We start from the raw sequence: 115,343 nt of genomic DNA on the forward strand, positions 1-115,343 counted from the left end.
ATTTATAATATCCAACAACATTTTATTCACATCTGGGAATATTGCATTGTAGTCTTTATAAAAAGCATCTATTTTAAAAGAAAGCGAGTCTACCTTATTGCTTTGGTCTGTGTTAAGTGATTTCAATAATTGATAACCCTTATCTAAATTTTGAAAAGAATCTGCATCAGCAACATCAATTCTACACTTTTCACAATTGGCATAATTGGATTCATTGATGGTATCATAATACGATATTGGTATGTTGCGGTCAATAATATCAGTCAACCTGTTGTTCTTTTGTAAATAAAGTTCAATCTTTTGAGAGACATCCAATGTATCAACTTGTAAATCCTTTTGTATTTGTGCATATACTTGTTTTAAGAATTTATTTTCTTTTCTGTTTTCGTTCCAATTATTTATCGAGAGTGCTATTAAAATTCCGAGAACAACAAGGACAATCTCACCAATAGCATATTTCAAATATTTTCCTGTTTTATTTTTCTCCATAAGGTCGTAGCGTATTTTCCTAAAGAATTTTATCATTGTTTATTGGTTAGTCATAATGAAGCATAACGTTTGGTATATGGTTTGTTGCGTGTTTCAAGCAACTAATTTAGTAAATACAAACCAAATATAAAATCCGCGAGGATTTTCGTAAGTAGGCGAGAACCAAGCAATAAATTATATACGGTGTTGGCAACTGGCTTTTCATTTTTCCGTTTATTTCCAAATGGCATCATAATCTTTAATCAACGCTCTCATTAGCATTTCTCCATTTTTTCCAAGTCCTTTATTTTTTAACCCGAGGTCTTTTCTCATTTCAGCCATAATTTTGGTCATAGATTGTAAATGTAATTTTGAATCCATTTCTTCTCCCTCTTCTTGATTATACATTAATTGAAAATAGTCCGAAAATGCTTTAATTACTTTTGGTGAAGCATAAAGAACATATTTTTTATAAAACGTATATAATTCTTTCAGCATTTGGTCAGTTGAGTTCTTTTTATTCGTTTTAGAATTAGCGAATAAACCAATCATTAAATTCACATATTGCTGATAAATTTCACGTCTTTCTTTAGTTACTTCATTCGTTAATTCCTTTTTCTTTTCAATATTTTGCTTAATTAAATATCCAACTCCAGCACCAAATATTGGCAGAGTTATAGTTAGAATTGTGATTATTGTTTGTGGACTCATTTATATATAAACTTTATCTTCTCTTATCATTTGAATTGTATTCCAATCAACTTTTTTAAAGTGAACTTTCTCAGCACTTCTTTTGAATTCTGTTCCATTTTGATATTCTCCACAAAAGTAGATTCTGTCATTATAATTGTCAATTAGAAAATTTATAAAGTCTAAATCAGAATTGGTTTTTAGTTGGTAAGTTTTGTCGTCAATTACTTTTTTTAAGTTTGATGAGTTAAAAAAATGCTTGCCTAAAACTATTGATTTTATAGCCTCTTTTGGATAAAATAATTTTCTGTCGTGGTGACTTGGAATATCTTGGAAAGGACCTTTAATTGAATTAGGAACACCATAGTCTAATGTGAAAGTCATTAATCTCCATTCATCTTCGTAACTCCAATCTTTTCTTTTAACCGCTGTTGAATAAAGATATGGTATATCTGGTGAATTGAAACCATTTCCAAAAAAATCAATACTCTCTAATTTGTCAACGTATTGTACCGGAAAAAAAGCATAATTATTTAATTTTGGGTTTAAACCTTTTAGGTTGTTTTTTATTTCTTTCCAGTCTAACTCAATCATAAATCCATTTTCAGTCGAATAGTGAGCCCACATTAAGGTCTGCAATGAATTATTTGTTAAAGAAATTACTCCAGCATTTTTAGAAGCCATTTCAAAAAACTTCTGTTTTATGGTAACAAATCCATTTCCTTTTTCCTTTTCATAGTCTATGACCATTACTTTATCAAAACCATACTGTTTATAGAACTTTTCAAATACTTCCTTCGATAAATTTGTAAAATCCCATAAAAGACTTGAGCTGTCAATAGAGTCGTTTAGATGATACGGATGACTACAAAACAAATAGTTTTTTATTATCGCGTCAATACTATAATCTGTTTTACCATAGTATTTAAAAACTGATTCAGGTTGTTTTATTTCAGCAGGTAATTCAACGTCATAATTTCCATTAGTCAGTTTATATGTTCGGTCTCCGTATTTGTATTCACTCATTTTTTTCAGCTTGTTGCCAACGTACAGATATACGTATGAATACGGTTATTTCCATTTTAATAGTAGGACTAATCTAATGGATTTTTTATTGTCTTAAAAGTATTTGTGGCTACATGGGTGTAGATTTCTGTGGTTTTGCTAGAACTATGTCCTAAAAGTACCTGAATTTGACGCAGATCAACACCTGTTTCCAATAAATGTGTAGCAAAACTATGGCGGAGTATATGCGGAGATACACTTTTACGTATTCGTGCTTTTTTTGATGCCATTTTTACAATTCTTAAGACACTCTCGCCACTATATTTTCCTCCCTTTTGCCCTTCAAATAAATACACCTTTGGCCTGTATTCCTTAAAATATAGTCTTAAATCATCCAACGCAATTTTAGACAGTAATGTGTGCCTATCCTTATTGCCTTTGGCATTTTCTACACGGACTAGCATACGTTTGCTATCGATATCATTGATTTTTAAGTTTAAAAGTTCGCTCTTGCGCAAACCCGAACCATATAGAAGCTCAACAACACACTTATGTTTTATGTTGTTGGTGTTTTTAATAATTGCTATAACTTCCTCTTTGGAAATTACCTTTGGAAGCTTATACTCTTTGCGTGGACGTTCAATGTCATAAAATCTGTGGGGCATCCCAAGTACCACTTCATAATAAAACTTAATGGCATTGATAACTTGGTTAATATAGGAATTGGACAATTTCCTTTGTATCAGTGTCTGTAGGAACGCTCTAATATCACTCTCGTCAATGGTGTTCAACTCTTTCTCTTTAAAGTGATTGATACATTATCGACGGGATTAACCTCATAGAGCGCTTGAGCTTTAATATCTTCTGCTGATTGATGAATCAGAATGATAAATTGTCCAATATGATGGAAGAAAGCGAAATCATACCAATATATTTCCCATCCTCCTCTACGGGAGCCACACGCAACCCTGTCCGAACAAGCAATCTAGCAACATACCGCACATCCATCGTGGCGGGCACGCTAACGATAGGTTTGGTCATAATTTCAAAAACATTCACCTCCTCCGAGGTCCTTTCCTGAATAATTACCCCCTTAATGAAATCCTGTACAACTACAATTCCATAAGCGTCTTTTTCGTTACGTTTCTTAACAAGAAGGACGTCTACGCTTTCTTTTCGCATAAGCTCTACCGCTTCCTTGGTGGTTGCCATACCATCAATATAAATAATGTTTTTTGCCATGGCATCTCTAGCACTTTGATATTCTCTTTGATCTCTCATAATGTAACTATCTTATTGTTTTCTTTCAAAAATAATCATCTCGGGCCTGATCTTTAAAAATTTTCATCTGACTGCTCAATCCCACAGCGTGCTCTATAGGTAGAGCAAAAGCGATGCCCGTACTTGGCTTGTTAAAATCACCGGCAGTTTCAATGACTTTCAACAGTTTTTCCACTACATGTTCTTCGACCAAAAATACAAGAATATCCGTCTGGTTTTCAATACTTAGTCCAAAGAAGGACTTGGCTTCACGTACGCCAGTACCTCTACCCGGAATAATCGTGGCACCTGTTGCGCCTTCACTTTTCATTGCGTCCACCACCTTGTCGGTGATGTCTGGTTTTACAAAGGCGATAATCAGCTTAAATTTCATGGTTTTCTTATTTTGTTAAACAATTTTACTCTTAAATGCATGAATTGGGTATACCCCAATACTGAAATGATTGGGAACACGCTCGCGAATGCAATCAATCCAAAGCCATCAATTGCAGGGTTTCTTCCCGGCACTGCCGAAGATAAGCCTATGCCTAGCGCAGCTACCAAAGGTACGGTGACCGTAGAGGTGGTTACTCCTCCAGAATCATAGGCTAGCGCAATGAGTTTTTTTGGCGCAAAAATAGACTGGATGATTACCACAATATATCCTCCCATAATATATAAATATAAAGGCGTTCCAGTGACAATCCGAAAAGTGCCTAAAGCAAGTGCAAAAGCAACCCCCATTGCCACCGTAATCCTAAGCCCCCATTGGCTGATTGTACCTGTTGAGACCTCGTTTGCCTTCATGGCAACAGCGATAAGGGCCGGTTCGGCGATTGTAGTGGAAAAACCGATCAAGGCCGCAAAAATATAAATCCAGTAATACGATTTCCAATCAAGTTGTTCGCCGGCAGTAGTTCCTAAAAAGGAAGGGTCGGATAATTGGGTGGCCATAATCTCGCCAATGGGAAACAAGGCCTTCTCCAATCCCAAGAGAAAAAATGCGAGACCCAAAACTACATAGACCCCACCCAGGACTACCCGTTTCAGATGTGGTATGGGCTGTTTCAGCACAACTAGTTGAAAAAACACTATCAATATGAGAATAGGCGCCACATCTCGTAACGTATACAAGAGTATTTGAAAAAAATCCGTTAAAAAAGAAATCACGTACATCATATCTTAAAACCAAAATAAACCGTAGCCCATAACGAATATCATAGGTAAAAGGGATGCGAAGGCAATAAGCCCAAATCCGTCTACCAAAGGACTCCTGCCCTTGACCGTATTGGAAAGCCCAACCCCCAAAGCCGTTACGAGTGGAACCGTAATGGTTGAAGTAGTGACTCCTCCTGCATCGTAGGCCAAGCCTATAATTTCCGAGGGGGCCACGATAGTCATAAGCATAACAATAACATAACCACCAATGATTAAATAATAAACAGGCCAACCCTTAAGTATTCGTAACACACCGATTACAATAGCCAACCCTACCGAAAAAGCGACCGATAACCGCAATCCCATCGCATAATTATCGATCGTGTCCTGCCCATTATCTATTAATCCGGCCTGTGCTGATATCCTTCCAGCTTCTTTCGCTACTGCTATCAGTGCAGGTTCGGCAATCGTAGTAGAAAAACCAAGGGCAAATGAAAACAACATTAACCAAAAAAGGCTTCCTTTCTTGGCCAAAGCGTATGCCATAGCCTCTCCTATGGGAAATAATCCAATTTCCAGACCTTCAATGAACAGCGTTAACCCTAATATTACAAAAAAACTACCGAAAATTACCTCCCCTATATTGGGGAATGGTTGTTGAATAACCACCAGTTGAAAAAAAACAACGACCAATAGTATGGGAATCAAATCAATAATTGCAGAACCAAGTTTTTTTAGGACAACCATCAAACTACTTACTTTTAATTTAGCCAATACCCCTTTCAAATTAGTGAAAGTGGTTTATGATTTCGCTTTATTTTTTCAAGGTCTACCCTGCTTTGTGTTTCTTTTATTGAAACGTTTGCCCTAACTCAAAGAATTGAACAAATTATAACCAACAAGGCAATAACGATATAGTATATTAAACTAACCAGACAATATGTCCTTGAACCATTTTCTGTATTTTTCTGTTTAACAACAGAGAACATTAATATAAGGTTTCCTTTTTTAAATCTCTGCATTATTTTAATGGTTAATGAAAATATGTAATAAAGCGGTAAAACCCATTAATTTCCTAACCTTTTTACTCTTATAGTAGTGGAAGATATTATGTGAAAGGTGTTTCGGCTTCAGTCGAATCTATTTTTTTTAGGCTCAGATACTACTTCTAGTAAGGAATGCGATAAAACAAAGTGGCAGTAGCTGAATTAATTTTAGCCTAAAGTTTAAAGAGAACAGCAAGCCCTACAAAAATTACAATTGAATTGAACATCTTTTGTGTTCTGTTATAGAACATTTCAAAAAATCAATGTTTTTGGATTAATCTGGGCTCAAGCCAGTTCCAATAGGGTTTTAAGGATTAATCGATTGAATAAGCAAAATTCCTAATTGTTGTACCTAAATAAAAAAGACAGTTACAATAAAATGTAACTGTCTAATTATCATGTAGCGAGAGGGGGGCACGATCCCCCGACCTCCGGGTTATGAATCCGACGCTCTAACCAACTGAGCTACCTCGCCGTGTCTTATTTTAATATACACTTTCTAATAAAAAACTACGTCTAACATGAACAAACTAAAACAAAATTTCAAGGGTAACCTGTCGCTTACATAGTATTTCAAAACGGCTGCAAATATAAAGTTTATTTTACGATCACCTACAATAGTAGCTTAAAAAATAATACCCATTTTTAATTTTTTAATCATTTATAAATATATATATTGGGCAATATTAAGACGTTGGAAATGAATGATAAAATAAAATTTGAAATTGAATTTGTAATACAATCCTCGCCACAGATGCTGTATCAGTATTTGGCCACGCCTTCCGGCCTTTCGGAATGGTTTGCGGATAATGTAAACTCGCGAGGCGAGAAATTTATTTTTATATGGGATGGCGCTGAGGAAGAGGCGAAATTATTAAAACGCAAAACGGACGAGTTTGTACGTTTTTCGTGGGATGAAAATGATGACGATTCATTTTTTGAAATGAAAATAATTGTAGATGAAATTACAAAAGACGTTTCTTTGTTTATAACCGATTTTGCAGAAGATGACGAAGTAGAGGAGTCTAAAATGTTGTGGACAAATCAAGTTTCGGATTTAAAACAAGTACTCGGTTCCAAATAGATTACTAGGTATTTAGAGTATCTTTGAGCCTTATTTTATAAGGCTTTTTTATGGTGAATTTTAACGGTACGTTACTAAAAGAGGATGCTTACTTTTTAAACAGCGCAAATAGAGGGCTCCGCTATGGAGATTCACTTTTTGAAGCAATACGCGTTGTAAATGGAAGTGTATATTTCCTGGAAGAACACTACCTTAGGTTAATGTCGTCCATGCGTATCCTTCGTATGGAAATTCCAATGGAGTTTACCATGGAGTTTTTAGAGGCTGAGATATTAAGAGTAATAGCCGCGCTGGGAGTTAATAAAACATATCGCGTCCGCTTTGCAGTATTTAGGAATGATGGGGGACTTTATCTGCCAGAAACAAATAGCATTTCTTATTGTATAGAGGCAAAAGTGTTGGACCATCCGTTTTATACCATTTCAGATGCTCCTTATGAGGTAGAGTTATTCAAGGATTTTTTTGTAAACAAGGATATGCTATCCAATTTAAAAACCAATAACCGTATTTTGAATGTAGTGGGAAGCGTTTTCGCTAAAGAAAACGATTATCATAATTGTCTACTCATTAACGGCGATAAGATGGTTGTAGAGGCACTGAACGGCAACGTTTTTTTAGTGTCGGGAAAAACGATTAAAACGCCTCCTTTAAAAGATGGCTGTCTTAATGGGATTCTTAGAAAAAAAATAGTGGAACTTCTTCAAAAATCTCAGGTATATGAGTTTAAAGAGGAATCTATTTCTCCGTTTGAACTCCAAAAAGCGGATGAGATTTTTATTACAAATACCATTAGCGGTATTATACCCGTGTATAAATATCGTAAGAAAATATTCGAAAATACGACGAGTAAAGATTTGATTGGAAAGCTTAATGCAGTAGCAAGATTAACTGCTTAAATTAATTAAGGCTAGGGTTTTCCGGTGCGTTGGACCATAGAAGATAGTCGCCACCAAGCTCCATCATTTTTTCTTTCCAAAATGCAACAGAAGACTTTTTTATAATTTGGCTTTCGTATTGGTTAGCTACCACTATCCAAGAGTTAGAAGAAAGTTCTTCATCTAGCTGCGAAGAAGACCACCCAGAGTAGCCCAAAAAGAAACGAATATCATCTTCGGAGATTATTTTTTGATTTACTAAGGTAATTGTTTTTTCAAAATCTCCACCCCAATAGATGCCGTCAGAAATTTCTATACTATTTGCAATTAAATGAGGCACTTTATGAATAAAATAAAGGTTGTCTTGATCCACCGGACCCCCATTATATACTTGAAAAGGAATTAAAATTTCAGCAACAAGATCATTTATCTGATATTCTAATGGTTTGTTTAAAATAAAACCAACCGAACCCTCTTTATTGTGTTCTGCGAGCAACACCACAGACCTATTAAAGGAAACATCACCGGAGAGCGATGGTTCGGCAATAAGTAGTTTTCCTTTTCTAGGTATTAGCTTTAGCATTTGTAAAACAAATTAAGAGTACCTAAAATAATACATTTATTGTTAAAACTCAAAAATTAAGACACAAAAAAAGCGCTTTTTAAGCGCTTTTAAAATCTAATATCTGTATGAATTAGTTTACTGCACTACCTAAATCGGCGCCTGCTTTAAACTTAACAACATTCTTAGCTGCAATTTGGATAGTTTTTCCAGTTGATGGGTTTCTACCTTCTCTTGCATTTCTTCTTGATACGGACCAAGATCCGAAACCAACTAAAGAAACTCTGTCTCCTTTTTTCAAAGAACCTTCAACATTTCCTAAAAAAGACTCTAAAGACTTTTTAGCCGCTGCCTTTGTGATGCCAGCGTCTGCCGCCATTGCATCAATCAATTCTGTTTTGTTCATAATGTGATTAAGTTAATTGTTGTTAAAATAGTTTTAAAACGTTAAACAAATTTATATGGATTTACGACCAACACAAGTAAAACGGCTCTAAATCCCTTATTTTGTTGATAACTTGGAAGGTTTGTTGATAACGTAGGGCTTTTTTTACGATTCTCGCAGCCCTATCATACAGGGGCTTCACCGAAAAATAGCATTTTCGGGTAAATTTAGTCCGTTTAACACCGCTTCTGTTGCCATTCTTCGCTTACCCTGTAACTGAATTTCTAAAAGTTTTATAAATCCGCCTTCCGCAGCTACGCGCATTTCTTTCTTGTCAAAAACTAGTGTTCCCGGTCGCAGCTTGTGTTCCTCTCTTTCAAGTGTTACTTTGTAAATCTTTACAATTACTTCTTCTTTATGCATATACAAGGTACCCCATGCTGCCGGATACGGACTTAGGCCTCTAATATGGTCATATATTTTTTGTAGGGGAACACTCCAATCTATCTTACAGGTTTCCCTGTCTAGTTTATAGGCTAGCTTTAGATCAGTTGAATTTTTTTGTAGGCTGGTACTAAAATCACCTTCTTCGATACGTTTAACCGTTTTTAATACGGTAAGTGCTCCTAAGTCCATAAGCCGATCGTGTAACGTTCCGGCATCTTCATTGGGAGCAATAGGTAGTTCGTCTTGTAGGATGATAGCGCCGGTATCAATCTTTTCATCAATAAAAAATGTAGTTGCACCTGTTTTTGTTTCCCCGTTCATGATGGCCCAATTGATAGGCGCCGCACCGCGGTACTCCGGTAAGAGGGATGCATGTAAATTAAATGTGCCTAACTCCGGTAATTGCCAAACAACCTTGGGAAGCATCCTAAAAGCAACTACTATTTGTAAATTAGCCTCGAGTGACTTCAGTTCTTCTAAGAATTCGGGGTGCTTCAAATTCGTTGGTTGTAATATGGTTAGATTGTGCGCAATAGCGTACTCTTTTACCGCGGACTGATTTAATTTTCGTCCCCTTCCTGCGGGTCTGTCCGGAGCAGTAATGACCCCAACAATGGGATATCCTTTTTCGTAAAGTGTATTCAAAATACCCACAGCAAAATCAGGTGTTCCCATAAATACGATTCGTATGTCTGTCATAATTCTCTAGGATATGTGGTATTGGTTTTTAGTGTCTAATTTAATTTTTCCATCCTCCAATAACTCTTGTAAAGCTATTAAAACAGCATCACTTTCTAAATGTAATAGCTGCTGAATGGCTCTGGAGTTTCTAGGATTCGATGCCAATAGTGTTCTAATTTGTTGTTTGATGTTTTGTGATGTGATTTTAGAATTTTGTGGGCTAGTGCAAACATCACATATCCCGCACGGGCTTGAAGCTATTTCTCCAAAGTACGTCAATAACTGGTTACTCCTGCACATACGATTGTTATTCGTGTATGCTAATATTTGTTTTACCTGGCTTTCCTTTAGTTGATTTTGCTCCTTAATGGTTTTAGAAAATAGGTTGATGGTACTGTCATCTTCCCTTGGTACTAAAAAAGTAAGTTCCAAGTCGCTATGTGAGCCTTTAAAAGCTATAATTTCTTCGGATGCTAATTTTTCCAAACCTTTAATAACATTATTTTCACTGGTATTTAATTTTTTGGACAGCAGTAAAGTGTTTATTAAGGTTTCGAATTCAAAGATACCGCCATAGGTTCTCAAGACAATTTTAACCAAATCAGACAGGCTTGGATTTTGTGCTATATAATCGAAAAGGACATCCTTTTCTGCGATAAAATGTACCGTTACTTTTCTAGCAAAAGAGGTAGATAAGGCGAGTACGGAGTTTCTATCCAGTATCCTTAGTACATTATAGGTGAGCAATGAGTTTAAACCATACGTGGCGCAAAATTCGTTAAAGTTTAATCGAAACGTACTTCCAGAACTTTCCCCATAGGCGATTTGTAAGTAATTGTTTAGCTTATTGTATACGAATTTCACAAAAGAAACGTCCGGTAGAATATCTAAAAACTGCTTTTTTACCTGTTCTTGATCTGTTTTGTTCGTGATTAGAATAGCCTCGGCAGGGGCACCATCCCTTCCTGCTCTTCCCGCTTCCTGAAAATAATTTTCCAAACAGTCCGGTATTTGATAATGAATAACTAAAGCTACATCTGGCTTATCGATTCCCATACCAAAAGCATTGGTAGCTACCATTATTTTAGTTTTATTTTCCAACCATTGTTCCAACTTCTTTTTCTTCTCTTTTTCGGTTATTCCACCATGGTAATAAGTCGTGCTTATACCACAACTTATTAAATAACTAGAAATTTCTTCTGCTAGCCTTCGAGTTCTCACGTAAACGATACCACTAGTATTAAGCTTGCTGCAATGCTGTTTGAGTAGATACCTTTTGTCTTCTTCTTTAACTACTTTAAACGCAATATTTTTTCTGGAAAATGAATCTTTTTGTATCAGAGGTGCTATGAAGTCTAAAGTAGAAACAATATCAGCGGCTACTTTTGAAGTAGCGGTTGCTGTAAGCGCCATAAAAGGTACTTTTGGATGAAGTTCCCTTAATACCGAACATTTTAAATAGGCAGGTCTAAAATCATGACCCCATTGAGAAATACAGTGCGCCTCGTCTATGACCAACAGCGTTACGTTCATTTGCTGAATCCGCTCTTGTATTAGTTCCTGACCCAAGCGCTCTGGGGAAATATAAAGAAATTTATAGCCTCCGTAGACGCAATTATCCAGTTCATTGTTAAGCTCCTCAAATCTCATGCTACCAGTTAATCCTATCGCTTTAATTCCTAAGTCTTTAAGCTTAGAGACCTGATTTTGAATTAATGCGATTAAAGGAGAAACTACAATACATATTCCATCCTGTGCCATCGCAGGTACCTGAAAGCAAATTGACTTTCCTCCTCCAGTAGGTAAAAGGGCCAAAACGTCCCTACCTTCTAAAATAGCATTAATAATTTTTTCCTGCGAATCTTTAAAAGATGTAAAACCCCAGTACGTTTCAAGAATCTCAATGGGTGTGCTATTCACGAGACATATCTAAATGGTTCTTTATAAAAGCAAGTCTTTCCGTTACGGTTCCGAAGGGAACTTCGTTAGTTACATATCCAAGAGATGCGTAGGTATTTTTTAAATGTTCATGGATTTCAGTTGCCTGTAAATAGGTTTCCAATCTTTCATTATCCTGTACATAAATTGCTTCCCAAGGCGGAAGTAAAAATACACTGTCGTAATTATGGTTTTTGCAGGCATTAAGAAAGTCAGCCTCATAAGGTTGGTCAAAATAGTTCATATATGCGAGTACGTCTGGCATACCACGATCATAAAAGACCTGTGTTCTTTCTTGTTTTTGTCCGTCGTCGTACTGTTTTCTTCGACCTTCTAATAGTTGTTCATTAAACTGTTTTGAATCACTAACAAATGCAATGGGATTGCTGAACACGCTATCTGGATGCTGTTGGTTTTTAGCTTCCAATGTCATGCTACGTATAAATTCATGAAAACAGTAAAACCCTGAAGTCTCCAAGGCTTTTATGATAGCTGTTTTTCCGGTTCCGGGAGCGCCCGTTATTACGATTCGTTTACAATTCAAGTTATAGTTTTAGCTTCACCAAAAATAGGCAAACCTAGGATACCAAAAAACCAGATGTTTCCACTTATCTTTGTTTGAAAATGAACCAATGGCAGAAACTAGCCCAGCAGAGTTTTATAAACGATTAAAAGAGCAATTGGCGGAGACTACCGCTTGGCCTTCTGATTACCTTTATAAATTCATCGTTTTGACAGACTCGGATAACATTGCTCAAATACATAAGATATTTGACTATAGCGGTGCGGTAATAACTTCAAAAAAATCTAAAAAGGGAAAGTATACCAGTGTCTCTATTACGGTAAATCTTAAAAATCCTACCGAAGTAATAGAGAAATACAAAGAAGTGGGTGCCTTGGAGGGCGTAATATCTCTTTAAAATAGTATTTACGCTATAATTTTATTATTTTGCGTTCCGTATAAAAACACATCTTCAATAAATTTTAAGTAAAACTATCCAATTTGCAATTAGTAGAAAACCTCGAATACAATACAGAACGTCCACATTTAATAATACCGGAGTACGGGCGTCATTTTCAAAAAATGGTAGATCATGCGGTTTCAATAGCAGACCCTGTGGAACGAAACAATGTGGCTAACTCCATCATAAGCGTGATGGGGAATTTACAGCCCCATTTACGTGATGTGCCTGATTTTCAGCATAAGTTATGGGATCAGCTATTTATTATGTCTGATTTTAAATTGGATGTGGAGTCTCCTTTTCCAATAACCACAAAAGAGCAGTTGCAAGAACGCCCAGATGCTTTGGAATACCCGCAAAACTTTCCAAAATATCGTTTTTACGGTAACAATATCAAGCGTATGATAGATGTTGCAGTAGAGTGGGAAAAAGGAGATAAGCGTTCCGGTCTTGAGTATGCTATTGCCAATCACATGAAAAAATGCTACCTGAACTGGAACAAAGATGTGGTGGATGATTCCGCAATCTTTAAGCATTTGTTTGATCTTAGTGATGGAGCCATAGATTTAGCGGCAGAGGACGAAAGTCTTACCGATAGTGGTCAATTTCTAAAGAATAGGATTGCAAAAACCCCGCGGACCATCAACAATAATAACAAAAACAATCAAAGAAATAATAATCGCGGTAAAAAACGCTATTAATCGTCTACAGACTTTAGATGGGAACATTCAAGATAGAAGGAGGGCACCCACTATCAGGTGAAATAACACCACAAGGGGCAAAAAACGAAGCTTTACAGATTTTATGTGCAGTTTTATTGACAGAGGAAAAGGTTGCAATAACCAACATTCCAGACATTATAGATGTCAATAAACTTATTTCCTTATTAGAGGATTTAGGCGTAAAAATCCAGAAAAAGGGAAAAGGCAGTTATACATTTAAGGCAGATGATATAAATCTTGACTACCTGCAAAGCGACCAATTCAAACAAGATGGTAGGGGTTTAAGAGGTTCTATTATGTTGGTTGGGCCGCTACTTGCTCGCTTTGGTAAGGGATACATTCCAAAACCTGGCGGTGATAAAATTGGACGTAGAAGGTTAGATACCCATTTTGAAGGTTTTATAAAACTAGGTGCTAAATTTAGGTACAATAGAGAAGAATACTTTTACGGGGTAGAGGCCAAAAAGCTAAAAGGCACCTATATGTTATTGGATGAAGCATCTGTAACAGGGACCGCTAATATTGTAATGGCAGCAGTGCTTGCCGAAGGTCAAACTACCATATATAACGCAGCTTGCGAACCTTACCTACAACAATTGTGCAAAATGTTGAACCGTATGGGGGCTAAAATCTCTGGGGTAGGTTCTAATCTTTTGGTAATTGATGGTACAGAAAGTTTAGGTGGTACCGAACACAGGATGTTACCGGATATGATAGAGATAGGGAGTTGGATAGGCCTCGCTGCAATGACCAAAAGCGAACTCACTATAAAAAATGTAAGTTGGGATAATCTAGGTCAGATTCCTACTGTTTTTAGAAAATTGGGAATTACCCTTGAGCGTAAAGGAGATGATATTTATATTCCTGAGCATAAAAATGGCTATGAGATTCAAAACTATATCGATGGGTCTATATTAACCATTGCAGACGCGCCTTGGCCTGGGCTTACTCCGGATTTATTGAGCATTATTTTGGTAATTGCCACACAGGCAAGAGGTGAGCTTATTATCCATCAAAAAATGTTTGAAAGTAGGCTCTTCTTTGTAGATAAACTATTGGACATGGGTGCAAAGATTATTCTTTGTGACCCCCATAGAGCTGCGGTTATGGGACATGATTTTAAGTCAACATTGAAAGCAACGACCATGACTTCTCCTGATATTAGAGCAGGGGTTTCCTTATTGATAGCGGCACTATCCGCTAAAGGAACTTCAACGATTCATAATATTGAGCAGATTGATCGTGGCTATGAAAATATAGACGAGCGGTTGAGAGCTATTGGTGCTAAAATCACACGTGTGTAAATAAAGTCCAAATAAAAATGATACTCCAGAGTGCTGTTCGCGACCAGTTATATGAAACCAGTTCGGACAAGGTGTTTTCGTCAAAACGTACGTTTGAAACGGCATTATGCCTGGGTACAAATAGTAAAAAAGTAAGCATCCATACGAACAGAATTAGTACTACGCTTCCTGCAGTATATAGCGAGGATGTAAGGTATAACTGATATATCGCTAGTAGTGTTTGGCCAAGCATTAAGGGGATTACGATATAAGAAATGCGTTGCACATAGATACGGTGCCAGCGGATTAAATCATTCCTACTAAAGTATGTAAAGCTAGGGTAGATAACAAGTTGTACCATCCAAATTAGCACAAGTAATCCAAAATCGAAGCCTATTCTCAGCGTTTCTAGTATCATTTATTTATTAGTTTTTAGACACGGCATAGGCCCAATAAATGAGCAAAGGATGAATAACTATCAATCGAGTCCAAGAAACCCAATTAGGTACACAAAGTCCGCCTGCATCACAGGAGCCTATTTGAATAAAGTAAACGTGGGATGGGACTAAAAGTATGAGTAATACCATAATACCATAACACGCTGTTTTTCTATATTTCGGTAGTAAAATTAAAATTCCAAGCAACAGTTCCACAAGTCCAACAACATAATTGATAAAAATCGCTTTTGGAATATAATCTGGTATTAGACCCAGATAAAACGCAGGGTTTATAAAGTGGTATACGCCGGCTATACAATAGAATGCTGCTAGTAATATAACAAGGGACTTGTAAGTTAAGTTAATTTCCATTTATAATCAACGTGTACCTTTTTAAGAATAAGAAAGAACGGAATCCACCAGATAAAATCATTGGTAATGAGGGTGTATATAAATTCAAAAGGAACGATATCCTGTACGTAATTAAACAGAAAGCCTAGCGGTCCAAAAATTTTTCCAAGAAAACCAACAGCTACTATAGGCCAGTGGCGCATGGGGTCGTAGGAGGCCCACCAATAACCAACGCCGTACACACCAATAACCATACCCATTCCTTGCCAAACCAAGGGGTGGTTTAGGGGCTCCATACCAACGAATTCAAAAAACTGATTAGGAAAAAGAACAACCCATGCACCCCATAGAATGTTATAAATTGCGGCAAGTTTTAGTGTAATTTTCATGCTTTTTCTTCAAGTGTTCCATCAGGATATTTGGCAAACCTTCCTTTGTTTTTGTCATGCACGTGATCCGGGTAACGCCAAGGCCAACCACCAAACTGAGTCAATTTATATTCCTGCATTGCAGCTTGTATTTCGGCTTCCGTGTTCATGACAAACGGACCGTATTTAACAACCGGCTCATTAATAGGTTTTCCCTGCAGCATAAGAAGATGTGCCTGAGAATTTCCAGCAGTAATGGTAACTTCTTTCGAGGCATCCAATTTTATTCCATGATTGGGCAAAACGGCTGAGCCAGTAATTTCTATGGTGTCACCCTCATAAAAGTATAAGGTTCTAGTGACTTCAATATCCGATTTTGGCAAAGAGAATGTACCATTAGGTGCTATATGAATGTTCCAAATAGCGACACTGTTAGCTGCATTGGCTGCCCAGGAGTTAGGAGCAGGTTCAGGAGCTTTTTCCACACCATACTGTCCTGCAATAATTTTTAAACTCGCATTTTCAGTTTTTATAACCGGAATATCTTCATGCCAAAGCATTTTAAAATAGGGGTCGACGAATTTATTTGATGTAGGCAAGTTTAACCATATCTGAAAAAGTTCTAAAGGGTTTTCTTTCTCGGTATGTACTAAAGGGAACATTTCGCAGTGTTGTACACCTTTACCAGCGGTCATCCATTGTACATCCCCTTCTCCAAAACGTCCGGCAGCACCAAGGGAATCGGAATGATCACAAAACCCTTTGTTTACTATGGTAATCGTTTCAAAACCGCGATGTGGATGCGCTGGAAAGCCAGGAATCGTTTGTCCATGGTACATGCGCCAACCATCTTTTACCGTAAAGTCATTACCTAAATTTCGCCCTTCTAAAGAGGCATCTGGTGCCATATCTTGTTTCCCTTTTGGGTACTGATCCAAGTGGTATACACAAAATAAAAAAGGATCTTCTGTTTGCCATGGAAAACCTAACTTGAAAATTTCTTTTATCATGATACGGTGATTGGTTTGACGAAAAGTTTATTTCTTCAGTTTAAGAATAAGAGCTACAGCAACAAACGTATTATTTACATTACTTCTATTCTTATTGGCTAAATAATAATCCTAATATCTATCTTTTCGCGCTGTTCCTTTCCAATAATAGTAATTTGTTTAAATTTTAATTATCCTGATACTCGAATTCAAGAATTTCTTTTAGCTTTAATAAGTTTGAATTGTTTGGGTGTTCTTCCAAGCGCTTGTTTAATACTTCTTTTGCTTTATTGCAGTTTTCGAACTCACTTTCACATCTATACACATAGGCGGAAGCAAGTCGAAAATTTAAGTCATACTGGGTTGGAAAAATTTTAAGTGCTTTTATATTAAAGAATGGCCTAATTCTATTTTTTATTTTTCCACCATTGATTACCATTAGCTATTAATCTCAAGTATTCATATGCAACCTTAATTTAATTCTATTTTTTAAAAGCTATTTTGATATTCATTAATGGAGTTGAACACGATATAAGGTACAATTACACATGAAGCTAAAATAAGCCCAGCGTTTGTTCTGTTTTCTTTTCTTCTGTTTTAAAACCTTTTTTCGAATAACAGCTATTTCTTGTTTCGTAAGCTTCTTAACGTCTACTTTACCTAAAGCTGCCTTTACATACTCCTTTTTTAAGTTCAAAAATGATTAGTCAGGTCGGAATAAACTATGTCTCCTGAGCAATTTTTTGTTATTACGCAGGCTTGTAATCATACGTTGAATGCTACCTCATACTGCCACATTTTTACTGTCTAGTATTCAATTAAATTGGTTGTTAAATTAATATATAAGAAAGTGATTATAGATTAATGTTTAACAGTATTAATTTCTATCCAATATTCGTCTGGATCTTGCAGGTAAATTTGTCGCACCCCATCGGTTCTCAAGGTTACAGCATTTTCTTTTCCAGGCCAATCGGAGTAAGGAGTATCATTTTTTTCCAGATGGGCGATAACACCATCTAAGTCTTGGGTAGCCAAGCATAGATGCATGGACTTGTTCTTTTCAAAAGGGGCAAATTCTTTTTGAATAAGATGTATTTGAGAGCTACCATCAACCACAAACCAACGAAATCCCGGTTTTTTATCGGGGTGCGGTGTTTCCGTCAGTTGCAAGATAGTCCCATAAAATTCAGCACTCTTATCCACATCGTCTACCACGATGGCAAAGTGGTCAATTTTAAAATCGAAAGACTGGCCACTCACTATTACAGAAAAGAGACAAATCAAAACAATCGAATACAACTTTTTCATAGCTACATGTAGTTTTTAGCCTATTTGTTATCCAAGGCGTCTATCTGTTTTTGAATAGCATCTGCATCTGCATATTTACCATCACTGGCAGAGCGATTGGATTTAGACAAATCAAAGGCCTCTTTCATTAACTTTTTGTAATTCTCTTCTAACTTTTCTTTTTCTGTCTTCTTTTTAAATATTCCGAACATATCAATTTTTAGTTTTAATATTAATTTCCGTTAAGTGGCGGTGGGCCTTCTATCATAGGCTCATACACCTCGTCACCTTTTCTAGTTTTAAATTCTTCTTTTACTTCTTGTACCATTTTGGGGTTTTCAAATAAATCTACCATCGTCATCGCCATAGCTTTCGAAGCATAAACCATGCCTTTATGACCAATAGACATGCCGCCACAGGCTACTACCGCCCAAGAATGCCAAGGTGTATCCTTAGGGGCTACTGTCGCGCTTAAGTTAATATTGGGAACGTTCCAGCTCACATCGCCAACATCTGTTGAGCCACCGCCAGCATTTTTATCTGTTTCCCTTAGCGGATTAATTGAGCTATCCATACCAACTTCTGGCTTACCAGTCGCTTTTTGAATCGCCTTTCCGAATACAGTTTCCTCTTCGGTATATGCTATTGCTCCTAAAAGCTCTAAGTTTTTCTGCATAATAGCACCGCCAGTTCGGTTTATTAAGGTCTCATAAATTCCCGAAACTAGTGATATCTTATAGCTTACATCTGCCATAATAGCCGCTCCTTCGGCCATCTCTTTTACACGCTCGTACGTAGGTAACATTATTTTTCGTCTTGGGTCGCGAACACGAACCCATAGCTTTGCATAATCTGGAACAACGTTTACGACTTGTCCACCATCCTGTATATGATAATGTATTCTTGAAGTAGGTAAAATATGCTCTCTGTAGTAATTGATACCCGTAGTATACAATTCTAAGGCATCCGACGCACTTTTTCCGTTCCACGGGTCCATGGAAGCATGCGCTGCCTGTCCATTAAATTCAACTATAAAATCTATGAGCGAAAGTCCACTTTGTACATCGGCCTCGGTACTTGCTCCAGGATGCCAACTTACGTTTACATCAACATCGTCCCAAAGTCCAGCCTTCACCATCCATACTTTCGCAAAGTACTTTTCTTCTGCGGGCGTTCCTAGAAACTTCACGGTTCCTTTGATTTTTCCGGCATCCATAAGTTCCTTTATCGCTATTGCAGAGCCAAGGCTAGCGGTGCCAAAGAGGTTATGGCCACATCCATGACCGGCCGCTCCTGGGTTTAGTGCTTCCTTTATCGGCGAAGCTTTTTGAGAAATACCAGGAAGGGCATCAAACTCACCAAGAATGCTTATTACTGGAGAACCAGAGCCATAGGTTGCAGTAAACGCCGTTGGTATATCGGCAACACCGCGAGTTACCGTCATTCCATTTTTCTCCGCGTAGTTTGCGAGTATCTCGGCAGATCCAGTCTCATCGAAAGCAGTTTCCGCGAGAGCCCAAATAGAATCACTAATTTTTATAAGCTCATTTTTATGTTTTTCTACCGATGCTATAAGTGCTTTTTTATTCGTACTTATTTTTTGAGCGGATAAGGAAAAGCAAAAGACGAAAAGCAAAAAGGTTAGAATTGTTTTTTTCATGGGTATTCTTATTTAAGTTGGTGTTTTTTTAATCGAATTTAAAGATAATCAAACTTGGAGTAATACGGTTTCCAAATTTCAGTTATGTTGGTCCCAAACCGGCCTTCCTGGTAAGGTGTGTTTTGCTATTATTCGCTTACTTTCCTTTTTTGTTTTAGGACTCTTTTTATAAGTATATAAAGCATCGCTGGCGAATTTTCGCATCTTTGATATGGATACAATAGGTTGTGGGTAGTCTTTTCCTAATTCAAACCCTAAAAACTGTAGCTCCATTTGCGGTATTTCCCAGGGCTCATGAATATACTGATAAGGGAGAGCTGCTAGTTCTGGAACCCATTTTTTGATAAAAACGCCATTGGCATCGTGTTCCTTGCTATTTTTTATAGGATTATAAATACGAATCGTATTTACGCCAGTCTCGCCAGATTGCATGTTTAACTGCGGAAAATGAATACCTGGCTCAAAGTCCAAAAAGTTTTGGGCCAAATGTTCTGTGCAATCTTGCCAAGGTTGCCATAGCAGATGGGTAAAGAAGGAAGCCAGCATGGCTCGCAGTCTAAAATTAACGAACCCGGTGGTAACCAAACACCGCATAGCAGCATCTATAAGGGGAATTCCCGTTTGACCTTCTCGCCAGGCCTTCTGTAAATGGAGCTGCCTTGGTTTGTCTAGTTCGTGATACCCCTTGTTCACACTTCTAAACTCCATCTCACCCTCCATTTCAAATTTTTGGATAAAGTGTGCTTGCCAGCGCATGCGGGAAAGAAAGGAACTTAGGTTTCTTTTGTTGTTCACGCTTTTCTTGTGCCCTGCTGCATATTGGCATACCTGTCTGGCAGACAAGCACCCCCAAGCAAGGTATGGAGAAATCCTACTACTATGTTTACGAGATGTTGCAGGTTTCGAATAATTCGAATTATAACCCCAAATACGCTCATTTAAAAAAGAATCTAAGTATTTAACGGCATAAGATGTTCCTCCTTTTTGAATTTGAGAATCTAATTGAGTGTCCAGAGAAACCGTTTTAAAATGTGTTTCTGTAAATTTTTCGATAGTGGAAATAGGGTAGAAGCTCCCTAATTCCATTTGTGGTTTATCAATGTTGGTATTCACAAAAGCAACCCAGTCGTTTTTCCATTGCTTTCTATTCTTTATGCCTCTGAAAACACCATTTTGTATGCTTTCTTCCCAAGTGATTACATGTTCCCCACACCATTTCGAAACCGCTTTATCGCGGTCATACGTCATTTTCATCCCCGTTTCTTGGTAGGAAAAAATATGAGATATACTATCGTGGTCATTCAGCTTTTTGAATACAGATAAAATCTCCTCTGTAACGACAAGTATATTGGTGTCATAGGAAAGGAGCTGTCTTTGAAGATCGCCTAGGCTCTGCTTTATAAAATTAGTGTGCTTTTTACTGTAATGCGAATCATTAGCCCAAATAGGTTCAAAACTATAAAGTAATAGTATTTTTTCTTTAGTAGCAATAGCCTTTACCAAAGGCTCATGATCCAACAGTCTTAAATCCCTTTTGAACCAAACAACAACCATTAAGCTACAGCATCTTTATAGGTTTTAAGACAGCGTTCCCTAGCCATCTTATGGTCTACCATTTTTTCAGGATAGGTCAATTCCTGCAAATCCGGAACCCATGTATTGATATATTCTTTTTGTTTATCGAATTTATCTACTTGTGTCATGGGGTTAAATATTCGAAAATACGGAGCAGCATCTACGCCACTACCTGCCGCCCATTGCCAGTTACCCACATTGGCACTCATATCATAGTCCAATAGTTTTTCTGCAAAATAAGTTTCGCCCCAGCGCCAATCTATCAGTAAATGTTTGCAAAGGAAACTAGCGACGAGCATACGCACTCTGTTATGCATATAACCTGTTGCATTTAGCTCTCGCATTCCTGCATCTACCAATGCATATCCTGTCATTCCGTTTTTCCATTTTCCAAATTCGGCCTCATCGTTACGCCAATCTATTCGGTCATACTTAGGTCTAAATGCTTTTTCCTTAGTATGTGGAAAATGCCATAGAATCTGCATAAAAAATTCACGCCAAATAAGCTCGCTCCAAAATACCTCGTTTTCTTCAGCAATCGCTTTTTTCATCATCTCACGTACCGATACGGTGCCAAAGCGTAAATGAGGCCCTAAACGGGACGTCCCATTTTTTATGGCTGGAAAATTCCGAGTATCCTCATAATTATTAATGAGAGCAGGAGTTGCAGTGTAATCTGGAACCTTTATTTCTGATGTCTCAAATCCCATATTCGAAAGTGATACGTTTGGTAGGTTGGCATCTGCGATAAGATTATCCATGTACTCCCTTGTATCGTAGATACTAAGATGGTTCGCATTAAAAAGCGATTTCCATTTATTTTTAAAAGGGGTGTAGACCACGTATGGTTTCCCATCGTCCTTTACAACCTCGTCTTTTTCAAAAATGACTTGATCTTTATAAGTTTTGAAGGGGATATGATGTTTCTCAAAAAATGTTGCCATTTCGGTATCCCTTACCTTGGCATATGGCTCGTAATCATGGTTGGTATACACCCCTTGCACTTCATACGCTTTTGCCACTTCCCCGAATACGTCTATTGGCTTTCCATGAAATAGCCCTATCGAACTATCATAATTGCTTTGTAGTGTATCCCTCATTTTCTGAAGGGTTTCGTGAAGAAAAGTTACGCGAGCATCATCTTTAGGTAACTTATCCACTATTTCCGTATCAAAAATAAAAATAGGAAGTACTGGAAAATCACTTTTTAGGGCTTCCAAAAAGCCATAATTATCTTCCAAGCGTAAATCCCTTCGAAACCAAAAAACAGAAACCTTTTTACTCATATTATGAAATATTCAAGGTAGACATACCGCCATCAACACCAACAATTTGTCCAGTCATCCAGCTGCTATCATCGCTCAATAAAAATGCTGCAATGTTTGCAATATCCTCAGGTTTTCCAACTCTTTTTAGTGGGTGACGTTGCGACATCATTTCTACTTTTTTATCGTTACTTAATAAGCGACCAGCTAAAGGTGTATCTACCAAGGATGGGGCAACTACATTTACACGTATTTTAGGCGCATACTCCGCTGCCATGGATTTTGTAAAACCTTCTATTGCTCCTTTTGCTGCGGCAACACTGGTGTGAAAAGGCATTCCTGTTCCTACAGCAACAGTACTAAAAAATACCATACTTGCTCCTTCCGCCATTTTCCCAATTATAGTTTTAACCGTTTTCACCAAACTGAAAAAATTCAATTGCATATCCTGTTCAAAAGTATCTAAACTCATCATTTTAAATGGTTTTAGATTGATGCTTCCTGGGCAATATACAAATCCATGGAGTTCATCTGGCAACCTAGAGGTATCCAAAGTGTCAGTCGTTGCATCGAACGGAATATGTGTTACGTTGAGTCCGTCCAACCCCTCGGTGGTCCGCGATGCTACAAAAACGGTGTGATTATTATGTAATAAATGAACTAAGGAGTGACCAATACCATGGGTTCCTCCAATTAATAGTATGTTTTTACTCATGACTTAAAATGATTTAAAGTGAATTTCTTTTTCTGAACCTGGTATGCTACCAAAACGTTCAATTAACTGGTGCTCTCTGTACTCAAATATTTGACTCAACTGTTTCTTTACAATTATGGGGTGTGCTATTTGTCCGAATATGCCAAATGGAATTTTATAATCAATAATATCTTCCATTTCTACTCCGCCATCTACTTCATTGATAAAATGCTTGTGATGCCACAGCGCATAAGGCCCAAAACGTTGTTCGTCCACAAAATATTCGCCTTGCTTCACATGTGTGATTTCGGTGACCCATTTTGTGGTATATCCTGGAAGTGGGGAAACTTTATATTGAATGATTTGACCGGCGTACATAGGTTTGTCAGCACCCGATAGAATGGTAAATCCCATATGCTTAGGTGTAATTTCCTGCAAATTTTTAGGACTCGACAAAAAATCCCATGCTTGTTGCCTAGAAATTGGAAAAGATTGTTTGGCATGCAGTTGGTATAGTTTCATCCAGGTATTTTTAACAAAGATAGACGCATTATTGTTGAGTCAAAAATTTAATTCGTTAAACAAAATTAAAATGATTTATGTTTTGATGTATTGAGCTGTTTTTCATCGGTATTATCAATAGTTAAACTAATTTAAGCTTTCAAGGCATTGCTTATTTTGTAATTTAACACGCTATATAAAAGTACCTCATGAGAATTATACTAGGCATTTTTGTTCTGTTTATTACTAGGGCTACACTGGCGCAAGGACCCATAGCAGATCTTGGAGAGTTGCCGCAAGACGTTTCTGAAACTTCCGGACTCCTATTTTACAATAATCATATCATTACCCATAATGACTCTGGTGGTGCCGCAGCACTATTTGAAATAGACACGGTATCAAGAGAAATTACTCGAACCGTAACCATAACCAACGCCACCAATACAGATTGGGAGGCTATTAGCCAAGATGAGGATTATATTTATGTTGGGGATTTTGGAAATAATCTAGGAACACGACAAGACTTAACCATATACAGAGTAGCAAAGGCGGATTATTTGGATAATGATACCGCAACTGCAGAAGCTATTTCCTTTTCTTACGAAGATCAAACTGATTTTACAGATACAGGAAACAGTGATTGGGACGCAGAAGCTTTTTTTGTTTTGGAAGACGAGTTCATTATTCTTACCAAGCAATGGAAAAGTGAAGGCTCAATCGCCTATGCAGTGCCGAAAATGCTTGGTAGTCACATCGCAACAAGACGAGATGCTGTAGCAAATATAGGGCTTGTTACTGACGCAGATTATGACGCCACGGATGGTACCTTACTGGTGTTGGGCTATTCCAACTTTTTAATACCTTTCGCTAGAATATATTCCATAACAGCGACCACTATTTTTCCTGATGAATTTGCAGCAGTACTAATAGAAATAGGATTGGCGCAAGTAGAAGGCGTTACCAATGACGGATTGGGGAACTACTTTATTTCCTCTGAGCTCTTTACGAGACAATCGCCGAATATTACATCACTATCGCGACTTTTTAAATTTTCGAAAGGGGAAGAGGTGCAACCCGAGCCTGAACCTGCACCGGAAATAGAACCAAATCCTCTACCAAAGGAAGATGAGGAAGAACTCCTCATTTTCAATGCCTTAGGGACCGGTGAGATTCGATATGTTATCAACTCAGAAAACAATATAAACGGCACCCGAATTTATGATATAAATGGGAAAACCGTTTGGGAACACTTTGCCACAAACGTTGAAAAAGAAGGTGTTGTCTCACAGCATATTGCTGCCGCTATTTATTACTTCGTAGTTTATTTTGACAATTCTATGCGCTCCAAAGCATTTGCAGTATATTAAGCAGTAACCTAGCCAGTATTTCGTTTAGTAGAATAGAGCCATAATGTAATTTAAGAAAATGCGGCCTTTTCAATTCCTAGTCATTTATTTATGACTTTGTTAACAAGAGCAACATCTCTTTATATTTAGATTTGTTGACACTTAAAACAAAAACCATGAATAAAATAATCTTATTTTTATTAGCGATTGTAGCTTCATTTTCTTTAAAAGCTCAAATTAACACGCCTGCCGCTAGTCCGGCTTCAAAATTGATACAAACTGTTGGTTTAACGGAAGTTGTAATCGATTATTCAAGACCTTCTATGAAAGGAAGAAAAATATTCGGAGAGCTTGTGCCTTTTGATAAACTGTGGAGAACGGCAGCCAATGCGTACACGACTGTTAGTTTTGATTCAGATGTTACAATTGCAGGTAGCGATGTGAAAGCCGGTACATATTCCATTTTCACAAAGCCTGGTGCTAAAGCATGGGAAGTTTTCTTTTATACGGATACGGAAGGTAGTGGTACACCACGCAATTGGGAAGAAAGTAAAATTGCAGCCAAAGCAACCGTTCCTGTATGGCCAATAGATATGTCGGTAGAAACCTTCACAATTACAATAGATGATATCACAAATAATGGTGCCAATCTAGGAATTATATGGGAAAATACGTACGTAGCTATTCCTATAGGAGTGCTTACTGATGCTGCTGTTATGAAAAGTATTGATAGTGCGCTTGGTGGTCCTGGTGCAGGAGATTATTATGCTGCCGCAACCTATTTTTCTGCTGAAGGTAAAGATATTGGTAAAGCAAAAGAGTGGATGGATAAGGCAATGGCAATGACCGAAAAACCAGCCTTTTGGCAATTAAGACAACAATCTTTGATTTTAGCTAAAGCTGGAGACCAGAAAGGTGCTATCGCCATAGCTAAAAAATCTTTGGAAGCATCCAAAGAAGCTGGCAATGATGATTACGTTAAAATGAATATGGATTCCCTGAAAGAATGGGGAGCTATGTAAACTTCAGTTTGAATAAACTAATAGTTAGCCGACAGGCTTTATAGTTAGTAACACTAAATCGAGCGGATTCAATTAGCTATTTACCTTAGGGTTATAGTTTTTGTTTCCGCTCGATTATTTTTTGAAGGATTACTTTATTTTAATCGGCTAACGTACGTACCCCATCATCGATTTTTAGGTGATAGACTTCGGCATCTATTCCCGTTTCCTTTTTGTATGTAGCTAGTATAGCCTTACTATGTGTTTCCATTAGCGCTGTTTTTATTAGGTTTATAGTACATCCTCCAAAACCGCCCCCCATCATTCTAGACCCCATAACACCTCCAAGGTGTTGTCCTGTGCTTACCAGTAAATCTAATTCGTTCGTTGTTATTTCATACTCGGTAGACATAGCTTGATGTCCTTCTAGGAGAATAGCGCCACTCTGTTTAGCATCCCCTTTTTCTAAAGCATCCATCATCCGTATCACACGTGCATTCTCTGCCAAAATATATCCTGCACGTTTATAGTCCGTAGGGGAAACAAGGCCTTTTATTTTTTTCAAATCTTCAAAACTTATATCCCGTAAGGAATGCACATTATTTTTGAACTTGGTAACTTTTCCAACAACTAACTCACAGGAGTTTCGTCTTTTGTTGTATTCTGTATCTAGTGCCAAGTTATGCGTTATGTTACTATTAATGAGTACCCAACTATAGCCCTTAAAATTAATGGGCACATACTCATGGCTTAAATCTTTACAGTCTAAAAATAACGCGTTGCCCTTTTTACCAAACAGAACGGCATATTGATCCATAATACCGCAGTTAAGACCAATCTTATGCTCGGCCCTTTGAGCAATTAAAGCAATATCTTTTCTGGCTATTTCAAAATCACCTAGTTCGGCAAGGGCGTGAATGAATCCACAGCATAAGGCGGCGGAGGAAGAGAGTCCTGCACCAATAGGAATATCTCCCCCAAACACACAATCGAAACCTATGAGCGGATAATTTTTTTCGAAAAGAATTTCTAGAATTGCTTTAAAATACGTACCCCAAAAGGAAGTGAAAGGTTGGTGAGAACTATCCAACGCAAAGATAATTTGCTCAGGTTGCGTGAGGAACGTTTCAATTTTGATGCTGCTTGTATTATTTTTTTGAGCTGCAAAATAGATTCCTTTTTCTATAGATGCAGGTAAAACATAACCCAAATTATAATCTGTATGTTCCCCAATCAGATTCACACGACCTGGCGCTTTTACCAGAATGGGCTTGTTTTTATATTTTTTTATAAAGAAGGCTTTAACTTCAGATTTTATCATCGCGCATGTATGCTTAAATTTTTATAACAGAGGTCAGTATACAAAGTAAACTCTTATTTAAAAAAAGTCAACTTGCCTTAAGACCCCAAAGTGAACCCTCATGTAATAAAAATGATAGCTGCACGGCGTTTAAGTTAAAACTGCAGCTTAGTACTAACTATTGGTTTCTATGTTACTATTGGTTGCGGTCGCATGCTCGTTGATAATTACTAATTCATCGCTAAAGGTCTTCTTAGCATTCGATCAAATGCTTCAAAAATAAACGCAAAAGAGATTACCATTGCAGCTCCAATAAAATTCAACCATAAGTAGCCAAGTTTTTCCTCGCCTGCGGGATGTATATGTATTAGGTTATAGTACACTACACACACTAAAATCTGTGTTAAGACCGCTGCAAAGAATACGGCGTTACCTTTCACAAATTTAAAAAAGAAAGCCAATAGGAATATACCTAGTACATTTCCATAAAAGATACTACCTATGATATTGACAAGTTGGATAAGATTATCGAAAAGATTGGCCACATTCGCTATAGCAATCGCCACAATACCCCAGGCTAAGGTGAACCACTTGGAAGCCTTTACGTAGTGCTGATCAGTTTCTTCCTTGATATGATTTCGTTTGTATAGGTCCAAAGCTGTAATTGTGCCCAGCGCGTTTAGCTCCGAAGCCGTCGAAGACATTGCTGCTGATAAAATAACTGCTAGTAAAAGGCCGATGAGTCCTTTAGGAAGGTTATTTAGGATAAAGTGTATGAATACATAATCCTTATCATTCGTTTCCGCGGAGTTGTCCGCCTGTTTAATAATTGTTTTTGCTATCGCTCTGTTGGTGCTGTCTTTTCTGTTGATTCTGATAATTTGCGCCTTTGCCTCCTTAACAGCAGCATATTCTTTGATTTCTAAGGCCGCCGAAAAGTTGTTTTGTGCGATTCGTTTTTCTGCCTCTAAGGCTACTTGGCCTTCTTGTAACAATTTGTAATCATCTGCAAACTCTGATTCCATTACGGTTTGCGTTGCAGCCGGATTAAAGTTTAAAGGAGAGGGGTTATATTGATAGAAAACAAAAACCATTACGCCTACGAGAAGAATGAAAAATTGCATCGGGATTTTAAAGATACCGTTGAAGACCAGTCCCAATTGACTTTCTCTAACGGTCTTTCCAGACAAATACCGTTGTACCTGACTTTGGTCTGTGCCAAAATAGGCCAATGCTAAGAATAAACCACCTGTGATGCCACTCCAAAATGTGTACCTACTTTTGGTATCCATGCTAAAGTCTAGTATTTCCAATTTATTACTGGCTCCTGCAATCTTTAATGCCTTGCTGAATGAAATGTCCGCAGGTAAGTAGCCTAGAATAAAAAAGAAGGTGATGAACATCCCGGTCATAATAATGAGCATCTGTTGTTTTTGCGTAACACTTACCGCTTTTGTTCCACCGGATACGGTGTAGATAATTACTAAAGTTCCAATGATGACGTTAAGGGTTCTTAAATCCCACCCAAGCACAGCAGAAAGTATTATGGAAGGCGCAAAAATGGTGATACCCGCAGCAAGTCCTCTTTGAATTAAAAATAAAATTGCGGCCAAAGACCGTGTCTTTAAATCAAACCTTCCTTCTAGAAACTCATAGGCAGTGTACACCTTCATCTTATGGTACAGCGGAACAAATACCAAACAAATGATGATCATGGCCAAAGGCAGTCCAAAATAAAACTGTACAAAGCCCATACCATCATGAAAAGCTTGTCCTGGTGTAGAAAGAAAAGTAATGGCACTAGCTTGCGTAGCCATAACAGATAGCCCTATGGTCCACCACTGTGCTTCTTTGCCGCCCCTTACGTAATCGTTTACGTTTTTGCTTCCCCTGGTCTTCCAAACACCATAGACTACAATGAATAGTAATGTGCTACAAAGAATTGTCCAATCTAGTATTCCCATTTTAGGTAAATGATGACATTATATACGCAAAAACCAAGACGTAAATTAGATTTAATGCGAGCACTATAGAATACTCCTTTTTCCAAGTTTTGTTTTCATCCTGCTCTTCACTCATCCTTTTATCTTTTCTTTTTGTTCAAGGGTTTCTTTCCCTATAGATAACATATTCGAAAACAGTTTATATGCTCCTGGAACCCCAGCAGGTAATTCTCTAAAAAAGCTGAGTCCTGTGTAAATATAGTTTCCTTTTCCGTAAGGTGCCACAAGTAAACTTCCGTTTTTTTGGGTTTCCCCTTCGTCATTCATACTTAAAATAGGGGTAAACTCTGGGCCCCATTTGTCTGGAAAATAAAGACCTCGTTCCTGAACCCAGCCTTCAAAATCAGAAGGCGTAATCTTATTAGGAAAAGTAACTAGAGGATGATCAATGGCCAAAATACGTACTTCAGAATCCTCATTGGTTACTCTATCCCTTGAAATTTCTAATTCGTAAGGTGCAATGTTCTCAAATTGATTTCCCCACCTGTTAGCGGTATTGTATTGTACGATTACATTCCCACCTTGCTTCACATAATCAAGAATAAACCGTTGTTTGAATTTTAATTCCTCCAATACATTGTACGCCCTAATCCCAAGCACAATGGCGTCATATTTACGAAGAGAGTTATCCGTAATGTTTGCTGGATTAATAATATGAACAATATATCCCATTTGCTCTAAACTGGTGGGCATTTCATCTCCTGCACCCATAATATAACCAATATGTTCTCCTGCCTTTTTAATATCCAAACGAACCGTTTTTGCCTCGGACGGTAAGAGAATAGTTTGCATAGGAACATGGTCGTAATCGATGGTCACCAATTCCTTGGTTATCGTTTTTCCATTAACACGAACGATAGGAGAGATATAACTTTCATTTTCAATAGCAGGCGGACTCAAAGTGAAATAGATGGTTTGTTCATCTCCTTTTTTAGCTATACGGAAGGGTTTTGTGTCTTGGTCTACCTTCCAGGCTTGGTTAAAGCAGAACTGGACCGTTCCCGATAGATTGTCTGCATGAGCCTTAATAGTTACCGGTATTTCTTTTGGTGTATCATCGGAAAAGATAATCACCTTATCATCAAAACTTGCGGTGGCTTCAGGCACAATTTCAAAAGGCTGGTAAATTTCTCCTTTGTCCGGTTTGGCGTATTTATAAACTATTGGCATACTGATAGGGATAATTATACCATCAAGCTCCAGTTCAAATACTGCATGAAAAGCCTTTGGTGTTTCTGGTTTTCCAATCAGCTGCATGTCGGCCACTTCGTAGGTTCCCAAGCTTCCTTTTTCGATTAACCAGTAAGGGCTTGTATAATTAGTTTCCTGAGGTATTGTGAATTCGAATTTCTGTTTTACTACTATATTTTCTTCCAATCGAATAGGTTTCAACAGCCCATCTTTATTTGCTACTCGAACTGATTTTAAATTTATGTTTGCTGGACTTCTATTTACCATTTCGATATCAAGTGAAACTGATTCTCCTGGATTGGCATAAGCCGCCGTGGTAAAAGCCTCTAAATGTAGCCCAGAAACAGCGGTAATGATACTCTTTAACTCACTGCTCTTTAGTGCTTTCCAATGCTCATCCTTTACTTCTTGCAAAAGAGTATAAGCTTTAACCAATTGAGGTAAATGTATATGGGCTTGCTTAAAATTGAAATTTTTCTCTATTGGAATTAATAGCGCTGCAATTTTATCACCACCAGCAATCCTGTTCCATGACGTATCGATACCATCGAACAAATCAGTTTTAGTTTTAGGTAAGTCACCTTTAAGCAATTCTACATACTCCGGTTGACTACCTCTTGAGCTTAATCTCCCAAAGCCTTGGCATAAGTGCTGACTGCTAGCCAATGCTGCTATTTCATTGTTGGATAGGCCTAGGATTGGGTAATATGTCCCTACATCCATGTTTATCATGTTGGATTTGTCTGCTTTTTCAAATGCTTCTTCGCTTCCGTAAAACCACCAAGACGTATTGAAAAATAAGCGTCTGGGTTGCCAGATTTCCGTTTCATTCAAGCGGTCGGAAAAGGCAGTGGGATCGTTGGCAAGGTCAAACGCCTCCAAGCTTAGCATAGCAGACGAGGTGTGGTGGCCATGTGTGCTGCCAGGGCTCCTGTGGTCAAACCTATTGATAATCACATCGGGCTTAAATTCTCTTATTTTAGTCACTACATCCCCTAAAATTGCTTCTTTATTCCATATTTCTAGTGTTTCCTTAGGGTGTTTGGAGTAACCGAAATCATTGGCTCTGGTGAAAAATTGCTCGCCACCATCTATTCTTCTGGCAGCTAGTAATTCTTGCGTTCTAAGTACGCCTAGTAGTTCTCGTAGCTCCGGACCTATTAAATTTTGCCCACCATCGCCTCTTGTCAGCGAAAGATATCCTGTTCTGGCATGCACATTGTTAGATAAATAAGAAATTAAACGGGTGTTTTCATCATCGGGATGTGCTGCAATATAGAGCGCAGTGCCTAAAAAGTTAAGCTTTTGAACGGCGTGATAAATATCCGAAGGGGTACTTTTTTTTGGAGTTTGTGCTGTTAGTATGTTCAATAAAAAAAGGCTACAGCCCAAAAAGACCCAAATATGGCGCATGGTGTTGGTTTTAGTCTGATTCAAATATAACAAGATTAAAACTTGAGGTTAGGTTTTTACAACTTCTTTAACAAACTAAAGTTCTCCCGCAGTATCCATTTGATTGTCTTCTTGATAGGTAGCAATTAGCACAACCCCCTTTTGCAAAACTAGATTATTTGGATAGGTAAGGATTTCACCGTTCGTTTTTCTTAAATGTAGATGAAAGGCACGGATGTCTTCGATAACCAATACCTCTAATTCTGAACGTTCAGCGCCGGTAAGCTCTTTGTCCAAAATACGGATAGTGTTCCCTATTTTAAATGGAAAGGAGAAAAATATGATAACGCCAGCGGTTATATTACTTAAAATTGACCACTGGGCAAAAAGAGCGACCCCTATAACGGCAAAAACCGAAGAAAGAAGAACCCCAAGATCTTTATAATCTACACCCCACACAAGGGTTAACGCAGCCACAGCAGTTACGCTAAGAGCTATGGATATGTACTTAACAATAAGGTTAGTCCTAACAGGATTAAAGTCCCCCAGTTTACCCACTTTCCTGGCTGCGGCACTAAGGGCAACTTTAAGGATAAGGACTAAAACTAAAATTACGATACTCGATAGTAATTGGTTTTGGTGGGTGGTAATAAAATCTCTCATCAATTATAATCCTAAACTATCGCGCAAATATAAATCCTTATTCCCATTTTGTTTCCAATAAGGTGTTTTTAAACGGGCTATTTTAGTTCCTTTGGAGGTCAAGGTCTGTGCATTTACGCCATAACCACTTTTAGAGGAATCTGACCAGCTTTCAATTGAAAATGGGAAGACTGCTGTAAAGGTAATGGCTAATGTTCTGCTTAACCCTGGGTAGCTAATTTCATAAGTGCTAAGGCCGTTTTCTGTCGTCAGGTTAGCCTTTGCTTTGTATGCTCTTAAATCTTTATGTGTTAATCTTATAAATTCCAAAGACGGAATCATATTAAATTCCCCAATAGGCAACCCCATTGGGTCTATGCGAACCCTATTCCAAATTTCATCTTCTAAATTTGATTTATCTAAAATAATATCCTCATCTGCTTCGGTTTCAAAGTAGGAATGTGATCTAATTTGAAATTCTTTTCTGTTATTGAGTTGCGCATATACTTGACCACACCATTCCTGCGAGGAAAATGCAACTTTAATAGCATGCGTATTGTCATGCACAGGATAAAAACTACTGGTCATTATAGAATAGGGGTAAATACCTGTGAGATAGTTTTTTGTAGCGTTTAACTTTAATACTGGAATATTATCCGGATTGCTACCATCTGCCTTTACTTGTTTCGTATTTAAAAAAGGTTCAGTAACAAATATTTTCACAGCTTTCCCTTCCCTAATTTCGCCGTATCTGGCTTGTTCCAACGTATATGAGGTAATTTCTGCCTTACCTGTGTACCAATAGTCCTTAAACTCCTGGGATAGGCTTTTTTTTGGCTTTTTTGTTTCTGTCTCGCTTATGGCGGTCAGTTCTTTACTATTTGTTTCCAATTTTTCATTACAAGAAGTAAATAGGGCAGGTGCACTAGCCAATACTACTATAGCTAGTTTAAATGTCAACCATTTTTTAAACATAGTGTGTACTTTTTTCTTAAAATTAGGTAAAATCTAAGAATTTGCCATGCGCATTAACGTTTCATAGACCAATTGTGTAGGCAAACCAACGACATTGGTGTAAGATCCCTTGATTTCCTCAATACCTATAAGCCCTATCCATTCTTGGATTCCATAGGCACCCGCTTTGTCAAAAGGTTCGTATTTGGCAACATAATGCTTTATTTCCGAATCGGTTAATGCCTTGAACTTTACTTGGGTAATCTTATGCTTTGTAAATTGTGTTTCTGTTGTAGTAAAACAAACCGATGTAATTACCTCGTGCCAATCCCCAGAAAGGCTTTTTAACATTTCTTGTGCTTCCGGGGCTGATGCTGCCTTTGCTACTGAAAGGTTATTATGCCAAACCACAGTATCTGAGGTGATTAAAATCTCCTTCGGTTGTAAATCTTCTTTGAACGGCGTCGCTTTTAACGCGGCTAGATAGTTGGAGATTTCGGCACCTTTCAAAGTAACAGGATAAATTTCTTCAACAGGCTTTAGCCTAATTTCAAAATTCAGCTCCATTTCTTCAAAGAATTTTTTCCTCCTAGGGGAGCTAGAAGCTAAAATAATAGTGTGCTCGGCAAGTATATTCTGTAGCATCATCAGTCGTTTGTAGCACTAAAATGAGTCATCCAGTCTCCGCGTACTTTAAGCACTTGCTCTATAACATCCCGTACACAACCTGTGCCTCCAACCTTATGAGAAATGTAAGTGCTTACAGCTTTCACCTCCGGTACGGCGTCTTGCGGACAGGTAGCCAAGCCTACCACTTGCATTGGAGGAATATCTGGAATATCATCTCCCATATATAGGATATTCTTCAAATCGATTTTATGGATATCTAGGTAATCATTCAATGTTTCAATCTTAAAATGAGAACCCATATAGATGTCGGTAACCCCTAAACCCATTAATCGTTTTCGCACACCCTCGTTCGTTCCACCTGTAATAATACATACCTTATACCCCTTGGTAAGTGCAGTTTTTAATGCGTATCCGTCCTTTACATTCATTGTTCGTAGTAGTTCTCCTGAATTATCTACCAAAACACTACCGTCTGTAAAAACACCATCTACATCAAAAACAAATGTCGTTATATCCTTTAGAAATTTTTTGTAACTCTTATCCATTATTTGAATTTATTTAGTCTTTAAAAGTTTGAAATAGTAGTTAGGACTTATCTTTTTTAATCGGATAAGTAGCTTTAATACTATTGCTTAAAAGGGTGTATATTTCTCTATGCTTTTTTGATTTCAACTGGCTTAGGTGTGTATGTAAGGTTTGTAAATCACCTCTTCGAGCAGGTCCAGTTTGCGCTACAAAAGAATCTAAGAAATCAAGTTTTTCTACTGTTTCGTTAATTAAAGGTTTTAATAATGAAAAATCAAGCTGATTTTCTTTGCAAAGTTCCGCGCCAATCGTGTACATATAATTAGTGAAATTATTTACGAAGACAGCTGAAACATGTAGTGCTCTCCTTTTATCAGAAGCGATTGGCACAACATTGGAACTTATACTTGAGCCTAAACGATGCAGAAGTTTTAAGTCGTTTTCATTGGTCGCTTCAATACATAATGGAATCTTGAAAAAGTCCAATATTCTTCCTTTTGTAAAAGTCTGTATCGGATAAAACACACCCTGTCTTTCATGGGTTTCTAACATGGATATCCCAACTGCGCCAGAGGTATGTACGACCAAACCCGATGTTACTATTTTATCGCTTACCTCACGAATAGCGTCGTCTGTGACTGCAATAATATAAATGTCCGTAGGATCAAGTTTCTCTTCATAAGTTACCAAGGTCGTTCTATGCTTAAAAAATTCCATCCTATCTGCAGCTCGTCCCACAACTTGTAAGACTTCAACACCATCCGCAAGTAAAAAGGCTTCGAACAAGTTTTGAGCTACATTACCAGTACCAAGAATTGTTATGGATATCATGGCTCAAAAATACAAAGAAATACGGCATTGGTTTTATATTAAAATTAACAGTGTTGTTTAGTCTTTATATGAGTTTATCCAACCTTAAAACGCCAAAAAGAGCTTATTTTTGCAGACAAAAACCAATGTCCTTTGCCTATGACAGATTTGTTTAAAAAAATATTTTTTTCTACCCGTTTAATGGCCGTTCTTTTTATTGCCTTTGCAACTGCCATGGCCTTCGGTACTTTTATAGAAAGTTGGTACAGTACAGAAACAGCGCGTATCTGGATTTATAACGCCACATGGTTTGAAGTGATTATGGTATTTTTTGTCATAAACTTTACAGGCAATATTTTTAGGTATCGTCTGTTACGAAAAGAAAAATGGCCTGTTCTGTTGCTGCATGCCTCTTGGATATTGATTATAGTAGGTGCTTTTGTTACCCGCTACATAAGTTTTGAGGGAATGATGCCTATTCGAGAAGGAGAGACCGAAAAGGTGTTTTATTCCGACAAGACCTATTTTACAGCCCATATAGACGGTGAAATTGAAGGAGAACCTAGAAGAAAAATTCTGGAAGATAAGTTAATTGTTACTGCAGAGGATATACAGTCCAATCTGCCTTGGGATGCTGATTTTAACGGTCAATCGTTTACCGTAGCATATACTGGTTTTATTGAAGGAGCAAAAGAGGGACTTATCCCTGATGAAAATGGCAATCCCTATCTAAAGATAGTTGAAGCTGGTGATGGGCAACGCCACGAACATTACTTAGAGAACAATAAAATTACGAGTATCCATGGTGTTTTGTTTGCGCTTAACAAACCTACAGACGGTGCTATAAATATTATAACCAATGCTACTGGTTACCAAATAAAATCACCCTTTGAAGGTAGTTTTATGCGGATGGCAGATCAGTTTCAAGGCCAATTGATAAAGGACACCATACAGCCATTACAGCTACGTTCACTCTACAATACGGCAAATATGCAGTTCGTGATACCCGATTCTTTGGTACGAGGTACCTACGGTGTTGTTGAAATTTCGGAGAGCGAAAAAACAGAGGTAGACATGGATGCCATGATTATGACAGTTACCTCTAATGGAAAATCAAAAGAGGTAAAAGTTTTGGGAGGTAAAGGAAGTACTAAGTTCTCTGATAAGGTAACTATAGAAGGGCTGGACTTTTCTCTTCGATATGGTTCTAAAGTATACGAACTACCATTTGGTATACAATTGAACGACTTCATTGCGGAAAAATATCCAGGTACGGAAAGTGCTTACGCTTCTTTTATGAGTAGAATAACGGTAAAGGACGAACGTGCATTTGATTACGATGTTTATATGAACCACGTTTTAGACCACAAAGGGTATCGTTTCTTCCAATCTGGGTTTGATCCAGATGAAAAAGGCACCACATTGTCCGTTAACCACGACTTTTGGGGTACTTGGATTACCTATGTGGGTTATTTTCTTTTATACATGGGATTGATGGGTATTATGTTCTTCGGTAAAACCCGTTTTAAAGGCTTGGCCACTTCCTTGGAAAAAGTAAAGAAAAAGAAGAAAACAATAATAACTACACTGCTGCTACTTATTGTATGCTCGTTTCCAATGAGTGCACAAGAGCATTCTACCGGTGATGGCCATGGTCATTCGGATACAACTACGAGTACGAATGCGCCCACACAAAAACAAGTAGATTCCCTGATAAAGGCTACTATGGTAAGCAAGGAGCATGCTGATAAATTTGGAAAACTAGTCATACAGGATGAAGGTGGGCGTATGAAGCCTATCCATACTTTTTCTTCAGAGTTGTTGCGTAAATTAAGTCTAAAGAATAGCTTTTTGGGTCTTGATTCTGATCAAGTGATGCTGTCCATGATGATGAATCCCGCCATATGGTACAATGCCGAATTCATTGCGCTGGATAAAAAAGCGCAGAATGATAGTATTCGGAAAATCGTGGGTATACCCATGGGTAAAAAGTATGTAAAAGCGACCGATTTTTTTGACGATAAAGGAAATTATAAGCTACAACCCTTTCTTCGTGAAGCTACGGCAACAAATAATCCAAATAAATTTGAAAAGGATTTCAAGGATGCTAATATTCGATTAAGCCTTTTAAATCAAGCTTTGGGACAGCAAATCTTAAAGATTTTTCCATTATTGGACGATGAAAATAATAAGTGGGTTTCCGCGGTTGAATACAGAGGAGGGCAATATCAAATTTCAGATTCGTTATACGCGAATTTCGTCAAAAATGCAATGCCTTATTATTTAATGACCTTAGGAAAGGCACAACAAACCGGAGATTATACCGAAGCCGATAAATTGTTGGCGGCTTTTAATAAAAACCAACAAAACCACGGTAGCGAAGTGCTGCCTTCAGACTCTAGAATAGAGACAGAAGTATTGTATAACAAGCTAGATATTTTCAATAAACTTTATAAATATTATGCCGTTGTTGGGATTTTAATGTTCCTTATATTAATATTTCAAATTTTTAAAGATCGTGAACTTTGGAAAGTAGGAGTCTATTTTTTCAAAGGGGTCATAATTTTATTTTTTCTCTGGCATACCGCTGGTTTGATTCTAAGATGGTATATTTCGGGTCATGCTCCATGGAGTGATGCTTATGAAAGTATTTTATATGTTTCTTGGGCCACGATGGGAATGGGTCTGGCTTTTGGTAGAAAAAGTAATATGACTATTGCCGCCTCTGCCTTTGTAACTGCAATGCTGTTATGGATTGCACACCAAAGTTGGGTAGACCCTTCAATTGCTAATTTAGTTCCAGTTTTGGATAGCTATTGGCTTATGATTCACGTTGCCGTAATCGTAGGGAGTTATGGACCGCTTACCGTAGGTATGATTCTTGGTATCGTATGCCTTGTTTTAATGGTCCTTACCAATGCTAAAAACAGGGAGCGAATGGAAATTAACATTCGGGAGCTTACTATAATAAATGAATTGGCGCTTACAGTGGGCCTTATAATGCTTACCATCGGTAACTTCTTGGGCGGACAGTGGGCAAACGAAAGTTGGGGACGTTATTGGGGTTGGGATCCAAAAGAAACTTGGGCCTTGATATCTATTATGCTCTATGCCTTTGTAATTCACACGCGATTGGTGCCTGGACTTAGAAACAAGTGGACTTTCAATTTCTTAAGTGTTGTTACTTTCGGTAGTATTATGATGACCTATTTTGGTGTTAATTTTTACTTGGTAGGTCTTCATAGCTATGCTAGTGGGGCACAAGTAATCACGCCTACTTTTATCTACTATACAATCGCCGGAGTTCTGGCACTCGGGGGATTAAGTTACTGGAGGTATAAAGTATATTACGCTAAATAAAAGATTATTTTTTGTATTATTAAACTTAAAGAACTAGAAGTATGTCACTAAATAAACAAGGCTTAAACACAGTTTGTACCCATGTTGGGGAATTGGAAGATAAACAACACAAAGGCGCAGTTTCTCCATTGTATATGAGTACGTCTTACGCTTTTGATGATGTAGATGTGAAAAGATATCCCAGGTATTTTAATACCCCAAACCAAGAAGGGCTTTGCAAAAAAATAGCAGCGTTAGAACATGCAGAGTCTGCTCTTATATTTGGTAGTGGTATGGCTGCGGTAAGCACAGCGCTGATGGCCTTTCTTAGAGCTGGAGATCATGTAGTCTTACAACAGACCTTGTATGGCGGGACGTATAACTTAGTCACTGAGGAATTTTCAAAATACGGTATTGAATATACGTTTACACAAGGTTGGGAACCCAAAGATTTTGAAGCGAAAATTAAAGAAAATACAAAAGTAATATACGTAGAAACTCCTTCTAATCCCTTGCTTACGATTACAGATATTGCGGGTGTTTCGGCAATTGCGAAAAAGCACAATATTGTATCCATGATAGACAATACGTTCGCTAGTCCAGTGAACCAGAACCCAATCGATTTTGGTATTGATATTGTTATTCACAGCGCAACGAAGTACATGGGTGGTCATTCTGACATATGTGCAGGGGCTGTAGCTTCAAGCAAAGTGTATATGGACCGTATTTTTCAGCTTGCTAAAAATTTTGGAGGAAGTTTAAGCGATTATACGGTTTGGCTTTTAGAGCGTAGTATTAAAACCATGGGTATTCGCGTGCGGGCACAGAACGAAAATGCCTTAGCCATGGCTACCTATTTGTTTGGTCATGCCGATATAGATGCGGTGTATTACCCAGGTTTGCCTTCTCATAAAGATTATGAATTAGCAAAACGCCAAATGAGAGGGTTTGGTGGGATGCTTTCCTTCGAGCTTAAACCTTACGTAGATGCTTCAAAATTTCAAAAATCCCTTAAACTTATAAAATCCTCTATGAGTTTGGCAGGTGTGGAAAGCACGCTTTTGTCACCAACACAGACGTCTCATGCCTTAATGAGTGCTGAGGTTAGAGCAGAGCAGGGGATAAGGGACGGACTTATTCGTTTTTCTGTAGGTATAGAAGAAGTAGCTGATTTAATTGAAGATATAGAACAGGCAATAGCCGATGTTAAGGTTTCAACTTCAATAACAGCAAATTAATAGGTTTTATAATCTAACGACACCCAATTTAATCCGAGGAGGTATAATGATAAAATTAGATATACTAGTATTTGGTGCCCATCCAGATGATGCAGAGCTTGGCGCGGGCGGAACCATTGCAAAGGAAGTAGCTAACGGGAAAAAAGTTGGAATTATAGATTTAACACGTGGTGAACTAGGTACCCGTGGTTCTGCGGAGCTGCGAGATAAAGAAGCCAATGCAGCTGCTGCAATACTAAAGGTAACCGTTCGGGAAAACCTTGGCTTTAGAGATGGTTTCTTTATAAATGATGAAACACATCAATTGGAAATCATAAAAATGATTCGAAGATATCGACCAGACATCGTGTTGTGTAATGCCATTGAAGACCGCCATATCGATCATGGAAAAGGGAGTAAATTAGTAAGTGACGCATGTTTTCTAAGTGGACTAATAAAAATAGATACGCAACTTGATGGAAAAAATCAAGATCCGTGGAGACCTAAATTGGTCTATCACTATATTCAATGGAAAAATATAACACCAGATTTTGTGTTGGATATTAGTGGTTTTATGGATAAAAAAGTAGCTGCTATTTTAGCTTATGGCTCTCAGTTCCATGATCCAAATAGTAAAGAACCAGAAACGCCTATTAGTAGCAAAACCTTTATCGAAAGTGTAAAATACAGGGCTCAAGATATGGGCAGACTGGTAGGAAAGGATTATGCTGAGGGATTTACTGTAGAGCGATTAATAGCTATTGATCGTTTAAGTAGTATAATTTAAGCACTTCGCTTAAATTCTTTTTTAGCTTTAGGAATCGTAAAATAAAAACTAGACCCTTTATTTACAGTACTATCTGCCCAAATAATACCATTGTTCTTCTCTACCATTTCTTTACAGAGAGACAAACCTATACCTGTTCCTTTTTCATCATTAGTTCCGTATGTGGTATGCGTAGAATCTTTGTCGAAAATTTTTCCTAAAGTTTCTTCGTTCATACCTATACCAGTATCACGAATACATACTTCCCAGTACTGGGATTTTTGTATAGCACCAATGGTTATTATGCCTTTTTTAGATGTGAATTTGAGCGCATTGCTCAATAAATTCCTAATCACAATATCGATTTGATTGCTGTCGGAATAGGTGATAGTGTTAGGTGCTATTGTGTTAATAAGGGTAATAGATTTACAAGCGGCAATTTCGGAATGCAAGCCTATATTTTCTTCTACAATAAGCGCTAAAGATGTAATACCTGGAGAAGTTGTAGATCCGTTCATTTGAGTCTGACCCCAAGAAAGTAAATTATTTAAGGTAAATGCGATATTATCTATATCAGTTTTAAGTTTTGGAACAAAACCTAGAAATTCTTCTTTGCTCATTTCGCCTTCCTTAAAGAGTTTTATCAATCCTTGGAATGCTCCAATGGGTCCTCTTAAATCATGCCCAATAATCGAAAATAGCTTGTTCTTGGTTTGATTTACTTCTCTTAAGTGAACTTCACTTTGTTCTAAATCTGCCTGTTTAGACAATAATTTCTTATTTAGCTTTTTTTGTGTTTTTTCGTTTCTTCTCACAAGAAAGGTGATACACAGGAATATTAGGAGAACAATCAAAGATGCATAAACATATATCTTTTGCTTGGCTAAGGCCTTATTGTTTTCGAGGATAAGCTGTTCTTTCTGTTGGTCGTATTCAAATTTAGTTTTTAAAAGTGTTAAGCTTTTTTGATTATCGCTTCTAGACAAGGTATCGGACAATCGCTGGAACAACTCATGGAAATATAAAGATTTTTTATAATCTCCCTTATTTTTGTATATGACATATAAAATTTTAGCACAGTCCTTAGTCCCGGAAATATAGTCTAATTTTATGGATAGATTTAGAGCCTTGTTTGCATACACTTGCGAAATACTATCATTTTTGGCACCTAAACTCGCTTCTGCCATACCGTTTAATAGGGCGATTTCTGATCGGTCATCCTCAAGATTTATGTGTATAAGCTCGCTTTGTTTATACCAGTACAACGCCCAATCATAGTTTTGTTGTTTTAGATAGACCTTGCCTTTTATTTCATAGGCATAAGCTAACCAATCCATTATCTTTTCCTTTTCAAAAACACGGATACTACCGTTTACGTTAAACATGGCTACATCCAACTCACCCATATCGGCATAGACTGATGCCATATTGCTTAAGGTCTCAGCCATGAAAACTGGATTTCCGATTTCCGCGTTGATTTTTTTTACTTTTTTAAAAAACTTCATCGCCTGTTCAAAATCGTTTTGAGTAACATAAAGGTCTGCAATATTTTCATTTAGAATAGATTGCATATCCCTATTACCTATTACGTCCGCCAGTTCTATACCCTCTAGGTATAGTTTTAAAGCCTTAGCATAATCTCCTTTATACCCGTATTCGCCAGCCAAGTCGTTTGTTATCCACAATCTTAAAGATGAATCATCTATTTCGTTGGCTAGTTTATAAGCATTTTCTAAATTATGAATTCCTTTATCGTATTGTCCACTATCAGAATAATAATTACCCAGTTTCGTATACGCTCTAGACTGTCCAGATTTATAGTTCGATTTTTTACCTAATTGTAAGGCTTGATTAGCTAGGATATAAAGACTATCTGAGTTGTAGAAGCGCTGTTCTTCTGCTAATTCTAACAAAGTGTTGATATATGTGCTGTCTATTTCTGAAAAATTCTCTTGTGATTTTAACACAGTAATTTTCACTAGAATATCCTTCGTAGCATTGGTCTGACCAAATGAAGATGCGGTGTAACAAAATAGGATTAAAACGCAAAGTGTTTTTACTTTGGTTAGCGGACCCTTTGTAACGGAATAATAGACCTTACTAAACATTATCTTCTTTGGTTAACGAAACCTAAAACTAACAGATGTTTGAATGGAGAACTAAAATATGTTGTGAAATACCTATTTATGTGTGTTTCAGCTAATAAATCGTGTATTTTGTCGAAGATTATATTTTTTGGTTAAGAAATATAAGTGATTTAGATTATTGGTTTAATACATGATTAAAATAAAAGTTTTACATCAAGTTTTGGTTTTATCCGCAACAAAATGAATTGATAAAAGACAGCCTTGTTCCTGTTTACTCTTAATACTTATGTGACCTTTATTTTTCTTAATAAGTGCTTTACATAAAATAAGACCTAAACCAGTACCATGCTCATTATTAGTTCCTAAAGTAGTATAGTGCTCCGTATTATGGTTGATTTTATCCATAACCTCTTTAGACATCCCTATTCCAGTATCTTTTATATTTATCGTAGTCGTGTTGTTTTCCGTATACGAATCGATAAATAGCTTTCCATTTTCAGGCGTAAACTTAATAGCATTACTAAGTAAATTTCGAAAAATAACAATAAAATGATTGAAGTCGACCGTAAGCGTCAAATTATCAGGTACGTGATTTTTTACTGTGATATTTTTTTTTCCCAAAGCTTCTCTAAAGAAAGATTCACTTTCCAATAAAGCTTCTTTTACGGCTATACTTACCGGGTTAGTAACATCTCCTTTCATTTGGGTAAGTCCCCAGTTTAGTAAGTTATCTAAGGTAAAATGAATATGATCTACATCCTTTTTTAGCTTGGGGCCAAAAGTATAAAAGTTTTGAATTTCCGTATCTTTTTCCAATGCAGTTCCTAATAATTCCTTAAGGGAAAGAATAGGGCCTCTTAAATCATGGCCAACTATTGAAAAGAGTTTATCTTGATTCTTGTTGATAATATTAAGCTCTTCCTGTTTGTTGGAAAGGACCATGGTCTGTAAAGTTAGTTCTTTATTTAATTTCCTTTTAGTCCTATTCATATGAAAGATAAGGAAAGTCAGAACTATTGTGCCTAGTAGGCCCGTTGTAATCCATTGAACGTATTTCTTTTGATTAGCTACTTTTATCTGATTTTGGACTGTAATTTCTGCTCTGCTTTTTTCAAAGGATATTTTGGTCTTTAACATTGAGATGTCCCGTTTCTTTTTTTCCTTTTCTACAGAATAACTAATTTTTTGTGCTAACTCTAAATTGTGCAGTGATTCAGTAGCAAAACCTTTTTTCTTGTTTAGATGGTATAAGGCTTTATAACATTTTTCCATACCAGTTTTTAAAGAGAATGAGGTGTAGAGTTCTAAACTTTTAGTGTAATAATTTTCTGCTATTATGAGCTCATTCAGATTAAAATGTGACATGCCGGTAGCGTAGTAAAGGTCCGCTTCTCCTTTTTTGTCATTTATAGTTTTATGAACGGAATTTGCTTTATCAAAATATAATATTGCTTTTTTATATTCCTTTGTTTGGTTATATACTTCTCCTAGCGTAAGGTATGCGAAAGCTAAAACTTTTACAGCTTCTTGTTTTTCTGAAATTACCACGCTTTGGGTCAAATAATCAATTGCTTTTTCGTGTTCCTCTGTTTTTGAGTATAAATATCCCAAATTAACATATAAAAAAACCTTGGTGAGTTTTGACGTATCACTATTAAATTTGGCTTGCGCCTCAGTATAATAAATCAAGGCATCATCATAGTCCTGTAATAAGGAGAACATCGTTCCTAGATTGGTGTTCATCTGAATCACCATTTCTAAATCATTAATTTTTTCTGCTATTTCCAATGATTTGAGAAAATTTGTATAGGCAGCCGGGTATTCTGCTTTTATGTAATGTGCTTGGGCAATACCATTGTAAGCTTCAATGGCCAAAGAAGGATAATTACTTATAACTGAATTGTCTAAATTTTTATAGTAATAATAGATTGCTTTGTCAGAATTACCATTAAATAATTCATAATAACCAAAATTTAGAAATGATTGGACCTTACCTTTTTCATAATTTATTTTTTCGCTTAGATCTAAGGTTTTAATGGCTAAGAACTTAACAGTATCTGTTTGGGAGTATTTTAACCAATAGGCAAGCTCTAGTAAAAGATTTATATAGTGCTTATCTTCTGGCACAAAATCACTAGTATTCTTCAGTTCCTTTATTTCCTTTTTAAGCTGGTTCGCATTCCTCTTTTGCGAATAAGTAAAACCACTTAAGGCGATAAAAAGCAGCACTAAAACTCGATTTGCTATTTTATAATTGGGAGTCATGCTATGAATTAAATTGTAGTTGGTTTAGTTTAACGTTATGCTCATAAAAATGGGATTGTATAAATATTAATCAACCTACTATAATATTTGGGAATCTTACAACAAAAACACTTCCTTTTTCAAGCTCGCTCTCAACAGTTAACGTACCCTTGTTTTTTGTTATCATTTCCTTACATAAAACAAGACCCAATCCAGTACCCCGCTCATTATCGGTACCAAAGGTGCTATAGTGTTGGGAACTATCGAAAACACGACTTAACACTTCTTTAGACATGCCTATGCCGTTATCCTTTACGCTTATAAAAGTAGTATTATTTTCTTTATAGGTATTTAACCATATCTGTCCGTTTTGCGGAGTGAATTTTATAGCATTGCTAATAAGGTTTCTAAAAATGATATTAAAGTGGTTAGCATCCACAACCATAACTAGATTATCGACGAAAGATTTATGTACGGTGATAGCCTTCTTATCTAACACCTCTCTAAATAGTTCTTCTATTCTCAGTATATTCTGCTTTATCTCAATTTTAACGTGTTTAACGGGTTCTCCTTTCATTTGGGTAACCCCCCAATTCAATAAATTTTCTAGGGTAAAATGGATATGATCAACATCTTTTTTAAGTTTTGGGCCAAATCTATAAAAGTGTAGAACACCCTCTTCATTTTCTAACGCTAGGCCTAGTAATTGCTTTAAGGAAACAATAGGTCCTCTTAAATCGTGTCCTACAATTGAAAAGAGCTTATCTTGATTTTTATTTATAGTATTAAGCTCTTGCTGTTTTTTCGATAGCTCTGTGGTTTGAAGTGCCAATTCTTGATTTAGTCTTTTCTCCGACTTATTTGCCTGAAAAAACACTAGAGAGATAATAATCATACAAGCTAGTCCCAAACTAGTCCATTGTATATATTTCGTTTGTTTAGCAACTTCACCATCATTTTTGAGTTTTAAATTAACTTTATCTTCTTCAAATTCTATTTTTACTTTCAATACAGAAATGTCACGAGCGCTTTTTTCCTTATAAATAGAATCCGAATAACTTTCTGATAATTCTAAATAGTGAAGAGCCTTTTTAGTAATTTTTTTTTTCTTGAATAATTCATATAAAGCCCTGGATGTCTCTTCTATTCCAATTTTAAAATTAATCGATTTGTAGAGGTCCAAACTTAAGAAAAGAAATTCACCAGATGTTTTAAAATTATTAACGGCTAAATGAGAGATACCCAAGCTATAAAAGGATAATGCCTTGTTCATACTATTATTGGAAGATGAATAATAACTATTTGCCTTTTCAAAATAATAAAAGGCTTTGTCAAGGCTTTTGTTATGAAAATATACAGCTCCGTAAGTCAAGTATATTTCGCTTAATAACTCTGTCATTTTAGCTTTCTCAAGTATAGGTAAGCTTTCATCCAAAAGTTCTAATGCTTTATCATAATCTTTATTTTCCATATGCAAATACCCGAGGTTGGCAAGTATTCTTGCTTTGGAAATACTAGGTTCTGCATCACTAAAACCACTCAAAGCAAGTTCATAATATTTTAAAGCTTCATCGTAATCCTCTAGGTATGTAAAAAAAGCACCAAGATTTGAATTTAGTTTTCTAATTAAATCTTTGTTACCTGTCATTTCTGCTAATAATAAAGATTTTCGGTTATGTTTATAGGACTCTGGGATATTGCCCAATGTGAAGTAGGCTCTGCCCAATACATTGTAAATATTTGATCCTAGTTCTGAGGATGTTTTTAGATCTAGCGTTTTGAGAACTTGTTGATTATAATCAATTGATTGCTGAATATTTCCGTTGATGAGTTCGTATATTGCTAGATTGGAAAGTGCTTTAAACTTACCCATTTCATACTTAATAACTGTACTTAATTGTAACGCTTCTGTAGCAAAGAGGGCTATGCTATCTGTATTACTGTATTTGTAATTATTGCTTAGTGTATTTAATAATTTAATATAGGATGTGTCCCTAGGCGTAAAGCTAGTCCAGGCTTTCATATTGGAAAGCTCTTTCTTATAAAAATCAACACTATCAACTTGGGAGTAAAGATTTGTAACGCTTATAGAAAAGATGAAAAAAATAAATAGGATTTTTTTAATCAAGGTTTTCATAGGATGGTGTACTCCAAAAGAAAAGAGTAAAGAAATTTTCTAGGACTCCTAAAATAGTAAAAAAGTGATTATCAAAGTTAAGATTTCTATATTATTATAATGAAATGGATGTTTTTTTAATGGCTTATAGAAATAGTACTAATAGACGACAACATATGCTTCACATTTTATTTTATGGACTAGTTATTTTGGTGAACTAATCTGTTGTCATTCAGATTTATACTGTAAACTGTATGTAGCCTTTTTGAATAAAATTTTGTACACATATTAAATTACAGTGTAATTCGGTTTTTTATTTTGATAAGTATTTTAAAAAAATTATCTTTGCGCACGCTTACAAATGGTGGTTGTAGCTCAGCTGGTTAGAGCATCGGTTTGTGGTACCGAGGGTCGCCGGTTCGAACCCGGTCTTCCACCCTAAACAAGCTCAAGAATCCTAAGTTTTACTTAGGATTTTTTGGTTCTACTACTTTATAAAATATAGTATAAAAAATGCCCACTCTTAATTTGAGAGGGGCATTTTTAGTTCATTTCTTTTGCCTTTTATTCCACCAATATATCTACGGCAACTGGCTTTTCTCTGTTTGCTATTTCCCATGCAGTATGGAAAACAAGTCTAGTTCTATTCTCCAACAAGTCGTAGTTTATTTTATCCGGAGTATCTCCGGGCTTATGATAATCGTCATGCGTACCATTAAAATAGAAGATTATTGGAATGTTATTTTTTGCAAAATTGTAGTGATCACTTCGGTAATAAAAACGGTTAGGATCGCTTTCATCGTTGTACGCGTAATCCAATTCTATATTAGTGTATTTTGAATTTACAGCTTCCGATAGTTCATGTAGCTCTGTGCTTAACTTGTCCGAACCAATCAAATAAATGTAGTTTCTTTCGCCTTCCCTTTTCGGGTCAATTCTACCTATCATGTCGATATTTAAATTGGCAACTGTTTTTGATAATGGAAAAATAGGTTCCACATCGGTATAATACAAGGAACCTAATAAGCCTTTTTCTTCTCCTGTAACGTGCAGAAAGACAACCGAACGTTTGGGGCCGTCGCCAGCTTCTGACGCATTTTTAAAAGCCTCGGCAATTTCCAAAAGCGCTACAGTGCCAGAGCCGTCATCATCAGCACCGTTATTTATTTGACCATCGTCGTCTACGCCAATATGATCTAAATGCGAAGATATGACCACGTATTCATCTGGCTTTTCGGTTCCTTTAATGAAAGCAATTACATTTTCGGAATCTATTTCATCTGCATTGCCCGTAATAGCTGAGGATACAGTTTTACTTAGTGTTTTTGGCGTATTATCCTTTACTATATTAGGTAGAATAGCAGCTACCATAGCATCGCTTATAGTAGCGCTAAATCCTGTTTTCTGCAGACCTTTCACACTCATACTACCCGAAGAACTAGTTTTAGACCTGTTATAATAAGCCAAAACTCTGGGGAACAAATTAGGTGAATATAATAAAACTCCCTTCGCTCCCTTATCCATAGCAAATTGAATTCTCTTCATGGGATTGTTACCCCATTTAGAAGGTTTTTCAGTACCTGTTAAAAGGTAGGTGCCGTCGCTATTTGTAGGTTCACCATCTTTAATTAAAACCAGTTTGTTATTAATATCTATATTTTTAAAGTCAGAATACGCTCCTTCTTCTATGCCATAAGCAGCATATACAATCTCATTAAAATTAGCCCCAGCATCATTAAAACTTATAAAATCTTCCCCTAAGGTAAACGTTGTTCCATTAATCATTAGGGAACCTGTTGGCATTTGTGTTACTTCCAAAGGTACTTTTTGAAAATAATCTCCATTTTGTTTTGCTGCTCGAATATTCAAGTTTTCATATTCCGCTTTCAAATAGGCAATTGCTTTTTTCTGGCCTGGTTCTCCGGTTTCCCTGCCCTCGAACTCATCCGAGGCGTATATGTAAAGATGTTCTTTTAGCTCGGCCTCAGTAATAGATTCTGCATAAACCTCTGGGCTTGTTACTTGTTTAACTTCGGGAATAACGGTTTTTTTCGAAGAATTACAGGCCAGTAAAAGGCCTACGAGGGAAAGGGACAGTGTTTTATTCATTTCAGTAATCATAAAAATTTCTCAAAAATAAACAAAAGATATAAAGGGAATACAGTTCATTTGAAGATTACCTATTTATTTTGCCATAACCATATATTTTTTTGAAAAATAATAATGTAATTACCATTGCGTTAGGCTAATCTGGTCTAGTATATCAGGTGTACCAACTACTCTTTTAATAGTCTCGTAGAGAACTTGTGTCTCCTGGTTTTATTTTACTTTATTATGTTGTTCAGGAAACGCGAATAATATCCGTATTATAAAATTTCATTATTTTTAGCACGTTAACAAAGTATCTAGAAATTATGATAAAGGATTTAGCGGACGTACACGGCTTGGTTTCTGAGTTATTCAAATGGCCAACAACGGAAGAGGAGTGGGAACTCTATCGCTTGTCTAAGGAGCAAGTGCAACACTTTCATGAATTTGGTTATGTGTCCGGAATCAAACTTTTGGATAGTGACGTGATAGATCAATTAAAAAAGGAACTTGACCAACTCGTAAATCCCAAACATCCCGGTAATTCGTTATTTTACGAATTTCATAGTAACGAATCTGGAAACTCTGATAATATTTTATTTCACTCTTTAGGGCACTGGAGAATTACGGAGGGTTTTCATGATGTATTGTGGAACCCTGCTTTTGTAATGGCTGCGCACCAGCTATTGGAAAAGAAACCGGTGCGTTTTTGGCACGACCAACTATTTTATAAGCCGGCTGAGCATGGTGGGGTAGTGGCATGGCATCAAGACTATTCCTATTGGACGCGCACCATAGCCATGCAACATTTAACATGCTGGACAGGCCTGGATGATGCTACTGTTGAAAACGGATGCCTACAATACATTCCTAAAAGTCACAAGTGGGGTTTATTGAAAGCTCCTGAACTTACTGGTGACATGGAGGGACTTTTAAACTATCTTACCGATGAACAGAAAAAGGAATTTAATCCGGTTCCTATTGAATTAAAAAAGGGGTATGCATCTTTTCATCATCCTTTATTGGTTCATGGCTCCTATGAAAATAAATCTAATAGACCGCGCAGGGCATTTGTACTTAATGCCTTTGCGGATGGTACCGTAAGCAATACCAATGAGGAACTGTTGAAAGGGGTACCTCCTGTAAAGAAGGGCGAAAAAATGCAGGGTAAATTCTTTCCTTTGCTTTATTCCCAAGGGTGAGAATTACACCAAAGTTTAATTTGGGAAATGGTAAAGAGCATCTATTCTTTGGACTAGATTGCTTCTAGACTTTTGTACTTAACCTTAAAGGAAATAAATAATGGGTTTTAGAGCTATTTTATTAGGTCTATTATCTCAATTTCTATCTATCCAAGATGCCCTAGGTTAAAAATCATTCCAAAGCTTTAGCAATTGCAGCTTCTACCAAAGGTTCCATTACTTTATAGCCTGCTATGGTTGGGTGCACTTCGTCCTCCGCATATTTTTTAGGAAGACCGTTACGCGCATCTGCCATTGGAGTAAAATAATCTAAGTAAACATGACCCTTTTCCTTAGTATATGACTTTATGAGCTTATTGAGGGTAATAATTTTCTGAGCTGGCTCCAGGCCTGGTTTCCAAGGGTAATCATACACGGGCAGGATAGAGGACAGTATTACGTTGATACCATTGGCATGAGCTAACTCTGCCATGTTTTTAATATTACCAATAATCATTTCTATGGTTGAGGGGCCTGTGTTTCCTGCGAGATCATTAGTGCCAGCCAAAATCACTACTACTTTTGGATTTAAGTTAATAACATCTTGGCGAAAGCGAATTAGCATTTGGGGCGTAGTCTGGCCACCAATTCCTCTATTAATGTATGGTTTTTCTTTAAAAAATTCCGGCCTGGCGTTACTCCAACCTATGGTTATGGAGTTCCCCATAAATACCACCCTATTTTCATCTGGCACAGCTATATTTACTCGAGTATTCGCTTCTTGAAATTGCTTCAAATTTGCCCAGTCTTGGGAAACCACTTGCGCTTTCGTGTTTTGTATACCAAAAAGAGTAGTTATAAGTCCCATGAGTAAAAGTGTTTTTTGTATCATGTGTTTCGTTTTTATTTAAAATCCAAATTTCTTTTTTCCTCGGTGCTTAAGGGTAAACTGCTTTTTAATTTTTCTTTTGTGGGTCCCTGAACCGCAAGGTATGCCAAAAGGCAGCCAGCAATGACTAGTGGTAGCGCATTTCCAGTAGCGTAATAGGCAAAAAGAGCAACGAACGCAGGTACTTCTATAAGCGCATATTTAACAAATAATGCGGACTGAAATCGTTGTAATTTTTGATTAAACGAATTTGACTGGGGTATGCTTGCTACCATTTTTTTAAATAAAAACTGACTTCCAAAATAACCAAGTAACGCAACCACCGGCACGATGTATAGAAATGTCGCATTTGTTTTTAAATCGGTATTAAAACCGGTACCCTGTGCAATCGTAATAACTAAAAAAATGAAAAGCCCAGCAACTAGAGACAAGTGAAGAAGTTTCAGCGTCTTAAAATAAGATTTTATATCCATAATTTTCTTTAGCTTCCTAAGATACTATTTTTTGCTATTTTTTTCATTTGTAATCCTTTTCATTTTAAATACCTAAGGCATTAATCCAATATTTAATACATTTACACTTGCTATGAGAAGAATCACACTATTATTTTTAATCCTAGTTTTATTAATCACCAAATCTTACGCCCAGATAGAAAAGGATAAGGCACTTCACTTTTTAGGGGGTAATTTATATGGGCTGGTGGGTGCAGGTTTGGCATCTCAAATTTCTAAGGGTAATAGAGCATGGACTTTTGTAGGTTCTGTTGGAGGAAGCTTTCTTATTGGTTTGGCCAAGGAGGCTATAGATGAAAATCAGTATAACGGCTGGGACAATGCAGATTTACTAGCTACTGTTTTGGGTGGAGCCAGTGTTGGGGTTACTATAGATGTTTTTAAAAAAAGAAAAAAAAGAAAGCGAGATGAAATTTTCAGAAATGCCATTGGCCTTGAAAACAACATCCCACCTTTTGATTTATCAGTTTTGGAAAACAAGGTACCCTTGACGGTTTTGGGTATGTCAACTCGAGTACGTTCGACTATTCCCTAATATTTAGCACTTTTTCCGTTACTTAAGCTTTTAGAAATAAAATCTCGAATATCATCATTTGCATTCTTAAGATCTTCTCTTCGCAAGTACATCATATGGCCAGAGCGGTATCCCTTAAAGCTAAAACGATCTTTCATTCTTCCGCTTGGATCTACCTGCCACATGGTATATTTAGCGTTAAAATAAGTGGTGGCACCATCATAGTAGCCAGACTGCACCATTACGTTTAAATATGGATTTTGTGCCATAGCCTGTCTTAAGTCTTCTCTTGTGGTATCATTTTCATTATTCCAAGGCCTTACAGAGCCGAACATGTTATACTTAATATCGGTTTTGAAATTTAATTCTTCCTGTAAGTAATAATTAATGGCAGGTGTAAAACTGTGTAACCAAGAAGTTATTTCCGCATTGTAATCTGGTCGTGTACCAGCCTTTTGGCGATCTATTCCTAAGTATCTAGAGTCTAAACGTCCAACAGTATAAGCCCCTTTATCTTTCAGTAGGTTTTTCCAAAAGTAGGAGGTAGGCATCACCAAGTTTTGATTTAGTATCTCTTCTTTCGAAATTCCAGAGTAGTAGGCTACTTTCTTAGCAACATTATTTTTTTCTTCTTCAGATATAAAACCACCTTTTGCTATTGCAGGAATTAAGGTATTGATCGTGTATTCTTCGGATTCTGGAAGTACCTCCAATAAATCTTTTTGTTGTAATTCTGCAGGCAGTGCTTTATGGTGCCAGGCAGCAGCCGTATAGTATGGGAGGTTAATTGCCTGTGAAACAGGACCGTCTTCCCGTATCACTTTATAATCGGCAGGAGATACCATAATTACCCCGTTTAAATACATCCACTGTTGGTTTTGCAAGGCTAATGAAAGTCCCATAACCCTAGTGCCACCATAACTTTCGCCTATAATGTATTTGGGCGAACGCCAGCGGTTGTTACGAGTTACAAACGTGTTTAGCCACTCGGCTAAATATTTAATATCTGCATTGATACCAAAAAACTTAGAGCGATCTACTTCTTTTCCTGTTTCAGGAATGGTACGTGAATACCCCGTATTGGCTGGATTTACATAAACGATGTCAGTAACATCCAATACTGAAAATGGATTATCCTTAATTCCATAAGGTTGCACCGGGTAGCCTTCGTCATCAATTTTGAGCACTCTTGGTCCGGTATAAGCCAAATGCATCCAAACAGAAGCAGAACCTGGACCTCCATTAAATGAAATCAATAATGGTCTAGACGCACGGTCCTTAATATTGTTTCGAGTGTAATAGGTGTAGTGAAGGGCAGCTGTTGGCTCACCCTTTTCGTCCCAGACAGGTTGGGTTCCTGTTTGTGCTGTGTAATTAATAGCGGCGCCGTTTATGGTGACACTGTGTTGTGTAGTAATAACGGTATCTATGGGTAATTTCCTACTCTGTGAAATACCGCTAACCGTTGCCAAAAAGGCAAGAAGTAAGATGTAAGGTGTTCTCATGTTGTATTTTAAATTAGTCAGCTTTAAAAATACTGAAATATCAACATATTCTCCACTAAAGCAGTGCTTATTTCGGACCTAATAATTCTTATCTTTAATACTTTGCTACAAACCTTTTCTTACATGAAAAAAATTACAAGAAGAACCTTTACAACTAGCCTAGGCAAAGGCCTGGTAGCAAGTTCATTGTTAATTCCTACCTTTTCCTCGTTTAGTTCTAACAAACCAAGTGCTGATAAGTTGGGGGTAGCTCTCGTGGGACTTGGGAGCTATAGCACTTATCAGCTTGCACCTTCCTTGTTAGAAACTAAGCACTGTTATCTTTCTGCCATTGTTACTGGGACCAAGGAAAAGGAGCAAATTTGGAAAGAGAAATACGGTTTGTCTAGAGATTGTATGTACAACTATGAGAATTTTGATTCTATTATCAATAATCCCAAGATAGATGTGGTGTATGTTGTGTTACCTAATAGCATGCATGCAGATTTTTGTATTAGGGCTGCCAGAGCAGGAAAACACGTCATTTGTGAAAAACCCATGGCCATGAGTGTTGTGGAGTGTGATACAATCATTAAGGCCTGCAAGGATAATAAGGTAAAACTTAGTGTAGGATACAGGATGCAATCGGACCCTTATACCCATGAGGTTAAAAAGTACGTTCGTGAAAAGACTTTTGGAGAAGTCAATTTCGTAGCATCGGATGCTGCCTACATATCAGGTGGTAATCCCAACCAATGGCGTTTGAATAAAGCACTTTCCGGAGGTGGTGCCTTGATGAATATGGGGGTCTACTCCATACAGACATCGATTTATGGCGTAGGACAAAATCCCACATCCGTAAGTGCTCAAGAGTTTAGTACACGACCTGAGTATTTCAAGGATACGGATGAGACTATTACCGCTCAATTCGAATTTCCATCAGGCGAAATTGGTCAAATGATGACTTCCCATAATGCAAATGGTAATCGATTAAAAGTGCATTGTAACAAAGGGTGGTTTGAGTTAGATCCTGCCCATAGTTATGGGCCTATTAGTGGTCGAACATCTAAAGGTGCTGAAATTAAATTCCCTCATAAACGCCAACAAGCTTTGCAAATGGATGATTTTGCCAAACATATTTTACTCGGAACTAAAAATGTCGCGCCTGGCGAAATGGGTAAAAGGGATATGATTATTGTAGAAGCTATCTACCAATCGATTGCCCAAAATGGTAAAAAGCAACAATTAGATTTGGGAACTTTAGGTATTGTGTCCTGAAAGTTGTTGTATATTTTTGGTATTGGAATCATATAACTGCTAGAATTTTTCAAAAACGCCCAACCCAAATAGTGCAAAATCGTATTTTACGGGGTCTATAGCATCAAGTTTTCTGAGTGAATTATCCAACTCCGCTAGTGCCTTTCCGTCATTTTGTTTACGATTTAGGAGTTTTAATTTACGCGCAACATTACCGGAATGCACATCTAGTGGGCAGGATAGTTTAGCTGCAGGAATACCTTTCCATAGTCCAAAATCGACATGGGTACTAGCATCCCTAACCATCCAGCGTAAAAACATATTAATGCGCTTTGCTGCAGAACCTTTTAACGGGTCTGAAACATGTTTTGTAGTCCTTTGTTCGTGTGGAAGTTCAAAGAATACTTCTTTAAATTTAGAAATAGTTGGTTGTAAGGTTTGCTGGGCTTGGTGCTGGGTAAAAACGGCCTCTAAACCTTGGTGTTTGACATATAGATTATGTAGGCTTTTCATGAAATACTGTACATCTGTTTCATTGAATGTCCGGTGCACGAAACCAGTTAGTTTTTCCAAATCTGTCTCTGAGTGATTTAGCACAAAGTCATAGGGTGCATGATCCATTGCCTCCATTAAACGTTGGGCATTATTAATAATACTTTTGCGATTTCCCCAAGCAATAGTAGCCGTTAAAAAGGCGCTAATTTCAATGTCTTCCTTTTTATTGAATTGATGGGGTATTTTTATAGGGTCGCTTTCCAGAAAACTGGGATGGTTGTATTGTAGCACTTTGGCATCTAAAAATTCTTTTAGTTCACTTTTTTTCATTCCAAAGGTATGTCTAGTAATAAATAAATAAATACAGGTCCTACTAGTACTAAATTATGAGCTGCATGCAATAAAATACTCCATAAAAGCCCTAGGCTTGTTCTGGTGTAACCTAAAAAAACACCAGCCGAAAGCTGTGGGGATACTAATAGGGGTACAGCCCAGTATTGTTCGTTTAGCGTATCAAAATTAAAGATATGTAAGGTGCCAAATAGGATAATTGAGATATAATACGCGTATTTAAAATAGGTAGGGTTTTTAAAGACCGTTAATGGTGCCCTAAAAAGTAGTTCCTCTATGACTGGAGCCACAATTACAGCTAAAAAAAACAGCATTGCCGGCGAATATGTTTTAAAAAGTTCGCCAACGGCATGAGTACCAAAATCAATATTAAAAACGATAGAAATACTGTTTATTAGCAAACCTAGTATGATACTAAAAAAGACCGTAAGGGCAAGTAGCTTAAAAAAAAGAGTAGTACGCACTTGCTTGTTTATTTCAAGTTTCTGGTTAACAGGATACTGCAAAAATTCCCAAACCTGGTTTAGCATATCTTTAGAAGCGTTTATGCAGATACCGTAGCCTTATCCACTATTTTCCCATCTACCATGGTGAGTTTTCTGTCTGCCATTTCGGCAAGTTCCTTATTATGGGTAACAATCACGAAAGTCTGTCCAAAGTTCTCCCTTAGCTCAAAAAAAAGCTTGTGAAGATTATCGGCACTTTCGGAATCCAGATTACCACTAGGTTCATCTGCAAATATAATAGCCGGATTATTTATAAGTGCACGAGCAACTGCAACGCGTTGTTGTTCCCCACCAGAGAGTTCGGAGGGTTTATGATGGTGCCTGTGAGAAAGTCCTAAGAAATCTAAAAGCTCCTTTGCTCGTTTCTCAGCATCAGATTTGCTTATTTTTTTTATAAATGCAGGTAAGCAAACATTTTCAATGGCCGTAAACTCTGGTAATAACTGATGAAATTGAAAAATAAACCCGATATGTTCGTTTCTAAACTTAGCAAGGTTCTTGTCATTTAAGGTTGTGGTTTCCGTTCCATTTACCAGAAGCGTTCCTTCTTCTTTATTTGAAAGCTCATCTAGAGTGCCTAAAATTTGAAGTAGGGTCGTTTTTCCGGCACCAGATGCACCTACGATAGATACAATTTCCCCTTTTTTAATGTGAAGGTCCACGCCCTTTAGCACCTCTAGTTCTCCGTAGTATTTATGAATGTTGGAAGCCTTTATCATCATTTATTTTCTAGCTAGTAAAACTAAACAATGGGTAGGACATGACAAAATAAAGCCAGTATACAAGGTATTTAATTGGCACATAATAGTGACCAAGGTAAACAACTCGTAAGGGGAAACCTTTGGATACGTTTAATAGAGCTATTTTAAACTTTTACTAGTTGATTGTATTGAATTAATCTCTAAATTTGTTTAAAGTTTAATTCAATATCCTGAACAAAATAATATGTCCCCATATACAAATTTAGAAGAGTATAATTTAGAGATTACTGAGGAAGTTAAAAGCAGATATTCTTCTATTATAAGTGAAATCGGAGAGGATGTTTCTCGTGAAGGTTTAGTGAAAACGCCGGAAAGAGCAGCAAAGGCAATGTTGTTCCTCACACAAGGGTATAAACAAGATGCTGTTAAAATTTTAAAAGGAGCCATGTTCAAAGAGGATTATGATGATATGGTTATTATTAAAGACATTGAGTTGTACTCCCTTTGTGAACATCACATGTTGCCCTTTTTTGGTAAGGCACACATCGCGTACATACCTAATGGTCATATCGTTGGATTGAGCAAAATTCCACGTGTAGTGGATGTTTTTGCGCGCAGACTTCAAGTCCAAGAGCGCTTAACGCATGATATTTTAGAGTGTATAAACGATACCTTACAGCCAAAAGGCGTTGCTGTTGTTATAGAAGCCTCCCACATGTGTATGATGATGCGTGGCGTACAGAAACAAAATTCTGTAACCACCACTTCTGGATTTAGAGGGCAGTTTGAAAAGCAAGAAACAAGAAATGAGTTTTTAAAATTGATTAGCTCAAATCTATCTTAAGTGTTTAGTTGCCATTTCCAATTTTCAACAAACTAAAAATCAGGAGTCACTATTTTTTGGCATCTTTGCTGTAATCCTTTTTGCGGATTATTAATTTGGAAGTATGTTAGAAACTAAGGATAAAAAATATAGGCACCTATTTTTAGGATTATTGTTCGATGCTATAGGTATGTTTTCCTTTGTTGTTCCCTTTTTAGGAGACTTCTCTGATGTATTATGGGCGCCGCTGGCTGGTTGGCTTATGACAAGGATGTATAAAGGAAAAATTGGACGGGCAGCTGGTATGATTGCTTTTATAGAGGAGATTATTCCAGGCTTGGATATTATCCCAACCTTTACTATAATGTGGTTATACACGTATATTTTTAAAAAGAAAAAAGGAGAAAAGGCGAAAGAGCTATAGTATTTATATCCTAAGTTATTTATGGTTTTTTGTACCAATCACGCTCATTAAATAGGACCTATATCATAAATCAAAAGTTATACTTTTACTTGTAATGAGTAAGGAATCAAGTTTATTCTTAGATTAAAAATCTGAATTATGAAAACTCTTTGGGATGTTTTTAGTAACGCTATTGTTGGTAGCTTGCAGTGGACATGGAAGTCTATATTGTTCGAAGTACCTTGGTATACTAATTATTTTTGGGGTTTAATTTTGATTTCATTACTTATATGGGGATTGGAAATTTTATTTCCGTGGCGTAAGAATCAGTCTGTATTCAGAACTGATTTTTGGCTAGACGGGTTTTATATGTTTTTTAATTTTTTTGCATTTAGCATTGTCATAAGTGGTGTTTACGGGATTGTAGCAGCGCTATTTAATACTTTGGGCATACATATAGATTCGTTTTCCCTGCTACCCGTTTCTACACTACCTCAATGGTCACAGTTATTGATATTCTTTGTGCTATTGGATTTTGTACAATGGTGTACGCATATATTATTACACAAATATCCATTTTTATGGCAGTTTCATAAGATTCACCATAGTGTAAAGGAAATGGGCTTCGCCGCGCACCTTCGCTATCATTGGATGGAAAATATTTTTTATAAACCATTAAAGACGCTTGCAGTTATGATTTTGGGTGGTTTTGAACCAGAACAGGCATATATTGTTCATTTTATTGCTATTACCATAGGGCACATCAATCATTCTAATATAAAAATCTCATGGGGTCCTTTGAAATATGTGCTTAACAATCCGGTAATGCACCTTTATCACCATGCGTATGAATTACCACAAGGAAAATTTGGAGTGAATTTTGGAATTAGCCTAAGTTTTTGGGACTATATTTTTAAAACAGACTATATACCTGAGGAAAGTGGAAATGTTACCCTTGGTTTTAAAGGTGATGAAGAAATTCCAAGTGGATTTTGGAAACAAATAACCTTCGGTATAGGAAAATCCAAACCGAAGGATATCTGAAAAGTATAGTGAACCAATGTCTAGTAATGCGCTTACTATGTTAAGTGATGACTGGTTACTACAAAAAATACTATTCTACTCCTATGCTAAAACTCTGTGCAATATCAGTCTCGCCACCCGCGTCTGCTAATGTACCATCATTAGGTTTCTTAGGTTCGTGACGTAACGTTACTTGCAAGATTCCTGTTCCAGCATCACCGGTAGTTATTGTAAAGGATAATCCAACTGGATTGTTGTTTCCATCCACATCTACGTAGTCAAAGCCGGATAAGGCACCACTGACATTATAGAAAAATTGGTGCTCATCATCTTCTTCAGCTACTTCAAGCGTTATATCTTCCGCAGGGGATTCTGTTTCGTTCAATAACTCAATACTACCGGTATAAACCGTATTTGCTGATAAGGTGCCAGTCACGTTAATTTCTGGTGCATTAGGGCCATCACCATCCAAATCTTGAGAGCTTAAGGTAACTGTGTTTCCAGCAGCGGTAAGCGAAATGTTCATTGTAGTGATTACCTCTTCCTCATCTACCGCAACAGGGTTGTCATCATCGTTAGAACAGGAAAGTGTCATCAGTCCAAGGCTTAACAGTATTAATGTTGTTTTCATTTTTGTTTGTTTCTGTACTCGTTTAATTGTTTTCATTTGTTTCGGGTTTTAATTAATAATTATAGATAATACGTAAGCTTATATTCCTGCCAAGGTCGTCCACGAAATAACGTAGCCGGTTTAGGTACTCGCGATAGGAAGTATCTAATAAGTTGGTTATACGAAGACCAACATTCAAATCATTTTTATTACGAATAGAATAGGATGTTTCTGCATCCAGTGCCAATAAATGATAGGCTGGTGGAGGAGTATTGATAACCAGCTCTACTTCTTGTTGTTGTTCTGGAGAAAATACGTTAATGTTGGGTGGGAACCTTTTTTGCTCAAAAACATACCTGCTTTCTAATCCTAGAATAAGATTTTTCCAATTCGGATTTCGGTAAGAAATACTGTTGTTGAAGTTTGCAGGAGGTATGTTGATTAATGGAATATTGGCACTTATATCAGTGCCGCTTACCCAAGAAAAGTTATGGTCCGTTCTTATTTTTAAGCTCCAATTATTGTACACCGATGCATCTAAACCAATAAGCTGGGCATTAGTTTGCCTGTATGCCCACACAGGAAATGCACCTCTTATAGTAAATTCAACGGCAGTGGGTTCCAATACGATAAAATCGTTTATGGTATTTAAGTACGGAGCCAAAGTATAGCCCCATTTGGAACTATTTTTCTCCAATGATAGAGACACCTTATTGGCTGTTTCGCTCTTTAATCTTAAATCGCCTAGCTCTATCCTTGCTGCAGAATGGTGTAGGCCTTCACTAAAAAGTTCAGACGGATTTGGAGCCCGTTGTGCCAAAGCGTAATTAAAGCGGAGTTTTGTTTCCTTTCCAAATTGATATTCAAAACCTGCGGTAGCAGAAATATTATGAAAGTCAAAAATAGGATTGGTAAGTAGTTGCGTGCCTAAATCCTCTAAAATAATCGCGCTAAAATCTTCGTCATATCCACGCTCATCCCAACGGGATACTCGATAAAATTTTTTAGCATCGATCCGAGAAAAATCATATCTAATACCCATATCTAGCATTAGATTATCTTTTAATTTGTATTCAGCTACCCCAAACACTCCAAAATCATATTTGTTATAATCAGGAATTAACCTTCTAACACCGGTATCGGGATTTGCAAAATTAATTTGGTATCTACCAAGAAGACCCGTTTTTACTTCTAAACCGTCTTTTGAATCAAACCGAAAGTCGGTCGATATGGAGTGCGTTGTAAGACTTAGATCCAATGAGGCTTTATTGGCATCTGCGCCTACTCGCACATCATATTCCAACCTGCGATTTTCTTGAAAGTCGTACTGTACATTTAATTTACCCAAGCCTTCAAATCTCCTGTAATAATTCAGTTTTCCAAGATGATGGGTCACTTCCTGATTTGGCTGTTCTATTATGTAGCTAAAATCGTTTATACTATTAGGTTGCTGACTGTTTATAGATTGGATTAAATCGTCTACGTTCCCAATATGTGAGGCTCTTAAAATACCAATATCCGAATCAAAAAAGGAGTAATAGGCCTCATAGCCTTGAAGAAAGTCTCTTTTACCAATAGAAATGGATGCCCCTTTTTCTTGGATACCTGTATTTGTAAGTAAATAATTAGGTGTTTCTAGGTCACCCAATTGTTTAAATGATCCCTGTCCTTTGATATAAAATCCAGAATTATAGGATTTTGTTAAAGATGTAGTTATGTTCCCGCCACGACCATTAGAAAATAAATTGGTTTGGGTCTTTCCAAAGAGAGAATCTGTCCGTATAATGGGTAGTGGATTCATAATTATTACTCCACCAATAGCATCACCGCCATACTCCAAGGCAGCAGCTCCCTTTACCACACTAATATCCTGATTAGCATTGATATCAACATTTGGGGCATGCTCCTCACCCCATTCCATATCCTGCATACGAACGTTGTTATTCAATATTAGAACTCTACTTCCCATAAGTCCTTGGATTACCGGTTTCACAATATTTGCACCAGTATTTAAGGAAGATACCCCTGTTAAAGTCTTTAACGCATCACCTAGACTATTACCACTATACTTTTCTACTTCCTTAAGTGACAAACGTCCTTCTTGTGCAGACGATGTGTTATTGGCAATTGCTCCGGTAACCTTGACCTCATCAAGTTCCTCTAAATGGTGTTCGAGTAATATTTTTTTATACGTATCTCCGTTTATCGTTAGGGTTATAAATTCTGAAGTACATTCCGGATGGGAAACTTCCAGTTCCAAAATACCATCACACAGTTTCTCAAACCTAAACTTACCTTGGTTGTTTGATACTGTTTGCTTATTTTTTCCTGTAATGATGACTGTTGCACCTGTTAGGGGTGTGTTATTATGAAAATCTATGATTTCTCCTAAAAGGATAGACTTGCACTCCTGAGCTGTGCTTATGCTGCCCCACAGGCATACAAACAGCAGTATGACATTATATTTCATAATATGAATATTACGCTTAATTCAGGCAATCCGAAAATTGCCCCAAAATAGTTTGGAAGTAAGTACTAAATTGAATTTGGCGGAGGTCTGCCAAAGAAACTAAAACGTAAATAGGAAGATGCTAAAACAACAGGGTAAAGTCTCACCTGTTCTTTTGTCTCAAGGTTTGATGAAATTTTTGTGCTGGTGGGTAAAGGAGGTAATATAAGTTCAGAATGCTGATTTTCTATCCCCAACTCACAGATAGCACAATTTTCTATATCATCTGAAGTAGTACTATCTTGATGCGTATACACATGAAAAGAGGATACCTTGAATAACATCAAGGCAAACAGCAGAACTGTCACGCAATTAGAAAATAGTTTTTTCTTCAAGTCACGAAAATAATCAAAGGAATAGTATTTAATGTTAAAGAAAACCTAACTCTTATTATTAAATAAATACTTTAGCCCAATTCTTTCTAGCATTTTCTTCTCAAAAGCCCAAAAGAATCTAAACTGGCCAAAAAGCCAACCGTAAACAACCAATAACAATTGATAGAACGGGAATATAAGTATAATGCGTAATAGCCAATACAATGTTTGACCCCACCAAGCATCGGAAAAATTACTTAAGTCCATTCCAATCCAACTTAAAAAGGGTTTGGCTACATACACAGATGAGGAGCCTGTAATACCAAACACAACAAATATTACTAATAATTGCCAATCACTAGAAATACCCCAACGTTCCTTTAATCTCTTCATAGCTTTTTACAAGCCTCAAAAATACTTTTTATATGCGAGGAACAAAAGCGCCTAGGCGTTGATTATACTTGCGCTGGAAAAAAATAAAATAATTATACATTTTATAATTCACATCGTATCCATAATCAATTCCCTGTTGATAGTCTATCCGCATTAAATAAAGGTCGGGATTAAACCTGCTGGGTTGCATAACTCTCTGGTTCCATTCTAATACCATAAGTCTGTTTCTATTTTCTAAAAAGGTTTTAGAATAGTAACCTTCAGGCCTTGCAACCGAATTTAGCCACGTAAAAAAACCAGGGTCTATGATGGTTATTTCATACTCCACATCTTCGTTCGAAATGCTTACGGGCCCGTCTTCCTCTGAAGCAAAAGCCATTTTTTCCTCTTCAGATATTGAAAGGGCCTCTTTAGACGTTCCGCAGCCAGAAAGCCATACTAGGCTAGTACTACAAATAATAACAACAAATAGATTTCTAAAATTACGTTTCTTTTTCATACTGTTAAGATACAAAAAAAGCCGCTTGGGACTACAAACGGCTTCTAATACTAAAAGATTTTAATACTTATTTTCCAAACAAGCCTCCTAAAAGTCCACCAAGACCTCCTTTTTGCTTAGTACTTCCCATAACCATTCCGGCTACATCATCCAAGATACTTCCGTCTCCATCTGCGTCCAATAGGGTAGTGATTAAACTCTGATTTTCTTGAGGTTGTCCTCCTAACATACTACCTAACAATGTATTCATTCCACCAGCATCGCTAACGTTATTTTTGGAAGTCTGTTTTCCAATAAAGCCCATTACGATGGGTGCGGCTATTTTTAAAATTTGTGCGATAGAACCAGCATCTAGATTAAATTTTTGGCTAAGTGCATTTTCCACTTGTGGTTGTTTGCTTCCAAATACATGACCTAATATGCCTGCGCCGTCCTGCATAATAGAATCGTCTACACCACCTCCAAAAAGACTTCCTAGGTTATCTAAAATACCACCATTATGTTTTCCAGATAAAGCACTCATAAGACCTGTAGCACCATCAGGCGAAGAAATATTTTTTTTCATGGCGCCTAAAATTAACGGCATTGCCATACTAAGCACATCAGATGTTTTTTCTTCTGGCTGTCCTGTCTGACTAGCTACACCACTTATTAATTGTTTGCCCATTGGGCCGTTAAGTAAATCTAATAATCCTGACATAATAAAATATAGTTAATTTAATGTTTGGGACAATGTACAAAAAGAGTTTTAAAAAGAAAGACTACCAACTCTATTTTAAAAGTGTAATTATCTGATTGGCAAGTTCTAAACCAATACGGTCTTGTGCTTCTAAGGTGGCAGCACCGATATGCGGACTAAGAGAGATATTAGGATGCATCAAAATTCGTATTTCAGGACTAGGCTCGGATTCAAAAACATCCAATGCGGCAAAAGCAACCTTTTTGTTTTCTAAAGCATCTATTAAAGCAACTTCATCTAAAGTACCCCCTCTAGCTGCATTTAAGACACCTACACCATCCTTCATTTGTTCAAATTCTTGTGCTCCCAAAATATAGCCTTTTTGTGTTGGAACATGTATTGATATAAAATCAGAAGTTTTTAAAACTTCTGATTTACTATTGGATTTAAGGGCAAAGGACACCTCTTGTTCGTCAAAAAATCGCAAAGTTAACATACAATTTTCAATAGCCGGGTCAAAATAGACAACGTTCATTCCTACTCCTAAAGCAATTTTTGCAGTCGCCTGCCCGATTTTTCCAAATCCAATAATACCAAGGGTCTTACCCCTAAGTTCCGTTCCTGTGGAATATGCTTTCTTTAACTGCTTAAAGTTACTATCGCCATCTAAAGGCATATTTCTATTTGCATCGTAAAGAAAGCGCACGGCGCCGTACAAGTGGGCAAAAACCAATTCTGCTACAGATTCCGAAGAGGCCTCAGGTGTATTGATTATATGCAGCCCTTGTTTTTTAGCATAAGCTACTTCTATATTATCCATACCAACTCCTCCTCGGCCTATGATTTTTAAACCAGTACAACCGTCTATTACATCCTTGCCTACCTGCGTTGCGCTTCTTACCAAAAGACCCGTAATATCGTTCTCATTGATAAATTGTATCAATTGCTCTTGGGCCACATGAACGGTAACTACTTCAAAATTTGACTGTTCAAGTACTTCTCTTCCGGCTTGGGATATACCGTCGTTTGCTAATATTTTCATTTATGTTTAAACTTTTTAACCAATTGATGTATAGCTACTTATATCGAAAGGCATTGTCACTTTCTACTTTAAGGCAGACCTGCCGAAAGGCTTTCCTGATTTACCCTTTGCGTTCCATTTCACTCATTATATCTACTAAAACACCTACACTGTCAAGAGATAGAGCATTGTACATACTTGCTCTGTAACCGCCAACGGACCTATGCCCGTTTAGACCATTTATACCTGCTTCTTTTAATAAAGTTTCGAAAGTGTCTTTTAAACCTTTTACAGTAATACTAAATGTGGCATTCATTATAGAACGATCTGCCTTGTTAGCGTATCCATCAAAAACAGGATTCAAATCTATTTCCGAGTAGAGTAACCGTGCCTTGTTTTCATTTACTTTTTCTATAGCTTCTATACCTCCTAAGTTTTTCAGCCATTCCAGCGTAAGCATTGAAGTATATACAGGAAAAACAGCTGGTGTATTGAACATGCTGTCCTTGCTTATGTGTACTTGGTAATCGAGCATCGAAGGAATCTTTCGGGATACTTTACCCAGAATATCTTCTTTAACAACAACCAACGTAGTCCCAGCAGGACCCATGTTTTTTTGAGCACCGGCATAAATTAAGTCGAATTGAGAAAAGTCCAGTATTCTTGAAAAAATATCAGAACTCATATCGCAAACCAAGGGCGTCTCGGTAACAGGAAATTTTTTGAACTGCGTTCCAAAAATGGTATTGTTGGAGGTTAAATGTAGATAGTCCAACCCTTTTGGCACGCTATATCCTTTGGGGATGTAGTTAAAATTTTTATCCTTTGAAGATCCAACCTCTAAAACCTCTCCAAAAAGTTTAGCCTCTTTAATTGCATTATCGCTCCAAGTACCCGTATTCAAATACCCAGCCTTTTTATCTAAAAGATTGTAGGCAACCATTAAAAACTCCAAGCTGGCGCCACCATGAAGGAATAAAGCTTTATATCCTTTACCTTCTAAACCCAAAAGCTCTAATGCTAGGGATCTTGCTTTCTCCATAACTGCCACAAAGTCGGTACTTCGGTGAGATATTTCGATTAACGAAAGACCGGAACCGTTAAAATCCATAACTGCCTCCGAGGCTTTTAACAATACTTCTTGTGGCAATATACACGGCCCAGCACTAAAATTATGTTTTTTCATTTGTTTGCTTTTAATTTCTAGCCTCTCGGCTTTTTAGCTATGATTCACCGTAAAAATCCATTTCACTTTACAGGACTTACTACTGCTACGTATTGAAAATTAATATAATGAGGTAAAGGTCAGAAATTTCCAACTAACGTGTCTTGTAGAATTTAATTAATTCTAGGATGTTTTTAACAGGAATTCAACAGTATCCACACCATCTGCATAATCCCATAATTCCGGTGTTTGAGTTTTTCCAAAGGCTATTTCGTTTGGAAAGAAACCGTTGGAAACCACACACTGTATAGCTTCCTTATCAGCCGCTACTCTCTGTTTTACCAACTCATCGGTATCATACGTTTCATAAAAAACAGTAGCAATAGGGGAGGCATAACTTGCATCCTCTTTTAGCATAAGAAAGCCGTTATCTAGAATATTGAATTCACTCATGAGATAAACAGCCTTGTTATAATCATAATTATTAGCGTATTTATGCTGATTGATTATTTGGTTATGATGGAATTGAGCTGTAAAAAACGCATCAAAATTATATCCTTTAGGCACAAATAATTTGGAAACACTTCTGCATCCTAGTCCGTAATATCTAAATATATCCTCCCCTAAAGCCGCTAGTTCCAGTTCCGACTCTTTGCCGGTAAGAATAGCAACAGAATTCCTATTCTTGCGAATGATATTTGGTTTTTTTCCAAAATAATACTCAAAGTAGCGAGCGGTGTTATTACTACCTGTGGCTATAGCTGCATCAAAACTGGTTAAGCGTTCTTCGGTAAATTGTACACTATCTAAAAAATTTGGATTTAGAAACCCCAAATAATCAACAATCAAAGGCAACAATTGTTTGTCGTTACTTGATAGTTTTACAATTGCTGTATTTCCCGTAATTAATACAGCCAACAAATCATGAAACCCCACTAAAGGTATATTTCCGGCTAAAATTAGCGCTACACGTTTGGTTTGGTTCTTTGACATATCGTAGGTGGATAACCAGTGCTCAAGAGTATCCTTGGAAAGTGCCAAAGCCCATTGTTTTAAAGCAAATAGTAAATTCTCTTGGGTAAACCACCCGTTATGATGGTGAGCCGTTTCTATGGTATGGTTAAATTTGGAAAACCATTCCAAATGTTCCCCCTGCATACCTGTTTTATTTTTTATGGCAGCGCAGTATTCACCAAGAAATTCGCCAAGTTTAACAAAAGCTTCTAAATTAGATTTGTGTTCAGTCATTATATTTGTCAAAGGAAATTTTAGAGATTATCTTTACACAAAAGTAAGGATACTCCATAAAACATTTTTAATGAATGTTTTAGAATATTATGAAAAGGAATTCGTTGTAAAACGACACATGCTTAAAAGAAAATTATGGCGATTATAATAACAGATGAGTGCATAAACTGTGGGGCTTGTGAACCAGAATGCCCAAACACTGCAATTTACGAAGGAGCTGACGAGTGGAGGTATAGCGATGGCACCTCTCTAGAAGGCAATGTAGTTCTCCCCGATGGAAAATCGGTGAATGCCGATGAAGTTAAGGAGCCCATTAGTGATGAAGTTTATTATATATCCCCTGACAAGTGTACGGAATGTATAGGCTTCCATGAAGAGCCGCAATGCGCTGCTGTTTGTCCTGTGGATTGTTGCGTTCCGGATGATAGCCACGTAGAGACTGAAGAAGTGCTGCTTGGAAAACAAAAATTTATGCATCCAGAGGATTGATTTTGTTTATTTTGGAATATAAGAAAGCTGCCATAATAATTGGCAGCTTTTTTTTTGCTTACTAAACTGATAATAAGAGATTATTTAAGTGAAAAGCTAACACGAGCAAATAAGAATCGACCACCAATTCCAAATTGTTGTGCTCTTCTAGACCAATCAAAACGTCCGGAGCTTCTATTACCAAAAGCTTCGTTCGCTCTATCTGGGTAAATATCAAATAAATTGTTAGCCCCAATTGTAAACGTTAGGTCATCCGTAGCCTTATAGCCTATAGAGAGATCAGTCACCAACTTAGTGCCAAATACTTGCTGATTGGCAACAGTGGTCGTAGCTTCTGTAACTTCTCCAAAGTATACGTTTCTAAGGAAAACTATCAATTTGTTAGATGTTAAACTGTTAGAAAGATTGACTTTCGTCCTTGGTACAGCTTCTTCTAGGTAAACTCTACTATCTTCAGGGAAGTACGTATCTACTAGTCCTGCATTCTCTAGAACTTCGGATGCGTTAATTCCGCCCACTTGTCTTGTATTGGAAAATGTCCCTGCCAAATCAGATTTTAATCTCCAATTATCTCCTAAATCTGTTTTATGAGTAATTACAAGATCTACTCCCTTGGATTCCGTATCAATAGCATTTGCAAAGAATGAAGCTGCGGTTGCGTTTGCTTGGTTAAGCAGATTGTCCAGTTCCGTTCCAGTACCTGGTCCTTTAAATTGGCCTGTATATACAACCCTATCATTGATTTTGACAAAATATCCATCCAAGGTGACCGTTAAGTTAGCATCTGGAATTTTGGCTGCAAGGCCCATGCTTATGCTACTAGACGTTTCTTCTTTTAGTTGAGGAATCCCTAGCAATTGTGCTGCTCTACTGTCATTAGAAAAGGTGCCAACTTCTTGAGGGTTTCCATTCTGATCAAAAATTGTCGATGTAGAATTAAAATTTATTTGATGTAAAGATGGTGCTCTAAAACCTGTGTTCACTGCACCACGTATATTCACATTATCAGTCAACTTATAGCGTGTAGCAATTTTAAAATTGATAGTTGATCCAAAATCACTGTAGTTTTCAAATCTAGTCGCGAAACTTGCTAGAAATCTTTCCGTAAAATCCGCTTCTATATCAAGATATCCTGCAACACTGCTTCTTCCTCTAGATAGCTCATTACTAGGACTAAACCCCGGAAAAACCTGAGAACCACCTGGTCTGGAATTTCCAAAGAAATCTTGTGAAGCTTGCTGCGAAGCTAACGTGATAACTTGTCCATCCGCGGTATATTGAGAATAGGAGGCAGTTTCACCCGCTTCGATCTGATAATTCTCAACACGAAATTCTGATCCAAATGCTACATTCAACCCAGACATTGCATCACCAAAAAATTGACTTATATCTAAATTCGTCGTATTCTGCGAAAAAGAAAATCCACCTGCATCAAAAGTAGTTGGAGAGGAGCTCTGTTGAGAAGCATTAAATGTATTCCCAATAGTGTATTGGAAGGCGTTTTTACCATATGTATTACTGAAGTCTACATTCCAGTCCCCAATCATTCCTTTTATTCCTGCGGATAAAGATTGATCTTGGATTGCAGAATTAATCTCAGGTAAAAATCCGTTGATATAAGCAGGTGTATACGTTCTACTTTGATTTGGTAGTCTATAGAAACCGGCGGAATTACCTATTCTAGAACTAATTCCAGCAAATGAATATAATTCTGTGCCTCTGTCATCTAGAGGTAATGAAAAATTAGCGAAAAATCTTCCACCTCTTAAGGCTGATTGTCCAACCCTCATGTTGTAATCACTTCTTTGCTGTCCTCTTGCCGTTAATTCAGCGTCTGTAGTATCACCCGATAATATAGGCTGCAAATCAGCTTTGGTCGTTGCTCCATCCAAATTGATATTTGCTGCGTTGGCATATTGGATTACATCAGCAACATCATCATCCAATAAATTAGCTAAATTATATCCATCCGCAGTTGCAAAACGTTCAACGGTATTATAACCATTAAAGATATTCCCTTCCCATTCTTTCATACGACTGTAATCTTGACGTACATCAAAATCCCCTGAAAACGTAATATATCCTCCTTTGTCACCAAGTCCAATACCATAACTAGCGGCTATGTTGGTAGTTTCCCCATCGGAGCCACCTGTTTGCCCATTTGCATTTTTAGAAAAATTAGCTCCTGTTGTTACTGAGGCCGTAAGCTCGTCTACTGCAGTATTTAAAACGATATTAATCACCCCTGCAATTGCATCTGAACCGTATTGAGCTGCTGCTCCATCTCTAAGAACTTCTATCCGCTTTATTGCTGCAGCTGGAATCGCATTCAAATCTGTTCCTACACTTCCTCTACCAAACGTACCGTTTACATTTACTAAAGCGGAAGTATGTCTTCTCTTTCCATTTATCAGTACTAAAACTTGGTCAGGTCCTAAACCTCTTAACGAAGCTGGATCAATATGATCAGTTCCATCAGATATAGTTTGAGTATTTGAAGTAAATGAAGGCGCTACATAATTTAATATCTGATTCAAGTTTACTTGGGGTGCAACGCTATTCAATTCCTTAATATCGATAACATCAACAGGCACACTACTTTCAGTTGCCGTTCTATTGGGGTTACGCGAACCGATGACTACTGCTTCGGACAGTTCTAGACCCGCTAAAAGAGTTATTGACATTGGAGTGTTCTTCGCTGTAATTTCTTTTGTATTAAATCCAATGTAAGAAACGACTAGAATGCTACCCACTTTTACATTAATTTCAAAATTACCATCAAAATCTGTCGTGGTTCCTAACGTTGTTCCTTTCACCACAATAGAGGCGCCAGGGAGCGGTGTACCATTATCATCCAAAACTTTACCGGTAATTGATTGTTGACTTACGAATAGGTTTGAAAGGATAGGGTTAGTTATAGTTTCTGAAGTAATATTCACAGATTTAATCTTAGCTCTTTTTTTATGATAAAGTACATAATACTTATTCCCTAAATACTCAAAATCAAAACTTGTTTTACGTTCAAGTTTGTTGATTATCTTATCTAGTGCAGCGTATTCGTATTCTGCTGGATTTAAACTGGTAGTCTCAACCAATTTTGGGTTGTAGGTAAAAAACACTTCGTGTTTGGAGCTTATTTCTTTAAGAAACTCACTTAAAGTAATTTCTTTTTTTAAATTCTCTGAGGCTTGTAAACCAATACTACTTATAAAAAGTAGTACCGCTAGCAGCGTCTTAATTTGCTTTTTGGTTCTCATAGTACATAGTTTAAGTTAAATGTTCAAGTTAATTATTTAAGTTATTTTGGATTAATAGCGTATTGTCTTTGTGGATGATACGTGTATTGGTAGCTCGCTCAATTGCGTTAATACATATTTTTAAATTTTGATTGGGAACCCCACCTGTAATAAGAAGCTGTTGTAATTTTATATTTTCATACTCTACGTTAACACCGTAGGTATACTCAATATTCGTCATTATTTCTTTTAATGATATTTCGTTAAAAGTGTAAGTTCCATCACGCCAAAGCGCATAAGGAGTGGCAACCGTAACTTTGGTATGCACTAATTTTTCAGAACCTTGAGAGAAGGTAACCAACTCTCCAGGCACCATTTTTTTAACATCTCCATTGTTGAACTCCAAATGAATTGAACCCTCGTCTAAAACCACATTAGTTTTCTTTCTTCTAGTGTTTACATGAAACTGTGTGCCTAAAACTTCAACTTTAAGATCTTCTGTATGCACCCAAAATTTTGCGTTAGTAGAAGGAATAGATTTCACCTTAAAATAGGCTTCCCCTTTTAGTGTGATATTTCTTGGATCTGCATTGGCGTATCGTATTTCTGAATTTCCATTTAAAACAACAGAGGTGCCATCTGGTAGTTTTAAGTCTATAATTTCACCGAAATTAGTTTTGTGTACGTTGGTATTGGTATTTTGGTATAAGGTAAAACCAGACCAAGTAATCATAAAAAGCACAATCGCAGCGGTACTAAATGATGCAACTGCTTTTAATTTCCTTTTTACTGAAAACCTATAATTCGTAGCGGTTTCTTCTTGTAGCGTTCCGAGGACTTTGTTGAATTCTTGATCTATTTTATGGCTACTAGGGAATTGCTTGGTGAATTTAATCCCTATTATTACAGATTTTGCGGTCTCAATTGATTCTATATGTTGTGGATTCTTTTGTATAAGGGCGTTCCAGTATTCAATATCATTTTTATTTGTGCCTTTGGCCCAATTAATAAATGAGGTATCTTTTAAAAGTCTGCGGATGTAATCTTGATTTTTGTCTTTCATTCGTAAGGTATTCCATAGCTAAGAGGAATGCGAATGAATTATATACCCTACTTTTTTAATATTTCTTTAAGATATTTCTGATTTGTTGACTTTCGGTACCTTTTCTAAGCTTCAACATCGCTTTTTGTAGTGTATTAGAAACACTTTGATAGCTAATATCCATCACTTCAGAAATTTCAGAGGTGCTTAAGTCACTATAATATTTTAAATAAACAACTTCCTTTTCTCTTGATGAGAGCTTATTCAGTAGATTGTGGAGCGTATCAGAACATAAGAATTGTGATTCTTGTGTAATAGCCAATTCTTGTGGAGAAAAAGTTATATAATATTCAAGCAAATTAGAATCGTTTAAACTGGTTTTTAATCGCTGCTTCTGTAGTTGTTTGAATAGCGCCCTTTTGAACGAACTGAAAAGATATGACTTTAAGTTTTTTACATCCCCTAGACTATTTCTATTTTCAAATAAATAAACAAAAAAGCTCTGTAAACAATCTTCAGTTAATTGGGAGCTGTTTGATATTTTTAAACCATAAGCGTGTAATGTAGGATAGTATTTTTTAAACAGCGCCTTAAAAGCGTTGATTTCGCCCTTCTTGAAAAAATACCACAATGATTCTTCTGAGGTAATGTCCATTTTATTAAAAATATATCATATCGACAATATATTAATTATAAATTAGTAATATGTTAAAAAAACAATTCATTTTAACATTAATTATGATTTTATTCTTGTTAAACCCTTCATTGCAAGTAGGTTATTCTTATTAAAATTTGGATTGACAACAAGCCTTCATTCTTCCAGTAAAAACTATATTTGCATCGTTAAAAAAAATTCACTCATGAAAGCAGGTATCGTAGGATTGCCAAACGTAGGTAAATCGACCCTTTTTAATTGTTTGTCCAATGCAAAGGCGCAAAGCGCTAATTTTCCGTTCTGTACCATTGAGCCAAATATTGGAGTCGTAAACGTACCAGATGCTAGATTGCAAAAATTGGAATCATTCGTTGACCCTGAGCGGGTATTGCCGGCTACGGTTGAAATCGTAGATATTGCAGGATTGGTAAAAGGAGCCAGTAAGGGGGAAGGCTTAGGCAACCAGTTCTTAGGTAATATACGGGAGACTGATGCTATTCTGCACGTACTCCGATGTTTTGATGATGATAACATTGTTCATGTAGACGGTAACATTAACCCTATTCGAGACAAGGAAACCATTGACATGGAACTTCAGCTTAAAGATTTGGAGACGGTCGAAAAAAAGTTAGAAAAAGTTAAGAGAACCGCGAAAACGGGGAATAAAGAAGCTCAGAAAGAAGAAGGTGTTTTGCTCCTTATAAAGACGGGTCTAGAAGCTGGGAAATCTATAAGAGCTTTAGAGATTTCTAAAGAGGATAGAATAGAATTTGTAACGCCCTTACAGTTTATAACGGATAAACCCGTAATGTATATATGTAATGTTGATGAAGGGGCTGCTGTTTCTGGAAACGATTATGTAGAAAAGGTAAAAGCCGCCGTGGCCGATGAAAATGCGGAGGTGGTTGTTTTGGCCGTAGGTACGGAAGCTGATATCACAGAATTGGAAACCTACGAAGAGCGTCAAATGTTTCTAGAGGATTTAGGATTAGAGGAACCAGGGTCCGCAAAGTTGATTCGTGGTGCGTATAAACTATTAAAACTAGAAACCTATTTCACGGCAGGAGTTAAAGAAGTTCGTGCTTGGACTATTCCTATTGGTGCTACGGCACCGCAAGCAGCAGGTGTCATTCATACCGATTTTGAAAAAGGCTTTATTCGAGCCGAGGTTATTGCGTATAGCGATTATGTAGTCTATGGTAGCGAAGCTAAGGTAAAGGAAGCTGGCAAAATGAGGGTAGAAGGCAAGGACTACACCGTTAAAGATGGTGATGTGATGCATTTTAGGTTTAATGTCTAAGGGATTCTTCAGTATCTCTGTTTTATTGTAAACTTTTAAAAAGTTTACTCAATATTTAGAATGATTACACCAAAACTTGGCTTTATCATTCTAACTTTTATTCTTATATTTTTTTGATATAACGAAGCGGTTTTAATTCTTCAACTGGGCTCATAAATAAGCAAACGGTCTTTAGTGATTTTAAGCTCTTTTTCCAAGTGATTTATTTTTTGTAACATGTGGTTAAGAGCGTCTATTCCTTCTAAGTTTATACCTAATTCTTCTTGTAATCTGTTTATACGTTCTATTTCCTCAATATCCTGAGGGTAAACATACTTATGTGCTTCCACTAAGAGTACTTGTATAAAGCCATATTCTTGTAATGAGTCTATAAATGTAATCGATGTGCTTGTTTGTTTGCAATAGTGACTTACTAAAATTAGATTTTCTTCTTCCATCAGTTTCGTAATTGTGAGAGTTCTGTAAAAAGGATTTTCTCTTCATCGGAAAGGTTCGTCGGCATTTCAATTTTGTAAGTAACATAAAGATTACCAAAAATATTTTTTTTCTTGTAGACTGGCATCCCTTTCCCTTTTAGCTTCACCTTTATATCGTTCTGCGTTTCTGGTTTTAGCTTTAGTTTTACTTTTCCTGTTAGTGTTTTAATTTCTATTTCGCCACCGAGTAATGCAGTGTATAGGTCTACGATGTGGGTCATGTATAAATCGCTCCCTACACGCCGGAAAGCGGTGTCGTTCAAAACTTGAAACGTAAGGTATAAGTCTCCTTTGGGGCCGTCATTGACACCAGCTCCTCCATAACCACTAATTTTAATGGTTTGGCCATCTTCCACGCCAGCCGGAATGGTAATCCTAATTTTTTTAGCACCTAAATCCAAGGTTTGTTTCTGATCTGCTAATACATCTGAAAGTTTAAGATTCAGATGTGCATTCATATCTTGGCCTTTAAATTGTGCGCTGCTTCTGCCACCTGTGCTATAACCACTGCTACCGAACATGGATTCAAAAAAATCGGAAAAATCTTGATTTCTAGTATTTCCGCTCGATGAATAACCCCTTCCGTTACCATCAGAAGCCGAGCGCTGATTTCTTCTGGCTTCCTCAAAAGCATCCGCATGTTCCCAATCTTTACCGTAGCTATCATATTTTTTTCGCTTTTCCTTATCGCTAAGCACCTCGTTAGCTTCGTTTATTTGTTGAAACTTCCGTTGTGCTTCGGCATCATTGGGATTTAAATCTGGATGTAGCTTACGTGCCAGTTTTCGGTATGCCTTTTTTATATCGGCTTGGGAAGCTTTGGAATCAATTTCCAAAACATTATAATAATCTATAAAATTCATAGGTTTCAAAATCGTTTGGAAGGTAAACATCCTAACTTGATTTTACAATGATATGTATCAGGTTTTAGGTGGCTAATAACAGCAAATAATAAAAGTATCTAAAAAGAACGCTAGCCAATCAAAAGGCATAGCTATCAACAAAAACAGGAAATTCATTGTTAATTACTTTAGGCCATAGGGGTTTTTTCTTTTTCCGAGTCGTACTATCTTTAACAACACGTTTATAAACTATTTACTTTAATGTCCCAAGACACCAAATATACAGAGGATAATATACGCTCACTCGATTGGAAAGAACACATCCGATTGCGACCTGGCATGTATATTGGAAAACTTGGTGACGGTTCTTCTGCAGATGATGGTATCTATATCTTATTAAAAGAAACTATTGATAACTGTATCGATGAATTTGTAATGGGTGCCGGTAAGACTATTGAAATCCGAATTAAGGATGGCTTGGTTAAAGTCCGTGATTTTGGTCGGGGTATTCCATTGGGTAAAGTTGTTGATGTGGTTTCTAAAATGAATACCGGAGGTAAATACGATTCTCGAGCTTTTAAGAAGTCTGTAGGCTTAAATGGGGTAGGTACAAAAGCGGTAAATGCGCTTTCGAGCTTTTTTGAAGTACAATCTTCCAGAGATAACAAAATTAAAACAGCAGAGTTTAGTCAAGGTAATCTTTTAAAAGAGGAAGGGCCAAATGAATCTTCACAGCGAAAAGGAACCAAGGTGTCTTTTCGCCCTGATGAAGCTATTTTTAAAAATTATAAGTACCGTAATGAGTACGTAGAGCGTATGCTTAAAAACTACGTGTATCTTAATCCGGGTTTAACAATAGATTTTAACGGAGTAAAATTCTATTCAGAAAACGGGCTAAAAGACCTTCTAGAAGACAATAATAACACAGAAGACTTTTTATATCCAGTTATTCATTTAAAAGGCGATGATATTGAAATTGCTATTACCCATAGTAAAACCCAGTATAGTGAAGAATACCATTCGTTTGTAAATGGTCAGAATACAACCCAAGGGGGTACGCATCAAACAGCGTATCGTGAGGCTTTGGTAAAAACGATTCGTGAACACTATGGTAAGAATTATGACCCTTCGGATATTCGTAAATCTGTAATTTCTGCGATTGCTATTAAAGTAATGGAGCCTATTTTTGAAAGTCAAACGAAAACAAAATTGGGTTCTACTGATATGGGAGGTAAATTACCCACGGTACGCAGCTATATCAATGATTTTGTGGGTAAGTACCTCGATAATTACCTGCACAAGAATCCAGACACAAGGGAAGCCATACAGCGAAAAATCGTTCAAGCTGAACGCGAACGAAAAGAACTGTCAGGTATTCGTAAATTGGCCAAGGACAGGGCTAAGAAAGCAAACCTCCATAATAAGAAATTACGTGACTGCCGTATTCATTTAGGTGATACTAAGAAAGATAGAAACCTAGAAAGCACCCTTTTTATCACAGAAGGTGATTCTGCTTCTGGTTCTATTACAAAGTCTCGTGACGTTAATACACAAGCGGTTTTTAGTTTAAAAGGTAAGCCTTTGAATTCGTATGGGTTGTCTAAAAAGATAGTATATGAAAATGAAGAGTTTAACCTTTTACAAGCGGCCCTAAACATAGAGGAATCAATAGAAGATTTGCGATACAATAATATCGTAATTGCTACGGATGCTGATGTGGATGGAATGCATATACGATTATTGCTGATTACCTTCTTTTTACAGTTTTTTCCAGAATTGATAAAAGAGAACCACTTGTATATATTGCAAACCCCATTGTTTCGTGTGCGCAACAAAAAAGAAACTATTTATTGTTACAGCGACGAAGAGCGAAGAAATGCCATCCAAAAATTAACGGGTAAACCAGAAATTACGCGATTTAAAGGTTTGGGAGAAATCTCTCCGGATGAGTTCGTCCATTTTATAGGGGAGGATATTCGATTGGAACCTGTGATGCTTGATAAGGCTATGTCCATTGAAGAGCTACTGAGTTTCTACATGGGCAAAAACACACCTAATCGTCAAAAGTTTATTATTGAAAATCTTAAGGTTGAGATTGATTTAGTGGAAGAAGACCAATAAGTAAATATAAAAAACCAGAACAGATAGTAGTCCTTTATGGAAGAGAATGAAGAAGATTTGAATTTATCTGCTGATGATAAAAACCAATCGGAGAATGAGCAAGGCCTGAGTGAAAATCAAAATGCTAATTCTGAAAGTAAATCAGATAATATCTCTCAAGAGACCCCTATTATTCAGGAAGAGGAAGACAATACCTTAACCAAGGTTACAGGTATGTATAAAGATTGGTTTCTTGATTATGCCTCCTATGTAATTTTGGAGCGCGCCGTACCTGCAATAGAAGACGGGTTTAAGCCGGTTCAACGTCGTATTATGCACGCTCTTAAGGAATTGGATGATGGACGCTATAATAAAGTAGCGAATGTTGTTGGGCATACCATGCAGTATCACCCACATGGTGATGCAAGTATTGCTGATGCCATGGTGCAAATGGGTCAAAAAGATTTGTTGATTGATACACAAGGGAACTGGGGAAATATACTTACAGGCGATAGAGCTGCAGCATCACGGTATATTGAAGCGCGACTTTCAAAGTTTGCCTTAGATGTTGTTTTTAGCCCTAAGATTACAGAATGGCAACAATCTTATGATGGTAGAAAAAAAGAGCCAGTAAACCTTCCAGTGATGTTTCCTTTGCTCCTGGCACAGGGAGCTGAGGGTATTGCAGTAGGTCTTTCAACAAAAGTGCTTCCGCACAACTTTATCGAACTAATCGATTCCTCCATAAAGCACTTAAAAGGGCAACGCTTTAAAATTTATCCTGATTTTCCTACCTCTGGGATTATTGATATTAATAATTATAATGACGGACTGCGTGGCGGAAAAATAAGAGTACGCGCAAAAATAGCTACATTAAATAAGAATACATTAGTAATCAATGAGATACCTTACGGTACTAATACTTCTTCTTTAATAGAGTCTATATTAAAAGCGAACGAAAAAGGAAAGATTAAGGTTAAGAAAATTGAGGATAATACAGCTGCAGATGTTGAGATTTTAATTCATCTACCTTCCGGAATATCTCCGGATAAAACAATAGATGCGCTCTACGCCTTTACTGCTTGCGAGTCTTCTATTTCCCCATTAGGGTGTATTATTGAAGATAACAAGCCCTTGTTTATTGGTGTAACGGAAATGTTAAAGCGTTCTACGGAAGCTACGGTAGAATTGTTGCGTCAGGAGTTAGAAATTCAACTTTCAGAATTAGAAGCGCAATGGCACGCTGCCTCATTGGAACGGATTTTTATTGAGAATAGAATTTATCGCGATATTGAAGAAGAGGAAACTTGGGAGGGGGTAATAGCAGCTATCGATAAAGGTTTAGCACCTCATACAAAGCATCTTAGACGAGCCGTTACTGAGGAGGATATTTTACGTTTAACGGAAATTAAAATTAAGAAAATATCAAAATTTGATTTAGGTAAAGCGCAGCAGTATCTTGATACTTTAGAAGATAAGATTGCTGAGGTAAAGCATCATTTAGCAAATTTAATAGCTTGGGCTATCGCTTATTTTAATAGGTTGAAAGCGACCTATGGAAAGGATAGGGAGCGAAAATCTGAAATTCGAGTATTCGATGATATCGAGGCGACTAAAGTTGCAATCCGAAATACAAAGCTTTATGTAAACCGTGAAGAAGGTTTTGTGGGTACCTCCCTTAAACGTGACGAATATGTTACCGATTGCAGTGATATTGATGATATCATTGTGTTTACCAAAGAGGGTAAAATGCAGGTGAATAAGGTAGATTCTAAGATTTTTGTAGGGAAAAATATTATTTACGTTGCAGTGTTTAAGAAAAAGGATAAGCGTACCACTTATAATTTAATTTATAAGGATGGTAAAGGCGGCCCATCTTATATAAAGAGGTTTAATGTTATATCTACTACACGAGACAAATCTTATGATTTAACGGCAGGTAAGCCAAATTCAGATGTGATTTATTTTTCAGCTAATCCCAACGGAGAGGCAGAAGTAGTGACTGTAAACCTAAGGCAGGCTGGCAGTATAAAGAAACTGAAATGGGATATGGATTTTGCAGATGTCCGAATAAAGGGTCGTGTGTCCAAAGGAAATATTGTAACCAAATATACGGTTAAGCGTATAGAGCTGAAGGAAAAGGGAGTTTCTACATTAAAGCCAAGGAAAATTTGGTTCGACGATGTAGTCCGACGTCTAAATGTAGACGGTAGGGGAGAACTCATTGGAGAATTTAGAGGAGAAGATTTTTTGCTTATTATAAATCAAAAAGGGGTGGTCAAAACAATTTTACCGGTACTCACGTCGCATTTTGATGACGATATGATCGTGCTAGAAAAATGGAATCCTAACAAGCCGATTTCTGCCATTTATTGGGAAGGGGAAAAAGAACGATTTTATGTGAAACGGTTTCTTATCGAAAGCGAAAACAGAGAGGACCTGTTCATTTCCGAACATTCAAAATCCTATTTGGAACTCGTTTCTACGGATTGGAGACCCATGATAGAACTAGAGTTCCCAAAACCTAGGGGAAAAGACCCAAAAGAAAATCAACCTATTGCTGTAGAAGATTTTATATCGATTAAGGGGATAAAAGCTTTAGGGAATCAATTGACCTCAGAAAAGGTAAAAAACATCAATACATTAGATGCTTTACCATATGAAGAGGCTCCTGTGGAAGAAGCCAAGGATATGGAAGTGGTGGATGAAGAAAATGTGTCAGCAGGTAAATCTGATGCCCCAAAAGATAAAGATGTTAAGGACAGCACTTCCGAAAACAAAGCCGATACCGACGATGACGGAGAGGCGCAAATCACACTTTTCTAACGCATGCTATGAAAAATCTTTTTAAGGAATTCAAGAATTTTGCGGTAAAGGGTAATATGATAGATATGGCCATTGGTATTGTTATCGGTACCGCTTTCAACAATGTAGTGAATGCATTAGTAAAAAAAATCGTAATGACTCCACTATATGTATTAACAGATGGGGTAAACCTTGCTAATAAAAAATGATTCTAAGGGTTGCGATGAATGGTAGGGAAGAAGTAGCTATAGCACATGGAGAATTCTTAGAAGTAATGATAGATTTTGCTATAGTAGCCTTTACTATTTTCATAGTGCTTAAATTTGTTACCCGATTTAAGGACAAAGCTGAAGACCCTGACAACATCGAGATTAAAACGCCAGAGCAAATAGAATTGCGCTCTAATCTGGAAAAATTAATGACGAAGCAGAATCAAATTCTAAAAAAGTCAAAAGGAGCATAGCTTGTTTAGGGTTGATTGTATTATGTTTATTGTTTAATAACCAAAGGTTAAACAAGTTGTTGTTTAATTACATTAATAAGTATATTTAAAAAAAAATTGAGTTAGCGAAATGGATTTGACAAACCCTCTGGTGTATGGAGCACCTTGTTTTATAATTTTTATACTCCTAGAACTTACCTACAGTAAAAACCATGACGAACATCATGACCTGTATAATTGGAATGACCTATTTGCAAGTGGTTTTATGGGTGTTGGTTCCGCCATACTCGCAGCGCTTTTAAAAGTAGTATCGGCTATCGTTATTTTCACTTTTGTGTATGACTTCTTTAATCCTTTGGTCGATGGTGTTCGTACCCATATTTTAGGATATGAGTCCTTTGGATACGTTTGGTATGTCTGGTTGTTGTGTCAATTAGCGGATGATTTTACGTACTACTGGTTTCATAGGGCAAATCATCAGATTCGAATCTTATGGGCAGCACATATCGTACATCATTCTTCTGATAATTTTAATTTAGGTACGGCAGTTCGCAATGGCTGGTTTACCTTACTTTATAAGCCTTTTTTCTACATGTGGATGCCTGCACTTGGCTTTTCTCCAGAAATGGTTGTATTCTGTTTAGGGATTGAGGCATTATGGCAGTTTCAGTTGCACACAGTATTACTTCCTAAACTTGGTATTTTTGAGAAGTTCATGAACACGCATACCATGCATCAGGTTCATCACGCACAGAATGTAGAGTATTTGGATAAAAACCATGGTGGATTTTTGAATATTTTTGATAGAATGTTTGGAACATGGTTAGAGTTGGACGATTCTATTGATGTAAAATATGGCGTAATCCACGCACCTAGCTCAAATAATCCGATTGTAATCTTAACGCATGAGTTCAAGGATATTTGGAAGGATACCAAGAAGACTAATAAATTAGGGGATAAGTTGATGTATATCTTCGGTCCTCCAGGGTGGAGTCACGATGGTAGTACTATGACTGTGAAGCAGCAGCAGCGATTATTTAGAAAGCAAAAAAGCGAAAACCCTGATGTGACTTTTAGTAGACCAAATTAGTGGTGTTTGTGTTAGCTTGTGATGTTGTAATTTATAACGCCTAATCTGGGATTTGTGAGGTGCAGAAATCCATTAGGTACGCAGCGGAGCACTAAGTAAAATTCATAAGAGTTTTTAGGACAACATACACAATGCTTGGTTTGAATAAAAAAGTCGGTATTAATTATAGATGTTGTTGGCCTTTAGTTATCTTCAAAAATGGGATTACTACAATTCATTTTTAGTCAGCTATTTAATTATTTTGGATTCTAATTTGTCTATGTCTTTTATAGCAGTTTCATACCTATTAAGAAGTTCACCATACTTATTATACCTTAACGATAACGAATTCTCAAATCTTATAAATTCTTCAGATTGTTTGTTTTTTAACAAGTGATGATTTAAAGGCAGGGTTGGGTTTTTTAAATTCATAGATGTAACAGCAAAAATATCCTAGTTAACTGCTACTCGCTAGCGAAATTGACTGTGTAATTCTATAGCACTTATTGTACTGATAGATTGACTAGATTGATTTTGCTAAAATTTCATTTCGGGATATATGTCGATGTAAAATTCAAGCAATTGTGATTTCAGGTTCTTATCATTAATTAACTTTTCATTAGATACAATTTCAACATATATTAGTGTCTGCAGAATAAATTTATTGTTTGAGCTACACAAATTCCAACTGGGAAATCATGTATATAGCAAATCTTGATTGTAGCTGGTTAGTTGAAGTTTGTCTATTTCATTAATTAGCGCTAAAGATGATTCTTCATATATTTTAATAAATTCATTAAACCTTACTTTATCTTGATGTAAACCTGCAGCAAGATTGTTGTAAAAGATTAAAACTTCGTTTTATCTTTTACTTGTTTCCGCCAAACGCCACTGCTAACTGTACTAACCATCCCAATAACTACAAGTGAAATTACTACTACTGCATAAATAAGTTATTTACCGAATCGGTTCTCGCCTAGAAGTTCTTGTCTAATTTTTCTAAAGAATTTAATCATGGGTTAGTTGTAATAAAGGCTAACTCATAAATATGATCTATAAACACAATAACTCCTTTAAGATTGCTATCTAAAGCCCGTTCTAAGCTCAACATATGATCACCTATTCAATTAAACCCGAATTCAATCTTTCTCGACAGAACTCCTCTTGTTTTGCACTAACGAAATCACAGCAACCGCCACACAAAAGAAAATAGTAAAATATAGATATCCCTTTGGAATGGATGTGGCAGCATTATCAAATAACATCAAGTGCGATACATTGGCGGCATCTGCTAGGAGTACAAAACCTATGCGTATGATAAAAGAAAGAACTATAATCTTAATAGAAGGGAGTTTCTGTACAAGTGAGTTGATGGTGTCTACAAAAACATGATGATGAGCAGGGAAATCAAAGTTATAAGCAAGATAATTACTAAGGTATCGTAAGGGTATACGGTATTGCCACTTATCATCTTAACTGCCACGATAACAGAATCAAGAGATAACACCATATCTAAAATCCGCACCGAGTCAGTGCTTTTGAAAAGGTTCTGCTGCTTTCTTTCATGACTTCATGTACATCATGTAGCTTTTCTTCAACTTTCCCTTGGAGTGCTTTAGCAGCCTTGTACAATAGAAATAAGCCACTGGCAAATAAGAGTAAACCGTTAATGCTAACACTACCGGAAACCCAATCCGTATCTATCATCAAAAATAGTTTTTTTAGGGAAAACAGCAAGGTGTTGAAATCCATAATAACACTCGGATGAGCACTGCCACGGCAAGTCCACTATACATTCCTTTTTTTACTGTCCCTTTTGTAATTTTTCCGATGCAAATAAAACAATACTGTCAATATTTAAAAACGCTTTTAAAGGACTCGTGTGAACAAAGTTATCCATGTATTTGGAGTAGTGAAAATTCCAAAGATAATTAGTCAGTTTTATAAGCGGTAGCCGTTCTTACGTCCAACTCCTTATTAGGGTCCTTAACCGCTTTGTTGTATTTAAAGGTATATGAGCTGTCGGTAGTACTGGTAATTTTATAATGAATGGCAACTTTGCTTTGAACATCTTGAAGCACAAATTCACAATCATTAAACCATCTAATACTAGCGCTATCTATTTTTCCTTCGTAGAAGTCTACGCTGAAATCGGTTCCGCGAATAAACTTTCCCGTTTTCACGGAGTCTCCAACTTCATAGTTAAATATAAAACTCCCTGTCCTATAGGCTTTACAATTGCGTTCGGGCTGATAGCAAGAGGACAATCCAACAACAACCAAAAAGGTGAAAACTATATTTCTAATCATGCCTGCAAAATAGTGAAAATAGGGTTTGTTTTAATTCTTTTGGTGGTAATAATTTTACGTCACTACGCTTCCGGAGTGTAGGATGAAAAAGTGCCGTCTTCATAAAATACGATTACTTTTTCTACCTTCTTTTCTGTGGTTTCGATAGCTGGTTTATTTTGTATTTTTTGTTTTTTATTTATGGAAACGTGTGTTGCCATTCCTTTTGGAAAGTCTCCTTCACCGTATAAAAGCCAATACAAATCTACTTCAGGATAGGCATGAACAAGTTTTGTTACAAATTCTAAACTGGGCTTATTACGCCCTTTAAGCAAGTGGGAAATACTGGAGCGCTGCACCTGAATACTATCAGCAAACGAGGAGGCAGAAAGCTCGTAATGCTTTAAGATTTGTGCTATCCGAAGGCTAATTTTATCTGTATCCATAGGTGTTTACAAAACTACATAAATTTATAAAGCTAAAAACTAAAATATACTTAAATTAAACCTTATTTAAACTATTATTAACAAAGTAATACTTTATATAATAATATTTAAATAACTGATTTAAAGTAAAATACATTATTTTATTAATAGCTGTTGCGTTTTGTATACAAATTCTTCTCTAGGTGGTTAAAAACAAAGATAAAAAGAATAATTAAATGTTTACAAATGTAAATTTTAAGCGTTGTACTTTTGTAATTCTAGAAATTAATAGGCATGAAGGAGGAGTTAAAGTATACCGATTTTAAAGTGGTAGAAATACAGGGAAGGTATGTGACAAATGCGCATATTCAGAATTTTCTGAAACAATTACCAGCCTCATTCCATATGAACGTTTTGGGTGAATCGGTAAAGGGAAATCCTATTTATGGGTTAACAATTGGCACGGGACCCAAACGTATTTTCATGTGGTCACAGATGCATGGAAATGAATCGACGACCACTAAGGCGGTTTTGGATTTAATAAATTACCTAAGGTTAGAGTTGGGTGAAACTAAAAATATTCTTCAAAATTTTACGCTACAACTCATTCCTATTTTAAATCCTGACGGTGCAAAAGCATACACCAGAGTAAACGCAAATGGAATAGATTTGAATAGAGATGCTCAAAACCAATCACAACCAGAAAGTAAAATACTGAAATCTGTATATGTGAATTTTAAGCCAGATTATTGTTTTAATCTACATGATCAAAGAACCATATTCAATGTGGGACAAACTAAAAAACCAGCAACGGTTTCCTTTTTGGCTCCCGCTTTTGACGAAGAGCGTAATCTTTCGGATTCTCGAATTGCTAGTATGCAGCTTATAGCTGCAATGAATAGTTGCCTTCAAAAAGATATACCCGGACAAATAGGGAGATATAACGATGGATTTAATGCGAACTGTGTAGGAGACGCCTTTCAAATGTTGAAAACCCCTACCATATTGTTTGAAGCAGGTCATTTTCCAAAAGATTATGAACGTGAAATCACTCGGAGATATATTTTTACTGCGCTAATAGAAGCACTAGCTACCATTAGCCAGCAGAAGTTTGATACGTTTAGCGTAGAAGACTACCAAGCCATCCCAGAAAACCAAAAAATGTACTGCGATGTACTTATAGAAAATACACACGAGCTAGATGTGAATTTAATACAAGGTTCCAAAGCAGCTATACTTTTTCAAGAGCTATTACAAGAGGACGCTATTGCATTTAAACCTACTATGGATAAAAAAAATACCACAATAGCATCTCTTTTTGGTCATGAAATTAAAGATGCGGCCCTGTTAAAAGATAGATTATGGTTAGAGAAGTGCGGGATTACATCACTTTTCAACTAAATTTTATTCGTTTTTCCCATTCAAAACTAGCAAAAGCTTACATTTTCTTTAAAAAAAGCAGAGATTCTTTACATTTAATTTCATAATGTTTTAATTTTGTCAAAAAATAAGCAACCATGGGTAAAGTAAAGTTAGACGAAATAGACCACCAGATTCTTGATATGTTGATAGATAATACACGAACACCTTTCACAGACATTGCGAAAAAATTATTGATCTCTGCAGGAACCGTTCACGTTCGTGTAAAAAAGATGGAGGAGGCAGGCATCATTAAAGGGTCTTCCCTTACTTTAGATTATGTTAAATTAGGCTATGCATTTATAGCCTACGTTGGTATATTTTTAGAAAAAACACACCAGACCAAGTTTGTATTGGAACGGTTGAACCAAATTCCTAATGTGACCATTGCACATATTACTACAGGAAAGTTTAATATCTTTTGTAAGATAAGAGCTAAAGACACTACGCATGCTAAAAATATCATCTTTAAAATCGATGATATAGAAGGCATTAGTAGAACAGAAACCATGATTTCTTTAGAAGAAAGTTTTAACGATAAAAAAAGGTTGATGCATACTATTTTCAACGAATTATAGTAAATCAAACAAGTACAGCCTGAAGCCTAATTGTTATAGTGCAATTGGGCTTTTTTATTGACTTTCAATAAATTATGCCTTATGCGATTATCAGAACTTAAGGAAAACGAATTCAACCATTTTTATGCCACCTACCTTAACATGGTAAAAGATGAGGAGCTTTTAGAAGCCTTGGTAAAAAGTAGCGATTGGTTCGTTGACTATATAACAGCCCTTAAAAAAGAAAAGCTATCATATGCCTATGGTCCAAATAAATGGAGCATTGCAGAAGTACTGCTGCATATTATAGACACGGAGCGTATATTCCAATACCGAGCATTTCGTTTCTCCAGAAATGACCAAACCGCGTTACCTGGATTCGATCATGAAGCATACGTTAGGGAAAGTGAAAGTGAAAAACGTACTAAAGGAGATATTATAGCTGAATTTCTTACAGTGCGAGCCGCAACACTGGGTATATTCAGAGCTTTGCCAAATGAAAAACTAAAACGTATTGGAACGGCTAGTGATATGCCATGGAGCGTTGCCGCCCTTGGTTTTGTAATTAGCGGTCATCTAAAGCATCATGCGAAAATCCTTGAAGAAAGATATAGTTGATTATTCTAAATCAGAAAAAATTTCTATTTCCTCACTAAGGTCCATTTGTATCTCGGAATCTAAATCTTCGCTATCCATCACTTCCTCAGGAGTTTTTGTTTCTAGCTCTTTTTCAATGTTCTCCTCAAAATTAGCAATGAAATTAGATAGACTTTTACTGATTTTTACCAAATAAAGGGTATCTAACGTTCTTAGCGCTACCGCTTCAACAATGTCCCCGTGTTGGTTTTTAAAAGCAATAATGTCCTCATCCCCATAACCATGTGGGTAGGTGTCAATCAAAAGGTTGGCTAGTTCGTGGTCTAACTTCTTGTAGTCTATTAAACGTCTTAACATAACTAGATGGTTTTTAATTAGGTTGCTTAATTACATTACCTAAACTAGTTATTTTAAACCTTCTCTGAGCCAAAGAGTTGTGAAACACCTCTTTTTAGTATATGAAGGTTTTATTGCGCGTAGTATGCGAACGATTCATGTATTAATTCCGCAGGTACGGTAACATCTATTTGCGCCTCACCAATACTTTTGAGTAATACAAAATTGATGTTGCCATGAGAATTTTTCTTGTCATATCTCATGAGTTCTGCAATCTTGCTTATGTCTTCATGGGAGAATACTACGTTATCATAGTGACTTAAAAACGTAGCTTTAATTTCTTCCAAAGCAACTAGCGTAAGTCCGGTTAATTTATGAGACAAATATCCTTCTAAAATCATCCCAATAGCTATGGCCTCCCCATGCAGTAAGGTCGCTTGTTTTTCGCTTTCCAAGCGATAGGACTCTACCGCGTGCCCTAAAGTATGGCCAAAGTTTAAAATTTTTCGCAGCCCTTGTTCCGTTGGGTCTTGTAAGACCACGTTGTTCTTTATGACTATAGATGGCAGAATCTGTTGTTTAATCTCATCAAGGGAAGTTGTTGCTTTCAAAGTTACCCAATAGCTTTCGTCCCTTATGAGGCCATGCTTCAGCATTTCTGCAAAACCGCTAGTTACCTGGCGTTCTTCCAAGGTGTCTAGAAAATCGGTGATTACTAAAACCATAACTGGTTGGTTAATAACTCCAATTTGATTTTTTAAGGTACCTAAGTCTACACCGGTCTTACCACCAACGGAGGCATCCACCATAGATAATAGCGTAGTAGGTACATTTATAAAGTCAATTCCCCGTTTAAAGGTAGATGCTACAAAACCACCCAAATCCGTTAACACGCCCCCTCCCAAATTAATAATAAGGCTTTTGCGATCCGCACCCAACTCCGAGAGTGCTTCCCAAACACCAACACAAGTTTCTATGTTTTTATTTATTTCGCCAGATTCTATCTCTATAATTTCAAAATGATATGTCCCTGAGATTTCAGCCATAAACTGAGGCAAACATAGGTCATGGGTATTCTCGTCTACTACAATGTAGATAATTGAATAGTTAGCCTGCGCCAAATGCGTGTTCAGCGATGCATAGGCAACAGTATTAAAATGTACAGCGTACGCATCAGAAATAATAGATTCCATAAACATTGAGTTAAACAATAGCCTTTATAAAGCTAGGTTCTACTTACAAAATAAAGGATTTTTAATCTAAAGAATAGAATTTCTGTGATTATATTTGATAACAAAAATTATTGCTATTTATGGATGGAATTTTTGAGGATACCGCAACGGCATTTTCGTTAAAAACCGATTCGGAACTGGAAAGAGCCTATTTTCTTTTTAAGATGATTGCTAATCAACCATTGGTGAAAATGGGTTCACTAATGACGAATTTCGCCCTAAAGGCGAAGCTGCCTGTAGAAGGACTTATACGCGCTACAGTGTTCGATCATTTTTGTGGTGGTATTAATGAAGAGGATTGCCTGCCTGTGGTAGACCGTATGTTCGAGAAAAAGGTATGCTCTGTACTAGATTACTCAGTAGAAGGAAAACAAGAGGAAGACCCGTTTGATAACGCAACAAAAACAATTCTAAACATACTGGACTTTGTAAAGAAAAAAGATGCAATTCCTTTTGCAGTCTTCAAACCTACAGGATTCGGACGTTTTGCGCTTTATAAAAAAATAGGAGAGAAAAAGTCGCTTACAGCACAAGAAACTGCAGAATGGCAGCGCGTTGTCAATAGATTTGATACCGTGTGCAAAAAAGCTTATGATTTAGATGTATCCTTATTAATAGACGGTGAGGAAAGTTGGATGCAGGAGGCTGCAGATCAATTGGTGGAACAAATGATGGTTAAGTATAATAAGAAAAAAGCCATTGTGTTCAACACGCTACAAACGTATCGTTGGGATAGACTTCATTATTTAAAAGAGCTACACACGAAAGCACAGCAAGACGGGTTTAAGATTGGAATGAAGGTTGTTCGTGGCGCTTATATGGAAAAGGAAAACGAAAGGGCCAAGGAAAAAGGGTACCCTTCACCAATTTGTGAATCTAAATTAGCGACTGACAACAACTTTGACGATACTATTGCCTACATGGTAGATAACCTAGAGACTATCTCTATTTTTTCGGGCACCCATAATGAGCAAAGCTGCCTAAAGCTCATAGAATTAATGTCACAAAAAGGGGTTGATATAAACAATCAAAGCATTTGGTTTGGGCAGTTGTATGGGATGAGTGACCATATTTCTTTTAATCTTGCAGGTAAAGGCTACAATGTTGCCAAATATTTACCTTTTGGTCCCGTAAAAGACGTGATGCCCTATTTAATTCGTCGTGCGGAAGAAAACACATCGGTCGCTGGACAAACCACACGAGAATTATCCCTATTAAAGAAGGAGCGTAAAAGAAGAAAAATCTAGATTCAATACTTAATTCTATTTTCGAAATTACGTTGTTTTGCTTTTTTGCAATAGTCCTAATTTGATGCAGGCAAAATACTTTGTATGGTTGCCTTTCTTCGGCAATTTTTTACAGTGGCAATAACTTCTTTATTGTTAACAATACCTTCGACCAGATAAGTTTTACAAGGAACAGACTTTGTGTCACTATTACCAAAATTAACATCACCGCGGGTAAGTAAACTAACGATATCGGCGCTATCTATTTGTTTATTGAGTAATTGCGTACTAACTAAATCCGAATAGTACATTGGTTTAGAACGGATATCCTTTAAGGTTCTACAATTTGGGAAATAACAGAAATAAACACCCGTATCTTCTGTTTTTTTCTTAAAGAAAAAAGCTAAAAAAATGATACCAATAGAAATCCCAAACAAATAAAATCCCAAACGTTTTATAAATGGCATACTGCAAAAGTCTTTTTAAATCCTTGCAAAATTATGGTATTCTATCCGATACAAAAAGAAACTATCGCGCTAATCTAAAATATAAGGAAATTGATATCGCTGTACTGGAGATCAAACCATTCTCCAACGGACTTATTCGTTAAAATACCATGATACATATACAACCCGTTTCGCAAGCCTTTGTCAAAACGGAGCGAATTTTCTAATCCGCCGTCCTCACCAATCTTAAGTAGATAAGGCGTAAATATGTTGCTTATGGAAACGGTTGCCGTTTTTGGATATCTAGATGGGATATTTGGTACGCCGTAATGAATAACCCCGTATTTTTCAATTGTAGGCTTGTTATGTGTTGTAATTTCCGATGTCTCAAAACAACCTCCCGTATCTATACTCACATCTATAATAACAGCTCCTTTTTTCATGTGTTCAACCATGGTACTAGAGACTACCACGGGAGACCTGTCCTTACCACGTGTAGCACCTATAGCTACATCGCATCGTTTCAAAGCCTTTAATAGATTTTTTGGTTGTATGGTAGAGGTGTAGACCGTTTGTTTTAGGTTGGTCTGAATGTTCCGTAGCTTGGTAATGGAATTATCGAATATTTTAATATTTGCACCTAAGCCAATAGCAGACCTTGCAGCAAATTCACCCACGGTTCCTGCGCCAATAATGACCACTTCTACAGGTGGAACACCACTTATGTTACCAAACATGAGTCCGTTTCCCTTATTGCTAGTAGACATAAGCTCAGAAGCGATAAGTACAGAGGAAATTCCTGCAATTTCGCTTAAGGAACGAACAGCAGGAAATTTCCCGTCTTCATCCCTAATATATTCAAAGGCAATTGCTGTAAGACGTTTGCGTGCCAATTCTGCAAAATAGGATTTTTGCTGTGTTTTGATTTGTAAAGCAGAAATAACGGTAGTCTGTGGATTGATCATACCGATTTCTGTTAGGGTAGGGGGTTCAACTTTTAACAATAATGGGCAGCCAAATACTTTAGCAGTATCCTTCGTAATTTCCCCCCCAGCATTGGTGTAGTCCAAATCAGAAAAGTGAGCTCCTTTTCCGGCACCTGATTCAATGAGTACGCGATGCCCGTTGGAAGTAATCGCATTCACTGCATCTGGGGTAAGGCATATTCGTTTTTCCTGATATTGATTTTCCTTAGGCAGGCCTATAAAAAGCGCTCCTTTCTGCTTTAAAATTTCCAAGGTTTCTTCTTGTGGCAGTAATTGCTGTTTACTAAAAGGTGATGAAGGTTGATTCATAGGTATAAACTGACTAAATTCCAATAACAGGTGTTACGGTCAAATGTACAATTTTTAGCTAAAATCCCATATGCTTAATATGCGCTGGAAAAAGAATATTATTTATTGTTGAAATGTAGCAAATTTTGTAGTCGTAGTTGAAATTGCTTTGCGGCTTGTTCCAAATTTCGAGTAGATAATTTTCTATCCAACTCTTCTGCAATAGATTCTTGGTTCATGCCATCTAAATCATCTGCTGGAATATCTAAGTTACTAACTTGTTCTATTTCTTTATTTGATTTTAGTTCTTCAAGCTCAGCATCAATAGCTTCTAAATCTATCCCATGAACGTGTTTGTCATAAAGTTTTACTCTTATAAAGTAAACGAATGGTATTACCACCATACATACAGGAAGCAACCATAATGTGTTTTTCGTGTCTATTTGAAGATCAGAATCAAAAACGACTTCAAATAATTGAAAAGAGTACATAGCAATAGGTATCAAAATAATATGATACCACCAATCACGTGAGGTTAGAAACCAAAAAAGTAAAAGGTAAAGTGGAACTATTTTGCTCGCTAGAAACCATATAAATGTTGATGCGTCTTCGAATCCATTTGCACCAACAACCATCCCAAAAAACGAAGTAGTCCCGTCTTCGTTTATGGGAAAATAATCATAAATTTTATACAGGAATGGAGCTATTGCAATAAAAAATACAAGAATAGTTTCAAGTATAATTTTGTTTTTAGCTCTTTTTCTAACACCTTTTTTCATTTTATTACTTTATACACTAAAATCTTAACGATTTATCGCAAATAAAAGTATAAAAAAAGGGGAAGATTTACATCTTCCCCTTTTTAATTTTGGTATTGAAATATTATATTTTCTTTGTCAACTTTCTTTTATCAATACCTAGTTCCTGATTATCCACAGAAATGATTGGAGCCGTCAAAGCAATTAAAAAGATTCCTAATGCTAAAGAGGCTAATAATGTTTTTTGTTTTTTCATTTTTGAAGGGTTTTTTTAGTTAAAACTACTTATGTTCTTTATCAAATGTAAGAAATAAAGTACAACAAATATGTTTTTAAACGCATAAAATGTGCATTTTAACGTTTAAAACGTACATTTTAACGAAAAACAGGTTTTTCATCTAAAAAACACAATACAAAGTAAGTATTCACGTTGGCAAAGCTCTCATGAGCCTATCAACGTGACTACCTAGAATAAGAATAGTTAAATAGAATTAAAACATAATTCTTCTTTCCGTGGGATTCAATATTTCAATACGAATAATAACTGCTTCGGTTGGAATCAAATTTGGAATCTTTTCTGGCCATTCCATAAAAATCCAAGCTTTTGAATCTAGATAAACTTCCAATCCCATATCCATAGCCTCCATTTCATCTTTTAATCGATAAAAATCAAAATGGTAAGCCAATAGCGCTCCGTTAGTATCATGGTACTCGTTTACTATACCAAATGTTGGACTGCTCACCATATCCACACCTCCTAATTCGGCTACCAATGCTTTTGTCAGCGTCGTTTTACCTGCTCCCATGGGTGCGTAAAAAGCTAAGCATTTCGACGCTACAGTTGCTATGATTTGCTTTGCTATTTGGTTGATATCTTCTTCGGAGTATGCTATATTTTTCATTTGCACGAGCGCTGATGAATTATCTTAGGGTGAAATAACCAACTTTAAACTGAACTAAGGTCGTCTTAAATGGCTAATTGCTATATTATTTCGGTTCCAAAACTACAAAGGGAATAATCATTTCCTCTAAGGATACCCCCCCATGTTGGTATGTATTCCTATAATAACTTACATAGTGGTTATAGTTATTAGGATAGGCAAAGAACAAATCGTTTTTAGCAAATATATAGGAGCTACTCATGTTTATGGATGGCAAAAAAATACTTTTAGGATTTCTCGCCGCCAGCACGTCAGTATCTTTATAGCTTAGGCTTCTCCCTGTTTTGTATCTTAGGTTAGCACTGGTATCTCGATCACCGACCACTTTTGAGGGCGATTTTACGTTAATGGTACCATGATCTGTCGTGATGATAAGCTTCATTCCCATTTGTTGTGCTTGCTGAATAATTTCCAACAAAGGTGAATTCTTAAACCAACTTTGGGTTAATGAGCGGTACGCTTTATCGTTGGACGCCAATTCTTTTATAACCTCCATCTCAGTTTTAGAATGGGAGAGCATGTCTACGAAATTATAAACGATAACTGTAAGGTCATTATCCTTTTGTGTTTTAAAATTCTGGGATAAATACTTCCCTTGTTTTAAGCTACTTATTTTATGGTAACCCCAAGTAATATCTAACCCCAACCTTTTTAATTGCTCGCCTAGGAACTTATCTTCGTGTAAATTTTTGCCACCCTCCTCGGTGTCATTTTTCCACCACATTGGATATTTTTTTTCCATATCCAATGGTGTTAGTCCAGCAAAAATGGCATTACGGGCATATTGGGTGGCTGTGGGTAAAATACTAAAATAACTTTTTTCCTTCTGTTTCTTGTAAAAGGTATTTACCGTATCTTCGAAAGCGTACCATTGGTCGTACCTGAGGTTATCCACAACTACAAGTAGCGTTTTAGTGTCCTTTATTTCGGGAGTTATCCATTTTTTAAATAGTGTATGGGACATAACCGGAGCATCATAATCAGAAAACCAATCTTGATAGTTTTTATCTACAAACTTTCCAAACTGGTTGTTGGCCTCCGCTTTTTGGGATTCCAATATCTCGAACATTCCGCTATCCTCTATTTGCTCTAACTGTAATTCCCAGTAAATTAATTTTTTATACAACGCTGCCCATTCTTCAAAGGTATTAACCCTAGAGAGATCCATCGCAATTTTTCTGAACTCTTGCTGATAGTTGCTAGTCGTTTTTTCTGATACCAAACGGGAATGGTCTAAATTTTTCTTTAGAGATAGTAATATTTGGTTAGGATTCACAGGTTTAATAAGGTAGTCCGCTATTTTGGAACCAATAGCCTCTTCCATAATAAATTCTTCCTCACTCTTGGTTATCATTACCACAGGAATAGAAGCATTCATCACTTTTATTTCGTTCAAGGTTTCCAGTCCAGAGATGCCTGGCATGTTCTCATCCAAAAAAACAATATCCACATTGGTTTCCTCTAGTTGTTCTAGAGCCTCCCGACCGCTTTTGCAGGTTAGTACTTCATATCCTTTGGCCTCTAGAAAGAGGATATGGGGTTTTAACAAATCTATCTCGTCATCTACCCAAAGTATTTTTATTTTACCCATCCTGTCGTCAGTGCTTTTTATAGTATTAGTCTAGGCCTTACCGATTTTTATCGAACTATGAACCTAGCGCTATACTTGTTGTCACAATTCCATAACTTTGAATTTGATTCAAAAAAAAACTAGCATTGTCCAAATCAAATAAATTAAAAATATTCAATGACCCAATTTACGGATTTATTAGAATCCCGAACCCATTAGTATTTGACTTGATTGCCCACCCTCATTTTCAGCGACTTCGAAGAATATCTCAAATGGGACTTTCCTATCTAGTTTATCCTGGGGCACATCATACTCGATTTCATCATGCATTAGGATGTCTACATCTAATGCAAAAATCTGTCCAAGTACTACGTTTTAAAGGTGTTGCCGTTTCTGATGAAGAGGAGCAAGGCTTACTTTGTGCTATTCTTCTGCATGATATAGGGCACGGTCCTTTCTCTCATGCTATGGAACATAGCATTGTAGAAGGCGTAAGCCATGAATACATTTCTATTCAATTTATGCAGGAGCTAAATGTGCTATTTAACGGAAGTTTAACGGTTGCCTTATCTATTTTTACTGGTAAACACCCCAAAAGGTTTCTAAACCAATTGGTAAGCAGCCAGCTTGATATAGACCGTTTGGACTATTTAAAACGTGATAGTTTTTACACTGGAGTGGCCGAAGGGAATACCAATTCGGACCGACTTATCACCATGCTTAACGTTGTAGATAGGCAGTTAGTGGTAGAAGAAAAAGGTATTTATTCCGTAGAAAAATTTCTTATGGCAAGGCGGTTTATGTACTGGCAAGCATATTTGCATAAAACAGGCGTTGTTGCAGAACAATTACTGATAAGTATTTTAAAACGTGCTCGTTTTCTTATTTCTGATGGTGTTACTCTTCATGCAAGTAAATCCTTATTATACTTTTTAACTAAGGCTGTGGATAAGAAAAATTTTGACTCAAACACCCTAGGAATTTTTGCGAAATTAGATGATGTCGATATTCTATCAGCAGTTAAGGAGTGGCAGTATACAGCAGATTTTGTATTGTCTGAGCTTTGTAGAATGATAGTGCATCGCCGCTTGCTACACATCAAAATAAAGAAAGAACCCATATCGGAAAAACGATTTCAGGAAAGGTTTCAAGAAACTAAAAAGAAGTTTAAGCTTAATGATGAGGAGACCAGCTACTTTGTTTTTAAAGGAAAGTTGGAAAATAAAGCCTACGACCGTAACGAACAGAACATCAATATTTTGAAGAAAAATGGTAAAATCGTAGACGTTGCTAAGCTATCGGACCACTTAAACTTGAATGCTTTGTCCAAAACCGTAACCAAATATTATATCTGTTACCCTAAAGAAGCCGTTTAACTATTTTTCTTACTTTTGCACTCATGGTATTTACAGCTGGTCAAATTGCAGGCATTTTAGATGGTGAAGTACAGGGAAATCCAGAGGTAGCCGTTCATAAACTTGCAAAAATAGAAGAAGGAGAAATAGGTTCCTTAACATTTTTGGCCAACCCTAAGTACACATCGTTCATCTACAACACAAAGGCTTCAGTTACGCTAGTTAATAAGGACTTTGTGCCTGAGCAAGCCTTTTCAACTACATTAATAAAGGTGGAAGATGCCTACGAATCCTTTTCTAAATTACTCGAATATTACAATCAAACAAAAGGTAATAAGGTAGGTATAGAATCACCCGTCTTTAAGTCTGATACGGCTACGTACGGAGAAAACGTGTATTTGGGAGCATTTTCATATTTAGGAGACCAGGTAAGCTTAGGGAATAATGTAAAAATTTATCCTAATGTATATATCGGTGACAACGTTACTATTGGAGATGGTGTTACCGTCTTCGCAGGAGCAAAAATTTATTCGGAAACTGTAATTGGAAAGAATTGCGTAATCCATAGTGGTGCTATTCTTGGAGCAGATGGTTTTGGCTTTGCGCCAAATAACAAAGGAGAATTCACCAAGATTCCTCAAACGGGGAATGTGATTATAGAGGATAATGTAGACGTAGGTGCAGGCACTACCATTGATAGGGCTACCTTAGGGTCAACCATTTTAAGAACTGGGGTTAAATTGGATAATCAGATACAGATTGCTCATAATGTTGAAATTGGCGAGCATACCGTTATTGCAGCACAGACTGGGGTTGCAGGTTCTACAAAAATCGGAAAGCATTGTATGATAGGTGGGCAAGTAGGGATAGTTGGTCACATTATTATCGGTGATTATGTGAAGATTCAGGCCCAATCCGGAATAGGAAGAAATGTAAAGAATAATGAGGTGTTACAAGGGTCTCCCGCTTTAAATTATGGGGACTACAATAAGTCGTACGTTCACTTTAAGAATTTACCAAAAATAATTATTAGAATAGACAACCTTGAAAAAAAGGACAGATGATGAAGACAACAACAGATAAGCAACGTACTATAGGGAAGGCAGTTTCCCTCACAGGTGTTGGTTTGCATACAGGTGCCAACGTTACTCTTAAATTTTTGCCGGCCGGGGAAAACCATGGATATGCCTTTAAGCGAATTGATTTAGAGGGGCAACCCATCATAGAGGCAGATGCAAATTACGTCATCAACACACAACGAGGTACAAACTTGGAAAAAAGGGGTGTAAGAATACAGACTTCGGAGCATGTTTTGGCTGCTTTGGTGGGCTTAGAAATAGATAATGTTCTTATAGAGTTAGATGCTCCTGAGCCACCAATTATGGATGGTTCCTCTAAGTTTTTTGTAGCCGCGCTAGAAGCAGCAGGTATTGTTGAGCAAAAAGCTATGCGTGATGTGTTTGTCATTAAGGAAGTGATTTCCTTTAAAGATGAGGCTACTGGAAGCGAAATAACAGTAATTCCTTCAGATGAATACCAGGTGACCACTATGGTCGATTTTGGAACAAAAGTTCTGGGCACCCAAAACGCAACATTGGAGCGTCTACCTGATTTTAAGACTGAAATCGCCGATGCACGCACCTTTAGTTTTTTGCATGAATTGGCAATGTTATTGGAAAATGGTCTTATAAAAGGCGGCGATTTAAACAACGCCATTGTTTATGTAGATAAAGAGATTTCTGAAGCAACTATGAAGAAACTGGAGAAAGCTTTTAATAAAAAGAAGCTATCCGTAAAACCAAATGGTATTCTAGATAATCTTACGTTACACCAACCCAACGAGGCAGCTCGTCACAAGCTTTTAGATGTTATTGGTGACTTAGCTTTGGCAGGAACCAGAATACAGGGTAAGGTCATTGCTAACAAACCGGGGCATTTTGTAAATACTCAGTTTGCTAAAAAGCTTTCCAATATTATTAAATTGGAAAAGAGGAACAAGGTCCCCAAATACGATTTAAGCTTGCCCCCCTTTATGGATATCCATCAAATCATGGCAATGCTCCCACATAGACCTCCTTTTCTTTTGATAGATCGTATCATAGAACTCTCCAAGCAACATGTTGTTGGAATGAAAAACGTTACCATGAATGAGCCTTTCTTTACAGGGCATTTTCCCGGTGCACCAGTTATGCCAGGAGTACTACAAGTAGAAGCGATGGCCCAAACGGGAGGCATTTTGGTGCTGAGTACCGTACCTGATCCGGAAAATTACCTAACGCTATTTATGAAAATAGATAAAGTGAAATTTAAAAAACCGGTATTGCCAGGGGATACCTTAATTTTCCATTGTAGCCTAATTACTCCTATTAGAAGGGGAATATGTCATATGCAAGCGTATGCCTATGCCAATGATAAATTAGTAAGCGAAGCAGAGATGATGGCACAAATAGTTAAAAGAACATAGTATGAATCAGCCATTAGCTTATATACATCCCGGAGCAAAAATTTCAAAAAATGTTGTGGTGGAACCGTTTACTACAATTCACAATAACGTAATTATCGGTGATGGTACTTGGATAGGTTCCAACGTGACTATTATGGAAGGTGCACGAATTGGAAAGAATTGTAATATTTTTCCTGGAGCGGTAATCTCTGCACCACCGCAGGACCTTAAATATGAAGGAGAGGAAACAACGGTCGTCATTGGAAATAATACCACTATTCGCGAATGTGCTACCATTCATAAAGGCACATCGGATAGAATGAAGACGGTAATAGGTAAGAATTGCCTTATTATGGCGTATTGTCATATTGCCCATGACTGTTTTGTAGGTGATAATTGTATTTTCTCAAACAATTCTACCTTGGCAGGCCATGTTACTATTGGTGACAATGTTATCCTAGCAGGATTAGTTGCCGTGCATCAATTCGTATCTATTGGTCAACACGCTTTTGTTACCGGCGGGTCTTTGGTGCGTAAAGATGTTCCTCCTTATGTAAAGGCTGCTCGAGAACCTTTGTCATACGTTGGTATTAACTCTGTCGGGCTAAGAAGAAGGGGGTTTACGTCTGAAAAAATTAGACAGGTTCAAAATATTTATAGAATACTGTATCAAAGAAACTACAATAATTCTCAAGCGGTACAAATTATTGAAGCCGAGATGGAAGCTACTCCAGAGCGGGATGAAATCCTTCAGTTTATTAGGGATTCACAACGAGGAATTATGAAGGGCTATTTCAGTACGAATTAAATATCAAAACGGCTACCCCAAAAACCAAATAGGAAAATCAATATTTTAAATAAATTTAAATGGCATCTACATCCGATATTAGAAAAGGACTTTGTATAAGATATAATAACGATATCTATAAGGTTATTGATTTTCAACATGTGAAACCAGGCAAAGGACCAGCATTTGTACGAACAAAACTAAAAAGTGTTTCCTCCGGAAAAGTTTTGGACAATACATTCTCAGCAGGGCACAAAATTGAAGATGTGCGGGTAGAAACACGCTCTTATCAATATTTATATCCTGAGGGGGAGACCTATCACTTTATGAATACAGATGACTATAATCAAATCACGCTAGAAGAAAGTTCCTTAGACGCGCCCAATCTATTAAAAGAGGGGGAAGTGGTGAAAATTATGTTTAATACGGAGGACAGCTTGCCTTTATCTGTGGAAATGCCCGCAAGTGTGATTTTAGAGATCACGTATACGGAGCCTGGTGTGAAAGGAAATACAGCTACTAATGCAACTAAACCAGCAAAGGTTGAAACTGGAGCAGAGGTAAATGTGCCTTTGTTTATAAATGAAGGAGACAAAATTAAAATCGATACCTCAAACGGTTCCTATATGGAGCGCGTAAAAGAATAAACTTGAAATTTCCTACCACTTTTTCCTTAAAACAAATAGCTGATATAATTAGCTGTACCGCTGTGGGGCCTAATGACTTCCCTGTATTAGGCATGAACGAAATTCATGTGGTAACACCTGGTGATATTGTCTTTGTAGACCACCCAAAATACTATGAGAAGGCATTGCAATCAAAGGCTACTATTATTCTTATTGATAAGGAGGTCGATTGTCCAGAAGGCAAAGCTTTGCTGATTTCAGATGACCCCTTTCGCGATTTTAATACCTTAACAAATTACTTTAGACCTTTTGCAGCGGCAACTAATGTCATTGCCACATCAGCATACATTGGAAAGAATACAATTATTCAGCCCAATGTTTTTATTGGCAACAACGTAAGTATAGGTGATAATTGTACGATACATGCCAACGTTAGTATGTATGATAATTGTGTTATTGGTAATGGTGTAACTATACATTCCGGTAGTGTATTAGGCGGAGATGCCTTTTACTATAAGAATAGGCCTGCAGGGTTTGATAAATTGCTTTCTGGAGGGCGCGTTGTGATAGAGGATAATGTGGATATAGGAGCCTTATGCACGATTGATAAGGGGGTTACAGGCGATACTACAATAGGAGCAGGTACAAAGTTAGATAATCAGGTTCAGGTGGGCCATGACACGCTAATCGGTAAAAAATGCCTCATTGCTTCCCAAACAGGTATTGCGGGATGTGTAATTATAGAGGATGAGGTTACCATTTGGGGTCAGGTAGGTACTAATAGTGGTATTACGATAGGAAAAAAAGCGGTAATTATGGGTCAGACCGGAGTCACTAAATCAGTTGCAGGCGGAAAGAGCTATTTCGGTACTCCGATAGAAGAATCTAGAGAAAAATTGAAACAATTGGCTTACATAAAGAAAATTCCAGAACTAATTAAAAAGATTGATGATAAACTATCTTAATACTAAGCCCGCGTGGCATTCATAAAAGAACAGCCTTAATACTCCGAGGCTAGCTCGGAGTATTAAAATCTCAAGTATCGAGTAAATAAGAAGCAGAATGCTTTAGTATTCATTGACAAACGTATATTTTTGTAACACAAAATTAAAAATCGACAGCAGTATGAGTGTTTTAGTAAATAAGGATTCCAAAATAATTGTACAAGGATTTACTGGAAGTGAAGGTACTTTCCATGCAGAACAAATGATAGAATACGGAACCAATATCGTTGGAGGCGTAACTCCTGGTAAAGGTGGTCAAGAACATTTGGGAAGACCCGTTTTTAACACTGTATCCGAGGCTGTTGATAAGGTTGGGGCAGACACTACCATCATTTTCGTACCGCCTGCGTTTGCTGCAGATGCAATTATGGAAGCCGCTAATGCAGGCATTAAAGTAATTATTACGATTACAGAAGGTATTCCTATTGCCGATATGGTGACGGCTGCCAACTATATAAAAAACATGGATTGTAGGCTTATTGGCCCAAACTGTCCTGGTGTGATTACTCCGGGAGAAGCGAAAGTTGGAATTATGCCAGGTTTTGTCTTCAAGAAGGGAAATGTTGGAATTGTTTCCAAATCCGGAACGTTAACTTATGAGGCAGCGGATCAAGTAGTGCGCCAAGGCTTGGGAATAACCACTGCTATTGGTATCGGGGGAGATCCAATTATTGGAACTACCACCAAAGAAGCAGTTGAATTATTAATCAACGACTCAGAAACGGAGTGTGTTGTAATGATTGGTGAAATTGGCGGACAATTAGAAGCAGATGCTGCTTATTGGTATAAAGCTAGTGGCAGTAAAAAGCCAATTGTAGGTTTTATAGCCGGCGAAACTGCTCCTGCAGGAAGAACGATGGGACATGCAGGTGCAATTGTTGGAGGAACTGATGACACCGCACAGGCCAAAAAGAGAATTATGTCTGAATGTGGAATTCACGTAGTGGATTCTCCTGCAGAAATTGGCCTTAAGGTAAAAGAAGTAATGGCTTAATTCACTTTTTGTGTTAAAGTTTTTATAGTAAATGAAAATATTAAATCCATCGGTCTTATTTTTAGGTCGATGGATTTTTGTTTTACCGATAGCTATTTATGCTGTCTGTTAAAAATTAAGATAATTAGTTTAAGCTCCCTTATAACCCTAACCAATACACCAACTATCAAAAAGATTAAACAATGAAACTACTAGACGGAAAAAATGTTATTATTACAGGCGCAAGTCGAGGCATAGGGATGGGTATCGCTAAAGTATTTGCGGACCACGGAGCTAATGTTGCTTTCACTTATAGCTCTAGTGAGGCACCTGCATTGGCGTTAGAAAAAGAACTTACAGCTAAAGGAGTCAAGGCAAAAGCATATAAAAGCAACGCTGCAAATTTCAACGAAGCCGATACGCTAGTCAACGAAGTGTTAAAGGACTTTGACGGTGTAATTGACGTACTAATTAATAATGCAGGAATTACAAAGGATAATCTTTTGATGCGTATGTCAGAAGCTGATTTTGATACCGTTATAGACATCAACTTAAAATCGGTTTTTAATATGACAAAAGCGGTTCAACGAACACTTCTAAAACAAAGACGTGGATCTATAATTAATATGAGTAGCGTTGTGGGAGTGAAAGGTAATGCCGGACAAACCAATTATGCCGCTTCAAAGGCAGGTATGATAGGATTTACTAAATCAGTTGCTTTAGAATTAGGGTCTAGGAATATTCGCTGCAATGCTATAGCCCCTGGTTTTATAGAGACTGAAATGACAGATAAACTTGACGAGAAAATAGTTCAGGGTTGGAGAGATGGTATTCCATTAAAAAGAGGTGGTTCTGTTGAAGACATAGCGAATGCCTGTTTGTTCTTTGCATCGGATCTTTCTGCTTACGTTACGGGTCAAGTCCTTAATGTGGACGGTGGTATGTTAACATAAAAACACATTGACAAATCTATAGAAACTATGCTATATGTTACAACGGCTTATATTGCCGGTAAGGAAATAACAGCATCTTTAGGCATCGCACGTGGAAGTACAGTTAGGGCACGAAACATTGGCCATGACCTTTTTGCGGGCCTAAAAAATATTGTAGGTGGTGAAATTTCAGAATACACCGAATTATTGGCACAATCTAGAGAACAAGCTATTAAGCGTATGTTGGACGATGCCGAAGGTTTAGGTGCCCATGCCGTTGTAAATGTAAGGTTTACTACTTCTCAAGTGATGCAGGGCGCTGCCGAAATGTTGGCCTATGGTACAGCAGTTAAATTAAAATAGATAGGTTATGGAATATATTCCTGCGATACTTATTTATGGCGGTATTTTTTGTACGCTGATGTATCTTAATAAAAAACGGCTTGAGGATAAGAAAAAGGAGAACTATGAGAAGCGAGAGAACTAGCGTATGCATATAAACACGGTATTTTTTATAGTTGTAGCTGCGATTTTGTCTGTTGTCGTGGTATATTTTCAATACTATTTTAGGGGCAAGCATAAAGGAAGGCTTCGCATATTACTTTCCGTTTTGCGATATATTGGAATCTTTGGGATTTTACTGTTGCTTATAAATCCAAAATTTTCTAAGGTTAACTATATTTTACAAAAGCCAAATCTTGCACTACTTATAGACAATTCAAGTTCCATTCAGGATAGTGGAAAAAAGGTAAAAGATATAGTGTCGGCGCTTATAAATCATCCGGAGCTATCGGATAGGTTTGATATAACATCTTATCAATTTGGTAAAAGCTTACGGCCGTTGGACAGTCTTTCTTTTTTAGATGTACAAACGAATATTCAACAACCGTTAGCAACATTGGCTGATGTTTACGCTAGAAAAAATATGGCAGTGGTTCTTATTTCTGACGGAAATCAAAATATTGGTCGTGATTACACTTTTTCTAATAAGGTGAATTCTCCACCTATTTATACAATAACTGTGGGCGACACTACAGCATACGAAGACTTGAGTATTGGTCCTATAAACACGAACAAATACGCGTTCTTGAACAACAAATACCCTTTAGAGACTTATGTGTCTTATCAGGGACAGGGCACGGTTAAGGCAAAAGTAGCAGTTAAGGTAAACGGTGCCTCCGTGTATTCAGAAACCATAGGTCTATCCAGGGGTAATAATTTAAAAAATATTAAGACCCTTGTTACCGCAAGTAAGATTGGGGTCAAAAGTATCAGCGTAACGGTACAACCAGTACCTACCGAGCGCAACATTACTAACAATACACGCATAACATCCGTAGAGGTTATAGATGAAAAAACTACGGTTGCGTTAGTTTCTGATATTACTCATCCCGATTTAGGTACTCTAAAAAAGAGTATTGAAAGCAATAAACAAAGACAGGTGGTCATATTAAAACCCTCAGCAGGTTTAGAGGCTTTTGAGCAAGCGGATCTTTTTATTCTGTATCAACCCAATACAGGATTTAGAAAAGTTTTTAAATTTTTGGAACAGAAGCGGTCTAACGTACTCATCATTAGTGGTGTACACACAGATTTCAATTTTTTGAACGGTATCCAAGAAGATTTTAAAATCGAAAACGGTTATCCTCAGCAAGAATTTTTTGGGAATTTAAATAGTGGTTTTTCTAAATATGATATTACGGATTTTGATGTAAGTGATTTTCCACCGTTGGAAAGCGATGCAGGTCCGGTAACATTCAATCAAACTAATGAAACACTACTAGGTATAAGTATAAAAGGAGTTGATATGAAATCTCCTTTGTTAACTGTTTATGGTAAAAACACTATAAAAAAAGGACTTTTAATAGGGGAAGGCTTATGGAAATGGCGGGTACAGTCTTTTAGGAATACTGGAGATTTTTCAAATATGGATACGTTTTTAGGGAAATTGATTAGGTACCTATCCACCAACATCACAAAAAACCGGCTAAACATTACGTATAGCTTTAATTACGAAGGAAGTAATACGGCGTTCATTTCCGCTACCTATTTTGATGCAACCTATGTGTTTGATTCAAATGCTCTAATAGATATTTCGGTAAGGAATAAGGAAACAATGGCAGTAAATATGATGCCTATGGTTTTAAAAAACGCCTATTTTGAAGCGGACTTAACGAATTTAGCGCCTGGGGACTACGAATTTTCGGTAGAAGTCAAAGATGAAAACTATAAAGAAACAGGAGCATTTACCATCTCCAATTTTGACTTGGAAAAACAATTTGTTTCCAGCAATTATAAGAAGATGCAGAAGCTCGCCCAAAGCTCGGGAGGTATGCATACTTTTTCTTCGAATTTTGAACAAATAGCAACAGAATTAATTTCATCTAAAGCCTTTGTTCCTACCCAGAAAAGCATTGAAAATAGTGTATCTTTGATTGATTTTAAAATACTCTTAGGGCTTATCGTTATGGCTTTTTCACTTGAGTGGTTTATTAGAAAATATAACGGATTAATTTAAAAAGAATATGATGGACAAATTACCAAAAATAGCCTTACCGGCTATATTTATTTTTATCATTTTAGTTATTGGAATATCAAAATCAACTGTTACTATAGACTCAGGTCAGGCCGGGGTTTTGTATAAAACTTTTGGAGGTGGTGTAGTAACGGATCAGCCGCCAATGGGCGAGGGTTTTCATCTAGTAGCGCCATGGAATAGAGTAACTATTTATGAGGTACGACAACAAGAAGTGCTTGAAAGTATGAATGTATTGTCAAGTAATGGTTTGGATATCAAATTGGAAGCATCTGCATGGTTTGAACCAATACGTAATGATTTAGGTAAATTGCACCAAGAGAAGGGTACAGAGTATATCCAACGTGTATTACTACCTACAATTCGGTCAGCAGCAAGAAGTGTTGTTGGGCGTTATACACCAGAACAATTGTACTCGAGTAAAAGGGATGCAATCCAACAAGAGATTTTCGACGAAACTCAAAAAATAGTTGAAGGACAATACATTCAATTAAATGAAATACTGGTACGGGATGTTACATTACCCCCAACGATAAAGGAAGCAATAGAGCGTAAACTGAAGCAAGAGCAGGAGTCTTTAGAATATGAATTTAGATTAGTTACCGCTAAAAAAGAAGCTGAAAAAGTAACAATTGAAGCACAAGGTAAAGCAGATGCAAATAGAATTTTGAGCGCGTCATTGACCGATAAGATTCTTCAGGATAAAGGTATCGATGCTACGTTAGAATTAGCAAAATCGCCAAACTCTAAAGTAGTTATTGTAGGCAGTGGAGACTCTGGCTTACCATTGATTTTAGGAAACAACTAATAAACGTTTAGAATTATTTTGTTTCATTTTAAACTTTTGTTTTGTGAAATCGAAAATACCGTTTACTTTTACATAGTAATGCAAAATAGAACTATACATCATCATTTCCACACATACGCTTAGGCGAGGTAGGAATGTATTGTAGTAGTACAACATATTTAAAAACCCGTTTGAGCAATCAAACGGGTTTTGTTTTTCGACCTGTTTTGGTTGTTCAACATCAATAAAGACAAATGACAAGAATTAGAATTGCAATTCAGAAATCAGGAAGGTTGAACGAAGATTCCCTTCAAATACTTAAAGACTGTGGTATCTCTATAGATAATGGGAAAGATCAGCTAAAAGCGTCTAGTAGAAACTTTCCTATGGAAGTATTTTATTTACGTAACGGTGATATTCCGCAATACCTTAGAGATGGCGTGGTAGATATTGCCATCATAGGTGAAAATGTATTGATAGAGAAGGGAACGGATATTACTATTGTAGAAAAGTTGGGATTTTCTAAGTGTAAAGTATCTTTGGCCGTGCCAAAATCTTTTAAATACAACTCTGTGAAAGATTTTGAAGGAAAACGCATTGCCACATCCTATCCAAATACTGTAAAAAACTATTTGGCTAGAAAAGGAGTAAACGTAGACCTGCACATTATTAGTGGTTCTGTAGAAATTGCACCTAATATTGGTTTGGCGGATGGTATTTGCGACATTGTTTCTAGTGGTAGTACGTTGTTCAGGAATAATTTAAAGGAGGTGGAGGTAATGCTTAAAAGTGAAGCCGTTTTAGCAGTTTCCCCATCTATTTCTGAGGAACAAAAAGCAATACTACGTAAATTAAAATTTAGGATTCAATCGGTTTTAAGAGCACGGCAGTCAAAATATGTATTGTTGAATGCACCAAATGATAAGCTTAATGAGATTCTAGCGCTCTTACCAGGAATGAGAAGCCCCACGGTACTTCCGCTGGCAGATAAGGGATGGAGTTCTGTGCATACGGTAATTAACAAAGATACCTTTTGGGAAGTGATAGATGAATTAAAACAAGCTGGTGCAGAAGGTATTTTGGTTTGCCCAATTGAGAAGATGGTTTTGTAAGCCCTCTTGATTTTGATAAACGTTAGGACTAAAAGGAAAGCAAATGAAGAAAATATATAATCTAAAAAAAGAAGATTGGAAGGACGTTTTAAGACGACCTACACAGACTGTGGAAGCTATTGAAGGTTTGGTAAATGATATTTTTAAGGAAGTCGAGGCAGAAGGTGATGCTATTATTAAAAAATATACGCAACAGTTTGACAAGGTTTCATTAGATGATTTGTTGGTCACACCTGCAGAGATTGCAGAGGCTAAAAAGACAGTTTCGCCAGGTTTAAAGGCGGCGATTCAATTAGCAAAATCAAATATTGAATTATTCCATAAGGCACAAGTTACAGATAGGGTGGAGGTAGAAACTACAAACGGAGTTAGATGCTGGCAAGAAAAGCGTCCCATTCAAAAAGTAGGGTTATACATACCAGGAGGAACAGCCCCTTTATTTTCAACAATCCTTATGTTAGCCGTACCAGCAACAATAGCTGGTTGTAAAGAAATTGTACTTTGTTCACCACCAAATACCGAAGGTAAATTAGACCCTGCTATCCTGTATACCGCATCACTCTGTGGAGTAACTAAAATTATAAAAGTTGGTGGGATTCAGGCAATTGCAGGAATGACTTTTGGTACGAAAACAGTACCACAGGTTTACAAAATATTTGGGCCAGGAAATCAATATGTAACGGTAGCAAAGCAGCTTGCCACAAAGCATGGAGTTGCCATTGATATGCCTGCCGGACCAAGTGAATTGCTGGTCGTTGCAGATGATTCAGCGAATGCTGCTTTTGTAGCATCAGATTTATTGAGTCAGGCGGAACATGGAGTGGACAGTCAGGTCATTCTCGTGTCAACATCAAAAGATATGATAGCTAGCGTAGAACGTGAAGTTGCGTTACAATTAGAAGATTTACCTAGAAAGGAAATTGCACGTCAGGCAATTGCCAACAGCAAATTGATTTTTGTTGAAGATGACCAAACGGCTATTGATTTAATCAATGAATATGGTCCGGAGCATTATATTGTCTGTGTGTCTAACGAGGATTTTTATTTAGAAAACACGGTAAACGCAGGTTCTGTTTTTATTGGTAATTATACTCCAGAAAGCGCTGGAGATTATGCTTCTGGAACAAATCATACCTTACCCACAAACGGGTATGCGAAGCAATATAGTGGGGTGAATCTGGATAGTTTTATGAAGAGTATGACCTTTCAGAAGATTTCAGCAGAAGGTATTCAGCATATAGGAAATGCAATTGAGTTAATGGCAGAAGCTGAAGGTTTACAAGCGCATAAAAATGCAGTTACACTTCGTTTGAATAGTTTAAAATGAGTTTCAATCTAGAGAGCATAACACGAGAAAATGTAAAGGGCCTAAATCCTTATTCTTCTGCACGGGATGAGTATGTTTCAGATGGCTCTAAAATGGTATTCTTAGATGCCAATGAGAATCCGTTTGAGAATGGTGTAAACAGATACCCAGACCCTAAACAACGCAGTCTTAAATCTATTTTAGCCAAGCAGAAAGGTATAAAGGAAGAAAATATACTTCTAGGAAACGGTAGCGACGAAGTATTAGATTTGTTGTTCCGTGCCTTTTGTGAGCCTAGATTGGATAACGTTATCACGTTACCCCCTACGTATGGTATGTATCAAGTGTTATCAGGGATTAATACGATAGAAAACCGAACCGTTTTGTTGGATACTGATTTTCAGCCGAATGTAGATGCGATTTTAAACACTATGGATACCAATTCTAAAATGTTGTTTATCTGTTCGCCCAATAACCCCTCTGGCAATAGCATATCGAGCCAAAAAATTGAAATATTACTGGAAAACTTCAAAGGCTTGGTAGTCATAGACGAAGCTTATATTGATTTTTCATCTGAACAAAGTTGGGTGTCTCAATTATCCAAATATCCAAATTTAGTGATAACACAGACGTTGTCTAAGGCATATGGTATGGCTGGAATCAGGCTAGGAATCTGTATCGCTTCGGAACAGATAATAGCTGTTCTAAACAAAATAAAACCACCGTATAATATAAATGAATTGACGCAGCAAAGCGCAATGGAACGCGTATCCGACCAGAAATCTGTGCAAGAAGAAGTTGCTGTCATTCTTGGAGAACGTAAACTACTTATAGAAGCCTTATCGGAAATTTCCTTTATTTTAAAAATATATTCCTCAGATGCCAACTTTGTATTGGCTAAAGTGGATGATGCTTTAAAACGATACAATCAGTTGTTAGAGAAAGGAATCGTAGTTCGTAACCGAACAACGCAGCCCCTTTGTGAAAACACATTACGATTTACGATTGGAACTCCCGAAGAGAATACCCTTTTAAATACCGCATTAAAATCATTAGTATGAGTTACGTAAAACAAGAAAAAAATATTTCTTCTAGAGGTAAACGTGTCCTATTTATAGACCGTGATGGAACTATTATAAAGGAAACCGCAGAAGAACAAATAGACGCTTTTGAAAAAATGGTATTTTACCCTAAAGCATTCACGTTTTTAGGGAAAATTGCCAAGGAGTTAGATTATGAGTTGGTTATGATAACCAATCAAGATGGCTTGGGAACCGATGTATTTCCCGAGGATACCTTTTGGCCTGTACATAATTTCATTCTAAAGTCTTTTGAACAGGAAGGTGTTGTTTTTAAAAAGGTATTTCTGGACAGAACTTTTCCACATGAAAACGCAAATACTAGAAAACCAGGAATAGGTCTTCTAACCGAGTATTTTACTGATAGCTATGACCTTGAAAATTCCTTTGTAATTGGTGATCGATTGACCGACATAGAACTGGCTAAAAATCTTGGAGCAAAAGGAATTTTTATCAATGACGATACCCATCTAGGTACAGGTGAAATTACGGTTAAGCGAGAAGCCTTGGATAGTATTATTGGATTGGAAACCAATGATTGGGAAAAAATATATGAGTTTTTAAAACTTAAGGAACGAACCTCGGAAATAACAAGGAAAACCAACGAAACAGATATCTATATTAAGTTGAACTTAGACGGCACTGGTAAAAGCGATATTAAGACAGGGCTTGCATTTTTTGATCATATGCTAGACCAGTTAGCGCGTCATGGGCAAATGGACCTTACGATTAAGGTAAATGGTGATTTAGAGGTTGATGAACACCATACCATAGAAGATACTGGAATCGCACTGGGAGAAGTTTTTTATACTGTATTGGGAAATAAATTAGGTATTGAGCGCTATGGCTTCTGTTTGCCCATGGATGATTGTTTAGCTCAGGTAGCTATAGATTTTGGAGGACGTAACTGGTTGGTCTGGAAGTCCGATTTCAAACGTGAAAAAGTAGGCGACATGCCAACAGAAATGTTCCATCACTTTTTTAAATCCTTCACGGATGGTGCGAAGGCCAATCTAAATATAAAGGCAGAAGGTACTAACGAACATCATAAAATAGAAGCTATTTTTAAAGCCTTCGCTAAGGCTATAAAGATGTCTGTAAAACGAGATGTCGAAAAAATGGTTTTACCGAGTACTAAAGGAATGTTATAATAGTAAAAGACTTTAAGATTTGTTTTTACTCGGTACGCAGTACCTAATACTAAATTAATGAAAATAGTAATTATTAATTACGGAGCAGGAAACATCCAGAGTATCAAGTTCGCCATTAAAAGGTTGGGGCATACCGCTATTCTGAGTAATGATGTGGAAGAAATTCGAAATGCAGATAGAGTCATATTTCCAGGTGTTGGAGAGGCGAGTAGCGCCATGGCTAAACTTTGGGAAAGTGGTTTGCACGATTTGATTCCAAGCTTAAAACAGCCGGTACTAGGAATTTGCCTAGGTATGCAATTGATGTGTAATGCATCTGAAGAAGGTGGGACAGAGGGGTTAGGTATTTTTGATGTAAATGTGCTTAAGTTTGGTACTACTGTAAAAGTCCCACAAATAGGCTGGAATCAAATAACCAATTTAAAATCTCAATTGTTTAAAGGGATTAATGAAAAAGAGCATATTTATTTGGTACATAGTTTCTATGCGCCAGTTTGCGCAGAGACTATTGCTGAATGTGAGTATGGTTCAAGATACAGTGCTGCGTTACAAAAGGATAATTTTTATGCTACTCAGTTTCACCCAGAAAAAAGTAGTACGGTTGGTGAAAATATCTTATTCAATTTTTTAAAAATGTAATGGAAAATAATTTTTTCATCTCAAACGATAAACGTTTATTGAATGTATATGCCATAAAACATTTCATAGCTGATGAATATTGGAGTGATGGCAGAATCGTGGAAGATGTTGAAAAGACAATATTGAATTCCTATTGTTTTGGAATGTATACCCTAGAAAATGAACAGGTTGGTTTTGCAAGGGTGGTGACAGATTACATATATTTTGGATATTTTATGGATTTCATCATATTTACAAAGTTTCAAGGTAAAGGATATGGTAAAAAACTAGTAGCGCATATGCTTAAGGATGATGTTATAAAAAGCCTTAAAACAGTAGCCTTAAAAACCAAAGATGCCCATAGTTTTTACCAACGTTTTGGATTTAAAAAAATTGGAGATTCACCTATATGGATGAGCATAGATAAACAAAATTTACGTTAAAAAATGAGAATAATACCCGCCATAGATATCATAGACGGTAAATGTGTTCGACTCTCAAAAGGAGATTATGATACCAAGAAAATATATAACGAGCATCCTTTAGAAGTGGCCAAGGAGTTTGAAGCAAGCGGAATTCAGTTTTTACATTTAGTAGATTTGGATGGAGCAAAATCTAAACACATTATAAACCACAGGGTGCTTGAACAGATTGCCTCTCAGACCCAATTAAAAATTGATTTTGGGGGTGGTTTAAAGACAGATGAAGATTTACGTATCGCTTTTGAAAGTGGCGCAAGTCAGATTACTGGAGGCAGTATTGCAGTAAAGGACCCAGAAATATTTTTAGGTTGGATTGAAAAACATGGAGCTGATAGAATTATCTTAGGTGCCGATGCTTTGGATGAAAAAGTGGCGGTTTCCGGATGGCAAGAGGAGTCTAAAGAGGAACTAATTCCGTTTATTCAATCATATCAAGCCAAAGGTATTCAATATGTGATTTGTACCGATATTAGCAAGGACGGCATGTTAGAAGGACCTTCATTTGATTTATACCAAAAAATAATGACTAGAATAGCTGGTGAACAGCCACTTAAACTCATTGCATCTGGGGGAATAGCTACGTTTGATGAATTGCCCAAACTTGCCGAATTAGGTTGTGAAGGTACCATTATTGGTAAAGCAATCTATGAGAATAGAATTAGCCTAAAACAACTGGAAACGTACATTTTAAGCCATGGATAAAGAAGAGCAGCTTATTGAAGAATTGGTTAAAAATACACTTTATCGGATGGATGAAAGTACCCGTATGATTAATAGGAGCTTGGATGAATTAACCGATGAAGAAATCTGGCAAAAACCTAACGCTTCCCTAGCTAGTATAGCAAATTTGATTTTGCATTTGAGTGGAAATATTTCTCAATATATCATTTCGTCGCTTGGCGAAACAGAGGATAAACGAAATAGGGATGGGGAATTTATAGCAATAAGTGGACTCACAAAAATAGAGCTACTTCAAACACTGAATGCTACTGTTAATACGGCCAAACGGGTCATATTTGATGCTACAATAGATCAATTTTTGAAGATGAGGCAAGTTCAAGGTTTTTCCTTTTCGGGAGTAGGGGTCGTTTTACATGCTGTAGAACACTATTCCTATCACACCGGTCAAATTGCATTTTGGGTAAAGCAGTTGAAAAATAAAGATTTAGGATTTTATGAGGGAATGGATTTGAATACCAAAAATAATAAAGCATAATGCTCGCAAAAAGAATTATTCCCTGTTTGGATATAAAAGATGGTAGAACCGTAAAAGGTATCAATTTTGTTGATTTGCGAGACGCTGGCGATCCAGTAGAACTTGCAGAAATATATAGCAGAGAAGGTGCTGATGAGCTTGTTTTTTTAGATATTTCGGCAACGGAGCAAAAACGAAAAACCTTGGCGGACTTAGTCTACCGTATTGGCGAAAAAATAAATATTCCGTTTACCGTGGGTGGTGGTATTTCTTCGGTAAAAGACGTTGATATTCTATTACAGAATGGTGCAGATAAGGTTTCCGTTAATTCCTCGGCGGTTAAAAATCCGCGATTAATCAATGATTTAGTGGCTAAATTTGGATCGCAATGTATTGTTGTGGCGATTGATGCAAAACAAATTGATGGCAAATGGACGGTACACTTGGTAGGTGGAAAAGTGCCAACCGAGTTAGACCTTTTTGATTGGGCCAAGGAAGTGGAACGAAGGGGTGCTGGAGAAATACTATTTACCTCTATGGACAATGACGGTACCAAAGACGGATTTGCAAACGAAGCACTGGCTCGTTTATCTACCGAGCTTAACATTCCCATTATTGCATCAGGAGGTGCTGGAAATATGCAACATTTCACCGATACCTTTGTAAAAGGAAAAGCGGACGCAGCCTTGGCCGCCAGTGTTTTCCATTTTAAAGAAATTGAAATAAACGATTTAAAAAAGGAGTTACAAAAAGAAGGAATTCCGGTTAGATTATAAAATTATTGTTAATACAATATAGAATTGAGTCACAATATTTAAGGTAACTAATTTCGACTGCGCTCAGGCTTACAAGTAGCAGGAATTTTTAATTCAAAACCATGAAGAAAATAGGATTAATAGGCGGTATCACATGGCAATCCACACAATTGTATTATCAATTATTAAATACTAAAGTAGCCGAAACTTTGGGTAATCAACATTCATGCGAGTGTATTATTGAATCGGTTGATTTTGCAGAAATATCTAAAAAACAGGCTAATGGTGAATGGGATGTGTTACATGCTCAAATGACGGATATCGCGTTACGACTGCAAAACGCAGGTGCAGAAATCATTCTAATCTGTGCCAATACAATGCATCTTAGTGTTCCAACGATGAAAAGAAGTATCTCGATTCCTTTGTTACACATAGCGGAAGTAGCCGGTAAGGCAGTACAAAAAAAAGGATACCAAAAAGTGTTACTGCTAGGTACAAAATATACGATGGAATTGGATTTTTACAAAGACATCCTCAAAAATCAATTTGGCATTGAAATCTTAATACCTAATAAAGAGGATAGGGATGTGGTACATAAGGTAATATATTCCGAGCTCGCTAAGGGTGTTATAAAGGTTGAATCTAAGAAGTATTATTTAGAGATTATTAAAAAAGCCGAAAAAGAAGGTGCACAAGCTGTAATTTTAGGCTGCACCGAAATACCTTTATTAATTCGAAAAGAGGACTGTGATATTG

The 115,343-nt window shown here is 36.9% G+C and carries 114 protein-coding genes, 2 tRNA genes and 1 pseudogene (1 of these 117 running past the window's edge); 49 read left to right on the forward strand and 68 right to left on the reverse strand.

The window, feature by feature from the left end; translation table 11 throughout:
* The 9 genes and pseudogenes from Q360_RS24390 to Q360_RS0103445 all read right to left on the reverse strand — a co-directional run.
* On the reverse strand, positions 1-525 hold a 525-nt coding region (locus tag Q360_RS24390; RefSeq protein WP_245603182.1), incomplete at its 3' end, for a DUF6090 family protein.
* A 177-nt stretch (positions 526-702) separates the two neighbouring features.
* A complete protein-coding gene (locus Q360_RS0103410) occupies positions 703-1,179 on the reverse strand; it encodes a hypothetical protein (RefSeq protein WP_027075838.1) in 477 nt (158 codons plus the stop codon).
* Complete coding sequence (locus tag Q360_RS0103415; RefSeq protein WP_027075839.1) at positions 1,180-2,184, reverse strand: DUF2971 domain-containing protein; 1,005 nt, start codon at positions 2,182-2,184, stop codon at positions 1,180-1,182.
* A gap of 68 nt (positions 2,185-2,252) precedes the next feature.
* Positions 2,253-2,978: pseudogene (locus Q360_RS22185) on the reverse strand (tyrosine-type recombinase/integrase); the annotation flags it as partial.
* A 64-nt stretch (positions 2,979-3,042) separates the two neighbouring features.
* Positions 3,043-3,444 (reverse strand): CBS domain-containing protein, encoded by a 402-nt coding sequence (locus tag Q360_RS0103425; protein WP_027075840.1) that lies wholly within the window; start codon positions 3,442-3,444, stop codon positions 3,043-3,045.
* A gap of 25 nt (positions 3,445-3,469) precedes the next feature.
* Positions 3,470-3,817 (reverse strand): P-II family nitrogen regulator, encoded by a 348-nt coding sequence (locus Q360_RS0103430; RefSeq protein WP_027075841.1) that lies wholly within the window; start codon positions 3,815-3,817, stop codon positions 3,470-3,472.
* Positions 3,814-4,602 carry a DUF1538 domain-containing protein gene (locus tag Q360_RS0103435; RefSeq protein WP_051554551.1) on the reverse strand — a complete coding sequence of 263 codons (789 nt, stop codon included), beginning with the start codon at positions 4,600-4,602 and terminating at the stop codon, positions 3,814-3,816. The genes Q360_RS0103430 and Q360_RS0103435 overlap by 4 nt, the downstream gene beginning before the upstream one ends.
* A gap of 3 nt (positions 4,603-4,605) precedes the next feature.
* Complete coding sequence (locus Q360_RS0103440) at positions 4,606-5,328, reverse strand: DUF1538 domain-containing protein (RefSeq protein ID WP_036195093.1); 723 nt, start codon at positions 5,326-5,328, stop codon at positions 4,606-4,608.
* Positions 5,329-6,028: 700 nt separating this feature from the next.
* Positions 6,029-6,102: transfer RNA gene (locus tag Q360_RS0103445), tRNA-Met, on the reverse strand.
* A gap of 225 nt (positions 6,103-6,327) precedes the next feature.
* On the opposite strand from Q360_RS0103445, the gene Q360_RS0103450 reads away from it, so the two are divergent.
* Both Q360_RS0103450 and Q360_RS0103455 read left to right on the forward strand, forming a co-directional pair.
* Positions 6,328-6,711, forward strand: a complete 384-nt coding sequence (locus Q360_RS0103450; RefSeq protein ID WP_027075844.1) for an START-like domain-containing protein — start codon at positions 6,328-6,330, stop codon at positions 6,709-6,711.
* Positions 6,712-6,761: 50 nt separating this feature from the next.
* The gene (locus tag Q360_RS0103455) at positions 6,762-7,607 is read left to right on the forward strand and encodes an aminotransferase class IV (RefSeq protein ID WP_027075845.1); all 846 of its coding nucleotides are present in this window, start codon (positions 6,762-6,764) and stop codon (positions 7,605-7,607) included.
* 1 nt (position 7,608) lies between these two features.
* Here the strand turns inward: Q360_RS0103455 and Q360_RS0103460 are convergent, their stop codons facing one another.
* The 5 genes from Q360_RS0103460 to Q360_RS0103480 all read right to left on the reverse strand — a co-directional run bounded on the left by Q360_RS0103460 (position 7,609) and on the right by Q360_RS0103480 (position 12,143).
* Entirely contained in the window at positions 7,609-8,169 is a 561-nt protein-coding gene (locus Q360_RS0103460) for a YqgE/AlgH family protein (RefSeq protein ID WP_027075846.1), read from the reverse strand.
* A 112-nt stretch (positions 8,170-8,281) separates the two neighbouring features.
* On the reverse strand, positions 8,282-8,554 hold the full coding sequence (locus Q360_RS0103465) for an HU family DNA-binding protein (protein WP_027075847.1): 273 nt from the start codon (positions 8,552-8,554) through the stop codon (positions 8,282-8,284).
* 177 nt (positions 8,555-8,731) lie between these two features.
* Positions 8,732-9,679: a methionyl-tRNA formyltransferase gene (gene fmt, locus Q360_RS0103470; protein WP_027075848.1), complete on the reverse strand. Its 948-nt coding sequence runs from the start codon at positions 9,677-9,679 to the stop codon at positions 8,732-8,734.
* Between the two features lie 6 nt (positions 9,680-9,685).
* A complete protein-coding gene (locus tag Q360_RS0103475) occupies positions 9,686-11,581 on the reverse strand; it encodes a RecQ family ATP-dependent DNA helicase (RefSeq protein ID WP_027075849.1) in 1,896 nt (631 codons plus the stop codon).
* Entirely contained in the window at positions 11,574-12,143 is a 570-nt protein-coding gene (locus tag Q360_RS0103480; protein ID WP_027075850.1) for an AAA family ATPase, read from the reverse strand. The genes Q360_RS0103475 and Q360_RS0103480 overlap by 8 nt, the downstream gene beginning before the upstream one ends.
* An 88-nt stretch (positions 12,144-12,231) precedes the next feature.
* Here Q360_RS0103480 and Q360_RS0103490 point away from each other — a divergent pair, with 88 nt between their 5' ends.
* The 3 genes from Q360_RS0103490 (at position 12,232) to murA (ending at position 14,587) form a co-directional block, all read left to right on the forward strand.
* Positions 12,232-12,519, forward strand: a complete 288-nt coding sequence (locus Q360_RS0103490; RefSeq protein ID WP_027075851.1) for a DUF493 family protein — start codon at positions 12,232-12,234, stop codon at positions 12,517-12,519.
* A gap of 83 nt (positions 12,520-12,602) precedes the next feature.
* Positions 12,603-13,262 (forward strand): DUF4290 domain-containing protein, encoded by a 660-nt coding sequence (locus tag Q360_RS0103495; RefSeq protein WP_027075852.1) that lies wholly within the window; start codon positions 12,603-12,605, stop codon positions 13,260-13,262.
* Between the two features lie 17 nt (positions 13,263-13,279).
* Positions 13,280-14,587: a UDP-N-acetylglucosamine 1-carboxyvinyltransferase gene (gene murA, locus Q360_RS0103500; RefSeq protein WP_027075853.1), complete on the forward strand. Its 1,308-nt coding sequence runs from the start codon at positions 13,280-13,282 to the stop codon at positions 14,585-14,587.
* On the opposite strand, the gene Q360_RS25065 is transcribed toward murA, so the two are convergent.
* From Q360_RS25065 to Q360_RS0103560, 11 genes are all read right to left on the reverse strand, one after another.
* The gene (locus Q360_RS25065; protein WP_084273348.1) at positions 14,574-14,984 is read right to left on the reverse strand and encodes a hypothetical protein; all 411 of its coding nucleotides are present in this window, start codon (positions 14,982-14,984) and stop codon (positions 14,574-14,576) included. The genes murA and Q360_RS25065 overlap by 14 nt on opposite strands.
* Positions 14,985-14,991: 7 nt before the next feature.
* Positions 14,992-15,375, reverse strand: a complete 384-nt coding sequence (locus Q360_RS0103505; RefSeq protein ID WP_027075854.1) for a hypothetical protein — start codon at positions 15,373-15,375, stop codon at positions 14,992-14,994.
* A complete protein-coding gene (locus Q360_RS0103510; protein ID WP_027075855.1) occupies positions 15,360-15,743 on the reverse strand; it encodes a hypothetical protein in 384 nt (127 codons plus the stop codon). Before Q360_RS0103510 ends, Q360_RS0103505 begins: the two co-directional genes overlap by 16 nt.
* Positions 15,740-16,732: a pirin family protein gene (locus Q360_RS0103515; protein ID WP_036194992.1), complete on the reverse strand. Its 993-nt coding sequence runs from the start codon at positions 16,730-16,732 to the stop codon at positions 15,740-15,742. The genes Q360_RS0103510 and Q360_RS0103515 overlap by 4 nt, the downstream gene beginning before the upstream one ends.
* 840 nt (positions 16,733-17,572) lie before the next feature.
* On the reverse strand, positions 17,573-18,019 hold the full coding sequence (locus Q360_RS0103530) for a VOC family protein (RefSeq protein ID WP_027075859.1): 447 nt from the start codon (positions 18,017-18,019) through the stop codon (positions 17,573-17,575).
* A gap of 20 nt (positions 18,020-18,039) precedes the next feature.
* Positions 18,040-18,210, reverse strand: coding sequence for a Lacal_2735 family protein (locus Q360_RS25620; protein ID WP_036194995.1), 171 nt, complete (start codon positions 18,208-18,210; stop codon positions 18,040-18,042).
* Between the two features lie 20 nt (positions 18,211-18,230).
* Positions 18,231-19,658 (reverse strand): amidohydrolase, encoded by a 1,428-nt coding sequence (locus tag Q360_RS0103540; protein WP_027075860.1) that lies wholly within the window; start codon positions 19,656-19,658, stop codon positions 18,231-18,233.
* A 78-nt stretch (positions 19,659-19,736) separates the two neighbouring features.
* Positions 19,737-21,212 (reverse strand): cryptochrome/deoxyribodipyrimidine photo-lyase family protein, encoded by a 1,476-nt coding sequence (locus tag Q360_RS0103545; protein WP_027075861.1) that lies wholly within the window; start codon positions 21,210-21,212, stop codon positions 19,737-19,739.
* Entirely contained in the window at positions 21,212-22,519 is a 1,308-nt protein-coding gene (locus tag Q360_RS0103550; RefSeq protein WP_027075862.1) for a cryptochrome/photolyase family protein, read from the reverse strand. Before Q360_RS0103550 ends, Q360_RS0103545 begins: the two co-directional genes overlap by 1 nt.
* A gap of 1 nt (position 22,520) precedes the next feature.
* A complete protein-coding gene (locus Q360_RS0103555) occupies positions 22,521-23,213 on the reverse strand; it encodes an SDR family NAD(P)-dependent oxidoreductase (protein WP_027075863.1) in 693 nt (230 codons plus the stop codon).
* Between the two features lie 3 nt (positions 23,214-23,216).
* Positions 23,217-23,714 (reverse strand): SRPBCC family protein, encoded by a 498-nt coding sequence (locus tag Q360_RS0103560; protein WP_027075864.1) that lies wholly within the window; start codon positions 23,712-23,714, stop codon positions 23,217-23,219.
* Positions 23,715-23,902: 188 nt separating this feature from the next.
* Between Q360_RS0103560 and Q360_RS24395 the strand changes: the two genes are divergently transcribed.
* Both Q360_RS24395 and Q360_RS0103570 read left to right on the forward strand, forming a co-directional pair.
* Positions 23,903-25,060 carry a hypothetical protein gene (locus Q360_RS24395; protein WP_051554552.1) on the forward strand — a complete coding sequence of 386 codons (1,158 nt, stop codon included), beginning with the start codon at positions 23,903-23,905 and terminating at the stop codon, positions 25,058-25,060.
* Between the two features lie 155 nt (positions 25,061-25,215).
* A complete protein-coding gene (locus Q360_RS0103570) occupies positions 25,216-26,061 on the forward strand; it encodes a DUF2911 domain-containing protein (protein ID WP_027075865.1) in 846 nt (281 codons plus the stop codon).
* A gap of 139 nt (positions 26,062-26,200) precedes the next feature.
* On the opposite strand, the gene galK is transcribed toward Q360_RS0103570, so the two are convergent.
* The 8 genes from galK to Q360_RS0103610 form a co-directional block, all read right to left on the reverse strand.
* On the reverse strand, positions 26,201-27,361 hold the full coding sequence (gene galK / locus Q360_RS0103575) for a galactokinase (protein WP_027075866.1): 1,161 nt from the start codon (positions 27,359-27,361) through the stop codon (positions 26,201-26,203).
* Positions 27,362-27,570: 209 nt separating this feature from the next.
* Positions 27,571-29,304 (reverse strand): sodium:solute symporter, encoded by a 1,734-nt coding sequence (locus Q360_RS0103580; protein WP_027075867.1) that lies wholly within the window; start codon positions 29,302-29,304, stop codon positions 27,571-27,573.
* Between the two features lie 111 nt (positions 29,305-29,415).
* On the reverse strand, positions 29,416-31,947 hold the full coding sequence (locus tag Q360_RS0103585) for a PIG-L family deacetylase (RefSeq protein WP_027075868.1): 2,532 nt from the start codon (positions 31,945-31,947) through the stop codon (positions 29,416-29,418).
* A 75-nt stretch (positions 31,948-32,022) separates the two neighbouring features.
* Positions 32,023-32,589 (reverse strand): mechanosensitive ion channel domain-containing protein, encoded by a 567-nt coding sequence (locus Q360_RS0103590; RefSeq protein WP_027075869.1) that lies wholly within the window; start codon positions 32,587-32,589, stop codon positions 32,023-32,025.
* Positions 32,590-32,592: 3 nt separating this feature from the next.
* Positions 32,593-33,543, reverse strand: coding sequence for a hypothetical protein (locus tag Q360_RS0103595; RefSeq protein ID WP_036194998.1), 951 nt, complete (start codon positions 33,541-33,543; stop codon positions 32,593-32,595).
* A 33-nt stretch (positions 33,544-33,576) separates the two neighbouring features.
* Positions 33,577-34,167 (reverse strand): Maf family nucleotide pyrophosphatase, encoded by a 591-nt coding sequence (locus Q360_RS0103600; protein WP_027075871.1) that lies wholly within the window; start codon positions 34,165-34,167, stop codon positions 33,577-33,579.
* Positions 34,168-34,169: 2 nt separating this feature from the next.
* The gene (locus Q360_RS0103605) at positions 34,170-34,697 is read right to left on the reverse strand and encodes a KdsC family phosphatase (RefSeq protein ID WP_027075872.1); all 528 of its coding nucleotides are present in this window, start codon (positions 34,695-34,697) and stop codon (positions 34,170-34,172) included.
* Positions 34,698-34,737: 40 nt separating this feature from the next.
* The gene (locus Q360_RS0103610) at positions 34,738-35,508 is read right to left on the reverse strand and encodes a Rossmann-like and DUF2520 domain-containing protein (protein WP_027075873.1); all 771 of its coding nucleotides are present in this window, start codon (positions 35,506-35,508) and stop codon (positions 34,738-34,740) included.
* Positions 35,509-35,646: 138 nt separating this feature from the next.
* On the opposite strand from Q360_RS0103610, the gene ccsA reads away from it, so the two are divergent.
* From ccsA to bshB1, 3 genes are read left to right on the forward strand one after another with little or no spacing between them, the layout of a single operon-like run.
* Positions 35,647-38,847, forward strand: a complete 3,201-nt coding sequence (gene ccsA / locus Q360_RS0103615) for a cytochrome c biogenesis protein (protein WP_027075874.1) — start codon at positions 35,647-35,649, stop codon at positions 38,845-38,847.
* A 41-nt stretch (positions 38,848-38,888) separates the two neighbouring features.
* On the forward strand, positions 38,889-40,064 hold the full coding sequence (locus Q360_RS0103620) for a trans-sulfuration enzyme family protein (protein ID WP_027075875.1): 1,176 nt from the start codon (positions 38,889-38,891) through the stop codon (positions 40,062-40,064).
* Between the two features lie 49 nt (positions 40,065-40,113).
* Positions 40,114-40,830, forward strand: coding sequence for a bacillithiol biosynthesis deacetylase BshB1 (bshB1, locus tag Q360_RS0103625; protein WP_027075876.1), 717 nt, complete (start codon positions 40,114-40,116; stop codon positions 40,828-40,830).
* On the opposite strand, the gene Q360_RS22200 is transcribed toward bshB1, so the two are convergent.
* The 3 genes from Q360_RS22200 to Q360_RS0103640 form a co-directional block, all read right to left on the reverse strand.
* Positions 40,827-42,917, reverse strand: a complete 2,091-nt coding sequence (locus Q360_RS22200; protein ID WP_084273349.1) for an ATP-binding protein — start codon at positions 42,915-42,917, stop codon at positions 40,827-40,829. The two genes, bshB1 and Q360_RS22200, sit on opposite strands and share 4 nt — an antisense overlap.
* 192 nt (positions 42,918-43,109) lie before the next feature.
* Complete coding sequence (locus tag Q360_RS0103635) at positions 43,110-45,161, reverse strand: tetratricopeptide repeat-containing sensor histidine kinase (RefSeq protein ID WP_027075877.1); 2,052 nt, start codon at positions 45,159-45,161, stop codon at positions 43,110-43,112.
* 70 nt (positions 45,162-45,231) lie between these two features.
* Complete coding sequence (locus tag Q360_RS0103640) at positions 45,232-47,163, reverse strand: tetratricopeptide repeat-containing sensor histidine kinase (protein WP_169734623.1); 1,932 nt, start codon at positions 47,161-47,163, stop codon at positions 45,232-45,234.
* 456 nt (positions 47,164-47,619) lie between these two features.
* Between Q360_RS0103640 and Q360_RS0103645 the strand changes: the two genes are divergently transcribed.
* Positions 47,620-47,695, forward strand: a tRNA-His gene (locus Q360_RS0103645).
* 125 nt (positions 47,696-47,820) lie between these two features.
* Here the strand turns inward: Q360_RS0103645 and Q360_RS0103650 are convergent.
* A complete protein-coding gene (locus tag Q360_RS0103650; protein WP_027075879.1) occupies positions 47,821-49,365 on the reverse strand; it encodes a M28 family peptidase in 1,545 nt (514 codons plus the stop codon).
* Positions 49,366-49,670: 305 nt separating this feature from the next.
* On the opposite strand from Q360_RS0103650, the gene Q360_RS0103655 reads away from it, so the two are divergent.
* The gene (locus Q360_RS0103655; RefSeq protein WP_036195002.1) at positions 49,671-50,546 is read left to right on the forward strand and encodes a phytanoyl-CoA dioxygenase family protein; all 876 of its coding nucleotides are present in this window, start codon (positions 49,671-49,673) and stop codon (positions 50,544-50,546) included.
* Positions 50,547-50,718: 172 nt separating this feature from the next.
* Here Q360_RS0103655 and Q360_RS0103660 read toward each other — a convergent pair whose 3' ends face one another.
* Positions 50,719-51,417, reverse strand: a complete 699-nt coding sequence (locus tag Q360_RS0103660; protein ID WP_027075881.1) for an SGNH/GDSL hydrolase family protein — start codon at positions 51,415-51,417, stop codon at positions 50,719-50,721.
* Positions 51,418-51,428: 11 nt separating this feature from the next.
* Positions 51,429-51,887 (reverse strand): hypothetical protein, encoded by a 459-nt coding sequence (locus Q360_RS0103665; protein WP_027075882.1) that lies wholly within the window; start codon positions 51,885-51,887, stop codon positions 51,429-51,431.
* 112 nt (positions 51,888-51,999) lie between these two features.
* Between Q360_RS0103665 and Q360_RS22205 the strand changes: the two genes are divergently transcribed.
* A complete protein-coding gene (locus Q360_RS22205) occupies positions 52,000-52,461 on the forward strand; it encodes a hypothetical protein (RefSeq protein ID WP_211251565.1) in 462 nt (153 codons plus the stop codon).
* Here Q360_RS22205 and Q360_RS0103675 read toward each other — a convergent pair.
* Entirely contained in the window at positions 52,458-53,945 is a 1,488-nt protein-coding gene (locus tag Q360_RS0103675) for a S10 family peptidase (RefSeq protein WP_027075883.1), read from the reverse strand. The two genes, Q360_RS22205 and Q360_RS0103675, sit on opposite strands and share 4 nt — an antisense overlap.
* A gap of 123 nt (positions 53,946-54,068) precedes the next feature.
* Between Q360_RS0103675 and Q360_RS0103680 the strand changes: the two genes are divergently transcribed.
* Positions 54,069-55,202 carry a Gfo/Idh/MocA family protein gene (locus Q360_RS0103680; protein ID WP_027075884.1) on the forward strand — a complete coding sequence of 378 codons (1,134 nt, stop codon included), beginning with the start codon at positions 54,069-54,071 and terminating at the stop codon, positions 55,200-55,202.
* Between the two features lie 39 nt (positions 55,203-55,241).
* Here Q360_RS0103680 and Q360_RS0103685 read toward each other — a convergent pair whose 3' ends face one another.
* Genes Q360_RS0103685 through Q360_RS0103695 form a run of 3 tightly spaced genes read right to left on the reverse strand, consistent with a single transcriptional unit; the run spans position 55,242 to position 57,252 of the window.
* Positions 55,242-56,006 carry a TIGR02757 family protein gene (locus Q360_RS0103685; protein WP_027075885.1) on the reverse strand — a complete coding sequence of 255 codons (765 nt, stop codon included), beginning with the start codon at positions 56,004-56,006 and terminating at the stop codon, positions 55,242-55,244.
* Positions 56,003-56,557 (reverse strand): CPBP family intramembrane glutamic endopeptidase, encoded by a 555-nt coding sequence (locus tag Q360_RS0103690; RefSeq protein ID WP_027075886.1) that lies wholly within the window; start codon positions 56,555-56,557, stop codon positions 56,003-56,005. Before Q360_RS0103690 ends, Q360_RS0103685 begins: the two co-directional genes overlap by 4 nt.
* Positions 56,558-56,571: 14 nt before the next feature.
* The gene (locus Q360_RS0103695) at positions 56,572-57,252 is read right to left on the reverse strand and encodes an ABC transporter ATP-binding protein (protein ID WP_027075887.1); all 681 of its coding nucleotides are present in this window, start codon (positions 57,250-57,252) and stop codon (positions 56,572-56,574) included.
* Between the two features lie 226 nt (positions 57,253-57,478).
* Between Q360_RS0103695 and folE the strand changes: the two genes are divergently transcribed.
* The 3 genes from folE to Q360_RS0103710 all read left to right on the forward strand — a co-directional run bounded on the left by folE (position 57,479) and on the right by Q360_RS0103710 (position 59,504).
* On the forward strand, positions 57,479-58,078 hold the full coding sequence (gene folE, locus Q360_RS0103700; protein ID WP_027075888.1) for a GTP cyclohydrolase I FolE: 600 nt from the start codon (positions 57,479-57,481) through the stop codon (positions 58,076-58,078).
* 103 nt (positions 58,079-58,181) lie between these two features.
* Positions 58,182-58,481 carry a hypothetical protein gene (locus Q360_RS0103705; protein ID WP_027075889.1) on the forward strand — a complete coding sequence of 100 codons (300 nt, stop codon included), beginning with the start codon at positions 58,182-58,184 and terminating at the stop codon, positions 58,479-58,481.
* A 138-nt stretch (positions 58,482-58,619) separates the two neighbouring features.
* Positions 58,620-59,504 carry a sterol desaturase family protein gene (locus Q360_RS0103710; protein ID WP_027075890.1) on the forward strand — a complete coding sequence of 295 codons (885 nt, stop codon included), beginning with the start codon at positions 58,620-58,622 and terminating at the stop codon, positions 59,502-59,504.
* Between the two features lie 70 nt (positions 59,505-59,574).
* On the opposite strand, the gene Q360_RS0103715 is transcribed toward Q360_RS0103710, so the two are convergent.
* From Q360_RS0103715 to Q360_RS0103755, 9 genes are all read right to left on the reverse strand, one after another.
* A complete protein-coding gene (locus tag Q360_RS0103715; protein ID WP_027075891.1) occupies positions 59,575-60,150 on the reverse strand; it encodes a hypothetical protein in 576 nt (191 codons plus the stop codon).
* 16 nt (positions 60,151-60,166) lie between these two features.
* A complete protein-coding gene (locus Q360_RS0103720; protein ID WP_027075892.1) occupies positions 60,167-62,563 on the reverse strand; it encodes a TonB-dependent receptor in 2,397 nt (798 codons plus the stop codon).
* A 65-nt stretch (positions 62,564-62,628) separates the two neighbouring features.
* On the reverse strand, positions 62,629-62,910 hold the full coding sequence (locus tag Q360_RS0103725) for a hypothetical protein (RefSeq protein ID WP_156949998.1): 282 nt from the start codon (positions 62,908-62,910) through the stop codon (positions 62,629-62,631).
* A gap of 72 nt (positions 62,911-62,982) precedes the next feature.
* A complete protein-coding gene (locus Q360_RS0103730; RefSeq protein ID WP_027075894.1) occupies positions 62,983-63,309 on the reverse strand; it encodes a DUF6787 family protein in 327 nt (108 codons plus the stop codon).
* Between the two features lie 28 nt (positions 63,310-63,337).
* Positions 63,338-63,808, reverse strand: a complete 471-nt coding sequence (locus Q360_RS0103735; protein WP_027075895.1) for a DUF6146 family protein — start codon at positions 63,806-63,808, stop codon at positions 63,338-63,340.
* Between the two features lie 67 nt (positions 63,809-63,875).
* Positions 63,876-64,508 (reverse strand): DUF937 domain-containing protein, encoded by a 633-nt coding sequence (locus Q360_RS0103740; RefSeq protein WP_027075896.1) that lies wholly within the window; start codon positions 64,506-64,508, stop codon positions 63,876-63,878.
* A 70-nt stretch (positions 64,509-64,578) separates the two neighbouring features.
* Complete coding sequence (locus Q360_RS0103745; protein ID WP_027075897.1) at positions 64,579-65,529, reverse strand: D-2-hydroxyacid dehydrogenase; 951 nt, start codon at positions 65,527-65,529, stop codon at positions 64,579-64,581.
* Between the two features lie 100 nt (positions 65,530-65,629).
* Positions 65,630-66,694, reverse strand: coding sequence for a 3-phosphoserine/phosphohydroxythreonine transaminase (gene serC / locus Q360_RS0103750; RefSeq protein ID WP_027075898.1), 1,065 nt, complete (start codon positions 66,692-66,694; stop codon positions 65,630-65,632).
* Between the two features lie 162 nt (positions 66,695-66,856).
* Positions 66,857-67,921: an acyl-CoA reductase gene (locus Q360_RS0103755; RefSeq protein ID WP_027075899.1), complete on the reverse strand. Its 1,065-nt coding sequence runs from the start codon at positions 67,919-67,921 to the stop codon at positions 66,857-66,859.
* Between the two features lie 135 nt (positions 67,922-68,056).
* Here Q360_RS0103755 and Q360_RS0103760 point away from each other — a divergent pair, with 135 nt between their 5' ends.
* Positions 68,057-68,410 (forward strand): 4Fe-4S dicluster domain-containing protein, encoded by a 354-nt coding sequence (locus tag Q360_RS0103760; RefSeq protein WP_027075900.1) that lies wholly within the window; start codon positions 68,057-68,059, stop codon positions 68,408-68,410.
* An 80-nt stretch (positions 68,411-68,490) separates the two neighbouring features.
* On the opposite strand, the gene Q360_RS0103765 is transcribed toward Q360_RS0103760, so the two are convergent.
* Genes Q360_RS0103765 through Q360_RS0103775 form a run of 3 tightly spaced genes read right to left on the reverse strand, consistent with a single transcriptional unit; the run spans position 68,491 to position 73,343 of the window.
* A complete protein-coding gene (locus Q360_RS0103765; protein WP_084273350.1) occupies positions 68,491-71,667 on the reverse strand; it encodes a TonB-dependent receptor in 3,177 nt (1,058 codons plus the stop codon).
* A gap of 28 nt (positions 71,668-71,695) precedes the next feature.
* Positions 71,696-72,709: a FecR family protein gene (locus tag Q360_RS0103770; protein ID WP_027075902.1), complete on the reverse strand. Its 1,014-nt coding sequence runs from the start codon at positions 72,707-72,709 to the stop codon at positions 71,696-71,698.
* A 55-nt stretch (positions 72,710-72,764) separates the two neighbouring features.
* Entirely contained in the window at positions 72,765-73,343 is a 579-nt protein-coding gene (locus Q360_RS0103775) for an RNA polymerase sigma factor (RefSeq protein WP_027075903.1), read from the reverse strand.
* A 205-nt stretch (positions 73,344-73,548) separates the two neighbouring features.
* On the opposite strand from Q360_RS0103775, the gene ychF reads away from it, so the two are divergent.
* Entirely contained in the window at positions 73,549-74,643 is a 1,095-nt protein-coding gene (gene ychF / locus Q360_RS0103780) for a redox-regulated ATPase YchF (protein WP_027075904.1), read from the forward strand.
* Between the two features lie 140 nt (positions 74,644-74,783).
* Here ychF and Q360_RS0103785 read toward each other — a convergent pair whose 3' ends face one another.
* Together Q360_RS0103785 and Q360_RS0103790 are read right to left on the reverse strand one after the other, a co-directional pair.
* Complete coding sequence (locus Q360_RS0103785; protein WP_027075905.1) at positions 74,784-75,080, reverse strand: chaperone modulator CbpM; 297 nt, start codon at positions 75,078-75,080, stop codon at positions 74,784-74,786.
* Entirely contained in the window at positions 75,080-75,982 is a 903-nt protein-coding gene (locus Q360_RS0103790) for a DnaJ C-terminal domain-containing protein (protein WP_027075906.1), read from the reverse strand. The genes Q360_RS0103785 and Q360_RS0103790 overlap by 1 nt, the downstream gene beginning before the upstream one ends.
* Positions 75,983-76,222: 240 nt before the next feature.
* On the opposite strand from Q360_RS0103790, the gene Q360_RS0103795 reads away from it, so the two are divergent.
* The 5 genes from Q360_RS0103795 to Q360_RS0103810 all read left to right on the forward strand — a co-directional run bounded on the left by Q360_RS0103795 (position 76,223) and on the right by Q360_RS0103810 (position 82,398).
* Positions 76,223-78,082: a DNA topoisomerase IV subunit B gene (locus Q360_RS0103795; RefSeq protein WP_027075907.1), complete on the forward strand. Its 1,860-nt coding sequence runs from the start codon at positions 76,223-76,225 to the stop codon at positions 78,080-78,082.
* Positions 78,083-78,118: 36 nt separating this feature from the next.
* Positions 78,119-80,887 (forward strand): DNA gyrase/topoisomerase IV subunit A, encoded by a 2,769-nt coding sequence (locus tag Q360_RS0103800; RefSeq protein WP_084273351.1) that lies wholly within the window; start codon positions 78,119-78,121, stop codon positions 80,885-80,887.
* An 8-nt stretch (positions 80,888-80,895) separates the two neighbouring features.
* Positions 80,896-81,075 (forward strand): MscL family protein, encoded by a 180-nt coding sequence (locus Q360_RS27085; protein ID WP_316931496.1) that lies wholly within the window; start codon positions 80,896-80,898, stop codon positions 81,073-81,075.
* A complete protein-coding gene (locus Q360_RS27090) occupies positions 81,072-81,329 on the forward strand; it encodes an MscL family protein (protein WP_316931497.1) in 258 nt (85 codons plus the stop codon). The genes Q360_RS27085 and Q360_RS27090 overlap by 4 nt, the downstream gene beginning before the upstream one ends.
* Before the next feature lie 109 nt (positions 81,330-81,438).
* A complete protein-coding gene (locus tag Q360_RS0103810) occupies positions 81,439-82,398 on the forward strand; it encodes a sterol desaturase family protein (RefSeq protein ID WP_027075909.1) in 960 nt (319 codons plus the stop codon).
* Between the two features lie 1,491 nt (positions 82,399-83,889).
* Here the strand turns inward: Q360_RS0103810 and Q360_RS0103820 are convergent.
* The 3 genes from Q360_RS0103820 to Q360_RS0103835 form a co-directional block, all read right to left on the reverse strand.
* On the reverse strand, positions 83,890-84,084 hold the full coding sequence (locus Q360_RS0103820; RefSeq protein ID WP_156949999.1) for a hypothetical protein: 195 nt from the start codon (positions 84,082-84,084) through the stop codon (positions 83,890-83,892).
* Between the two features lie 224 nt (positions 84,085-84,308).
* Complete coding sequence (locus Q360_RS0103830) at positions 84,309-84,686, reverse strand: hypothetical protein (RefSeq protein WP_027075912.1); 378 nt, start codon at positions 84,684-84,686, stop codon at positions 84,309-84,311.
* Between the two features lie 62 nt (positions 84,687-84,748).
* On the reverse strand, positions 84,749-85,111 hold the full coding sequence (locus tag Q360_RS0103835) for a helix-turn-helix transcriptional regulator (RefSeq protein ID WP_027075913.1): 363 nt from the start codon (positions 85,109-85,111) through the stop codon (positions 84,749-84,751).
* A gap of 273 nt (positions 85,112-85,384) precedes the next feature.
* Here Q360_RS0103835 and Q360_RS22215 point away from each other — a divergent pair, with 273 nt between their 5' ends.
* From Q360_RS22215 to Q360_RS0103850, 3 genes are all read left to right on the forward strand, one after another.
* A complete protein-coding gene (locus Q360_RS22215; protein ID WP_036195009.1) occupies positions 85,385-86,491 on the forward strand; it encodes a M14 family metallopeptidase in 1,107 nt (368 codons plus the stop codon).
* A 116-nt stretch (positions 86,492-86,607) separates the two neighbouring features.
* Positions 86,608-87,087, forward strand: coding sequence for an Lrp/AsnC family transcriptional regulator (locus Q360_RS0103845; protein WP_027075914.1), 480 nt, complete (start codon positions 86,608-86,610; stop codon positions 87,085-87,087).
* 81 nt (positions 87,088-87,168) lie between these two features.
* A complete protein-coding gene (locus tag Q360_RS0103850; protein ID WP_027075915.1) occupies positions 87,169-87,684 on the forward strand; it encodes a DinB family protein in 516 nt (171 codons plus the stop codon).
* Here the strand turns inward: Q360_RS0103850 and Q360_RS0103855 are convergent, their stop codons facing one another.
* A complete protein-coding gene (locus tag Q360_RS0103855; RefSeq protein WP_027075916.1) occupies positions 87,685-88,020 on the reverse strand; it encodes a hypothetical protein in 336 nt (111 codons plus the stop codon).
* 110 nt (positions 88,021-88,130) lie between these two features.
* On the reverse strand, positions 88,131-89,192 hold the full coding sequence (gene aroB / locus Q360_RS0103860; RefSeq protein WP_027075917.1) for a 3-dehydroquinate synthase: 1,062 nt from the start codon (positions 89,190-89,192) through the stop codon (positions 88,131-88,133).
* A 119-nt stretch (positions 89,193-89,311) separates the two neighbouring features.
* Between aroB and Q360_RS0103865 the strand changes: the two genes are divergently transcribed.
* A complete protein-coding gene (locus Q360_RS0103865) occupies positions 89,312-90,478 on the forward strand; it encodes a proline dehydrogenase family protein (protein WP_027075918.1) in 1,167 nt (388 codons plus the stop codon).
* Positions 90,479-90,534: 56 nt separating this feature from the next.
* Here Q360_RS0103865 and Q360_RS0103870 read toward each other — a convergent pair whose 3' ends face one another.
* From Q360_RS0103870 to porX, 6 genes are all read right to left on the reverse strand, one after another.
* Positions 90,535-90,924, reverse strand: a complete 390-nt coding sequence (locus Q360_RS0103870) for a DUF4258 domain-containing protein (protein WP_027075919.1) — start codon at positions 90,922-90,924, stop codon at positions 90,535-90,537.
* Positions 90,925-90,998: 74 nt separating this feature from the next.
* Entirely contained in the window at positions 90,999-92,198 is a 1,200-nt protein-coding gene (locus Q360_RS0103875) for an alanine dehydrogenase (RefSeq protein ID WP_027075920.1), read from the reverse strand.
* 98 nt (positions 92,199-92,296) lie between these two features.
* A complete protein-coding gene (locus Q360_RS0103880; RefSeq protein WP_027075921.1) occupies positions 92,297-92,956 on the reverse strand; it encodes a hypothetical protein in 660 nt (219 codons plus the stop codon).
* A 103-nt stretch (positions 92,957-93,059) separates the two neighbouring features.
* The gene (locus tag Q360_RS26925; RefSeq protein ID WP_262493197.1) at positions 93,060-93,191 is read right to left on the reverse strand and encodes a hypothetical protein; all 132 of its coding nucleotides are present in this window, start codon (positions 93,189-93,191) and stop codon (positions 93,060-93,062) included.
* A 235-nt stretch (positions 93,192-93,426) separates the two neighbouring features.
* Positions 93,427-93,837 (reverse strand): tRNA (adenosine(37)-N6)-threonylcarbamoyltransferase complex ATPase subunit type 1 TsaE, encoded by a 411-nt coding sequence (gene tsaE / locus Q360_RS0103890; protein WP_027075922.1) that lies wholly within the window; start codon positions 93,835-93,837, stop codon positions 93,427-93,429.
* Positions 93,838-93,922: 85 nt separating this feature from the next.
* On the reverse strand, positions 93,923-95,467 hold the full coding sequence (gene porX / locus Q360_RS0103895) for a T9SS response regulator signal transducer PorX (RefSeq protein ID WP_027075923.1): 1,545 nt from the start codon (positions 95,465-95,467) through the stop codon (positions 93,923-93,925).
* Positions 95,468-95,592: 125 nt separating this feature from the next.
* On the opposite strand from porX, the gene Q360_RS0103900 reads away from it, so the two are divergent.
* The 21 genes from Q360_RS0103900 to Q360_RS0104005 all read left to right on the forward strand — a co-directional run.
* A complete protein-coding gene (locus Q360_RS0103900; RefSeq protein WP_027075924.1) occupies positions 95,593-96,822 on the forward strand; it encodes an HD domain-containing protein in 1,230 nt (409 codons plus the stop codon).
* A 23-nt stretch (positions 96,823-96,845) separates the two neighbouring features.
* Positions 96,846-97,865: a UDP-3-O-(3-hydroxymyristoyl)glucosamine N-acyltransferase gene (gene lpxD / locus Q360_RS0103905; RefSeq protein ID WP_027075925.1), complete on the forward strand. Its 1,020-nt coding sequence runs from the start codon at positions 96,846-96,848 to the stop codon at positions 97,863-97,865.
* Positions 97,865-99,265, forward strand: a complete 1,401-nt coding sequence (locus Q360_RS0103910; protein WP_027075926.1) for a bifunctional UDP-3-O-[3-hydroxymyristoyl] N-acetylglucosamine deacetylase/3-hydroxyacyl-ACP dehydratase — start codon at positions 97,865-97,867, stop codon at positions 99,263-99,265. The genes lpxD and Q360_RS0103910 overlap by 1 nt, the downstream gene beginning before the upstream one ends.
* 1 nt (position 99,266) lies before the next feature.
* Positions 99,267-100,052, forward strand: coding sequence for an acyl-ACP--UDP-N-acetylglucosamine O-acyltransferase (gene lpxA, locus Q360_RS0103915; RefSeq protein WP_027075927.1), 786 nt, complete (start codon positions 99,267-99,269; stop codon positions 100,050-100,052).
* A 59-nt stretch (positions 100,053-100,111) separates the two neighbouring features.
* On the forward strand, positions 100,112-100,678 hold the full coding sequence (efp, locus tag Q360_RS0103920; RefSeq protein WP_027075928.1) for an elongation factor P: 567 nt from the start codon (positions 100,112-100,114) through the stop codon (positions 100,676-100,678).
* Between the two features lie 2 nt (positions 100,679-100,680).
* Entirely contained in the window at positions 100,681-101,622 is a 942-nt protein-coding gene (locus tag Q360_RS0103925) for a UDP-3-O-(3-hydroxymyristoyl)glucosamine N-acyltransferase (protein WP_027075929.1), read from the forward strand.
* 160 nt (positions 101,623-101,782) lie between these two features.
* A complete protein-coding gene (gene sucD / locus Q360_RS0103930) occupies positions 101,783-102,655 on the forward strand; it encodes a succinate--CoA ligase subunit alpha (RefSeq protein ID WP_027075930.1) in 873 nt (290 codons plus the stop codon).
* Positions 102,656-102,837: 182 nt separating this feature from the next.
* The gene (gene fabG, locus Q360_RS0103935; RefSeq protein WP_027075931.1) at positions 102,838-103,587 is read left to right on the forward strand and encodes a 3-oxoacyl-[acyl-carrier-protein] reductase; all 750 of its coding nucleotides are present in this window, start codon (positions 102,838-102,840) and stop codon (positions 103,585-103,587) included.
* A gap of 27 nt (positions 103,588-103,614) precedes the next feature.
* The gene (locus tag Q360_RS0103940; protein ID WP_027075932.1) at positions 103,615-103,929 is read left to right on the forward strand and encodes a YbjQ family protein; all 315 of its coding nucleotides are present in this window, start codon (positions 103,615-103,617) and stop codon (positions 103,927-103,929) included.
* A gap of 127 nt (positions 103,930-104,056) precedes the next feature.
* A complete protein-coding gene (locus Q360_RS0103945; protein WP_027075933.1) occupies positions 104,057-106,084 on the forward strand; it encodes a vWA domain-containing protein in 2,028 nt (675 codons plus the stop codon).
* A 10-nt stretch (positions 106,085-106,094) separates the two neighbouring features.
* Entirely contained in the window at positions 106,095-106,910 is an 816-nt protein-coding gene (locus Q360_RS0103950; RefSeq protein ID WP_027075934.1) for a prohibitin family protein, read from the forward strand.
* A 233-nt stretch (positions 106,911-107,143) separates the two neighbouring features.
* Complete coding sequence (gene hisG, locus Q360_RS0103960; RefSeq protein ID WP_027075936.1) at positions 107,144-108,001, forward strand: ATP phosphoribosyltransferase; 858 nt, start codon at positions 107,144-107,146, stop codon at positions 107,999-108,001.
* A gap of 43 nt (positions 108,002-108,044) precedes the next feature.
* Complete coding sequence (gene hisD / locus Q360_RS0103965; protein ID WP_027075937.1) at positions 108,045-109,328, forward strand: histidinol dehydrogenase; 1,284 nt, start codon at positions 108,045-108,047, stop codon at positions 109,326-109,328.
* Positions 109,325-110,368, forward strand: a complete 1,044-nt coding sequence (gene hisC, locus Q360_RS0103970; protein ID WP_027075938.1) for a histidinol-phosphate transaminase — start codon at positions 109,325-109,327, stop codon at positions 110,366-110,368. The genes hisD and hisC overlap by 4 nt, the downstream gene beginning before the upstream one ends.
* Positions 110,365-111,537 carry a bifunctional histidinol-phosphatase/imidazoleglycerol-phosphate dehydratase HisB gene (gene hisB / locus Q360_RS0103975; RefSeq protein WP_051554553.1) on the forward strand — a complete coding sequence of 391 codons (1,173 nt, stop codon included), beginning with the start codon at positions 110,365-110,367 and terminating at the stop codon, positions 111,535-111,537. Before hisC ends, hisB begins: the two co-directional genes overlap by 4 nt.
* Positions 111,538-111,594: 57 nt before the next feature.
* Positions 111,595-112,176 (forward strand): imidazole glycerol phosphate synthase subunit HisH, encoded by a 582-nt coding sequence (gene hisH / locus Q360_RS0103980; RefSeq protein ID WP_027075940.1) that lies wholly within the window; start codon positions 111,595-111,597, stop codon positions 112,174-112,176.
* Positions 112,176-112,598, forward strand: coding sequence for a GNAT family N-acetyltransferase (locus tag Q360_RS0103985; RefSeq protein ID WP_027075941.1), 423 nt, complete (start codon positions 112,176-112,178; stop codon positions 112,596-112,598). The genes hisH and Q360_RS0103985 overlap by 1 nt, the downstream gene beginning before the upstream one ends.
* Positions 112,599-112,601: 3 nt before the next feature.
* Entirely contained in the window at positions 112,602-113,339 is a 738-nt protein-coding gene (gene hisA, locus Q360_RS0103990) for a 1-(5-phosphoribosyl)-5-[(5-phosphoribosylamino)methylideneamino]imidazole-4-carboxamide isomerase (protein ID WP_027075942.1), read from the forward strand.
* Positions 113,332-113,853, forward strand: a complete 522-nt coding sequence (locus Q360_RS0103995; protein ID WP_027075943.1) for a DinB family protein — start codon at positions 113,332-113,334, stop codon at positions 113,851-113,853. Before hisA ends, Q360_RS0103995 begins: the two co-directional genes overlap by 8 nt.
* On the forward strand, positions 113,853-114,608 hold the full coding sequence (gene hisF, locus Q360_RS0104000; protein WP_027075944.1) for an imidazole glycerol phosphate synthase subunit HisF: 756 nt from the start codon (positions 113,853-113,855) through the stop codon (positions 114,606-114,608). The genes Q360_RS0103995 and hisF overlap by 1 nt, the downstream gene beginning before the upstream one ends.
* Positions 114,609-114,709: 101 nt before the next feature.
* On the forward strand, positions 114,710-115,343 hold the 5' portion of the coding sequence (locus Q360_RS0104005) for an aspartate/glutamate racemase family protein (protein ID WP_027075945.1). Its footprint extends 59 nt past the window's final position; only the first 634 of its 693 coding nucleotides appear in the window; it begins with the start codon at positions 114,710-114,712; its stop codon lies beyond the right edge, outside the window.

Origin of the sequence: Maribacter antarcticus DSM 21422, from assembly GCF_000621125.1 — a bacterium.
GTDB lineage: Bacteria > Bacteroidota > Bacteroidia > Flavobacteriales > Flavobacteriaceae > Maribacter > Maribacter antarcticus.

Coding starts and splice junctions, on each gene's coding strand:
- Q360_RS0103410 (WP_027075838.1), bottom strand. CDS start 1,179: ATGAGTCCACAAACAATAATCACAATTCTAACTATAACTCTGCCAATA.
- Q360_RS0103415 (WP_027075839.1), bottom strand. CDS start 2,184: ATGAGTGAATACAAATACGGAGACCGAACATATAAACTGACTAATGGA.
- Q360_RS0103425 (WP_027075840.1), bottom strand. CDS start 3,444: ATGAGAGATCAAAGAGAATATCAAAGTGCTAGAGATGCCATGGCAAAA.
- Q360_RS0103430 (WP_027075841.1), bottom strand. CDS start 3,817: ATGAAATTTAAGCTGATTATCGCCTTTGTAAAACCAGACATCACCGAC.
- Q360_RS0103435 (WP_051554551.1), bottom strand. CDS start 4,602: ATGATGTACGTGATTTCTTTTTTAACGGATTTTTTTCAAATACTCTTG.
- Q360_RS0103440 (WP_036195093.1), bottom strand. CDS start 5,328: ATGGTTGTCCTAAAAAAACTTGGTTCTGCAATTATTGATTTGATTCCC.
- Q360_RS0103450 (WP_027075844.1), top strand. CDS start 6,328: ATGAATGATAAAATAAAATTTGAAATTGAATTTGTAATACAATCCTCG.
- Q360_RS0103455 (WP_027075845.1), top strand. CDS start 6,762: ATGGTGAATTTTAACGGTACGTTACTAAAAGAGGATGCTTACTTTTTA.
- Q360_RS0103460 (WP_027075846.1), bottom strand. CDS start 8,169: ATGCTAAAGCTAATACCTAGAAAAGGAAAACTACTTATTGCCGAACCA.
- Q360_RS0103465 (WP_027075847.1), bottom strand. CDS start 8,554: ATGAACAAAACAGAATTGATTGATGCAATGGCGGCAGACGCTGGCATC.
- fmt (WP_027075848.1), bottom strand. CDS start 9,679: ATGACAGACATACGAATCGTATTTATGGGAACACCTGATTTTGCTGTG.
- Q360_RS0103490 (WP_027075851.1), top strand. CDS start 12,232: ATGGCAGAAACTAGCCCAGCAGAGTTTTATAAACGATTAAAAGAGCAA.
- murA (WP_027075853.1), top strand. CDS start 13,280: ATGGGAACATTCAAGATAGAAGGAGGGCACCCACTATCAGGTGAAATA.
- Q360_RS25065 (WP_084273348.1), bottom strand. CDS start 14,984: ATGATACTAGAAACGCTGAGAATAGGCTTCGATTTTGGATTACTTGTG.
- Q360_RS0103505 (WP_027075854.1), bottom strand. CDS start 15,375: ATGGAAATTAACTTAACTTACAAGTCCCTTGTTATATTACTAGCAGCA.
- Q360_RS0103510 (WP_027075855.1), bottom strand. CDS start 15,743: ATGAAAATTACACTAAAACTTGCCGCAATTTATAACATTCTATGGGGT.
- Q360_RS0103515 (WP_036194992.1), bottom strand. CDS start 16,732: ATGATAAAAGAAATTTTCAAGTTAGGTTTTCCATGGCAAACAGAAGAT.
- Q360_RS0103530 (WP_027075859.1), bottom strand. CDS start 18,019: ATGAAAAAGTTGTATTCGATTGTTTTGATTTGTCTCTTTTCTGTAATA.
- Q360_RS25620 (WP_036194995.1), bottom strand. CDS start 18,210: ATGTTCGGAATATTTAAAAAGAAGACAGAAAAAGAAAAGTTAGAAGAG.
- Q360_RS0103540 (WP_027075860.1), bottom strand. CDS start 19,658: ATGAAAAAAACAATTCTAACCTTTTTGCTTTTCGTCTTTTGCTTTTCC.
- Q360_RS0103545 (WP_027075861.1), bottom strand. CDS start 21,212: ATGGTTGTTGTTTGGTTCAAAAGGGATTTAAGACTGTTGGATCATGAG.
- Q360_RS0103550 (WP_027075862.1), bottom strand. CDS start 22,519: ATGAGTAAAAAGGTTTCTGTTTTTTGGTTTCGAAGGGATTTACGCTTG.
- Q360_RS0103555 (WP_027075863.1), bottom strand. CDS start 23,213: ATGAGTAAAAACATACTATTAATTGGAGGAACCCATGGTATTGGTCAC.
- Q360_RS0103560 (WP_027075864.1), bottom strand. CDS start 23,714: ATGAAACTATACCAACTGCATGCCAAACAATCTTTTCCAATTTCTAGG.
- Q360_RS24395 (WP_051554552.1), top strand. CDS start 23,903: ATGAGAATTATACTAGGCATTTTTGTTCTGTTTATTACTAGGGCTACA.
- Q360_RS0103570 (WP_027075865.1), top strand. CDS start 25,216: ATGAATAAAATAATCTTATTTTTATTAGCGATTGTAGCTTCATTTTCT.
- galK (WP_027075866.1), bottom strand. CDS start 27,361: ATGATAAAATCTGAAGTTAAAGCCTTCTTTATAAAAAAATATAAAAAC.
- Q360_RS0103580 (WP_027075867.1), bottom strand. CDS start 29,304: ATGGGAATACTAGATTGGACAATTCTTTGTAGCACATTACTATTCATT.
- Q360_RS0103585 (WP_027075868.1), bottom strand. CDS start 31,947: ATGCGCCATATTTGGGTCTTTTTGGGCTGTAGCCTTTTTTTATTGAAC.
- Q360_RS0103590 (WP_027075869.1), bottom strand. CDS start 32,589: ATGAGAGATTTTATTACCACCCACCAAAACCAATTACTATCGAGTATC.
- Q360_RS0103595 (WP_036194998.1), bottom strand. CDS start 33,543: ATGTTTAAAAAATGGTTGACATTTAAACTAGCTATAGTAGTATTGGCT.
- Q360_RS0103600 (WP_027075871.1), bottom strand. CDS start 34,167: ATGCTACAGAATATACTTGCCGAGCACACTATTATTTTAGCTTCTAGC.
- Q360_RS0103605 (WP_027075872.1), bottom strand. CDS start 34,697: ATGGATAAGAGTTACAAAAAATTTCTAAAGGATATAACGACATTTGTT.
- Q360_RS0103610 (WP_027075873.1), bottom strand. CDS start 35,508: ATGATATCCATAACAATTCTTGGTACTGGTAATGTAGCTCAAAACTTG.
- ccsA (WP_027075874.1), top strand. CDS start 35,647: ATGACAGATTTGTTTAAAAAAATATTTTTTTCTACCCGTTTAATGGCC.
- Q360_RS0103620 (WP_027075875.1), top strand. CDS start 38,889: ATGTCACTAAATAAACAAGGCTTAAACACAGTTTGTACCCATGTTGGG.
- Q360_RS22200 (WP_084273349.1), bottom strand. CDS start 42,917: ATGTTTAGTAAGGTCTATTATTCCGTTACAAAGGGTCCGCTAACCAAA.
- Q360_RS0103635 (WP_027075877.1), bottom strand. CDS start 45,161: ATGACTCCCAATTATAAAATAGCAAATCGAGTTTTAGTGCTGCTTTTT.
- Q360_RS0103640 (WP_169734623.1), bottom strand. CDS start 47,163: ATGAAAGCCTGGACTAGCTTTACGCCTAGGGACACATCCTATATTAAA.
- Q360_RS0103650 (WP_027075879.1), bottom strand. CDS start 49,365: ATGAATAAAACACTGTCCCTTTCCCTCGTAGGCCTTTTACTGGCCTGT.
- Q360_RS0103655 (WP_036195002.1), top strand. CDS start 49,671: ATGATAAAGGATTTAGCGGACGTACACGGCTTGGTTTCTGAGTTATTC.
- Q360_RS0103660 (WP_027075881.1), bottom strand. CDS start 51,417: ATGATACAAAAAACACTTTTACTCATGGGACTTATAACTACTCTTTTT.
- Q360_RS0103665 (WP_027075882.1), bottom strand. CDS start 51,887: ATGGATATAAAATCTTATTTTAAGACGCTGAAACTTCTTCACTTGTCT.
- Q360_RS22205 (WP_211251565.1), top strand. CDS start 52,000: ATGAGAAGAATCACACTATTATTTTTAATCCTAGTTTTATTAATCACC.
- Q360_RS0103675 (WP_027075883.1), bottom strand. CDS start 53,945: ATGAGAACACCTTACATCTTACTTCTTGCCTTTTTGGCAACGGTTAGC.
- Q360_RS0103680 (WP_027075884.1), top strand. CDS start 54,069: ATGAAAAAAATTACAAGAAGAACCTTTACAACTAGCCTAGGCAAAGGC.
- Q360_RS0103685 (WP_027075885.1), bottom strand. CDS start 56,006: ATGAAAAAAAGTGAACTAAAAGAATTTTTAGATGCCAAAGTGCTACAA.
- Q360_RS0103690 (WP_027075886.1), bottom strand. CDS start 56,557: ATGCTAAACCAGGTTTGGGAATTTTTGCAGTATCCTGTTAACCAGAAA.
- Q360_RS0103695 (WP_027075887.1), bottom strand. CDS start 57,252: ATGATAAAGGCTTCCAACATTCATAAATACTACGGAGAACTAGAGGTG.
- folE (WP_027075888.1), top strand. CDS start 57,479: ATGTCCCCATATACAAATTTAGAAGAGTATAATTTAGAGATTACTGAG.
- Q360_RS0103705 (WP_027075889.1), top strand. CDS start 58,182: ATGTTAGAAACTAAGGATAAAAAATATAGGCACCTATTTTTAGGATTA.
- Q360_RS0103710 (WP_027075890.1), top strand. CDS start 58,620: ATGAAAACTCTTTGGGATGTTTTTAGTAACGCTATTGTTGGTAGCTTG.
- Q360_RS0103715 (WP_027075891.1), bottom strand. CDS start 60,150: ATGAAAACAATTAAACGAGTACAGAAACAAACAAAAATGAAAACAACA.
- Q360_RS0103720 (WP_027075892.1), bottom strand. CDS start 62,563: ATGAAATATAATGTCATACTGCTGTTTGTATGCCTGTGGGGCAGCATA.
- Q360_RS0103730 (WP_027075894.1), bottom strand. CDS start 63,309: ATGAAGAGATTAAAGGAACGTTGGGGTATTTCTAGTGATTGGCAATTA.
- Q360_RS0103735 (WP_027075895.1), bottom strand. CDS start 63,808: ATGAAAAAGAAACGTAATTTTAGAAATCTATTTGTTGTTATTATTTGT.
- Q360_RS0103740 (WP_027075896.1), bottom strand. CDS start 64,508: ATGTCAGGATTATTAGATTTACTTAACGGCCCAATGGGCAAACAATTA.
- Q360_RS0103745 (WP_027075897.1), bottom strand. CDS start 65,529: ATGAAAATATTAGCAAACGACGGTATATCCCAAGCCGGAAGAGAAGTA.
- serC (WP_027075898.1), bottom strand. CDS start 66,694: ATGAAAAAACATAATTTTAGTGCTGGGCCGTGTATATTGCCACAAGAA.
- Q360_RS0103755 (WP_027075899.1), bottom strand. CDS start 67,921: ATGACTGAACACAAATCTAATTTAGAAGCTTTTGTTAAACTTGGCGAA.
- Q360_RS0103760 (WP_027075900.1), top strand. CDS start 68,057: ATGGCGATTATAATAACAGATGAGTGCATAAACTGTGGGGCTTGTGAA.
- Q360_RS0103765 (WP_084273350.1), bottom strand. CDS start 71,667: ATGAGAACCAAAAAGCAAATTAAGACGCTGCTAGCGGTACTACTTTTT.
- Q360_RS0103770 (WP_027075902.1), bottom strand. CDS start 72,709: ATGAAAGACAAAAATCAAGATTACATCCGCAGACTTTTAAAAGATACC.
- Q360_RS0103775 (WP_027075903.1), bottom strand. CDS start 73,343: ATGGACATTACCTCAGAAGAATCATTGTGGTATTTTTTCAAGAAGGGC.
- ychF (WP_027075904.1), top strand. CDS start 73,549: ATGAAAGCAGGTATCGTAGGATTGCCAAACGTAGGTAAATCGACCCTT.
- Q360_RS0103785 (WP_027075905.1), bottom strand. CDS start 75,080: ATGGAAGAAGAAAATCTAATTTTAGTAAGTCACTATTGCAAACAAACA.
- Q360_RS0103790 (WP_027075906.1), bottom strand. CDS start 75,982: ATGAATTTTATAGATTATTATAATGTTTTGGAAATTGATTCCAAAGCT.
- Q360_RS0103795 (WP_027075907.1), top strand. CDS start 76,223: ATGTCCCAAGACACCAAATATACAGAGGATAATATACGCTCACTCGAT.
- Q360_RS0103800 (WP_084273351.1), top strand. CDS start 78,119: ATGGAAGAGAATGAAGAAGATTTGAATTTATCTGCTGATGATAAAAAC.
- Q360_RS27085 (WP_316931496.1), top strand. CDS start 80,896: ATGAAAAATCTTTTTAAGGAATTCAAGAATTTTGCGGTAAAGGGTAAT.
- Q360_RS27090 (WP_316931497.1), top strand. CDS start 81,072: ATGATTCTAAGGGTTGCGATGAATGGTAGGGAAGAAGTAGCTATAGCA.
- Q360_RS0103810 (WP_027075909.1), top strand. CDS start 81,439: ATGGATTTGACAAACCCTCTGGTGTATGGAGCACCTTGTTTTATAATT.
- Q360_RS0103820 (WP_156949999.1), bottom strand. CDS start 84,084: ATGATAGATACGGATTGGGTTTCCGGTAGTGTTAGCATTAACGGTTTA.
- Q360_RS0103830 (WP_027075912.1), bottom strand. CDS start 84,686: ATGATTAGAAATATAGTTTTCACCTTTTTGGTTGTTGTTGGATTGTCC.
- Q360_RS0103835 (WP_027075913.1), bottom strand. CDS start 85,111: ATGGATACAGATAAAATTAGCCTTCGGATAGCACAAATCTTAAAGCAT.
- Q360_RS22215 (WP_036195009.1), top strand. CDS start 85,385: ATGAAGGAGGAGTTAAAGTATACCGATTTTAAAGTGGTAGAAATACAG.
- Q360_RS0103845 (WP_027075914.1), top strand. CDS start 86,608: ATGGGTAAAGTAAAGTTAGACGAAATAGACCACCAGATTCTTGATATG.
- Q360_RS0103850 (WP_027075915.1), top strand. CDS start 87,169: ATGCGATTATCAGAACTTAAGGAAAACGAATTCAACCATTTTTATGCC.
- Q360_RS0103855 (WP_027075916.1), bottom strand. CDS start 88,020: ATGTTAAGACGTTTAATAGACTACAAGAAGTTAGACCACGAACTAGCC.
- aroB (WP_027075917.1), bottom strand. CDS start 89,192: ATGGAATCTATTATTTCTGATGCGTACGCTGTACATTTTAATACTGTT.
- Q360_RS0103865 (WP_027075918.1), top strand. CDS start 89,312: ATGGATGGAATTTTTGAGGATACCGCAACGGCATTTTCGTTAAAAACC.
- Q360_RS0103870 (WP_027075919.1), bottom strand. CDS start 90,924: ATGCCATTTATAAAACGTTTGGGATTTTATTTGTTTGGGATTTCTATT.
- Q360_RS0103875 (WP_027075920.1), bottom strand. CDS start 92,198: ATGAATCAACCTTCATCACCTTTTAGTAAACAGCAATTACTGCCACAA.
- Q360_RS0103880 (WP_027075921.1), bottom strand. CDS start 92,956: ATGAAAAAAGGTGTTAGAAAAAGAGCTAAAAACAAAATTATACTTGAA.
- Q360_RS26925 (WP_262493197.1), bottom strand. CDS start 93,191: ATGAAAAAACAAAAAACATTATTAGCCTCTTTAGCATTAGGAATCTTT.
- tsaE (WP_027075922.1), bottom strand. CDS start 93,837: ATGAAAAATATAGCATACTCCGAAGAAGATATCAACCAAATAGCAAAG.
- porX (WP_027075923.1), bottom strand. CDS start 95,467: ATGGGTAAAATAAAAATACTTTGGGTAGATGACGAGATAGATTTGTTA.
- lpxD (WP_027075925.1), top strand. CDS start 96,846: ATGGTATTTACAGCTGGTCAAATTGCAGGCATTTTAGATGGTGAAGTA.
- Q360_RS0103910 (WP_027075926.1), top strand. CDS start 97,865: ATGAAGACAACAACAGATAAGCAACGTACTATAGGGAAGGCAGTTTCC.
- lpxA (WP_027075927.1), top strand. CDS start 99,267: ATGAATCAGCCATTAGCTTATATACATCCCGGAGCAAAAATTTCAAAA.
- efp (WP_027075928.1), top strand. CDS start 100,112: ATGGCATCTACATCCGATATTAGAAAAGGACTTTGTATAAGATATAAT.
- sucD (WP_027075930.1), top strand. CDS start 101,783: ATGAGTGTTTTAGTAAATAAGGATTCCAAAATAATTGTACAAGGATTT.
- fabG (WP_027075931.1), top strand. CDS start 102,838: ATGAAACTACTAGACGGAAAAAATGTTATTATTACAGGCGCAAGTCGA.
- Q360_RS0103940 (WP_027075932.1), top strand. CDS start 103,615: ATGCTATATGTTACAACGGCTTATATTGCCGGTAAGGAAATAACAGCA.
- Q360_RS0103945 (WP_027075933.1), top strand. CDS start 104,057: ATGCATATAAACACGGTATTTTTTATAGTTGTAGCTGCGATTTTGTCT.
- Q360_RS0103950 (WP_027075934.1), top strand. CDS start 106,095: ATGGACAAATTACCAAAAATAGCCTTACCGGCTATATTTATTTTTATC.
- hisG (WP_027075936.1), top strand. CDS start 107,144: ATGACAAGAATTAGAATTGCAATTCAGAAATCAGGAAGGTTGAACGAA.
- hisD (WP_027075937.1), top strand. CDS start 108,045: ATGAAGAAAATATATAATCTAAAAAAAGAAGATTGGAAGGACGTTTTA.
- hisC (WP_027075938.1), top strand. CDS start 109,325: ATGAGTTTCAATCTAGAGAGCATAACACGAGAAAATGTAAAGGGCCTA.
- hisB (WP_051554553.1), top strand. CDS start 110,365: ATGAGTTACGTAAAACAAGAAAAAAATATTTCTTCTAGAGGTAAACGT.
- hisH (WP_027075940.1), top strand. CDS start 111,595: ATGAAAATAGTAATTATTAATTACGGAGCAGGAAACATCCAGAGTATC.
- Q360_RS0103985 (WP_027075941.1), top strand. CDS start 112,176: ATGGAAAATAATTTTTTCATCTCAAACGATAAACGTTTATTGAATGTA.
- hisA (WP_027075942.1), top strand. CDS start 112,602: ATGAGAATAATACCCGCCATAGATATCATAGACGGTAAATGTGTTCGA.
- Q360_RS0103995 (WP_027075943.1), top strand. CDS start 113,332: ATGGATAAAGAAGAGCAGCTTATTGAAGAATTGGTTAAAAATACACTT.
- hisF (WP_027075944.1), top strand. CDS start 113,853: ATGCTCGCAAAAAGAATTATTCCCTGTTTGGATATAAAAGATGGTAGA.